Genomic DNA, 112,194 nt, shown 5'->3' on the forward strand with positions numbered 1-112,194 from the left:
GACTCAGGCTTAAATTATCAGTGTGGTGCTCGTTATAATTATTAATCAGGGCCTGAACTATCGCCTCAGCAATATCAACACTAGTTGCTAGTAATATTGATATTTGTTGCCACTGATCACTGATCGTTGAAAAGGTGTTCTGAATCCGTTTGTAAAGTGACCACTCGCTCACAGTATAGCCTCTTTTTAATAGAGACGACTTAATTAGCTCTCGGCCATTATCGCCTTTAACTATGATCACTCGTTCGGAATCTACCGCTCGTTCTTCTCGATTATCTGAGCTCATCACCAACTGCTCATTAGACAATTCAGGGAGCGCAAGTAGGCCTTCACTATCACTTTGTTTTGGATAATATATGCTGTCGATATTTCGATTGAGTGTTTGTGCAAGTTGCGAGGCAGTGCCTTCACCGACAGCAAAAAGCTGTTTGTGCTTCTGAGCAAGGCTGAAAAGTTCACGATCACTTTTAATTATTTGATAAAAAGCATCGACGGCATTTCGACTTACAAAAATAAATTTAGTACGTAAACATCGTAAAATTTGAAGGTCTATGTTTTGCTCGTGAGTGAGTTCAATACCCACGCCAGGTATATAAATAGAGGAAAGGTTCGCTTTCGAAAGAGTTGCATCAAGTTCCTCGCCCATGGGAGCAGGGCGAGTATTTAAAACGTGTATTTTTGTTGCAGGCTCATTGAGAGCGCTCATAAGACTAATCCGCGTTGTACACTTCTTTTAATATAACGTCAGCGCCTTGCCCTAGCAGTAGCACAGCTAATTCTTGACCAAGTTGTTCTGCGTCGTTCACATTACCGCTAATTTGGTCTCGAATAATAGTTTTACCATCTAAACTACCGACCAAACCTTTAAGCGTTAATATCTCACCTTCTATTTCCGCATAACTGCCTATTGGCACCTGGCAACCGCCCTCTAAACCTCTATTCATTGCTCGTTCAGCTAAAACTCTTGCTCGTGTAGGCGCATCTTCAAGAGCAGATAGTAATTCTTTTATTTCAGCGTCATCGCTGCGGCATTCAATACCTACAGCACCCTGACCATTTGCGGGAAGTAACAATTCTGTTGGTAAATACTGCTTAATACGGTCAGGCATTTCCAGTCTAATTAAGCCTGCAGCGGCAAGAATAATTGCATCATATTGACCTTCGTCTAGCTTACGCAAACGCGTATTCACGTTGCCTCGTAAGTCTTTAATTACTAAGTCAGGTCGCAATGACTTTAGCTGACACTGGCGACGTAATGACGATGTGCCAACCACCGCGCCTTCAGGTAACTCATCTAAAGTTGGGTAAGTGTTACTTACAAATGCATCACGAGGGTCTTCTCTGACACAAATTGTGTTTAGCATTAATCCGTCTGGAAATTCAACAGGCACATCTTTCATCGAATGAACGGCAATATCCGCTCGGTCCTCTAACATAGCTACTTCGAGTTCTTTCACAAACAAAGCTTTGCCACCAATTTTAGCGAGTGGAGTATCAAGGATTTGGTCGCCCTTTGTAGTCATTGGAACTAAGGTAACTTTTACCGAAGGGTGTGCAGCCTCTAGTTGATCTTTTACATAATAAGCCTGCCACATTGCTAACGCACTTTCGCGTGTGGCAATTCGAATTTCGGTCACTGAAGTTTGGGTCATAAATTAACTGCTAAAGGTTGGATTAATAAGAAATGTTGTCGCTAAGACTACCAGTTTTAACGACATTTCTAAATACTAATATACGGCTTAGTATGTAAACGTTGCGCTTGATAACACTCGGTTTTGCTGATCGATGACTTCAACCAACCAACTACCTCGTAAACCAGCAAACAAATTTTTACTTGAGTAGGTACGCCAACGGTTTGAACCAATATTAAGCGATACTTCTGCTTGTACTTGGCCCTCTAAACTCCAACGGTGAATAATCGTTTGGTTAGCAAGGCCAGTTACTTCAGTAAAGAAAAAGACTTTATTGAGATCACGACTCAGCGCTGTTGCATTCAGGTTGTCAACCGGTTCTCGATTTTCAACATCACTAGTAATTACCGCTCGTTGAATAAACTGATTTTCAACTGATTGAGTTTCCGCTTGCGATGCATAGGCAATCTGAGAGCAGAATATGCTGAAAAAGAGCAACGAAAATGTGCGTGCAACAAAAAATAAACGTTTTTTAAGCATGTTTTTTTATCCTAACTTAAATGTTTAATTGCTCGACCAATTCCATCAACTGTTAACGGAAACATCTGATCTTTTACTATTTGCTTCATTAAACCGATTGAAGCGTAAAATGGCCAATGTTGTTGTTCTTGTGGGTTTAGCCAAGCGACTTTATCAAAGTGCTCAAGTACTTTGTTCATCCACTCAACACCGGGTTTTTCATTCCAATGCTCAACTGACCCACCGGGCATCATTATTTCATAAGGGCCCATAGTGGCATCACCAACAAAAATAACTTTGTAATTGCTGCCATAAGTTCTTAACAATTGATCAACGGTGAGACCTTCGTCATATCTACGATTGTTATCTTTCCATACTTGTTCGTACAAACAGTTATGAAAATAAAAGAATTCTAAATGCTTAAACTCTGTGTGAGCCGCTGCAAAAAGTTCTTCGCAGATATGAATATAATCGTCCATAGAACCGCCTACGTCAAAAAACATCAATACATTCACCGCATTGTGCCTTTCTGGTTCGGTTTTTATATCTAGGTAACCCGCATTATTGGCCGTGGCTCTAATGGTTTGTTTAATATCTAACGTTTCTGTGCTGCCTGTACGTGCAAATTTGCGTAGTTTTTTTAATGCCAGTTTTATGTTTCTTGAACCTAACGCATTATCCTTGTCTAGATTACGGAACTCACGTTTGTCCCAAACCTTAACCGCTTTTCTGTGGCGACTTTCGTGTTGGCCAATACGTACACCTTCTGGATTATAACCATAAGCGCCAAAAGGCGAGGTGCCACCAGTGCCAACCCACTTATTGCCGCCGGCATGACGCTTTTGCTGCTCTTTTAAGCGCTGTTTTAACGTGTCCATTAGCGCATCTAATCCGCCTAATGATTTAAGCTTGGCTTTATCTTCGTCACTAAGTTGTTTTTCAAACTCTTTTTTCAGCCAGTCTTCCGGAATAATATGCTCGCTAAGGTCAATGTTTTGCACACCTTCAAAATAATCGGCAAAGGCTCGATCAAAACGATCGTAATGCACTTCGTCTTTAACAAGGATTAAGCGAGAAAGATGATAAAACTCTTCAACATTAGCAAAAATAACGCCTTTTTTAACCGCTTCAATTAGGTCTAACAATTCCTTTAATGAAGTGGGAACTTTGTACTTTTTTAGAGTTAGAAAAAAATCTATAAACATAGACTAGCTTTTTCTTCGGCTCATAAAGGCCAGTTTTTCTAATAACTGTACGTCTTGCTCATTTTTAAGAAGCGCGCCGAACATCGGTACAATGCTACTATCTTTATCGAGTAAAACTTGCTGAGATACATCATCGGCAATTAACAATTTAAGCCAGTCAATTAATTCTGACGTTGATGGTTTTTTCTTAAGGCCATTTAAGTCACGTAAATCAAAAAACACCTCAAGCGCTTCTCTTAATAAATTTGCTTTCACATCTGGATGATGAACATCAATGATCTTTTTCATTTCTTCGCGTGTTGGAAATTGAATGTAATGAAAAAAGCAACGACGTAAAAAAGCATCTGGCAATTCTTTTTCGTTATTCGAGGTAATAATTACGATAGGGCGCTGTTTAGCAACAACTTGTTGTTGCGTCTCATAAACAAAAAACTCCATTTTATCGAGCTCTTGAAGCAAGTCATTTGGGAACTCAATATCTGCTTTATCAATTTCGTCTATGAGGAGTATCGGGCGTTTTGTTGCATCAAACGCCTGCCACATTTTTCCCTTTACAATGTAATTGCCAATATTATGGACACGTTCGTCGCCTAGTTGACTATCACGCAGTCTAGACACCGCATCATATTCGTATAAACCTTGTTGGGCTTTAGTCGTCGATTTGATGTGCCATTGAATTAGTTCTGTATCGAGCGCTTTAGCCAATTCTTCGGCCAGTTGCGTTTTACCCGTACCTGGCTCACCTTTAATAAGCAATGGCTTTTCTAACGTAATCGCTGCATTTACTGCTAAACGAAGTTCGTCAGAAACAATATAGTTCTCAGTTCCGTTAAAGACCATGTTACCTCTGTATGATATTAATTTAGTTAAATGAAATGGGGGTGCCGGCTTGTTTTGAGCCTGCGTCATTTAATAGCGTAAATAATTCAACGTCAGTGCGATTGTCTATCCATAGGCCATCTTTATATTCAAAGTGGTGACCGTTAAATTTAGTGGCTACCCAGATTTGGTGCAATGGTGCTTGTTTATTGATAATGATTTTTGTGCCGTTTGGAAAAATCACTTCAAGAATGCCACCGGCCGTTTCATAATCAAGGTCAAAATCGATGTCATCGATACTGTCCTGAAGCTGATTTAAAAGGTCATCGGCTAATTGATGATATTGACTGTCATTCATTGAGTTTCCTACTTGCAATTACGAATTATGATGCGATTATAGGCGTCAAATAGAATAGATACAGTAAAAACATGAATAGTCGAAGTAAATCCAGCTTTTTCAATGTCTCTCACTTTGTTGCCATTACAATTTTGGCGAGCTTTTTATCTGCTTGTGGGCAAAAAGGGCCACTGTATCTACCCGATCAAAAACCGGTGAAGCCTGACGTTGCTAAAGAAGTCCCGACTGTTCAGAACAATCCGTCACCTACATCCAATAAAAACCAATAATCGCGCGTAGTTAGTATACTAAAACGAAGTGATTATCGATTAAAGTATTTAAATTTAGCCAACAAAATAGAGCACTTGAAACGTGGATTTTTTTAATTTTACCAACCGTCGTCTGCTTGCTGAGCAAGTTGATTGTCAGCACATCGCGGAACAATTTGGCACGCCTTGTTTTGTATATTCAAAATCAACCATAGAGCGTCACTACCTCGCGTTTGAAGACGCCATGAAAGGGTACCCTCATTTAATTTGTTATGCGGTAAAAGCCAATTCCAATATTGCTGTTCTTAACGTTTTGGCAAAAATGGGCTCAGGTTTTGATATCGTTTCCGGTGGCGAGCTTGCTCGAGTGCTAAAAGCCGGTGGTGATGCCAGTAAAGTGGTATTTTCAGGTGTTGGTAAAACCGTTGAAGAAATAAAGTTTGCATTAGAAGTCGGAATAAAATGTTTTAACGTAGAATCTGAAGCAGAGCTAAAACGCATAGCGGCAGTCGCGAAAGAACAAAATAAAGTTGCGCCGATCTCTATTCGTGTAAACCCAAATGTTGATGCCGGAACACATCCTTATATTTCTACTGGCTTAAAAGAAAATAAGTTTGGGATAGAGTTAGAACAGGCTATGCCATTATTTGAATGGGCGAATCAACAACCGTCACTGAACGTGCAGGGTGTGGATTGTCATATCGGCTCGCAGTTAACAGAAATAGCGCCTTTTTTAGATGCACTTGATGCGCTAATAAAATTAATAGAAGCACTAAAGACTAAAGGCATCTTATTAAGTCACTTGGATTTGGGCGGCGGTTTAGGTGTGCCATATAACGGTGAAGTTCCACCTCACCCACGCGAATATGCAGCAGCCTTGATGTCAAAGTTAAAACAATATCCAAATTTAACGATTATCTTTGAACCTGGTCGCGCGATAATGGCAAATGCCGGCATATTATTAACAAAAGTAGAGTATTTAAAGCAGAATGCAGATAAAAACTTTTGTATAGTAGATGCAGCGATGAATGATTTGATTAGGCCTGCGCTTTATTCTGCATGGCAAAAAATTGAGCCTATTCATCAGCAAGACTTAGCTACAAAAGTTTATGATGTTGTTGGTCCTGTATGTGAGACTGGCGACTTTATTGGTAAAGAAAGAGAGCTCGCTGTAGTAGCGGGTGATATTTTGGCAGTTCGCTCAGCGGGTGCCTATGGTTTTACAATGAGTAGCAACTACAACTCACGTCCTCGTGCTGCTGAAGTTATGGTCGATAACGACCAAGCTCACTTAATAAGAAAGCGTGAAACAATAGAGTCATTGTGGCATGGTGAATCGGTAATCGCCGATTAAATTGGAAGATAGAATGTTGTTAAATTTTACAAAGATGCATGGTTTAGGGAATGACTTCATGGTGGTAGACGCCGTGACGCAAAATGTATTTTTGTCCAAAGATCAAATAAAGAAACTGGCAGATAGGAATTTTGGTATTGGTTTTGACCAGTTGTTAATGGTGGAGCCACCTTACGATCCCGATCTTGATTTTCATTACCGTATATTTAATTCCGATGGCAGTGAAGTTACCCAGTGTGGGAATGGTGCTCGATGTTTTGCTCGATTTGTTCAGTTAAAAGGATTAACAAATAAATCAGCCATTAAAGTCAGCACTAAATCTGGCAACATGGTTTTATACCTTGAAGGTGAAGACAAGGTGACTGTGAATATGGGACGGCCTATATTTGAGCCAAAACAAATTCCATTTGTTGCAAATCAACAAGAAAAAACCTATTTATTAAAGACTAGCCAAAAAACCGTGATGTCAGGCGTAGTATCTATGGGCAATCCGCACTGCGTGATGGTCGTAGATGATTTAGATCAAACTGACGTGCTTGGACTTGGTGCAGAATTAGAACAACACGAACGCTTTCCTGAGCAAGCAAACATCGGCTTTATGCAGATTATAAATAGTGAGCATATCAAGCTTAGAGTATATGAAAGAGGCGTTGGTGAAACATTGGCTTGTGGAAGTGGTGCTTGCGCCGCAGTAGTCGTAGGTCGAATTCAGGATTTACTTGGCAGCAAAGTTCAAGTAGATTTACCAGGTGGTAGCTTACATATTCGTTGGCATGATGAATCATCTCCGGTTAAGATGACTGGACCTGCGCAATATGTGTTTGATGGACAAATACACTTATGAGTAAACTGGTCACCCCGAATTTAGATGATTTGGTTTTAGATGCGGATTTAGTAAAGGAATACCTAGAGCAAAATCTAGACTTTTTTGCTAAGTATCCAGACTTGGTAACACAACTGCAGATCACACATGTTTCTCGCGGTGCAGTTTCCTTATTGGAAAAACGCCAAGAAATGCAGCGCGCTAAAATCACACAAATGGAAGAAGAGCTAACCACGTTAATTGGTAACGCTCGGGTGAACGAAGTTATTTTTAAAGCAATCAGTGAAATTTATATTTCGCTGGTGGGCTGTCAAAGCATTCAGCAACTGGAAGATATTGTTAATCGTATCTGCCAAGAGCATTTATACCTAGTTCAATTTAGACTGCTGCAACCTCAAGACGAAGCTTATCTTCACTTACAAGCAAAACTAGGCAACAAAGGTACCTTTTTAGGTCGAGTATCTACAGAATTGATGGATATTGTTTTTGATGACGTCGCGAAGTCGGTGGCGCTAATCGAAGTGGTACATGAGTCGGAAGACGCTGAAGAAATTTTTGGTATTGCTGTGTTTGGCGCCAAAGAAGCAGATCATTTCCAGCCACAAATGGATACGTTTTTTATTCGGGAACTTGCTAGGCTATTAAGTCGTCATTTTGTTCATTTAGTTCGTTAATGTAATGGTGACAAAGCTGGGTCATGTTCCTGAATCACTTGGTACACCATTGCAACGTTACTTTGGTTACTTAAAAAATGAGCGTGGATATTCTCGTCACACGCTTTCTTCTTATCAGCGCACCTTGTCTAATCTAGCCCAGTTTTTATACTCACAAGATGTTTTGTTATGGCGCGCCGTATCGGCAGAAACGTTAAAGTTGTGGGTATTAGAATTTCGTAAAGCACAACTTAAGCCAGCCTCAATACAAGCAAAAATTTCCAGTGCCAAAGGTTTATTTAAGTTTTTACTACAAAAACAAATAACGGACACAGATCCTAGCGAGTTGCTTACAGCGCCAAAATCAGGCCGAGCGTTACCCAAAAATCTAGCGGTTGACGAAATGAATTTGTTGCTGTCATTTGTACCAGAAACGACAATTGAATACCGAGATAAAGCCATACTAGAGCTGTTTTACAGCAGTGGATTACGACTTTCAGAGTTGGCTACATTAACATTATCCAGTATAGATTTAGACGATAAACAAGTGCGAGTGCTTGGTAAAGGCAATAAAGAACGAGTATTACCTGTAGGAAGAATGTCGATACAAGCGCTAAAAGATTGGTTGAAATATCGTAGCGAGTTTAATAAACACCAAATTGATGCTTTATTTATCAGTAAGCTGGGTAATCCAATTTCAATAAGACAAATCGATCAGAGACTCAAGTATTGGGCTCAACATCAAGGCGTTCACGATGTTGTTCATCCTCATAAATTGCGACATTCGTTTGCTAGTCATATGTTAGAGTCCAGTGGTGATTTAAGAGCTGTTCAAGAGTTGCTTGGCCATCAAAATTTATCGACTACTCAAATATATACACACCTCGACTACCAGCACTTAGCATCTGTTTACGACAGTGCGCACCCCAGAGCGAAAAAAAAGTAATAATATTATAAATGAACTAATGGCATAACAAACTATAATTACTTGCACAATGCGCCATGCCCGCTTACAAATATTTTTAATAAAAGTTTACACAGGAGAATAAAGGTTAAATGGAATTTGAAGGTTTAAAACCAATTGAGCAGCTTAATGTATTAATTATCGATGACAATTTACTTGTTCATGATTTACTTAAACGAGCGCTTTATGATTTAGAAATTCGGAATATTAAGTGTGCCGAAAACGCATACTATGGCCTTCGCTTGTGTGCCGAAACCCAATTTGACGTAGTGATCTGTGCATTTAATGTAAAAAGCGATAAAGACGGCTTTCATATTTTAGAAGAAATGAAGTTCAAAGGGTATGTTTCAAAAAGTACCATTCTTATTTTCTTGAGCTCTGAGACAGATGAAACCCTAGTAAATAGTATTGCTGAACTTCAACCAGATGACTTCTGGGTTAAGCCATTAAATACCGGACAAGTAATTAAAAGATTAGCTTACGCCGTGGAGGTAAAACGCCGATTATTCAATGTTTTTGAATGTATAGATAATAAAGATTTTGGCAAGGCGATTTACTATATAGAGCGTCATATTTTAAACCCTGAATTAAAGAAATATCATCCACAATTACTAAGAATAAAAGGTGAATGTCTTCTGTCCTTAATGGAATATCAAGATGCTGAAAATTATTACAGAGACTTGCTAAAGAACGGTAAAAACTCATGGATGTATCTTGGTTTTGTTAACGCTTTATTAAAACAGAATAAAATTGAAGAAATCGAGCAGTTATTAAAAAGCCTAACTACAAAAGTGGAAACACGTTTTGCTACTTATGACTTATTGGCTCAGTATTATGTTGAAAACCAAGATTTTGTTGAAGCTTATGAAACCATAAAAAAAGCAGCGGCTTTGGCACCTAGAAACATAGCGCGAAACAAAAAAGTGTGGGACTTAGCTAGACTAAACCATGATCAACGAGAACAGTACAAAGCGACCGTTAACATGGCGAAGTTCGCAAAGAAGTCTATTCATGACTCCCCAGAGTTGTTGCTAAACGTGGTTCGTTCTGGCATTGATTTAGCACTTTCGGTAGATGCGTCTGAGACCTTTGAATTATTAAATAAAGTCGATAAATATATCGCCGAACTTGAAGCTGAATATGACGATATTGGTCATTTTAAAGAGCAACTCATTGTTGTGCGAGCTAGAGTATTAACAGCGCGTGAAGAAAAAGCAAAAGCAGAGCGATTAGTCGAAATGCAAGTATCTACGCGACCAAATAATTCATTAGAAGACAATCTAGATAAAGTTAAAGTATTTCATGAGCTTGGTATGCGTGAAGAAGCCTTAGTTTTACTGGAAGCTGTAAAGAAACAAATAGCCTGTGATTCTCTGGCGGGCGCTGTAACTAGTAAGTTTGTTGAACAAGAAGCGAAAGAAAAAGCGGAGATTCATTTTACACCTAAACAGCTCAATAGTATGGCGGTGGAATTCTTTAAAAAGAAAAAAATGGCGCCAGCGTTACGATCACTCGAGCAAGCACTACAACTTACTCCTAAAAATGTAAAAGTCGCATTAAGTCTATTAAAAGTGTTATTAGCCATCCATCGAAGTGAAGGCTTAGATACAGACCAAAAGGCCTTGGCTTCTAGTACGATTCGAGCCTTGCATGTAGGTGCTCTAGACGAAACACAAATGATTCATTTTAACGAGATTGTGAGTGAATTAGAGCCGATTGTGGACGGAGATGAGCCGAGCGTCGTCGCAGTTTGATAAAGAAAACCCCAACGATAAGATTGGGGTTTGTTCATTTAATTAGTTTTGAATTGGAATTAGAATGCTCGTTAGCAATTCTCGTTCTGGCTTGCTAGCCGGTGAGTTTCGGTATATTTCATAGTCTGCAATACCTTTTGCCGCTTTAAGCTTGGCAAATTGTTGATAACCTTTTGCTGTTGCCCAACCGTTTGATAGATAATTGTAACTGCCAGTATGATCTACTTGAAGAGCTTCATGCTCTGGTAATTCGCCAAATACCATATTGGTTGGAACATCAAACTTAGGCTTATCAAAATAAGCAAAAGCCCCCGTTAGTTCACATTCGCCAGTTACAAAATCAAACTTATGGCTTATGGTGATCATCATGTCAGGTAACGGTACTTTTTCATCAATTAGCTGTTGAAAACAAGGGCCCATTACTTCTTTTACCTCGGTAATTTTACACTTATGTCTAAAACCAACGTAGTGGAAGCCTTTTTGTTTTTTAATACCTTGAACTTCAACGTGTGAAAGAACTTCGCCAGTTTCAATAAAGTCCTTTAGCATTTTAAGGCCGCGATCGTAATCTGAGCTAACTAGAGCGATCATCATTTTTTTCATAAAAAACAAAAAGAATGGCAAGCTACCTGTCATGGACCAAATTACTTCAGTTATTTCATCACCGCTTTCATCTTGCTTAGCAACAAACTCAAATTTTGTTGTAGATTTACTTTTCCACGGCTTAAAAAACTCAAGATCGTAATTTAATGATTTACTCTCTACTTTTTCAATGAGAGTCATTTGCCCTGAACCAATTCGTTCGCCATTCCACTCTTGTTTATGACCGATTTCTGATGCCTCTCCAAGAACAGAAACTGGACATGTTGGCTCTTGGATTATCCAAGGTGACCATGCTCCCCAATGATTAAAATCGCCAACCTTTGCCATTACTTCGTTAACAGGCTTATTGACGGTAATTGTTCGCGCCAATGAAAATCCAATTGAAAACATACTGACTCCACTTTTATATTTTATTATCAGAGCGCATTAGCTATCTCACTGAGCGCTGGCAATTAATTAAGCTTAATATTTTGTACAAATATTGTGTAATTGTGAATTACTTTTTCTTCGCGTTTGCAAACGCATCAGCAAAGGCACTGTTCACCATACCGCCAAATCCGCCATTACTTTGTTTATTTGTTTTAGGCGGCGCCGTTCTTTTAGTCTGGCTACGATGGTCGGCATTTGCTTTTTTATGTTCAGAAGCAACTTTAGGTTGTTCCTCTAAACGCATTGTTAAGCTAATACGTTTACGGCTTGCATCAACCTCGAGCACCTTAACTTTCACTATATCGCCCGCTTTGACGACTTCTGACGGGTCTGATACAAACTTATCTGTTAGTGATGATATATGCACTAAGCCATCTTGATGAACGCCAATATCAACAAAAGCACCGAAGTTGGTTACATTAGTGATAACACCTTCTAAAATCATGCTAGGTGTCAAATCACTGATCTTTTCTACGCCTTCTTTAAAAGTCGCAGTTTTAAATTCAGGGCGAGGATCTCTTCCTGGCTTTTCTAGTTCTTTAACAATATCTCTTATCGTTGGTAAACCAAAGTCGTCGCTAATAAAGTCATTCACATTTAAGGTCGACAAGAACTCATGGTTGTTGATGATATCATTAACAGCACGGTTATGGGTTTCTATGATGTTTTTAACAACAGGATAAGCCTCTGGGTGCACAGACGAAGCATCAAGCGGATTGTCACCATTAGCAATTTTTAAGAAACCAGCACATTGTTCAAATGCCTTGGGTCCAAGACGTTCTACTTTCTTCAATTCTTTACGGTTGTTAAAGCGGCCGTTTTCATCTCGAAATTTTACAATGTTATTTGCTAGCGTTTTATTTAAACCAGAAACACGTGTTAATAACGGTACAGAAGCCGTATTTAAATCAACACCTACCGCGTTAACACAGTCTTCTACAACTGCTTCTAAGCTCTTAGATAGCAAACTTTGGCTAACGTCATGTTGATATTGGCCAACACCGATAGATTTAGGTTCAATTTTAACCAACTCAGCTAGTGGGTCTTGCAAACGTCGAGCAATCGACACGGCCCCTCTAATTGAAACGTCTAAGTCAGGAAATTCATTGGACGCAAATTCACTTGCCGAATAAACAGAGGCGCCAGCTTCGCTAACCATGATTTTGGTAAGCTTGAGTTCAGATGCTTTTTTTATTACCTCAGCGGCTAACTTGTCAGTTTCACGAGATGCAGTTCCGTTACCTACGGCAATAAGTTCAGCTTTATGAGTTCGAGCTAGATGTTCAATAGTTCGAATTGATTTATCCCAATGGTTTTGTGGCTCATGTGGATAAATGGTTGCTGTATCGAGTAGTTTTCCTGTTTTATCCACAACGGCGATTTTACATCCGGTTCTGAAACCAGGATCAATACCTATGGTTGTTTTGGCTCCTGCTGGTGCCGCCATTAATAAGTCACTTAAGTTTTTGGCAAAAACACGAATCGCTTCTTGTTCTGCATTCTCTCGCAATTCAGTCATCAACTCATTTTCAATGGATAACGATATTTTTATCTTCCAAGCCCATTGCACAACTGTTTTTAACCACTTGTCTGCTGCTTTTTGATTGAAGCGTAAATCAAAATGTTCTGCGATAATGTTTTCACATTGTGACTCGCGAACCACACCCTCTTGGCCTGGGTCGGCGTTTAGCGATAATTGTAAAATGCCTTCGTTGCGGCCGCGTAACATTGCGAGTAAACGGTGTGATGGTATTTTAGTTGCGAGCTCTGAATGTTCGAAATAGTCCTGAAACTTGGCGCCTTCCTTTTCTTTTCCAGCAATAACCTTACTTTCTAAAAAGCCATTTTGACGAACATAACGACGAACTTTATTCAATACGTCAGCATTTTCAGCAATACGCTCCATTAAAATAAACTTTGCGCCATCTAATGCGGCCTTAGTATCTACGACTGTGTCGCTAACGTATTTGCTTGCTTCAGTCTCAGGATCTAACATCGGATCATTGTATAGCGCATCTGCAAGAGGTTCTAAGCCTTGCTCTTTGGCAATTTCGCCTTTTGTTCGACGTTTAGGTTTGTATGGTAAGTATAAATCTTCAAGGCGGGTTTTATTATCAGCGGCGAGTAAACTAGCTTTTAATTCTGGGGTTAACTTATCTTGCTCGGTAATGCTCTTAATTATAACGGCACGTCGGTCTTCTAATTCTCTTAAATAACCTAAACGACTATCTAAAGTTCGCAATTGTGAATCGTCAAGCCCGCCAGTTTTTTCTTTTCGGTAACGAGCGATGAATGGAACGGTTGAACCTTCGTCTAAAAGGGCGACAGCGGCAGCAACTTGTTCGGCTCGAACCGCTAATTCTTCGGAAATTTGATTGATAATTTGCTTGTTAACAACAGACATAAAAATTGGGTTCCAACGACTATTAATTAATTTGGTTTGGCAGGGTAAGAAATATGGTTCACAAACCACATCTTTTTGCCACTTGGCGTGTCGACTTCAAACTCATCATCTACCGACTTTTTTAAAATGGCACGGGCCATTGGTGAGTCGATTGAAATGTAGTCTCTTCGACCGTATATTTCATCTGGACCTACTATCCTAAAGGTCAGAGTTTCTTGTTGTTCATTTTCAATTTCAACTAAAGCACCAAAAAATACTTTACCTTCTTGTTGCGGTGAATAATCAACAATTTGTAAATCTTCGAGGCGTTTTCTTAAAAACCGAACACGGCGATCTATTTGTCGCAATAATCGCTTGTTTTCTTTGTAGTCCGCGTTTTCAGAGCGATCGCCTAAACTCGCCGCCCAAGTTACTTTTCTAGTAATTTCTGGCCGGGTTACCCGCCACAACTCGTCGAGTTCCGCTTGCAACGCTAAATATCCTTCGCGAGTAACTAAGTTTGTATTCATAGGTTTCTAGTTAGTTTTAATATGCTCATCATTGTAGCAATAATAATTAAATCAAGGCTAGCAGAATACTATATCCGCGCACTTTGTAGGCAATTGACAAACTTTGTAACAACCAAGTTTGCATGGTGCTTTGGCAATCGAACCGTTTTACTTTATATTCGAAACAGTTGAGATTTAAACAGGTATTGATATGGAACACGAAACTACCAAAATATTAGTCGTTGATGACGATATGCGATTACGCAGTCTTTTAGAACGCTATTTATTGGAACAAGGATTTATTGTTCGCACTGCAGGAAATAGTGAACAAATGGATCGTTTGCTTGAACGTGAAAACTTTCATTTGTTAGTTTTAGATTTAATGTTGCCAGGAGAAGATGGTTTATCGATTTGTCGACGACTTCGTCAAAATGACAATGAAATTCCTATTGTTATGCTCACTGCTAAAGGCGATGAAGTTGATAGAATTATTGGTTTGGAGTTAGGTGCAGACGACTACTTGCCAAAACCATTTAATCCAAGAGAATTGTTAGCTCGAATAAAAGCGATTTTACGTCGTAAATCAAAAGAAGTACCAGGTGCACCGTCCACTGAGGAAGAAGAGGTAACGTTTGGTGAATTCACTTTAAATTTGGCGACAAGAGAGATGCGAAATGGCGACAATATAATGCCATTGACCAGTGGTGAGTTTGCGGTTTTAAAAGCGTTAATTAACCATTCACGAGAGCCATTATCCCGAGATAAATTGATGAATATGGCGCGAGGTCGTGATTATTCAGCATTAGAACGAAGTATTGATGTGCAAGTTAGTCGCTTGCGTAAAATGATTGAAGATGATCATACTAAACCTCGTTACATTCAAACGGTTTGGGGCGTTGGTTATGTCTTTATTCCTGATGGGAAAGGCTAGTGTTTCACCAAAGTGTGAATAAGGTTGGCGTATGAAGTTATTGCCACGTAGTGCATTTGGGCAAACGGTATTTTTGATCGGCTTTGTTTTGCTCGTCAATCAAATCGTGTCTTACTACAGTGTTGCTTCATACGTTATTGAACCAAGCTATCAGCAAATTAATAATTTGTTAGCAAAACAAATTAAAGTGCTTTTTATAGCAGATGAACGCCAGTTTAATATTAGTGCCGAGTTATCAAAGAAATACCTCGAAGCCACCGACATTAACATTTTGAACGAGCAGCAAGCGGTGGAGAAAGGGTTAAACCAAGCTGAGCACTATCCTTATTTTTCATCTCAAATGTCGGCTCAATTAGGCGGCCCAGCAGAAGTCCGTATTTCTCAGGGTGATGTATTCTATATTTGGATACGACCACCCCAAGCCCCTCACGTTTGGGTAAAAGTCCCGCTTGATGGATTTAAGAAAAAAGATTTATCGCCGCTATTAATTTATCTTTTAGCAATTGGTATTTTGAGTGTTGCTGGTGGCTGGACTTTTGCTAGACACCTAAATAGACCATTACAATCACTCAAACACGCAGCGGAACAAGTTGGTAAAGGTGAGTTTCCACCAGAGCTGAAAGAAAGTGGTTCAGAAGAGGTTGTTGCTGTAACTCGAGCGTTTAACCATATGTCGTCGGGTATTCAGCAGTTAGAAAAAGATAGAAGCTTTTTAATGGCGGGCGTATCTCACGACTTAAGAACGCCACTTACTCGCATTCGTTTAGCAACAGAAATGATGTCAGAGACTGAGCAGTTTTTGCGAGACGGTATCATTAATGATATTGAAGACATGAATGCCATTATTGACCAATTTATGGAATATATTCGCCATCATAAGTTAGAAGAGATGGAACATTATGATATCAACGGTCTAATTGCTGATGTGGTAGAGTCTGAAGGTATCAACAGGCCTAGAAACTTTGAGTTAAAGCTTGACGAACAGGTGCCTCGGGTAATGATAAGGCCTGTTGCAATTAAACGTGCAATTTCTAATTTAGTCGAAAATGCGTTACGGTATTCAAAAGATGAAATTGTAGTCAGCTCATATTTAGAGCAAGACAAACAAAATGTCAGCTTTGAAGTGTCCGATCGCGGTCCTGGCATTCCAGAACAAGATATGAAACGTCTGTTTGAGCCTTTCACTCAAGGCGACTCAGCTCGCGGTGTGGAGGGGAGTGGCTTAGGTTTAGCAATCATTAAAAAAATTATTGATATGCACAATGGTCAAATAGTATTGATTAATAGAGAAGAAGGCGGTTTGACTGCAAAAGTTACATTGCCAATAAAAGCAAAATAGTAGATAGGAGAGTCGGTTATGTCACAACAAGGTTCAGCAGGAAATGTCATAGCAGCATTGTGTAATGTGTTTTTTCCTGGTTTAGGCTTTTTAATACAAGGCAGAATATTGCCAGCAATATTAACCGCAATGTTAGTGTTTGGCGGTTATGCGTTGTGGTTTCTTGTAGTACCAGCAATTTTGGCTGGAATCATTCATCTATGGGCAATATATAGTGCCGCTACCTTTAATGGTGAGCGAGTTATTGTTGTTAGAGACGAATAACTGTTGCGCAGTAAAACTCGTTAAGGTGTACGGCAATTTTTAAAAGTGCGCCTTAATGAGTAAATTTACATTTCGTTCATCCGTTCTAAACTGCTCCGAACTATCAATACCAAACTTGTTATTCCAAAACACATATTCAATACCAATATACAATTTATTGCTCAAATTAAAGTGCGGGCCTATGTCGTATTTTAGTTGAGAGGTAAAGTTCAATTGTCTGGCAGACTTTGTAGTAGAGCCGTCAATACGTGTTTGCGTAACGCCAGTGGCATAGTCGACAAACCCATCGTAATAAAGTGGTCCGATAGGAACGCCCCAGCTTAGTGTGATTTGCTCACTATTATCACCAATGCCGTTGTTTCGTAAGTAAAAATTAAACTGAAAAAAATGAAAGTAAGGTAGGTTTAGATCGGTTCCAATACCATATAAATAATTATTAACCGTTCCCATTTCCACTGAAGGAGCGATGTAAAGCGCTTTTATAAAACCATCAAAGTTAGCAACTTTAATTCTTGGACTAAATTCACCATAGGTAGAGGCACCTTGCTCGCTAGAGTTAGTGCGATCTATAAATAAAAATGTGTCGCCCCATGTAGACTTTGAAGCGTGCTCAAAAGTCCAAATTTCTCTTTTGTTATCGCCTACTAGGTAGTTATTGCCTTGCAGATAAGTGATACGAAAATCTTTCCATATTGTTTCGCCTATCGCTGTGGCACTGGTAAAAGTGCCAATCAAAAAAGTAAAAACAAATATGGAAAGTATCTTCATTTATATCCAAATATTATTTTGTGAATAAGTGGGCAATCTCGGCTAAATCTGTTTTACCTGATTGTAGCTCTTCTGGCGTTAATCCTGATAGCTCATGTGGGAACACTAACCATTCATCGCTTTCTTGTACAAAGTAGTCAGGCACAATATCTACTTTTGAGTTAGTTGGTTTATACCATGGACACGCGATTCTTATGTCAGCAGGCGTATTTAACCGAGATAAATTCTTTATCTGTTTAATAAGTGCTTCTATGCTTCGCCCTGTATCAAAAACGTCATCAACGATTAACAAACTGTCACCTGCGTTGGCATTTTCAATTAAGTAATGTAGGCCGTGGACTTTGATTTCTTTAGACTGCTTACCAATACCGTAATAAGAAGATGTTCGCACCGCAATATGGTCTGTTTCAACTTCTTTAAAATCAAAGAATTCTTGAACCGCAATACCAATAGGTGCACCGCCTCGCCATATCCCAATAATAAAATCTGGACGAAAGCCGTCTTCATAGACTTTATGAGCTAGCTTAAAAGAATCAACCAGCAATTCTTGAGAGGTGATGTATTTTTTATCTGTCATAGAGTGGACCTAGCGTAAAAGTTAAAAAGAGTATAGGTTAATTTTCGTTAGAAAGAGATCTTTGAGTATGTAACTCAAGTGCTCGTCTGGTGTAATCATCAAAGGCATCTTTGTCTAGTTCTTCAAGGTTTGGAAGCGACTCATCTTCGTCGTTGCCGTCCTTCTCGATAGCACCTGAATTTAGCTCAGCAGAAGATTGTGCCCAGCGTTCATTTAAAATTTGGTCAATTTTTTCATTTAGTAACTCACCTGCTTTAGGCGCAGTCTCTAAGTAAAAGTTTGCCGTGTATTGAGTCGCTTGTTTTGGAAGCCTATCAGCTAGTTGCTGAAAAGTTTCAGATAAAAGCGGCTTTGTATCAAAAGGCGCAGAATTTAATTTGTTAATGGCAGCGCTTAGCTTACCTAAAAGCTCATAAAAGTGGCGACAATTGACTTCGTTTATTGACTGAAAAACAAAATAATTGCTTATTAACATCACCATAGTCTGTTTTTGCTGTGGGGTTAACCAACCTTGTTTTTGCAATTCTTGAACCGTATCACGATATTCTTTTTGCTTTAACCGACAGTTATAAGCGATCTGATTTCGTTTCTTTTCTTGGCGCTTTAGATCTTGATAATGTGAATATACAACTATTGAGACAAACGCTAAGGCAACCACCACTAGGGTGGTTAAAAACCATAATGCTACGGTAATCATCCCATACCTCCACAATCCATTTATTATTATTCTTTATTGTTATTATTTTTTTTCTGTGTAGAAGTTTATCAATTAATACTGATAGTTAGCCTTTTTCTCTTTGGCCTGATCAGCAATTTCTTTTGGCATATAATTTTCATCATGCTTGGCAAGTACTTCACTCGCTAATATTGAGCCATCTTGTTGTAATGTACCGTTAGCGACAATACCTTGTTCTTCTCTAAATAAGTCAGGCAAAATACCGCTGTAACTTACCGTTACAGTGGCGTCTGATTCACTAAAAACTAAAGGGGTGCGCATATCTACTAAATCAAAGCTAACTTTTAAACTTGTAGGGTCTCGCTTAACCGAACCTGGCACTACAATACCACCGATACGTAAGCGTTGGCCTGCTTCAGGTTTTATACCAGTTTCAACTTTGCCAAAATGGATTTCAGAAGGTTTATAAAATAAATCAATGTTTTGACTTAACGCGTATAAAATTAAACCAGCAATAGCACCAAAACCACAAAGTAATGTAATGATTATGGTTAGTCTTTTTTTACGACGAGGGTTCATTTCTATTATTACCTTAAAATAAAATTTACAAACTATTATTTTTTACAGCGCGCTTTAATTTTTCATCACGCTCTATGCGAATCAAAATGTCTTTTTTGGCAGAAGTGAGCGACATACGACTCAATACGATAAGGCCGGTAAGGCTGATTAAACTGAAGCCATACGACAACCAAACAAAAAATCCATAACCGCCCATGTCTAAAAATGCTACAAAAGAATCAAATTGCATGTCTACACCTCACTTTTACTAACTAAGGCTCTAACCCAAGGGCGACTCGAGTTACGTAATAAAATTTCTGTTTTAAATCGAATACAGGTCACCGTTGCAACTAAAAAGGCAAAACCAAGAAAACAGACAACAAAAGGCCAGAACATTTCTAAACTCATCGCTGGCTTACCCAATTTACTTACTGTTGCGCCTTGGTGCAGAGTATTCCACCATTCCACAGAGTATTTAATAATAGGTAAGTTTATCACCCCAACTATGGCGATAATCGACGCCGCTTTACCTGCCATTTGTTTGTCATCAAAGGCATTGTTTATTGCAATAACGCCTAAGTATAAGAACAGCAATACGAGTTCTGATGTAAGACGAGCATCCCATACCCACCAAGTGCCCCACATTGGTTTTCCCCATGCAGCACCAGTAAACAACGCGATGGCCGTAAAAACCGCACCTACTGGCGCGAGGGCAGCAACAGCAGCGTCAGATAACTTTAGTTGCCAAACCATACCGCATAGCGCCGCAATAGCCATGCCTAAGTATATCCCCATAGATAAACTTGCAGCGGGCACGTGAACATAGAAAATTCTAAAGCTATCACCTTGTTGATAATCTGCAGGCGCAAACAATAAGGCCCATGTTAAACCTACCGTTAATAAAACCCCGCTAATCCAAGCGAACCAAGGAATTAAGCGGCCACTTAGATGATAAGTCGTTTCAGGATTTGCGTACGGGTGTAACCATTTCCACATTAATTGGTACTCACTTTTAAAGCTGAATTTATTGCAAAAGGCGTTAGTGTTATAGATGCAACAAGCAGAGCGCCAATAATAGCAAGTTGCCCATTAAAGGGTAAACCCATTGACGCAGCGTCAATGGCACTGGTCGCAAAAATTAGCACAGGGATATAAAGAGGCAAAACGATTAGGCTCAGCAAAACGCCACCTTTCTTTAAGCCTACGGTTAATGCAGCACCAATTGCGCCAATAAAACTTAATACGGGCGTACCAAGCAATAAGGTCCAAAAAGTTGCCATAAAACTTTCACTAGGAAGTTGAAGCATAGTTGCCAATACTGGAGCAATTATTATTAGTGGCAGACCGGTTAGTAACCAATGTGCTACGACCTTAGCCAAAACCCATATGAAGCCAGGGTAAGGACTCAATAGTAACTGCTCTAATGCACCATCTTGGTAATCGGCTTTAAATAGTCTATCGAGCGATAATAGGGTAGCAAGTAGAGCTGACACCCAAATGATCCCAGGCGCAATTTTACTGAGTGTTTGCGGCTCTGGACCTATACCAAGTGGAAACAGTGTAATAATAATAATAAAAAATAATAACGGATTAAGCACATCGTCACGATGGCGTAGTGCAATTTTGATGTCTCTACCGAGAACAAGCTTGAATAAGGCGAGGTAAGAAAGTGATTGATTCATATTAACCTTAAAACCTGTAACTTAATTCAAGACGAGTGACACGTTCTGGTGCAATGTTTAAGTCTTGGTGTGTGGTGATAATTACACAACCACCTTGGTCTGCGTGCGCCAAAATCCTATTTTCTAATGCCGCAACGCCTTTGGTATCGATAGCGGTAAAAGGCTCATCCAAAATCCAAATAGGCGCTTTGCTTTGCCACATTTGAGCTAACGCAATTCGGCGGTTTTGCCCGGCACTTAATTGACTTGCTGGTGAGTTTTCAAACGCTAACAAACCCACATCAGATAATAGCGGCTCAGCTAATTTAGGATTATTGCCATGTAGAGAAAGTTGAAACTCTAAATTTTCTTGAGCAGTAAGTTCACTTTTAACGCCGGGTAAGTGGCCTAGATAAAGTAAATGTTGTCTAAACTTTTCGGGTTGCTGCTCAATAGGTTGGTGATCAAAGTATACAAACCCATCGTAAGGTTGTGCCAAACCCGCTAAAATTCGTAATAAGCTTGTTTTTCCTGCACCATTAGGACCTACCACTTGGACAATGTCTCCGCGGCGGAATTGGGTGTTTAGATTTTCAAACAAAACTCTATCTTGTTTGATACAAGTTAATTGTTTGGTTTCTAATATTATTTGAGCAGTTAGACTTTGCAAACCAGTAAATAAACTAAAGAATTCAATTGTGTGGTTATTCTCCCACGGCAAATATAAATTGCCAATATATACTTACAGATAAAGCGATAACTGGCTTTAAATATAAAAAAATAGGGTTCATTGTGAGAAAAATGCGAAATATGACTGAGCAACCGGTTAATGAGTTTAACTGGCGAAGCCTGCGCGCGCTTCTACCTTATTTATTAGAGCACAAAATTCGCGTTTGTCTTGCTTTGAGTTGTTTAATACTAGCCAAAGTAGCAAGTGTTGGTTTGCCTTTTGTGCTAAAGAATCTAGTCGATACATTAAATGACAGTAGTAGTGAAACGGTCATAGTTATTATATCTGTACCGGTAGCCTTAGTTATTGCTTATGGCGCTATTCGTTTTCTAAATGTTTTATTAGGCGAGATAAGAGACACCCTTTTTGGCCGAGTGACCGAACGGGCAATGCGAAAAGTGGGTTTAAAGGTTTTTAATCATCTACACAAATTAGAGTTAGATTTTCATTTAAATCGCCAAACAGGTGGGCTGTCTAGAGATATGGAACGTGGCATCTCTGGAATAAGTTTCTTAATGCGATTTATGGTATTTAACATAGTCCCTATTTTGATAGAGATAGTGTTTGTTGTTGCTATTTTCTTTACCAAATATGGCTGGGACTTTGCGGCAATTACCTTGGGAGCAATTGTTCTATATATAGGTTTTACCGCTTATGCTACCGAATGGCGAACCAAATTTATTCGTGCGGCCAACGAGGCGGATTCACAAAGCAATACTCGTGCGATTGATAGTCTGCTTAATTATGAAACCGTGAAATATTTTAATAACGAAGCATATGAGGCTAACCGTTACGACAAAGATCTAGCTAAATGGGAGTCGGCGAGGCGCAGTAACAGACTAACGCTTTTTGGTCTTAATAGCGGTCAAGCCCTTATAGTAGCCACGGCGATGACAGCGATGTTGATGTTGGCAGCTAAAGGTGTAATGAACCAAGAGATGACCATAGGTGATTTTGTATTAATAAATGCCTTTATGATGCAACTATTCATGCCTTTAAACTTTTTAGGTTTTGTTTATCGAGAAATTAAAGGATCGTTGGCAAATATAGAAAAAATGTTCATGTTGCTTGAGCGAAAAGAGGCCATCATTGATAAAAGTGGCGCATCCGAGCTTAAAGTAAATAACGCATCAATTGATTTTAAAAAGGTTAATTTTTCATATAGTGAAGACCGTCAAATACTCAAAGACGTTAGCTTTGCGATAAAACCGAATCAAAAAGTAGCCGTAGTGGGTTCGAGTGGCGCCGGTAAATCAACGCTAGTTAAAGTGTTGTTTCGTTTTTATGATGCCACAAGCGGTCAAATTTTAATTGATGGGCAAGACATCACCAGCGTTACACAGGCATCCCTGCGCGAAAATATAGGAATTGTTCCACAGGATACGGTACTTTTTAACGACACTATTTTTGAAAATATTAAGTACGGCAAACCTACTGCTAGTGATGAGGAGGTATGGCAAGCCATAAAAATGGCATATTTGGCAGACTTTATTAACGCCTTGCCAGACGGAGCGAAAACTCAAGTCGGTGAGCGAGGATTGAAACTATCGGGCGGAGAAAAACAACGTGTTGCCATCGCTCGAGTGCTATTAAAAGCACCAAAAATATTGGTGTTTGATGAAGCAACATCGTCGCTCGATTCTGGATCTGAGCAAGCCATATTAAGTGCGTTACGGGAAATTGCTCAAGGCCACACGTCACTCGTCATTGCCCATCGTTTATCTACCGTTATTGATGCTGACCAGATTGTCGTCATGGAGCAAGGACAAATTGTTGAGGTTGGTAATCATCAATCGCTGATAGAAGCGAAAGGCCGCTATTATCATCTATGGCAAATGCAAAATGAACAAGACTAAGCGACCTAAAGAGAGTCTGCGTTAGGCAACTTGCGTTGCAGACTCTTTGCTTTTTCGGCGTTTCTTGAAAAATTGAATCATAAAGTTTGGATAAAGAAAGTAACCTTTATTCCTACAAATCTTTTTTAGCAACAAGTAAAGGGTCATTGAAACTAAGTACAATACATACATGCCACCAATACCTGAAAAAGCACTAAGTTCAAACAAATTATCCAGCTTAAACAAGAGCATTAGTAAAATACCAACACACCACAACTTATGAAACTCGATACCAGGATAGGAATGGAATTCAAAATATTTTAACTGGTTGTAATACAGGTTTCCGTATTTATCACCGACGTATTCTTTGTGCCGGGATTGTCTATATTCACCCTTCACTTTTCACTCTCGTTACTAAACATAAAAGTTATAGGAATGTGTATGCGGCTCGACCAAGATGCTTCGTCGTGTTTATGACCAGGAAAAAAATCGCTACGCCAAAGCTGATCTGAATAAGAAGCGTCAAATATGGCATCTATACGCTTTTGTAATGCCGGATAGTTAGCATCAAGTGTCTGGTCACCTAAATCAAAATAAACTTTGTGGCCATTTAGTCGTTGGATATTATCACGGATATAATCTTCAAAGCCTTGTGGAAAAGGGTTATCGACGTCGTACATGCCAGGCCAATGCGTAGACATAGCTATAGCGCCGCCAAAAACATCTGGACGTTCAAACATGGTATACCAAGATATTAACGCGCCCATACTTGAACCAGCTAAGACTCGATATTGAGGCCCTTTATTTACGCTAAAATTATTATCAATAAATGGGACAAGCTCATTGCTTAAAAATTTTACGTAATTATCACCAGTAAAAAAATCACCAATAGGTGCCAACGATCGAGACTGAATCATAAGTCTTATTTTTATTAGAGTTCGTTCTAATAACGGCAGAGAACGATAGACTTTTTCAGGAAAATATTCTGGATAACGATTTTTTTCGCCGTTCCAAATACCTACAACAATAAAAGGCCGAACTTTACCATCAGCCATAAGCTTGGCTGCTGCTTCATCTACTTGCCACTCTTGGTTGTTCCATGTATTTGTATTATCAAAAAGCATTTGACCATCGTGCATGTATAACACGTCGTACTTTTTGTCGTATGAGTAGTCTTCAGGTAACCAAACATCTATCGTTCTGCTAGGCACAAAGTTAGACTGGAAGTCTTCATAGCGTTTTATAACACCGGAAGATGGAGTTGCCATTGGATCTGCGTAGAGTGCAGAGCTCCAAAGTAAAAAGGCAGTTAACAATATCGCTTTCATTAAAACTCCGTTTTTAATAAATTATGAATTGATTAAATAAGACGATTTATGACGCTGGTCATACAGTGCTGGTATCAATAGTTCCATATGTTTATACGAAGACACAATATTACTTATCCAATCGTCTAAAAGGTCTAATGGATATACCTTGTTAAACAGATAAAAATTACTTATCTGTCCAACAATAGGCATATTTATTCCTATAGTACCGCTAATATTGACTTCGGTACCAAGTTTATTTTTACGATACTTATACTCAATGGAGCCGACGGTGTAGCCCGCGTGCAAAATATCAAGCGTCATTCCTTCATCGCCAAATGATCGAACCTTGTATCTTGTTTGCCATTGAGTGTCTTTTAATAGTGTTTGTTCGTCAAAAACAGTGCCGTATCCAATTTCATTAGACAACTTATCTGCCGAGGAAACAATTGCTAGGTTTACCATGGTGTTTGGGTTGGTTAGCCTAAACCAAGGCATAGTTTGACTATTGAACAGCAACGTCTGCTGTATTTGATTTTTGTAAAACCAATGAAGCATTTTTGGTGAGATATTGCTCAAAAGGAGATTGCCAGTAAAGTTATACTGACCGTTCTCATGCTGACGTAAATTAACATTTTGGGTTAATGCATCAGTTTCGCCTTGTTCTATATTCCAAGGCGATTTTTGTAATGGTGACTGCTGGAAAGCAGCCTGTGGTTTCAGCCAAAGTCCTGCTAGTAATAATACTAGAAGATAGGCACTGGCTTTAAATATGAACTGCATAATAAGCGTATTTTTTATTTTTATTGTTTGCTTATGAGATGGGATCCTACCAGAACATCTTAAAGCCTTGCCATTGAGTATCGAATCCTTCCATTGGGCTTCGAGTAAAACCAGAGCGTACAAATTGATTCATTTTGCCTTCTGTATAAGCAAGCAATAAATTAGCCAATGCAGCTTCTTCAATAGGAAAGTTTTTACCTTCGCGTAACTTTCGTTCTCTTAGAACTTGTTTAAATTGGGTTTCTAATTTTTCGAATAGAGATACAACACGCTCTCTTAGTCGGTCGTGTTCGCCAAGTAATGCATCGCCAGTCAAAATAGCAGTAATACCGCGATTCATTTCCGCAAAGCCTAAAATTAGCTTCATGATATTTTGAATACGACCTTCAGTCGTTTTATCTTTTTCCAATATGACATTAATACGGCTAAGAAGGGTGTTTTCAATAAACTCAATTAAGCCTTCATACATACGAGCCTTACTTGGAAAGTGTCTGTATAAAGCAGCTTCTGATACACCTACTTTTTCAGCTAACTTTGCTGTTGTAATCCTTTGCCCCGCGTGGCTTTCTAACATCTCTGCAAGACATTGTAGAATTTGCTCTTTACGGTTACCTTTTTTAGCTGCAGGCATACTTCCCCTCGGCGCGTTTTTATTTGAATAATTAGTCTTTAGTTAATTGCTGTACAACAACATCTAGTAAGTCATAAGAGAGTTGTTTTTTAGAATTGAGAGGTAAGTCCTTACTTCCACCATTCCAATATACTTTTAACGCATTATCGTCAGAATTGAAACCTTGATTTGATACGGAAACATCGTTTGCACAGATCATATCCAAGTTCTTTTTGGTTAACTTCCCTAATGCGTACTTTTCAACATCTTGTGTTTCGGCCGCAAAACCAATAACAAAAGGTCTTTTTTTCGTTAATGACGCAACATCGGCAACAATATCTGGATTTTTAACCATATTGATTGTCATATCATCGTCATTCTTTTTGATTTTTTGTTGTGCACAAACTTCTGGGCGATAATCAGCAACCGCAGCACAGGCAATAAAAATGTCAGATTGTTGCGCAAGTTCTAGTGCAGCACTGTGCATGTCTTGTGCGCTTTTCACGTCAACTCGATGTGCCCCTGTTGGTGTGCTTAATGACACAGGTCCCGCGATTAAATTTACTTTAGCGCCTAATTCTACCGCGGCTTGCGCGATCGCAAAGCCCATTTTGCCACTTGAGTGATTTGAAATGTATCGAACAGGATCAATTGCTTCACGGGTAGGGCCTGCAGTAATCGTTAATGTTTTACCCGTTAATAATTTATTCTTAGTTTTAAATGCAGAAACCGTTCTTTCCACCATTTCGCTAGGCTCAATCATACGACCAGCACCGACGTCGCCACAGGCTTGTTCTCCAATAGCTGGTCCCCAAACATCTATTCCACGTGCCTTTAGTACGCTAAGGTTTTCTTTAGTTGCAGGGTGCGCGTACATTTGCTGATTCATCGCAGGGCAAACGACAACCGGGGCTGGGGTTGCTAAGAGTAGCGTGCTGGCTAAGTTGTGGGCTAGACCGGCTCTCATTGTGGCCAACATGTCAGCAGAAGCTGGAGCAACGACCACTAAGTCAGCCCATTTAGCAAATTCAATATGGCCCATTGCCGCTTCAGCATTTGGATCTAATAAATCTTCTGCAACAGGCTCTCCACTAACGGCTTGTAATGTAAGAGGGGTAATAAAAGCCTTTCCACCAGAGGTTAAAACAACTTTTACTTCTGCTCCACGCTCTTTTATACGGCGAATATATTCCGGCATTTTGTAGGCAGCGATGCCGCCACTGATAATCAATAAAATGCGTTTTAGGTTCAGTTCTGACATATATCGGTCGCTTTGAGTGGTTGTTAACCTAAAGCAGGCTATATTTTATATTCAAATTAGGTGCTTACTTTATCGGTTTTGAAACCATTTCACCATAAAAAACTCACTTCAATGGCAAGGAGGCAAAATGTCTATTCAACAATGGCGATTATCTGACCGTCCTAGAGAAAAATTACTCAAGTCTGGAGCGTCGTCATTATCAGACGCTGAGTTATTGGCGATATTTTTTAGAACGGGCATATCAGGGATGGATGCCGTTAGTTTGGCAAATTATACGCTCAATAAATTTGGTTCGCTCAATGGACTGTTAAGTGCCAATGTCGACGAATTCACTGCAATAAAAGGTATGGGACATGCGAAATATGTTCAACTGCAGGCCGTTTTGGAGTTGTCTAATCGATATTTTAGTGAAGTTATGAAACGCGATACCTTGCTAGACTCACCGCAAGCGGTACGTATTTATTTGCATCGATTGTTGCGAGACGAGCCTTATGAGCAATTTGTCATCGTGCATTTAGACAATCAGCATAGGGTAATCAAAAGTGAAGTACTATTTAAGGGAACCATAGACTCAGCGGCCGTTTATCCAAGGGTCGTTGTTGACTCAGTGATCAAACAAAATACCGCCGCTGTTATTTTTGCTCATAATCACCCTTCGGGTATTAGTGAGCCGAGCCAGTCTGACATAAGACTGACAGAACGCCTAAAAGACGCACTCTTATTAATAGATGTCAGAACTTTAGACCATTTTGTTATTGGTAATGAAGAAGTCGTGAGCTTTGCTGAGCGAGGCTTAATATAAAAACTTTATTTGATTACTCGAGCAGCTAATCGAAGTTAAAGTTATTTACGTCAAAAGAGATATGTTGGCGACGTCGATGCATTGCCCAGCGATACTTTAAGTTTCGCAGAAATGTCGAGCGACTGCTATGGCGACCTTTGTTTGTTTGAGCTATGTCACTTTTTTCAGGCAGTCCAAATTCTAGGCTCATTTCGACGGCATTAGGGCGTAGACCACAAACACTTAAATTAAAATCGTCGTAACACTGTACGTCAACATCAACTGGACGGTAAAAACGCTTTAAAGATAATAGCTTTGATGCGGCCTCGGCTGTTAACAAATAGGCCATGGTGCGGTTAGGAACTTTTTTGTAACTGACAACATTAAATTCATTATCGATTTTTTTTGTTTGAGCTGGCGTTACATTTTCAGTGTCTGATATTTTTAAAATATCCCATCCAGAGGACCGACTTATTAATTGTAAACAGTTAGGTAAATTATTATTTATGGATATATCGTCTTCTAAAATTAAGCCAAACTTAGCATTACTGTCTATTAATGCTTGCCAAGCTTTTCTATGGCTAACATAACAACCGATTTCACCCACAGTAAGGTTTCTGTGATGTAATTTCTTATTTGTTTGGGCATCGTAAACCGAGGCTATTTCTGTTGTCGATAATTGAGAGCCAACGGTGGCATCAATGCGTTGAAAAGAAAGATCAAGGGTATCGAGTTGTTCTTTAACGTCTTTCAAACGTTCACTACTCTGTTCCATGTTGATTAAAAAAATTGGAATACCACTATTATTCATTCTAACTCCGGCTTAAACGCCTCAAACTGATCTTATCCACTGGTATATTAGCACTAAGAATACAAGCAAAAAAATTATTCTATTAATTTTAAGTATTGTTGCGTAATTTTGTTTATCCCAACTTTATTAATTATTTCTAAATTATTTAATTCATAGTCTTGCGACAGCGCTTGACGAGCTTTTGTCGCTAAATCGCTTGGATTGTTAACTTCGGCTAAGTTTTTATCTAAAGGCCCCGTTAAAATTTCTCGCGGACCAAAGTCACAGTCAGTGCTCACTACTGGTGTGCCACATATTAGCGATTCAATTAAAACCATTCCTAGCCCTTCAAATTCAGAGCTAAATAACATTAGCTTGGCATTCTTCATCCAATTATATGGGTTTTTCTGAAATGACGGCGCAATAACTCTATCGGCAACGCCAATTTTATTAGCAAGCTTCATCACTTTTTTAGTATTTTTACACAGTACAACTAACTTAATATCAGGTATGTCCTTTAGAGCTTGAAACAAAATGTCATGGCGTTTTTGTTTTACGACTCTGCCAATGTGTAAAAGGTAAGGCTCGTTAGGAATTTCAACATTAGGTTGTTCCGATAACGTTTTAATTTTCTCGATATCGCATGGGTTGTATATTGTTTGGATGCTTTTGGGTGATATCCATTTACTGTGACGTATTTCATTGGCGACACCTTCGGAAACACAAATTAAATGCTTATTATCAAGTGCTCTTTTTTCGCGAAGTGTTCGCCAGTATCTAATTGGGTTAATTCGACCTGCTCGTTGGATTTCTTGATGCAACGAATTATGTATTACGTGATAAGTATTTCTAAAGTTACAACGACTTAATAAAAGGTTACTTGAGTCTAAATTAACCAAGTGAAGGTCGAATAAACCTATCTCGCTCTCGACCATAGAAACTTGCCGAGTAAGTTGTTTTGCAGATTTAACAATATTTAACGTATTTGTTAATTTGGCGCGTTTGGCTTTTGTGTCAAAGTGATGAACAACGACGCCCTTAGGAATAATGTAATCAATGATTTTTTCTAAAATAAAAAAGTGAACCTTGTGTGCTTGATTTACCATTTGTTCAGCTAAATCGAGCATTATGCGTTCTGCACCACCCCCACCTAAACTATCAATAAATATCGCTATGTTTTTGGAATCCATGCAGCCTTTCTTATAAAAAATAATGTGTTATAGGTAAGTCGAGTTAGTAGCTGAATGATAGGCTTTTATGCTCACTAAGTCTAACGTAGGGTGTTTTACGTGCTAGAGTTCATGCTGTTTAGTACGTATAATCGTCCTAGAATTTATACAAGGCTCAACTTATGACCACGACTTTTTATTTAATTAATTTAGACGGCAGTGATTTGCGTTTAAAGCAAAGTACAGAACGACTAATGGAGCAAGGAATTACTTTTGAACGTATTCCAGCGGTATTAGGTGTCGCTTTAAGCGAAGAAGAACGTAATAAAAACTACAGTCATAAACTAAATGAAAAACAGTATTATTACCCATTGTCGCCTGCACAAATTGGCTGTTACATGAGTCATAGAAAAGCCTGGCAAAAAATAGCAGACGGGGATGAGGCATTTGGCGTCGTGCTAGAAGATGATTTTATCTTACCGGGTGACTTAAACAAAGCCGTGGAAACTATAAAAGGCCTAGAATTTGATTGGGATGTTATAAAATTAGCAGCTTATGCAAATAGAGAACGACCGGTGGAATTTACTCACAAGATCAATGATCATTTTGATATCGTGGTACATAAAAAACCAATGAGTGGTGGGGCTGCCACAGCAATAACAAAAGCTGCAGCCAAACAACTGTTAGCATCGACGATACCGTTCGGGCGACCATGCGACACCGACATTCAGCACTTTTGGGAACGCGGCGTAGAAGTTCTATCGTTAATGCCATATCCTGTCTCTCAAGATATGAGATATGAGAGTACCATTGAGACAAAGTCGCATAAAAAAGATAAAAAACCAGTAAAACGACTGTTCCAACAAATTAGTCAACATTGGTTGAATACTAAAGCGGTAAAAGAGCAAGTGAAAAAACTACAAAAGCAATTGCGGAGTCACTAGGCGATTGCATTTTTTTCTTGCCATTAAAAAGAGTAAATAGCGGGTCCTTGATTTAAAAAGGGAAGTGAATAATTACGATCTTTTCTTTGTACTCGGACTCAAAAGAACGTAGAATACGCGCCACTAAATTATAGTCATATTGACGTTTAATCTATCAGTATTTGATTGTAAAAAGATCAACTAAGGGTTTTTCGTGGCATTAACACGAATTATCTTGATCTTTGTGCTCAAATTCTGTATAAATTGCGCCCTTTCAAATGCCCGGGCAAATAATTAGCCGTAAGGGTTAATTAGATTGGCGTCAGAATTTAAGTTTTGGAGTAAATTGACATGTCAAAAGTGTGCCAAGTAACTGGCAAGCGTCCAACAGTTGGTAACAACCGTTCACACGCTCGCAATGCTACACGACGTCGTTTCTTGCCTAACCTACAAACTCACCGTTTTTGGGTTGAAAGCGAGAAGCGTTTCGTTAAATTACGTTTATCTACTAAAGGTATGCGTATCATCGATAAAAATGGTATTGATTCAGTGCTTGCAGATATGCGTGCAGCTGGTCAAAAGGTTTAAGGAACTAAATCATGCGTGATAAAATTCGTTTAGTTTCAACGGCTGGAACTGGTTATTTTTATACAACTGATAAAAATAAGAAGTTAATGCCTGAAAAGATGGAAATCAAAAAATTTGATCCAAAGATCCGTAAACACGTGATCTTCAAAGAAGCTAAAATTAAGTAAGCTTCAAACTGATTCTATTGAAACTTTTGCAAAAGTTATAAAAACCCAGCCAAGCGCTGGGTTTTTTTATGCCATTTACTTTTGGTACTGACCATTTATCTTTACCGTTTAGCATTTATCATCCGCACTTAGCTTTTGTCACATTCAAATTCATAACTCATTATTCTATAAACACTTTTCTTAACTTAACTAAGAGGAGAAATGAGTGATGTGCAGTCTACTATTTTTATTGAACGGAATATTGAATTAAACGATACTGTATTTGGATAGTTTTTTGTGACAAACATTCAATAGTTGGTAGTTATGACGCATAGTGAAAAAGAATAGGAGGCAAAAATTTTATGGCTATTAGATTGTCAAAAAAAGGATGGAATAACGTTCTCATATTCTCTTGTATGTTTATGATTTTACTATTTAACTACACGAGTAATATGTTTGCTTCTAATACTGTAAAGACGTCAATTGAGCCTTTAGTTGAGTCAAGCCAGATAATCCAAGCGATCGACTTTAGCGGTATTGAAATACAAAGGTTAGGCGCAACGTGGCGAGTATTAAGTAAAATACCAACCGCCAATATCACGCAACCAAAAGAATTCATTGAAACTTGGTCAAAACAGCCTTTAGAGCAAATTCAGCAGTCGCCTATGGTTTTAGATAGTGCCATCTCAATTCCCGTTGTAGTATGGGTATCTGGAAAAAGTGAAGGACAAATTTATGAATTTGTCATCGATCATCAAGAACAGTCCGTATACATCCATGATAAAACCAAAGATGTTTGGTTTGCCTTGAAATACTCACAACTTTATCAATTTATACCAAGAGAAATAGTCGATGCCTGAATTACCTGAAGTAGAAGTTAGCCGACTAGGAATTACACCTCATATCGAAGGCAAGCAAGTTACTAAAATTCATGTTCGCAATCCCAATCTACGTTGGCCCGTGCCAAAAGAGGTAATGTTTGCAGAAGGGCAAACAGTAGATTCAATTGAGCGACGCGCTAAGTATCTTTTATTACACACCAAAGTGGGCTCGATTATCTTACACTTAGGTATGTCGGGTAATTTACGTGTTGTTGATAAATCTATCGCGCTGTTAAAACATGATCATATCGATATTGAATTTGAAAATGGAAAAGTATTGAGGTTAAACGATGCTCGTCGTTTTGGTGCTTGTTTATGGCAAGAAGTGAATGAACAACATGAGTTACTATCAAAATTAGGGCCTGAACCACTAACCGCTGCTTTTGATGATGAATTACTTTTTAAAAAGTCACGAAATAAACAAGTTGCAGTAAAAAACTTTATTATGGATAACCATGTTGTGGTGGGCGTAGGCAATATTTATGCAAATGAGAGCCTATTTAAAGCCGGAATAAACCCAACAAAGGCCGCAGGCAAAGTATCAAAAAAGAGTTATCAAGCATTAACCGAACATATTAAAGAAACACTAAAGAATGCTATTCAGCAGGGCGGCACAACACTAAAAGACTTTATTCAAACCGACGGCAAACCAGGTTATTTTGCACAAGAGTTGCTGGTGTACGGCCGCGGTGGACAAGATTGTATTAAGTGCGGAAAACAGTTAAACGAAGTAAAAATAGGGCAGCGAAGCACCGTATTTTGCGGCCATTGCCAACGATAAAAGAGTGGAAAACCATGGAATTTTTAAAGACGTTAAAAACAAGCTTTAACGAAGGTAAAACAAAACCCTTGTCGTGGCGAAAGTCTCAACTGTTAGCATTAAAGCGCTTGTTACTTGAGAACGAAAATGCCATTTATGATGCGCTTAAAGCGGACTTAAATAAGTGTAAATTTGAGTCTTATGTGTCCGAATACCAATACGTTTTAAAAGACATAAAACAAACTGTGAAGCATATTGCCAAATGGAGTAAACCTAGACACGTCGCGACGCCAATACTCGCGCAGCCTGGTCGTAGTTCAATTCGTCCTGAACCATACGGTACTGTACTTATTATGGGCGCATGGAATTACCCATTACAGCTTGTATTAAGTCCTATGGTTGCGGCAATTGCAGCGGGAAATTGTGTGGTATTAAAGCCATCTGAATTAGCAGAATCGGTTTCAGCTTTATTAGCCTCTCTCATACCCAAATACATGGATCAAGATGCTGTTGTCGTATATGAAGGTGGTGTTGAAGAAACAACTGCGCTATTAAAGCAACGTTTTGACTACATAATGTATACCGGCAGCGAAAATGTTGGAAAAATTGTCATGCGAGCTGCGAGTGAACACTTAACGCCAGTTACATTAGAGTTAGGTGGTAAAAGCCCTTGCATAATAGACAAGAATACCAATCTCAAAGTGACCGCAGATAGACTAGTTTGGGGCAAGTTTTTAAATGCGGGTCAAACCTGTATCGCTCCCGACTATGTGTTGGTTAATCGATCACAAACAGTACCGTTTATTGAAGCCTTAAAAAGCGCATTAGAAAAACAATATGGAAAAGATGCACAACAATCGGATGACTACGGCCGAATAATAAACGCTCGTCATTTTGCCCGAATTTCTGATTACATATCGTCGCAAAAAGACTCGGTAATAGCAGGTGGCACGGTTAACGAACATGAAAAATATATAGAGCCGACCTTGTTGCTAAATCCAAATTTATCAAGTGGCGTTATGACAGAAGAAATTTTTGGACCAGTACTGCCAATTATTGAAGTGGACTCTGTTACTGAAGCAATTGATTTTATAAATGAGCGAGAAAAACCTCTCGCTCTGTATATGTTTAGTAACGATGATAAAAATATCAAGCTGGTCACCCAAAGAACTAGCTCGGGTACTCTGTGTATCAACGATGCCGTAATATTTATGGTTAATCACAATTTACCATTTGGTGGGGTAGGGCACTCAGGTATGGGCAGCTACCACGGTCAATGGGGTTTCGACACCTTTAGTCATTTAAAGCCGATTATGCACAGAAGTTTTTGGGCGGATGCTCCGATACGTTATGCACCATATACTAAGTTAAAGCAAAAGTTGTTTAAGCTGATTGCAAAGCTTTAATTTATTACGGTTGAAGCGCCCAGAAAAAGGGTATTACAAAGGTTAATAGTCTAGGGCTGTGATCTCGGCTAAATCCTCTCTAAAGCCGTTATATTGGCAATATACGCTATCTTCAAAGCGCGCAATGATATTGTCAGTGCAATATTTATCGGCTACGTCCGCATCAATATAAATAAGATCGCCCGCGTTACAAGGATGCGGGCTTTTTCTTACGTATACGTTTTCACATTGCGTGTATTTAGGTTCGTAGTTTTTAGTAGAAAAGTCGTTAACTTTCACTTCCCAGAGATAAACTACCGCGACTGCAACAGCAAAAGCGATGATCACTCCGATTAACGACTTATTCATTTTTACTCACTTATATTAAGCGTGTCGACTACGCATCAAGTTTAGCAAAATACACTTTTGCCGCCGCTTTGACTTTTGGTGCCAAAATAAATGCAGACAACATGGTTGGAATAGCCATGAGGCCATACATGCCAATCATGAAGTTAAACACGACATCCAGAGTCACAATACAGCCAGCGACAATCGACAGTAAATAGAACCATTTATATAGATGCGCTTTTTCTTCGCCAACCATAAACGCAAAACATTTTTCGCCGTAGTACCAATAAGTAAACATAGTAGATGCGGCTAAAAAGAGAATTTGAATCGCAAGTAGAATCTGTCCAGTAAGCCCTAACTCTTGACCAAACACTTGCATCGTTAATTCAACGCCTTTAACGCCTTCTACATCTTGCCACATGCCAGATGCTAGAATAACTAGGGCAGTACAAGTACATATTAACAATGTGTCTATCATTGGACCTAACATGCCAACTAAGCCTTCTCGAATCGGCTCATCAGTTTTTACAGCGCCATGCGCTAATACTTCTGTTCCAATACCGGCTTCGTTTGAGAAAACACCTCGAGATACGCCGATAATGATCACCCCAAGCAAACCGCCAGATATCGCTTCGGCTTTAAAAGCTTGGACAAAAATACTAGAGAAAATCGCTGGTATTTCAGGTAGGTGATTAAATAATACGGCTAATGTCATAAGAAAGTAGCTAATCGCCATAATTGGCACTAAGCGGCTTGTTACATAGGCTACTCGTTTTAAACCACCTAAGATAACCGCGGCGACAAGTGCGGTAATAACAACAGCAATAATTGCGTTAAACATCATTGGGTTTGTTACCCAACTATCAGGGACTAATTCTTCTCTAAAGGCAGCGGTAAGCTGGTTCGCTTGAAATGATGGAATGGTTCCAAATAACCCAGCAAAGGCAAATAATAAGGCCAGTGGTTTCCAGCGCTTACCTAATCCTTCCATGATCACGTACATTGGACCACCATGAACATTGCCGTTTTTATCTGTACTGCGGAACATTACGCCTAACGAACAAGTAAAAAACTTGGTAGAAACACCTAGCAAAGCGGTAAGCCACATCCAAAATACGGCACCTGGCCCGCCAGCGGTAATTGCAAGCGCAACACCACTAATGTTACCCATGCCGACGGTACCTGCTAATGCGGCTGATAGAGCTTGTGCGTGAGTCAATTGACCTTTTTCGGAGTCATGGTCGTGTTTACCGGTTAACAAGCTAATGCCGTGAGACAAGTAGCGAAAAGGAATTAAGCGCGAGTAAATGGAGAAAAATATTCCACCGCCTACTAACCACACAATCATTGGCATTCCCCAAACAAAGTTGGAGAAAGCCGCCGTTACTTCAATTAACCATTCCATATAAAAAACCTTAAACGTTATTTTTGTTGTTCTTATGCCAAACATAAACCACCCACATTGTTAGTAACAACAATGGTACACACATGGTTAATAGGCTGTTCCAGCCATACGATTTGATAACCCAGCCTGCAGACAAAGAGGCAATTGCTTGGCAAGAGAACATTATTAAGTCATTAAAGCCTTGGACTTTAAATCTTTCTTCTGGCTCGTAGCTCAATGGCAACAGTGAGGTCGCCGATATAAACATAAAGTTCCAGCCAATCCCTAACAGTACCAATGACGCCCAGTAATGAACATACTCTTTTCCTAAAAAACCGATCATTAAACATAAAAAGAAGATTAACACGCCACTAATAATCATTTTTTTCTGTCCGAAACGTTTAACTAACGCACCGGTAAAAAAGGACGGTAAATACATAGCGATTATATGGCTTTGAATAACCCATTTTGTATCAGCCATATCAAATCCATGATGAACGTGCATGCTAATCGGCGTAGCAGTCATAATAAAGCTCATGACGCTAAAGGCGACGGTCGCAGAAATTATAGCAACTAAGAAAATAGGTTGTTTTATAATTTCGTTTAACGACCTTGGTTCGCCAGATACTTTTACAATCGACTTATGAACATCGACGTATTTAGACAGTAACAATATGGCCGGAATATAAAGCAAGGCCATGATGGCAAAAGAACCAGTAAACTCAGTGCTAAAAATGTCTTTACCAATGTAAGCAATTTCAGGCCCAATATAGGCCGCTATTAAACCGGCAATAAGCATAACGGAAATTGCTTCGCTGGCATGCTCATCGTTAACAGATTCCATTGCCGCAAAGCGAAACTGTTGGGAGTTTGCAATCATGAAGCCGAAGTTGAAGATAGCAAAACAGAACAACCAAAAATGTTGCAAGTAAATGGCATAACTCGTGATGAGGCAGTTAATCCCTCCCCAAGTCGCGGCAATTATAAACCCTTTTTTACGACCAATTGTCGACAACAACTTAACTGCGGGAAGCATATAAAAAGCAATACCGACTATCATGCAGGCAATAGGTAATGTTGCCAAAACTGGAGTGGGCGCCAGCTTAAGTCCAACAAACCCACCAACAAATACTACAACAGGACCGATGGATCCCATTAAGGCTTGAGATAGCATCAAAAGCCAAACGTTTTTATGCATATTTACAAACACTATGGCTCCAAATATATTAAGTTCGATTCAATTAGACATTAGTTGCGAAATCAGTCTATTATTTAAACAGTAGTTAAGGCTTATAAAAAGCGCGATGCATTATCCTCACTGGACTATGTGAAAATTAGATATGTAACGCAAGGGGAAAAACATGAAAATTAACAATCTTTTGTCTTTAATTGCAATTATGCTGGTATTTCCGAACTCAGTACATGCAAATGACTCCAAGGTCACTTTTAAAAACCCTGATGAGTTTAGAGATATTCGCTCAGCAGATCAAAGTAAGAGAAAATTTCAAAAATCGTTACTTAATAAACTATCTTCTTACGTGGAAAAGCTATCGAAGGATTTACCTGACGGTTATTCAGTACATATTGCATTTACCGATATCGATTTAGCTGGACGCGTGGATTATCAATTTGATATGAGTAGAGAACTTAGAGTTATTCGCCACCAAGACACGCCAAAACTTGAATTTGAAGTACAATTGCTAAAAAACGGACAGGCTGTCTCAAAAAGTAATGTAGAACTGAAAGACATTGCCTTCATGGATAAGCCAGTATTTATAGGCATAAGAAATGACACTCTCCGCTATGAAAAGCGTATGTTAAAAGAGTGGTTTGAAAGCGATTTGATTTCGCTGATCGAAACTTGGAACAAACAGCAAAATAATGTGATGCAAGCTGTATAGTGCCTCAAAAGTAAAATTTTATGAAAAAGAGCGGTACCATTGGTCCGCTCTTTTTGCATTTGTTAACGACTATTCAAATTGTGTTTGATAACTAACTACAAGAAGCTTCACGCACCGAATTGATAACCACCGGTTCAACAGGCACATCACTCATACCACCAACACTACCTGTGGCCACAGATTCAATGGCATCCACTACATCCATGCCATCTATTACGCCACCAAACACAGTGTAGCCATACCCATCAGAAGCGTTTGGCTGGTTTAAAAAGTCATTGTATACCGTATTAATAAAAAACTGTGAGGTTGCAGAATTAGGCGCGCTAGTTCGAGCCATTGCAATTCTACCACGATAGTTTTTAAGGCCGTTTCGAGATTCTATCTCAATAGGCTGCCCCGTTTCAGGTCGGTTCAATCCTGCATCAAAACCGCCACCTTGGATCATAAAGCCTTTAATTACGCGATGAAAAATTAGATCATCGTAAAAACCAAGAACGGCATAATTCTTAAAATTTGCAGACGTTTTTGGGGCATACTTTTCGTCAATCGCAAGAGTAATGTTTCCAAGACTAGTAACCATTGAATAACAGGCGTAATTACCGCGTGAGACGTCTATTGCAGCGGTATCATCATTTTGCAAAACAGGGTAACTTGGTGCTGGTGGGGGAGTTGACTCATCTGAACCACAGCTAATTAACATTGATAAAGATAAAGCAGATACTAATAGTGAACGAAGCATGTACAAATTCCGAAGTTGTTATTTTTATATCCCGAGTGTACGTAGTTCACGCAACCACCTCAAGCCCATCTACCATAAAAAAATAGCTCTGTTATGATAACCCTAATCATTTAATAAAAGAGCACAACTGACCATGCAACAACAAATTTTAACCATGTTGACCATGCAAGACGAGATGAATACAAAAGTACATCCTCAATGGCGAGATCAAGGCTTTGCCTGGCATCGTGCTATGTGGGTTGAACTAGCGGAAATGTTGGACCACTACGGATGGAAATGGTGGAAGCACCAGCAACCAGATATTGAACAAGTTCACTTAGAGCTTATTGACATTTTTCACTTTGGGTTGAGCGCTAGGTTAGTAGCCGGACAAGCCGTTAGCGAAATCGCTGCAGATATCGAACGTGAATTAGCATCACCAAATAAAGAAGCAACTTTTGCCGAAACAATTGAAACTATGGTTGCCAATACGCTGTCGACTAAGGGTTTTGATGTTGCAACATTTGCCGGTTTAATGGCACAAACTGAACTTAGTTTTGATGAGTTGTTCCGCCATTATGTTGGTAAAAACGTATTAAACTTTTTCCGTCAAGATCACGGCTATAAAACCGGAGAGTACATAAAGGTTTGGAACGGAAAAGAAGACAACGAAGTGTTAATGGATGTACTGCGCTCGACAGATGCAACACAAGCTGATTTTAAAGATAAAGTATACCAAGGCTTAAAGTCTGCTTACCCTAGCGTTTAATTGGCATAAATTAGCAAGTAATTGTTAATTTTCTACATGATGTAAATCAAATTAAAACCCCCGAAAGGTTTGTATAACGTTCGGGGGTTTTGTAAATATTGTATTAGCCTTTTAACCAGCCACTATTTTATTGCAGATTTAAAGTTACCTAAAGTGGTATGCAATAAGTGCAATTTCTTTACAACGGATTCTATAGCGTTTTTTTGCATAGCCGGGGTTTGATTTGACTCTTTAATCGACAGAATTTGCTCTGCTGTTTCTTCCAAATAAGGCATGAATTTAGTTGCCGTAGACTCAAAGCCTGAGTCGTCTTTGAATATTCGGCCAAATTTGCCATGACCCTGCTTTTTTAGCTCATCAATATATTTATCGGCGTCGATAGCTTTGCGATATAACTCTTTTAAATTGTCTTCTAGGCTATTGATTAAACTTTCCACTCAAGATATTCCTAATTTTTCCGATAAATGATAGTGGCTAGTTTAACTGAAATTGACTAGTCTAAAAAGCGACACAATCAATTAAAGTTATTTAATTGATGACCTTTGAATAAACAAACCAGGAGTTAAACTGTGTTCGTTTCATCGACAGGTAATGGCATTGCATCTCAAGCAATGCAAGGTGGCGAAGCATTAGCAGCTAATTTGGCTAAAAATGCACAAGAGTTAGAAGGGCAGGCCGCATTGCAACTACTCGCAAGCACGGCTCAACTTCAATTAGCGTCACCATCCGTTGGCAGTACTGGCGGATTAATAGGAACTACTATTAACATTACAGCGTAGCGTAAAGTAGCCGGCACATGCTGTTAAAGTTTAATGTGCCATCGTAGTTCCGGATTTATTAGGGGAGAGTTATAGGCTAATAGGCGTTTTGCTTGCTTCTCCCCCTATTTCCCTCACTAACTTAGGCATTAAAAAACCAGGCAAAGTTTTTAACATGGTTTTATAAATCGCTATTGCTTTAGACTCATCAATATCAAAGTGACTTGCGCCGTCAACCTTATCAAATAAGTGCAGGTAATAAGGTAAAATTCCACCGTCAAAGAGTGCCTCACTCAGTTCAATTTGACTATCAGCACTATCGTTAACATTTTTTAGCAACACCGCTTGATTTAATACAGTGCAGTCGGCTCTTTTTAGATGGGCAACGCCTTTTTTTAAGCGTTCCGATATTTCATTGGCATGGTTTATATGAAGAACAACAATAGTTTTGAAAGATGCTCTTTCAAGTATATCAACTAAATCTTTAGTAATACGGCTAGGAATGACCACTGGAAGCCGAGTGTGGATTCGAAGACGTTTAATATTAGGAAGTTGCTCTAGTTGTTCAATAAACCATTCGATCGCGTCATCTTTTGCCATGAGCGGATCGCCACCACTTAAAATAACTTCGTTTATTTCGCTGTGCGCTTTGATGTAGTCAATATGTTGTAACAACTGTTGTTTGTTTACTGCGTTATCGGCATAAGGAAAGTGTCGTCTAAAGCAGTACCGGCAGTTAACGGCGCAGCCTGTTTTAAACATAATTAATACTCTTGATTCATATTTGTGCAATAAACCGGGTTGCTCTGCGTTATGCTCCTGTAACGGATCGATGACAAACCCTGCTTTGCTTTCAAACTCTTTCGCACTAGGTAAAACTTGTAGCAACAAAGGGTCTTGATCGTCGCCATGGCGCATAAGCTGTGCAAAGGGACGAGGAACACGCATTGAAAAAAGGCGACGAGCCTCGTTATCTTGGTCTATATTTTCTGCATCAATGTTTAAATAAGTCAGCAAATCTTCTAGGCGAGTGAAACTTTGTTTCAATTCTTTTTGCCATTGGGACTCAACAGATAGGTTTGCTTGTTGTATCATTCGTTTCACTTATATTTTGGTATTAATCTACTTAGAGGATGACATGGCTTCATTCAGCACAAACCAATTTAAAGCTGGCCTAAAATTAATGATTGACGGCGAGCCTTGCAACATTTTAGAAAATGAAATCGTTAAACCAGGTAAAGGCCAAGCTTTTAACCGAGTTCGCATCCGTAAACTAGTTAGCGGTAAAGTATTAGAAAAAACATTTAAGTCTGGCGAGTCAGTTGAAGGCGCAGACGTAATGGATACAGATCTAGCTTACTTGTATACAGACGGCGAGTTTTGGCATTTTATGAACAACGATACATTTGAGCAAATTGCAGCAGATGAAAAAGCCGTTGCAGACTCAGTAAAATGGTTAGTAGAAAACGACGTATGTACGCTAACGTTATGGAATGGTAACCCAATTGCTGTAACACCGCCTAATTTTGTTGAATTAGAAATTACAGAAACAGACCCTGGTCTAAAAGGTGATACTGCGGGTACAGGTGGCAAACCAGCTACATTAAGTACAGGTGCGGTAGTACGTGTTCCTTTATTCGTTCAAACGGGTGAAGTGATTCGTGTTGATACGCGTACTGGCGACTATGTTGGTCGTGCTCAAAAATAAATTAATGACGCTAAACTAGTCGTTACTTGTAACGTTTAGTTTGGATTTATTCAATTTTTGGTAACATAAGAGTCGGCTTAGCTGACTCTTTTTTTTGCCTGCAGCTTGGAATAACTTCGTAACCTAGTTTTAATGTTCGGTACCGTAAATACAAGGGAAATCTAATGTGGCAACCTAGTAGCTCAATTGAAACACTTAAGCAACGAGCTAAGTTTATTAACAAAATTCGCCAATTTTTTATGTCTCGTGATGTATTAGAAGTCGATACGCCACTTCTTAGTCATGGCACTGTTACGGATGTGCACCTAGATGCATTTAGTAGTGAATTTTTTCATGACAATTCGGGACAAAATAAGCAGTTGTTTTTACAAACTTCACCTGAATTTGCCATGAAACGTTTATTAAGCGCAGGTAGTGGTTCCATTTATCAAATATGCAAAGCCTTTCGAAATGAAAGCCCTGGTCGATTACATAATCCCGAATTTACTATGTTGGAATGGTACAGAGTAGATTATGATGAACATGCGTTAATGGATGAAGTTGATGCCTTGCTGAAAACGCTTTTGAATACGCAGGCTGCGATACGTATTAGTTATCAAGCTGCATTTCAAAACGCATTCAATATTGAGCTAGATACTACTGAGATTAGCCAATTAAAAGCGCTAGTTCTTACCCACAGCCCACATGATGACTGGGTTCACAATGAAACTAATAAAGATACTCTTTTGCAATGGTTGTTTAGTGTTGTCATCGAGCCAACTTTAGGCGCGCCTAATTCCTTGTATAATTCGACAGAGCAATGGTGTCCTTGTTTTGTTTATGACTTTCCCGCATCGCAAGCCGCACTTGCCAGAATTAATAAAAACAATTCAACGCTAGCGCACCGTTTTGAACTCTATTTTAAAGGGGTGGAGCTCGCTAATGGTTATTATGAACTGCAAAGTGAGCAAGAACAGCTTATGCGATTTACTAAAGACAACGAACAGCGAGCTTTGTTAAATAAGCCGGTTATGCCAATCGATGAGAATTTGATTGATGCTTTAAAAAGTGGTTTTCCAAATTGTGCAGGTGTAGCATTGGGCGTAGATAGACTCTTTTTACTTTCACAACAAAAAGACTCAATTAGCGAAGTCATAAGTTTCGCTTACTCTCGTTGTTAGAGAGTAAGCTACACTGGTAACCTTGTAATTCGCAGCAACCTAGCAAAGCACCTGGGTCATAGCCTCTGATAACCCGCTAAAGGTAATTGGCTTGGTTAATTTCATGGCAAACAACGAGTCTTTATCATCGACAAATACATCAGCGGTTAATGCGACAACCGTCTGGTTTGGCTTATTTATTTTTATTTGTTCAGTTGCTTCAAAACCATTAATGTCGGGTAAGTTAATATCCATCAATACTAAATCAAACGTGTTGTCTTTACACAGTTGCACGCCCTGTAAACCATTGTCTGCAAGTGACACATTGCAGCCTAGGTTTTCCAGCATGGCTTTTACTAACACCTGATTAATATTGTTATCCTCGACTACTAAAATGTTTTTTCCAGGCGGAAGGTGTTTTTCTGATTGAATCTGCTTTTTTTGTACTTGTTTTTTAATAACAGGAAGTGGAATTTCTAGTCTAATGTGTGTGCCTTTTCCTAATTCACTACTAACGGATATTTCGCCATTCATCAACTCAAGTAATCCAAGCGTTATACTCAAGCCTAACCCTGTGCCATGTGCTTTTTTATTACCAACTTGGTGGTATTTATCAAAAATATTAGGTAAGTCTTGTTCGCTTATTCCTACGCCTTCATCAATGATATTAATAATGGCCTGGTTAGATTGAATTTCTAAGTTTAAGGTTATAGTAGTGCCTGAATTGGAAAACTTAATAGAGTTGTTAACTAAATTAATAATAATTTGCGACAACTTACCTGGGTCTAAATAAACCTCAAAGTTACTATCAGAAGAATATGAGTGACTTATGTTAATGCCTTGCTCTTGAGCCTTGATGTTTAACATGTTTAAAACATTATCAACAGTGTCGCATACGTCAAAATGTTGAGGTTCTAATGTCATCTTACCGGCTTCAATTTTACTCAGCTCTAAAACCGCATTAACCATCGATAATAAGTGCTTGCCACTAAAATCTATGTTTTCAATATAGCTTCTAGCTTGTTTATCCTTAAGTAATGTATCGGCGTCACTGAGTAGTAACTCGCTAAACCCAATAATTGCGTTAAGTGGTGTACGAATTTCGTGAGACATGTTTGATAAGAACTCAGTCTTAAACTGATTTGCCTGTTCTAATCTTTTAGTTTTGACTCTAAGTTCTAATTGGTTAATGACTTCACGGCCTAGTATCTCTAACGCCTTTTTCTGATGAGCATCGAGTTTCTTAGGAATTCGATCTATAACGCAAAGTGTACCAATAGGAAGACCTTCAGGTGATTTTAATGGCATACCTGCGTAAAAGCGTATATCTGGATTTTCAGTAACGAGGGGGTTATCAAAAAAGCGTTCATCCTTACTGGCGTCTTCTACCTCAAAAACTTCGTCTTGTAAGATTGCATGGCTACAAAAAGCAATGTCTCGGTTTGTTTCATTGGCACCTAAACCAACTTTACTTTTAAACCACTGTCGATCTGGATCCACTAAACTTATGAGAGATATAGGAGTACCACAAATCTCAGAGGCCAACTCAGTCAAATCGTCGAATGACTTTTCTGCTTCAGTGTCTAAAACTTCATACTCAATAAGTTTTTTTACCCTCTCCGATTCTTTCCAATGTAACGGCGCAGACTTCATTAATTTTTTTCCTAGTTAAAACAGTTCGATAGCTTGGTCACTCGAACTTTGGTTTAGCTCTTTTTTAAACAGCTCAATAGCCTCTTCAATACTGGCCCCATTCATAACAGCTTCATACATCGCCATTTCACTATCAATACTATAACTAGAACGAATCTTTATTCGCAACGAACCCCAATCTTCCGGGCTTTCTAATTTTTCGTTATCACTTAATAAGTCGGCAAGTAAAACTAAGTTTTCTTGAACGTGATTGAGTCTCTGTGCAAGGCGATCATAAAATTGGAAAGCGACAATTGCACCATTTACTTTTTCATACATTTTGGCGGCAGCTTGTTGTGTTTCCTTTGAACACTCATCGTTACTTTGCATCGATAAGCAAAAGTTAGCAAGATTTTGAAAAGAGTCGCCGATTTGCTCAATGGAGTTTTCACCGTCTAACATGCCTGTATGAATCTGGGCCACATTCAGTGCAAGTAATTTTGCGGTTTCAGAACGAAAACATAGATCGGCACCAGTCGATAAATTTAACGCCATATGATATCTCCTAATCAGTAGAGGTCATCGTTAATTGCTCAATAATATTAAAAGCTTGCCTTGGGTGATTCGCAAAAAGTCCATCTATTCCATTATTGTATAACCATTTAATTTCTTCGGCATGGTCAACAGTAAAAACAAAAACTTTCAACCCTTGTGCTTGTATTGCATGTACAAGCTTTAAGTTTAGGCAGTCCATATCCAAATGAACACTATACAAAGCAAAGTCCTTTAACAAAGACTCAATATTTATTGGGTTTACCGCTAATAATAGACCAAGTTTCAAATCTGGCAGGTGTTCAGAGATATCTTTTAAATAATGGTGATTAAAAGAAGAAATAATCAGACGACTTCGATCAAAATTGAATTCACTACAAAGTCGGCTTAATTCTCGTTCAAAACGCTTTATAGATTTAAGGTATTTAATCTCAATGTTTAAAACAAATTCAAATTGAGCACAATACTCAATAAGCCAGGACAATGTTGGCAATGGTTCACCATCATTCCCTTGTATTGTCTGTAAATCGTAGTCTGAAAGCTGAGTAACATGTTTGTCGATGTTTAATAACCGAGTAAGCCACCTGTCGTGGAACACTACAAAGTCATTTTCGGTTTCAAAGATATCAATTTCCACACCGTGCATCATATCATCGTTGCAGTGGCGAATAGCGACACGACTATTTTCCGGATGCAGTGCCGATTCACCGCGATGAGCAAAAACCATCATAAGGCGTACTCTTTATTTTGTTGGCGTGAGCGCAGCTTATTGTTTAGCGGAGGCTTTTTTAGTTGCCTGAGTTTCATATATTGCCGCAGCGAGAATAATAGATCCTCCACCAATAGTAGCAAGTGCAGGCACTTCAGCAAGAATTAAAAATGCGAAAGTAATACCATAAACTGGTTGTAAGCAACCAACCAAAGAGGCGGTTTTTGCTGAGGTCAATGAAATAGCAGACGCAAATAGAGCATGTGCACACGCAGAGAATACCACGGCAAATAAAATGAGCTTACCGATAGACTCAGCTGTGAGGTCTAACGCAGGCGTCTCTGCAATTGGAAATAATAAGAGGGCGGTCACCAAAAATTGAAAAAACATAGATTGGCCACCCGAATAGTGACTAAACTTGTGTTGAACTAGGATGTTTCGAAGTGCAAAACAAAACGCAGAAATTAAACCACAGCCTATTCCCATCAGTGTATCGTCACTTAATGACTCACCACCAAACCATAAGTCTGGGAATAGCATAGCCACGCCAAATAATACTGCTAAACCCAAAACCATATCTTTATTGGTAGGGCGAGTGCGTCTAAATAAGGGCTCAATAAAAACCGTCATCATGGGATAGGTGAAAAGCGCTAACATGGCGATAGCCACTGTTGTAATTTGGATCGCGTAAAAGTAGGTGACCCAGTGAATTGCAGCCAATGTGCCAATCGCTAAGGCGGTTAGTGCATCTTTTTTTGATTTAAGTGTTAAGGATTGTTTTTTATAACGAATGAATAAAGCCAGAAATATAACGGCAAATATAGCTCGATAAGCCGTCATATCCAGAGCAGGTAAATCAATTAATTTGGCAAAAAGCCCAGCCCCACCTAAGAGAAGCACCCCAAGGTGGAGTTGCAGTAAGCCTGGCATATTGATTTAGTTAGACTTTTTAGTTGCGAACAGTTCACCTAAGCGAGTGGTTGAACCTGCTTTAACATCGTCTGCAAATTCAATAGCGTCTTTTCCAAATAGACAAACAACCGTTGAACCTAATTTAAAGCGACCCATTTCTTCGCCACGTTCTAACTTAACAGACTTTTCGCCTTCCGCTGGGTAATCCCAACGATTAACAAACTTACCGCGAGGAGGTGTAATTTCACCAGCCCATACTGTTTCGATACTTCTTACAATAGTAGCGCCTACTAATACCATCGCCATTGGGCCAAGTTCAGTATCAAACATTGCCACAACACGCTCATTACGAGCAAACAAGTTAGGCACGTTTTGCGCCGTTAATGGGTTAACAGAAAACGCGTCCCCCGGTACGTAGATCATATCTGTTAATGTGCCAGCAACTGGCATATGCAAACGGTGGTAGTCACTAGGCGCAAGGTAGATACAGGCAAAATCACCGTCATCAAACTTCTCTGCTAAATCTTCGTAGCCGCCTAGTAATTCTAATGCTGTGTAGTAATGGTTTTTAGCTTGTACTAAACGACCATCATCAATTTTACCCAGTTGGCTTACGGCACCATCTACAGGATGTGCAATTTCGTTTTCGCCATCAACAATAGTACGAACATCTTCAGCCAACTCACGGGTGAAAAAGTCGTTAAAGGTTTTGTAATGTGTTGGATCTGGGTATTTCGCTTCGTCCATATTAATGTCGTAAGCTTTTATGAAACTTTTAATAAAAAACGTGGTGACAAAACCAAGCTTTGCTTTTGCTAAATAACCGACAAGTTTAGACACACCATGCTTTGGTAATGCGTACTGAAAGGCTAATTTTAAATTGTCGTATTTCACTGTCATTTCCTACTGTTTTTCGTGAGCCGATTATTGTAACCGACAGACCGTAATTTGAGAATTATTTTGAATCTTTAGACTGATGACGAAGCGTAATTTCATCAACGGTTTGTAAAATTCGAATATAACTTTGATAGCGTTGCTCACTAACATGACCATCTTTAATTGCTTGTTTTAATGCGCAACCAGGGTCGTTTTTATGGCTACAGTCTCTAAACTTACATTGCGTTATAAAGTCTGAAAACTCTACAAAACCAGCCAATATTTCTTCTTGGCTTAAATGCCACATTGCAAATTCACGTATTCCTGGTGAGTCAATAACAGCGCCGCCATTTTCTAAACGATAGAGCCTAGAAGCGGTTGTTGTGTGCTGACCCAAACGGCTATTCGTTGATACAATTTTTGTTTCAATGTTTACGTCTGGTAGTATTGCGTTAGTAAGTGATGACTTACCCACTCCAGATTGACCAACAAACACGCTGGTGTGCCCTTCGATAAGTTGTTTTACCTGATCAATGCCTTCTTCTTCAATAGCAGACAGGGTAACCACTTCGTATCCAATAGAGCGATACAAGGCGACGGTATTTTCCACTACATCGCGGTTAGAGTCGTCGAGCAGATCCATTTTGTTTATTAGGATGATTGGTGTAATGCTAAGTTGTTCAACGGCAACCAAATAGCGGTCAATAATGTTAGGCGTTAAATCCGGTAGCAACGCAGATACAATCAAAATACGGTCAATATTGGCAGCCACAGGTTTTAAACCGTCATAAAAGTCAGGTCGAACAAATTCACTGGTTCGTGGTTCAACGGCTTCTATTACACCTTGGAAGTCTTCATTGTTAACTGTATATGGTCGCCAAACGACAGAGTCACCGCAAACTAATGATGCAACATTACGACGAATGTTACAGCGGATCATGGTTTGATCTTCCATTTCTACATCGGCATGCTGACCATAGCGAGTAATTACACGACCGAAACTTTGCGGGCCTAATAACGCATCATCAACAACTGCTTCTGGTTCTTGATTTTCAGCACCTTTCGCTTTAGCTAATCGCTTACTTTGATTGGCCTTGATACGACGTGTTTGAGATTTGGATAATTTCTTTTGTTTTGCCACTTTTGCTCTATGATTTAGTTATTAAAACTTGTGAAAGTCATTAAAAAGAATAACAATGCCTTTATAGTATACGTAACCGACCTTGATAAAAAGGAATGAGTAGGCCCTTATATGTCTTTTAGTGAAAATAACCTAGTTTGGGTAGATTTAGAAATGACTGGACTAGAGCCAAGACATTGCAAAGTTTTGGAAATAGCCACCATAGTCACCGACAGTGAATTAAATATCATTGCCGAAGGCCCAGAACTAGCCATCCATCAGTCGGACGAGATTTTAGATAACATGGATGAGTGGTGCATTCGCCAACACGGTAAAACTGGCCTTACTGACCGCTGTAAAAAAAGCACAGTAACAGAAGCGCAAGCCTGTGAAATGACTATTGATTTTCTAAAGGATTATGTGCCAGCTGGTGTTTCTCCAATGTGCGGAAATAGCATAGGTCAAGACCGTCGCTTTATGCATATTCACATGCTTTCTCTAGAAGAGTTTTTCCACTACAGAAATATAGATGTAAGCACAATTAAAGAATTAGGCAGAAGATGGCGCCCTGAAGTTCTAGACGGCGTTCAGAAAAAAGGTGTTCATTTAGCCCTTGATGATATTCGCGAGAGTATTGCAGAGCTTAAACATTATAAAGACACTTTTTTTAAGCTTTAATTAAAAAGCCAAGTTTAGCCAAAGGTCGTAAATTTATCTAAGCAACTGGCTAAAATGAAGTTATTCAGTTAAAACAAAAACCGCAATGTTAGATGTTAATCACATGCGGTTTTTTTGTGTCTGAAATCTATTAAATTGTTACCATCAATTGAACTTTTATTAGATATTTCCTTAGTCTTGCATTGACTCAAGTTCGATTTCAATTGCTCTGCAGCTTATCCACACTTCATATAACGACATTAACAACGACAAAACTAAGGTTAATAAACTACACCCAAACATAATAGAACCAAGTTGCGGTTGCTCTAGAAATAACGCCAGCATAGCCAATACACACAGTAGAAAACTTAATACGCCACAGGTTTGCATCGAGCGGATTAAATGTAAGCGACTTTTTAAGTTGGTGATTTGTCTTTTAACAACGATTTCCAGGCCTTTATTGTTTCTCTGATTTAGTTCTCTAATCAGTTGCGCAAGAACAAGAAATCGGTTGGTATAAGCTAATAAAAGCAAAGAGATAGCAGGAAAAAGTAGTGCTGGAGTGGTTAACGTCATGTCGAATACATCAATAAAACTAGGGTTTAAAAAGCATACAGACAGTCTATGATTAATGACAATTATTTTTGCCATAAAAATTAGTTATTTTTCATAACAAAAGTTGCTATTCTGTTTTTAATTAAGTCGAGCCTTTCATGGAGAGCGACCATTGGCTGTAAATAAAGTGGAAGAACAAGAGCTACTAAAGGTAAAAGACGAATTAGCAAAATTGCAAAAGACGTTAGCCGTGGTAGAGAATGACAAGCAGGAAGCAGAAGATGCCCTTGTGGAATTGTCACAGCACTTAACAATTCAAGAAGAACAACTCGAAGCTTTGCAGCAAGCGCAGCCGATAGCCGATGGAAGTGAAATTGCGTTACTCACAGAGAAGCTCAAAAAAGCTGAACTGGAGTCTGAGCGGCTCTCTGAACAGTTGCTTGTTAAAGACTTATCAATTAGTCAATTTATGACCGAAATTGGCGATTTAAAAGATATTATTGAGTCAACTCAGGCAACTAATGCAGAAATTGAAGATACGAACCAATCAAAAATATTAGCTGAAAAGCAAGCTGAGCAGCTAGTCGAGTTGCAGCAACAAATTAGTCACCTTTCCGATTTACTAGACAAGACCTCAGAAGAAAACGTCAATCATAAACAACAACTGCAAGAGCAACAAACCAAGTTTTCGACAAGTCAAAATGAAGCAGAAACTGAATTCGCAAAACAACAAGTCGAGCAGAACCAAAGCATATCAAAACTTAAAAATCGCGTTGCAGAATTAGAGCAACAAGTTGAAGTTGATGCTTTTGACAATAAGATGTTGCAAGAAGAAGTTATCGGTTATCAATCCGATATAGAAAAACAAGTTGGAGAGTTAAGCTCTCTTCAGCAATTAACGACATCGTTGACCGAAAAAATTGATCACCTTGAAGAGCTGTTAGAAGAAAAGACGCAGTTAGGTGTTGAGTACAAATTAAAGTTCCAAGGCGCTGAAGAAAGTAATAAGACGCTATCATTGGAGTTGAGTAAAAAAGAACAAGCTTATATTGCATTAGAAGAGCAGTTGTCATCTAGTAAAGACAACGTAGTAACACAAATAGAAAAGGTGCAAAATCTTGAGCTGCAAATTCATAAGCTCGAAAAACGCAATGCTGAATTAGTACAAGAGCAGGTTCGCCAAGAACAGCAAAAGCAAGCTAATGTCGAATCTCTAGAGTCTACGATAAAGGAATTGAACGACTCACTTGATTCTCAGAAGACCGATTTTATCGAACAAATCGCTGATCTAAACGCCAAGTATATTGAAAAAGAAAGTGCCTTAACTGAGGCGTTAGCTAACTCAAATAAGCTAACTAATCTTTTAGAAATAAGCCAAAAAGAAACCAAAAATGCGTTAGAAACGGCAACAAAGTCTAAGTCTGAACAACAACTCATAGCTGAACAGAAAATTGACCAGCAAAAGCAGCAATATCAGCAGCAAATCGCTGAACTGAACGCAAAGTATATTGAAAAAGAAAATGCCTTAACGCAAGCAAGTCGTGAAGCTGCAGAACAGCTTGAAGCCCATGAATTGCAAAAAAGCGAGCAAGCAGCTATCTGGGCTTTAGAAAAAGAACAACTTGAGCGACAAAAAGTGGATGTAGACACTGCTCATCAGCAATTACAAAATAACTTGTTAGCGATGACGGCGCAGCTAAAAGACCTCGAAAGTGAAAGGGATAGCCTACAAGGTGAGCTATTAATAGCGACTCAAAGTAGTGATGAAAACTCAACCGCGCTTACAAAACAAAATAAAGAATTAGCAGAAAAGGTTGCAGTGGCCGAAGATCGTGCATCTAGCCTACAAAGCCGAATTGGTGAGTTGGAACAACAATATCAACAACAGGAACAACAACTCCAACAACAAATTGAGCAGCTTCAACAGCAAAACCAACAGCAGGAACAACAACTCCAACAGCAAATTGACCTACTAAATGTTAAAAAAGACGACTTAGCGAACTTACTGGCGTCGGCCGAAGAGAACGACCGCCAATCTCAACAGCAAATTGCTGCGCTGAACGCCAAGTATACTGAAAGTGAAAACGCCTTAACCAAGGCCAATCGTGAGACTGCAGAACAGCTTGAAGCTTATGAAGCTCAAAAAATAGAGCAAGCGGCTAACTGGGCAATTGAAAAAGAGCAAATCGAGCGCCAAAAAGTGGATGTAGATATTGCTCATCAGCAATTACAAAATAACTTGTTAGCCATGACAGCGCAACTTCAAGACGTTGAAAGAGAGAGAGATAACCTACAAGGTGAGCTATTAATAGCAACTCAAAATGGTGATGAAAACTCAACTGCGCTTACTCAACAAAATAAAGAATTAGCAGAAAAAGTTAAAGTAGCCGAAGATCTAGCATCTAGCCTGCAAAGTCGAATTGGCGAGCTAGAGCTTAAATACCAACAACAAATTGACCAATTAAATGTCAAAAACGACGACTTAGCGAACATACTGGCATTAGCTAACGAGAATGACCGATTGTCTCAGCAGCAAATTACGCAACTTAAAGTGGAATTAGCTGAAACAAAAGAGCAGTTGGTTGCATATCAAGAAAAAGTGGCTAGTAATTCTAATGCTGATGATGCGATGGCCATGCTAGAGGCGACAAATAGTCGTTTAGCAAAAGAATTGAAAACAATCAGCGATGCTAAGCAAGAACTGCAAGAGCAATTTAATTACTCAGAGCAGAAAGCGGCATCATTGCAAGCTCAATTGTCTACCGCACAAAATGTTAGTACCGAGCAAAGCGATCAGTTACTTGAAACTAATATAGAATTTAACGAACTTATTGAAACGCTCAAAATCGAAAATGCTCAAATGAAAAATGATTTTGAACAGCTGAAAGTTCGATTTGATGATTCGATGGGCCAATTGGCCCAAGTTGATGATGACCTAGTTGAAAGTCAACAACGCTTAAGAGAAGTTAAAGACGAGTTACGTAAAGAACGTGAGCGAAACCATCAAGTTGAGCATGAATTAAAGCTAGTTAATGAAATAGAGCAACAACATAGGGATGAGTTAGAAGCCTATAAACAAGGTCATATAGAAGAAACTGAATTGGTGGCCGAAGCTGAAATTGATCATGCAAGAACTGTTATTCAGCAATTAAGAGCGGAAAACTCTAGGTTGAAAACTGATTTAGATGAAAAAATTTCAGAATTAGAAAGCCAGGTTACCGAGTATCGGTTAAAATTCAATTTTGCCCAACAACAACTTGTTGCGCAGCAGCAGTTATCAGAGCAACAAAGTTAATTATGTTGCTCAATTTGATCTATTAAACTGAGATTATATTTATGAGCCAAAACAAGGCGAACAACTTTGCACGAATTCGTGCCCTTCCGCGCAAGCAGCAAGGTATTCTTTCTCTCGTTCTATTGCAACGAATGTTGCCAAATTACAAACTTTTTACCACAGTTACCGAATTTCCTCAGCCACATCAAATAGACAACGTAATGAACAGCTTATGGGAACGCTTATTAGTTCACGGAAGTAAGTTGAATTTTTCGGCGTTAGAAGAAAAAGTCGAATTGTTAACGCCCGATGAAGCTGACTTTGATATGTATGGTGTGTATCCAGCAATATACTTTTGTACAGGCCTATTAAACTATATCGCTGGTGAGCAGACAGAAGATGATTTTGACGGTGTAGATATCGCAAAAATCTCTCAAGGTTGTATTGTCCATTTGATTGAATACCAAGCGGGCGATACAGAGCTAGATAACGCTCAAATTCGTGACCATGAGCTAATGATCCACGAAGTTGAATTACTTACTGAGTTGATTGATTGGTTAGAAACGTTTGAAATGAAAAAGCTCTCGGCGAATGAAATCAAAAAACTTGCACTTAGCAAAGCGTATGCTGACGGCGTAACAAATATAGGAATTTCACTGGAAGATTAGTCTTTTAGTTGGAAATAAGTAAGCTTTATAAAAAGCAGTGTTATTAATACGCTGCTTTTTTTTCGCACTTTTCGTAACAAGTTTGTCATTTATCAACGAGAACCAAATTGACTAATTTATGTACTAATGGTGACACGATAAAAATAGCAGGAAATGCGACTGTAAAGGCAAATCCCCACGCTTTTAACCACATTAATAATAAGCCTGGAATTATACCTACGTTAAAAGTAGTGATCACAAGTGACATAACACAAGACATGATCAATGCCATAAAAAACGAAAAAACAATGCGGTGATACTTTTGGCTTATCACTCAATTCTCCTGAATAGACGTAAATGTTGACTGTTTTTGATTGCGTCTTGTGCCATTATTTGTGGCGACGCCATTTGCTGTATTTGGCATGTACGCCACGACTTAAGTTAGCAGAGTAACCTTCTACTGCATCAATTCCGTATAAAATAGCCACAACTAACACCGACAGTTTTATTGCCACTATCGAGTCAATTACAGCTACACAGACACCTAACGCGGCAAGTGCCCATATTGTTGCAGCAGACGTAACGCCAGTCACAACGCCTTCTCGGGTCATCATTACACCGGCACCTAAAAAGCCAACGCCGGTAACGACTTGACCAATAATACGAGACGGATCAGAGGCGTCGTTTATAACAAAGGCAGAAATCGCGACGAACATATAAGTCCCTAGTACAATCAGCGACGAGGTTCTAATGCCAACAGGCTTGCCTCGTAACTGACGTTCAAGACCAATAATGGAACCGCACAATAATGCTGCACCAATGGATTGCCAACTAAAAGGGTGTATCGATAATAATTCTGTTAATGTCATGATAATACTCTGAAAAAAGAAGGCGCGTTATACACGTTAAACTAATTTTAGCCCAATACTTTCTAGTAAGTTTACGGCCTCAAACCTTGAAAACGTTGCACCTTCAATATCGTTTTCAAATAAATTAATGGAATAGCCGACGGCTTCGGTAAAGTTAACATTATTTAAAACCGTTTTGTTAAATTGGCTATTAGTAAAGTCAGTAAAACTAAAGTCTGCGTTTTTAAAAATGCCTTCGCGAAAGTCGACATCATAGGCTTTGCACTCTTCTAGTACCAAACTAGGTAGCTCCAATCCAAAAAATGAACTGTCATTGAGCACGCACTTTTCAAATTTTACCTGCGCCGACAACGTAATATTTGGCCAATAAGCTCGCGTCCAATCAATACCCAACATTTTGCAATCTGCAAACAAAACATCTGAAAACTGGCACCCTCCAACTTTGGATAAGCTTAGGTTGCAGCGAACAAAATGACACTCTATAAATTTACAGTCTTCAAAGTTTACATCACTAAAATTACAGTCTGTGAACGTACAACCTTCAAACTCACCTTCCGCTACAAGGCTGTCAGACATATCTAAGTCGGTAAAATACTCATCTAAATAATGGGCGTTGCTGTCTATATATTTGGTCAAAATATTACCTTGTTATTAAAGCGGTTTATTTAATAAATACTGAATCAAAGCGAAGTATTCTTGTTTTGATTTAAAGCCATTACCCAACGTTTTGTATCGACCATTGATAATTAGCGCAGGCACGCTATTAATGCCTTGTTCACGGAGCAATTGAGTTTTTTTACTGCGACTCGCATATTCACCTTTAATAACAAAACTATTGATAAGTTTTGATACTTTTTTCGTTTCGACACCTAGGCGGGTAAAAATAGAATTTACTTGGCGAACAGAGGTTAGCTTCTGTTTTTTGACATGAATAAGATTAAACACGGCATCAGTAAAGCGAGTTTTTAGTTTTAATCGTTCCGCAACAATCAAGGCTTTACCTAGATATATTTCAACTTCAACATTTTGACCAGGCATGTTCTCGACATGGTTATTTATAAACGCAGTACCGGCCGGTAAGGTTGATTTAATTTCTCTCATGAAGCTCTCTTGCTTAAAACAATGAGGGCAGTAAAATGAAAAGAACTCACGGACTTCAGGTTTATTAACGTCATAAGGCTTTATTTCTTGATAATGCACGCCTTCTTTAAACTCAGCTGCGTTTGATTGGAATGCAAAAAGCGTAACTGCAAGCGTAAACAAAGTTGTAATTAGCAGAGTATTTTTTGACATGTTTTTGTCCTTGCAACGGTCCATTAAGATTCCTTTGTATCGAGTTATCAATAATATAAAATGATTGTTGCAGTAACGCGATGATTATTCAATCAGTAGCTATTCATAATAGTAAAATAGGACGCCAACAGGTGAGACTTAGCAATCGTTTAAGTACAATTCAATCAATTGCAGAGCATGCCCATAAACAATATAACTATGACTATATTTGGGATACCTGTTGTGATCATGGTCAACTGGGTGCAGCATTGTTAAAAAACGGCATAAGTAGCCAGCTCTTTTTTGTTGATATTGTGCCTGAGCTAATGGCTAATTTAGAGCAAAACCTAAAACAGTTTTTTCCAAATCAACAACATCAGTGGCAAGTATTGTGTGAAGACGTTTCCTGTTTACCCTTAAACCGCATAGAAAAACCTAACGGCAAACATTTAATAATTATTGCGGGCGTTGGCGGCGACTTAATGCTTGAGTTTATCACTCAACTAAAGCAACGATTTCCAGACCTAGCGTTAGATTTTCTGTTGTGCCCTGTGCATCATCAATTTTCACTACGTAACCAACTAAGGAAAATGGAATTTAGTCTACACCATGAGGAGGTAGTAGAAGAGAACCGCCGTTTTTATGAGGTACTTTTAGTAACAACAGCTAGCTTACCGCAATCACAAAAAGTTAGCGTTGTAGGTGAGGCCCTTTGGCAATATCAGACCGCAACCGAACAAAACATGCTTGAACGCTATTTATCAAAAACATTAGAGCATTATAAACGAATGCAAAAGGGAAACAGCAACCTTGCCGACAGTGCTCTTGCGTCGTATGAAAGGGTGAAAATTGAAAAGGCGTCACTTCAATTCACTTCAAAGTAGACGCCTCTTTTAGGGTTAAAATTTAGAAACGGTAGCTAACGTTACCGTAAACAAAACGACCATCTAAGCTGTAAGGTGTAAATGCACTGTAGGTAAATATCTGATTAAAGTTACTAAAACCTATGTTGCTTACCGTGTCTTGAGGGTATTGATCAAATAGGTTATTTGCACCTACAGATACCGTCCATTTCTCATTAGCTTGATACGAGACCTCAACATCAGTAATCCATTTTGCCGCTAACACTTCATCATTCTCTGGGTTACTTGAAACATCAACCACTTCGCCATATCGCGTTGCTCTAAGCGTGGTTGACCAATCGTTATAATCCCAAGTTGCCGATAAATTAACTTTGTTTTTTGGCGTGCCTTGTTCAAAACGAGCCACTTCTCTGCGTGCAAAGTATTGGTAACTGTCGCCAAGTGCCGCTAATTCAGCTGGATTATCTTTTATGTGTGTTACTTCTGTATCGTTTATATTCGCTGCTGCATTTAACGTTAAAGAGCCAAAGCCTGCTTCACCCAAACCGTTTAAATTAAAGCGGTAAGTTGCAACAATATCAACACCTTTAGTTGTAGAGTCTATTGCATTGGTAAAATAGCGAACGCTTTGTGCGTTGGTTTCACCTGCTTGTTGCAGAATATCTACAACTGCATCACCTCTTAAGTTTTCTGAAAGCACTATACGGTCATCAATTTTTATCTGATAAGCATCCACCGTGAAGGTGAAGTCGTCATAAGTATAAATAAAGCCAGCCGTTGCATTTACTGACTCTTCAGCTTCTAATTCTTGTGCTCCTAGCGCTACTGCTGCATCATCCGTCACAGGGAATAAGCCTACCTCTCTAGGAATACCGTTTTCAAAAACTGTACTGATAGACTTATATGAGGTTTGCGCCAGTGAAGGTGCCCTAAAGCCTGTGCTAATTGCGCCACGAAGAGAAAAGTCATCGGTTACACTATAACGTGCGGCTAGTTTAGAAGTGAAGGTACTGCCAAAGTCGCTATAGTCTTCAAAACGACCGGCAAGGATCACATTTAAACTCTCTGTCAAATACGTATCTAGCTCTGCAAAAACCGCTACATTGTGACGGCTTTCGTCGGTTGCGCTATCAGGAGAAAAACCCGATAGAACTTGTGCGCCACCAGAGGCAATTGGATCTCCGTTTGCGTCAGTAGCCGTAATGTAAGAGGCTTCTTCACCCACTTCTATTTGGTAATTTTCGTGTCGGTATTCAGCGCCAATCGTCAAATACACAATGTCAGGCAAACCTAAATCTACCGAGGTATTAGCATCAGCATTTAAGACAATTTGTTGATATTTTAAAGCACCATTGTCAAATGATGTTGGACTATTTTCGCCAAGAGACGTGTTTAAACTATTTGTAACTCCTAAACCAAAGTCGTTGAGTCCGTAATTCGCACTTACGTCCCAAGTCCAATCGTTTGTCTCGCCATTAACCCCAATGGCAAAGGCGTAATCTTTAACATCAGAGACTATCTGTGGTAAAAAACCGTCGGCATAAATAGACTCAACATTTCGTGAGTCTTTAGCACGGCGATAGAAACCGCCTGAGTTGCCTTCACGATCTGAATAACTACCAAATGAATATAAATCAACAGACTCTGATAGGGCGTAACCTAAGTTATAAAACAACGCCATATCTTCAATCTCGGCTTTACCAAAGCGATGGTTATAACGGTCAATGGTTAATTCACGAGGGTCTAAAGTGCCATCCGCCAAACGATTGTATTGCTCTCTTTCGTCTATGCCAGAGCGATTAGTTGGTTCGTTGTTACGTAGCTCTAAAGACACATTCACAAAACCTTTTTCGCCTAGGGCAAAACCACTGTTTGCGCTAAAAGTGCGAGTTGCGCCGTCATTGATGTTTTTGTCAGCGCCTTTAGTAAAATCAAGGTTGCCATTAGCATCAATACCCGTTTCAAGTAGCTGAGGTGAACCAGCCATTTGTGAGTCATACTCACCATAAGTTAAGCTTACGCTGCCGCCCTCTGAAGCGTCTTTCAAAACAATATTGATAACGCCGGCAATGGCATCAGAGCCATATTGTGCAGCCGCGCCGTCACGCAATACCTCAACTCGCTTAATAGCCGAGGTTGGGATCATGTTTAAGTCTACCGCTGAACTACCACGACCAACGGTGCCACCTAAGTTAAGTAACGCACCTGAATGACGGCGCTTACCATTAATAAGAACTAGAGTATGATCGGGAGCTAAGCCACGCAAAACAGCTGGTCTAGCGTGATCTGTGCCATCAGCAAGAGTTGCACTAGGATAGTTAAAGCTTGGGATTTGACCGCTTAACACTTGGCTCATTTCTAATAAGCCTGAACGTTGTAAGTCCTCACCAGAAATAATATCGACCGGCACCGTACTTTCAGTTACGCTGCGAAGGCTTCGGCGAGTACCTGTTACCGAGATAACTTCAACATTTTCTAACAGCGCATTTTGCGTTTCATTTTCGTTGGCTAAAGCAAATGGTGATGTTCCTAAAGCACTTGCAACAGCAAGACTCAGAGTCATCATTTTGGTGGAGGAATTCGTCGAGCTCATAAATAGATCCTTGGATATTCTGCGTATTAAAATAGGGCGCGCATAATATCCAAGGTGTAAAAAGCTGACAAAGACCATTCAGCGATAACATATTACTAACTGGTTTTAAGCTGAAACCTTGATTTTTGAGTATCCGGCACTAATCGGCATAACCACTGCCAATGGCTCGAAAAGGCATATCTAGCTCGAGTTCAGGTACTTGTAAGCCAATCCAAGCTGGGAATGTATTGCTATTTGGACCTGGAAATAACGTGTATTCATTCTTCCAAGGATAGCGAAGGACTGCGGCCTCTATTTGTGGGATAAGTTTAGATGCTTTAGCACCACTAATGGTTAAAAATGCCTCTGGTTTGGCACCATACCAGTAGCGATCAGGTGTTTTAGTGGTATAGGTTCTAATAGCTGGGCGGCCTTCTTTTACACCCCAACCAACCACCTCGTATACGGTATATTCATCAGCGCCTTGTTTTTTTAATGCAAACCAAGAGTGAACAGCAAACCAGCCACGCCAGCTAAAAGCGTCAGCAGCATAAAATTGAATCACGGCGTCTTGTGTCACCTCAGGGTTGGGCGCTATCCCGGCAGGCTCACGGCTTGTTTCGCGCCAGTTCTTGCTTGAACACGACGATAGCAACAAGGCCATGATAATAATGAGGGTTGTCGAGAGTATTTTTGCTTTCATATAAATTCACCTTAACGAGTAAAAGACTCTACGTGCAAATAATGACTTGGTTCACTTCCCCAAAGCTGATTGAGTAGATTAATGTTTTGTTCACTAGCGGATGAACTATACAGAGTCACATTACCTATATAATTAGCATTCGATAACAGGTTTTTTTCGAGTAAGCGACGTCGTACTTGAGCTGCAACTGGGCTAGCCGTATTGACGATCTCGGCTCTATTATCAACAACTTTGTTAATAAGGGATTCTAAAAAAACGTAATGCGTACAACCAAGTGCAATTTGGTCCGCTCCTTTTTCAAGCAGTGGACTAATATACTCAGCAACGATTGACATTGCTTCATCACTTTCTAAGTTATTTGCTTCTACTAATTCCACCATTTTTGGACAAGCCTGAACTTCAACTTTAACATGTGGCTTAAATCGGTTGATTAGTGAATTAAATGCAGCACTTTGTATAGTTTGTTCAGTGGCTAAAACACCAATAATGCCAGACTTGCTATTTAACGCAGCCGGTTTAATTCCTGGCTCTACACCAATAATTGGCAATGAATATTGCTCTCGTAAAAACTCAATTGCATTTACCGTCGCCGTATTGCAAGCAACCACAATCGCCTTGCAGTTTTTTTCAATAAGAAACTGCGTAATGTTCTGGCAACGTTCTTGAATCTGTTGAGGCGATTTACTCCCATATGGCGCAAAAGCCTGATCGGCAACATAGATGAGATTTTCATTTGGCATTAAGGCATGAATGTCTTTGGCGATTGACAATCCTCCGACACCGGAATCAAAAATACCTATAGGTTGTTGCTCGTCGTTCATTTTATTTTTAATTGCTCCTAATTGAGCCGCAAAATTAGCATAATTCGCCACGCCTTTCACAATATTAAAAAGTAAAAATACAATTTACGAAAGAATACCTTTGATTAGTCGACTAATTCTGTAAATGTTGCGTCACATAATTTAGCAAGATCAGATGGCGATAGCTCAAGTTCGAGTCCACGTCTGCCACCACTAATAAAAATATGTGATTGATTTAACGCCGAGGTGTCGATGAAGGTGCGTAATCGTTTTTTTTGCCCGAGTGGCGAAATTCCACCAAGCACATACCCAGAACTTCTTTGTGCATCTATTGCATCGGCCATCGTCGCTTTTTTTGCACTAGCTGCTCTGGCGACTAATTTCATATTTAGTTTTGAGTCTGAGGGGACAATTGCAACAATTAACTCCGACGTATGAAGTTTAACGATTAATGTTTTAAATACGAAGCTCGGATCGACGTTAAGTTTTTCTGCAGCCTCTAAAGCATAAGATAGTGACGTTGAGTCATGGTGATACTCATGCACTTCGTGCTTTACTTTAGTTTGCAGTAAGCTATTGATTGCCGGAGTCATATGAACACCCTGTTTTAATTCTCAGCGACACTATCCATTTTGACCCTGTCCTTGAGCTATAACTTTGATAGCTGGTGGTTATGATATTTAGACAGGGTTACTAATGCGGTACAAGCACCGATTAACGCTAACCACATATCGGATTGTGTATCCCACTCATAACCCTGAGTACCCAAAAAGGCTTCCGCGCCTTCGCCCGTCATGACGGCAACCCACCACTCTATTAATTCATAAAACGCGCTGAACGCGAGGCATATTGAAATTATAATAAAGGCGAGCCAAACCTGACCATTAATAATGTGTTTTCTAATTAAGACTTCTCTGGCAATTATAGCTGGTACAAAACCTTGAAAAAAATGGCCAACTTTATCGTAGTTATTTCGCTCGGCGCCCCACAGCCCGTCAAATAATGGCACCTCGGCGTAGGTATAGTGACCACCAACCATTAAGACAATGCAATGCAAAAGAATGAGCGTATATAGAAGAGAAGTTAACTTAAATGAGTGGTATGTTGCAGCGACTAACACCACACCTAATACCGCTGGGGCGACTTCAAGCATCCAAGTAAAATGATCTTTAGGGTTAATGCCGGACCAAACCAAAACGCTAGTAAAAATTATCAGCCAAAGATATTTCAAACTTAGATACTCCATTTTTATCAACTGGTTATACTTTAACTATGATTAGGTATTTAACCAACTCTTTTATATTCGCTGATGGTATTACTTCCACAATGAACCGGTGCAATTAGTGCTACACTCGGTTTACGAAGAAAACGGACGATTATCTTAATGAAGAACTGCAATCAATGTGGCAAATGCTGTATCAAATATGGTGGCGGCGACTTAGCGGTAACAAAAGAAGAAATAGAACTTTGGGAAATATTCAATCCTGAAATATACCAATACGTAAAAGATGGTCAAATTTGGTTTAATCCCAACACAGGCGAGCAATACACAACTTGCCCGTTTTTAGAAACCGCACCACAAACTGACCCAACGGCAAAAAACATCTATACCTGTAGTATTTATCTGAATCGACCTGAAGACTGCCGGCATTATCCTAGCCTATTATCCGAAATGATCAGGGACGAATGTGAAATGATAGAGGTGACTGACTTAGAGAATCCTGAAAAAGCCAAGGCTAAGCTTGAACTATTGATGAAAGACAGTCACCACGGTTGATCACATTATGGACGTTTCAATTCAACTAATTGTTTTGTTAGGGTAAAAAAGTCGGCGCCCATTTTTCCAACTGAGTCTAATTTATCCTGGTTTATCATGCCATTTTCAATCATGTCGTCTTGTACGTAAATATTTGTGACGTCTAACAAAATAATTGAGCCACCTGTCGGCTCATCGCTTATAGTGATCACTTCTTTTAAGCGACACTCATATCGAACTGGTGCAAGCTTCACCGACTTTACACTCACGCTTTGACTATCACAGCTTTCTACATCAGCAAATGCAAACTCACTCTGTTCGCTTTGTAACGCAGCGCTAGTTTGGTTCATTTGACACATTAAATCGCTAGAAACAATATTCACAACGCATTCCCGAGTTTCTAACAGGTTTTGAAGTGTATCTTTGTTTGTGCCATTTCGAGGAGGGACTTGCGTATACAAAAGCACAGGAGGATTGCAACTCGCAACCGTAAAGAAGGAGTATGGGGCTAAGTTATCAACATTACTTTTTGAACGAGTACTGATCCAAGCAATTGGTCGGGGGGTAACACCGCCAGTTAACAGCCTATACTTGTCGGTATTTTCCAACTTAGTCACATCAAAGAACATGCGTTTTCCATAATAAATAGTGATATGAAGAGTTCATTATACCCAAGATGTTCACCTCTGGTTTACTTAAACTAGGCTTTAATAATAGTTAAAGGTAAACTACACAAAAAATCACAGCAGAGATTAATTTTGAGTTTTACTTTCGAGACAACTTTTAAGTTAGATAAAGCGTTCTACCATGAGTGCTTTGAACAATCAGCGAACAAACCTACAGGCTTTAACGCTTATAAAAAAGCACTGGCGATTTTAATACTCGGCTGTATTGCTTTGCTGCTCGGTCAACTTTGGCATGTCGCAATATTTATTATTGTTTTGTCGGTGATCGAAGCAATGAGTGTTTATTGGCAGCAAACTTGGTGGGTTTGGCGTCAGATGCTGTCAAAAGAATCTAATTCGGACGTGACGTTGAAAATAGACGAGGTCGGTGTATCAACACAGACCTTGTATCACGAGGTTACCATTGAGTGGGATGACATAAAGTCGATAACACGAACGGAAAAGGGTGTTATTTTAACCTACACCAAAGGCCGATATTACCTAAGCTTTGCTCACTTATCTGAAGCGGCCAAAGCATTTATAGAGGCAAAAGTTTCAAGTTAACTAACTGTTTGAAAGTGCTGACTTTCTAGCTAGCACTTTCAGCTCGTCATCAAGATCATCGTCGAAAGAAAATGAATAGACTCTCCAGCCGTCGTTTACCTTAAAAAACTGAAACTCAAATCGTAGTGGTTGTCGATCATAAGTCACTATGTAAGTCACCTGCACCATCAAATTACCCACTTTATAATCAGAAATTTTATTGATGAAATTTATTTCACCTAACATGCCCTTAGCAGCAGTTAATTGGTTTTTGACATTTTGGACTTGATCTGGAATTGACGACACGTACTTATTTGTTGAATAAATAGAATCAACAGCTTGGCTGATTTTCTCAGCTTTATAAAGATTAAAAAACTTGTCTATTTCTTCTTGGTATTCATTTGAAAAAGCCGAGAAAGACAGCAATAAAGATAGCAGTGTAATTATTTTTAATTTCATATTTATATTCCTTTTTATAATGAACATTCTTCAATACGCTTAGCGTTTGGAATCATAGAGCGTATCGTGTTTAACGTGTTTTTATAGTTTTCGTTATTCGGCTCTGCATCAATGGCTTGTTGAATTAACTGTTTAGCCGTATTTTTACAACCTAATTTCCCCAAAGTATACGCGTAGTTGTTTAAAAGAGGGGCGTTGTTTGGTGCCAACTTGAAGGCTTTTTTGTACCATTCTCTCGCTCTATTAGGCTCACTTTCAATATAATGATTAGCGAGTAACAGTGCAGGAAGGTAGGACTCTTTCCAATGATTATATGCTGTTGTTAATGCAACAATTCCATCCGCGCCTTTATTAACAGCGATAAGATCTTGTGCTGCTTGTAGATATGAAATTTCGTTTAACCCAGTCGGCGCCCGACTCACTGGCATTGGAACGATCGCCCACTGTTTGGCGCGTTTCCAAGTTCGCTCAAACAGCGACATATCCACCTTACGGTTTGCCGTTAAGCCAGTGTGCATTATTAACGACTGAGATGCTTTTTCATAACCAATAACAACCGCATAGTGCCATCTTGGATACCAAGACAATCCATTATTCTGCAGGATAATGACAGGCACATCCTTTTCAACAATACTAATCAGTTCTGTCAGGTTCAATTGATCTTGATAAGCAATGTAACCAAGTTGTCGAATGCTTGACGCCATTTCAACTTGTAAGCTGCCATTTCTTCCTGGAATAAATAACGACGGGGCGATGTCATTAGGCTTTATCGACTCGCCATAAAAGTTTAATACTTCGGCAATGGTGGTTGGCCCGCAAAAAAACTCTTGTTGGGGATAAAAAGGAACATTTTCTATCAAGTGTTCGGTGTTTGTTGAGGTAGTTAAAAAGCGCTCCGTTTGAGGGGCGATACATCCAGATAACGACAGCGTAATAACCGCTAGAGTTAGAAAGTTTATGCTACGTTTTATAAAAACCAAGATTTTGCTCTGCTTGTTATCTTTAAAGTAACGCCCTGACAAGTCAGGGCGATTTAACAATATTACGATTTACTAAATAAGAAGGTGATCTTCTAGATAGGGTTGATAAAATCGAATACGTCAGTAACGCCTAAAATGTCGAGCACAAATAAAACGACAAACACGGTAACCACAGTACCAACAATACCACCTGCAGGCATATCATCCATTTCTGCATTAACACTTGCTAATTCAGACGGTGTCATGGCATTGATGCGGTCTTTAGCAACTTGAGGGTTTACGCCAAGTTCAATCAGTTTCTGCTGAACTTCTGCAGAGTCAACCATGGATAAAATTTCAGACTTTTGGTATTGAGAACTAGCACTTTGTAAAATTTTGTCAGATGAGATCACGCCAGCGTATGCAGATGCACTTGACGCTATAGTTAAAAGAGCAATACAGAAATAACTAATCATTTTTTTCATAAATTCTCCAAGTAATTTTACCGTTATGGTCAGTTAACACTAATATACGAAATGGAAATACTCAATAAATGTTTGTTTTTATATGGTTTAAGTTTTATCTACTGGTTTGGAAATGGCCCTAAACACGACTCTAATCCGCCGAATAAACACGAATATACGCTGAACCTACTTAATTTTCCTATTATCTTAACTAAAAGTTGAATAGAATCTTGAAATATAAATATTTTCTTATGATCGTTATAAGATATTAAAAATTATAGCAATTTACCAACTGGCTGCGCTATCCAAACGGAATTTTAAAAACACTATGCTTACATGGCTAACTACGCTTTTTTCCATACCCGCAGATAATATGTTGATGTTTGGCACCTACAGTAATTGGATGGTCGTTCTTTCAGTTTTAATTGCCATTTTTGCGTCATACATGGGACTTCAAGTTTCAGTAGAAGCGGCTCGAGCGACATCTATTAAACGCAAACAAACAATGTTGCTAATAGGCAGTATCGCCTTAGGTGGTGGCATTTGGAGTATGCACTTTATAGGGATGTTGGCATTTAATTTGTGTACCGATGTGGAATATGGCTGGCAATTAACTTTATTGTCTTTGCTACCGGGAATAGCTGCATCTTGGGTCGCCCTGAATCATATATACAGTAATAAACATGGGCCAATATCGTTACTCGTTGGCGGTGTACTCGTTGGTGCTGGGATAGGAACAATGCATTACACTGGCATGGCTGCCATGGAAATGGCTTCACAGCTTAGATATGACTTTAGCACATTTGCCTTATCTATTGTTGTGGCGGTGTCGTTGGCCGTTTTATCCTTGTGGGTTCGCTTCGGTTTGAGCAAGATTTGGCATAAAAAGGGTAATGAATGGCAAGCTAATTTAGTAGCAAGTGTGGTTATGGGACTTGCTATATCGGGGATGCATTATACCGGAATGGCCGCCGCTCGTTTTGTAAAACCACCGGGTTTTGAAGAAAGTTTACAGCCTCCAGAAACATCTATTTATCTCGCATTGGCCGTATCAGGAATCACGATTCTCATTATATGTTTGGTTATGGGCATCAATATCATCTACAAATATCGTGATATTTCACAACGCGCGCTAGAAAATGAACGACGTTTAAAGGCTACAATGGATACCGCTGTTGACGGCATTATTACCATTGATAGTAGCGGTAGTGTTACTAGCATTAATACCGCAACGGAACGTCTACTAGGATGGTCAGAATCAGAGCTTATAGGTAACAATGTTAAAATGTTAGTGCCGGAGCCTTTTAGTTCGGGTCACGATGGTTATTTACAACGTTATTTGGAAACAGGTGAAGCACGCATCATAGGTCAAGGGCGAGAGGTCCAGGCAAGACATAAAAATGGTGAGATGGTTGATATTCGACTAGGTATTGGCCATGTGAAATTAGCCGATAGTGATTTTTTTGTCGCCTTTGTATCAGATATACGCCAACGCTTAAAAATGGAAAATGCCCTTCGTGAAAATGAAGAAAAGTTTCGGTCGCTCATTTCTAATATTCCTGGGATAGCGTATCGATGCTTAGACGATAGCAAGTGGAGTATGCTTTTCATAAGTGACGCAGTTGAAGCGATTACCGGCTACGCGGCTAGCGATTTTATCTTACCGAACCCAAAGATCAATTATTCAGATCTTATTCATCCAGAAGACTTAGACCGAGTCAACGAACTCGGCACCGATAAAAGTTCTTTTAGCATTGAATACCGAATCATCAGAAAGGATGGAGCCACAAGGTGGGTGTTGGAGCACGGTGCTTACATCACAGAAAAGCAATCAGGCGAAGTTTGGTTAGACGGTTTTATAATGGACATTACCGAACGCTACCAGATGGTTCAAGAGTTACGTAGTGCTAAAGATAAAGCTGAGCAAGCAGCATCCGCTAGGGCCACTTTCTTAGCAAACATGAGTCACGAAATTAGAACCCCAATGAACGCGATTATAGGGTTTAGTGACATTCTGCTCGATAGTGATATGGGAAGTGAGCAACAGCGTCATTTAAAAACCATCAATAATTCCGCTAAGTCATTATTGTTTTTGTTAAATGAAGTTTTAGACAGTGCAAAGCTTGATAAAGGAAAACTAGATTTAGAGATCAGAACCTTTTCTCTGGTTGAAGAGGTCGATGCGGTTATTTCAACGCTCTGGTTGCAAGCCAGAAATAAAAAGTTAGCGTTAATTACAGAAGTGTCACCAGAATTGGAATCGTTATATTCAGGTTCCCCTGAGCGAATTCGACAAGTGCTAACTAACATTGTTAATAACGCGATTAAGTTTACTCAAACTGGTGAAGTTAAATTAATCGTATCACCGGTTGGCGGAAATCATATCGAGTTTGTCGTAAAAGATACTGGTATAGGCATGAATCCAGAACAACTCAACCGCGTTTTTGAGCCGTTCACCCAAGCCGATGCGTCTATGAGTCGAAGGTTTGGTGGTACAGGCTTGGGCACGACTATTAGTAAACAGTTGGTGGAGCTAATGGGCGGTAAAATCACCGCTAAGAGTGAGTTGAATAAGGGTAGTGAATTTCGCTTTGTAATACCTTTAGCAACAGCTAGTGAAATTAAAGTAGAAAAACAGCAACAAGTTGTTTTACCACCGCAAACTATTTTGGTGGTTGACGATATACAGCAAAACATAGATTTGTTATCAGTGCTCCTTACGCGAAATGGTCACAAAGTACTTACCGCTCGTGACGGTCAACAGGCGTTAATAAGAATGGAGTCAGAAGCTGACATTGATCTTGTGTTAATGGATGTTCAGATGCCAGTAATGGACGGTTTAACGGCCTCGGTGGAACGTCGTAAAATAGAACAGCAACGCAATATCAAACATATTCCAATTATCGCTCTTACTGCTAGCGTTTTAGAAGATGACAGATTAGCCGCAGAGGCAGCTGGCATGGAAGGTTTTGCGAATAAGCCAATTGACTTTGTGTTACTAAATCAAGAAATGGCGAGAGTACTAAAGATCGATACCGCTAATATTCAACCTAAAAAACTAAATACCCAAAGTTGTGCACTAATTGATGAGAAAAAAGGTATTTCTCTATGGGGAAGTAAAGCTGAGTATTACCAACAGCTAACGCATTTTATTAAAGAACAACGTATTGAATTTGTTGATTTGCAAAAAGGTGTCGACTCTAAAAACTGGAACATGTTAGGTGTGTCGGCACACAAATTAAAAGGCATTTGTGGCAATTTATCTTTGACAAGTTTAATGCGAAATTTTGAAAAGCTAGAAGTTTGCTTGAATAAAGCTCCTGAAGAAAGTGGTCATGTGGTGGATTCGATAGTGAGTTTATTCCATCAAATAGAGATTAAAGTGGCAGAGACGATTGAAGAAAAAAAGGTAGAGGGCCACAAGGAAATTGATGTCTCTTCTTTAATGAAGTTACTAGAGCAACTGGCGGCCTCAGTAACAGAAAATGAAATAGATGAGGCGCTTCTGCAGGCACTTACAGAGTTTAAAAATAGTGAATACCGCGAAGGTTTAACCGCAATTATCGATGCTGTAAATGAATTTGAATTTGAGCAAGCTCAACAATATATTAATTTACTGTTAAGCGAATTAAATAGTCTACAAAAGGAATTGTAAATGTCGAAAGTTGAACAATCTACTTTACTTATCGTTGATGATGAACCTGCAAACTTAAGAGTAATGAAGCAAATTTTACAGGATGAACACCGTTTGGTTTTTGCTAAAAATGGCGCTGAGGCATTGCGTTTGGCTGAGCAAAAAAAGCCTGATTTAATTTTGCTCGATATTATGATGCCAGACATGACAGGTTTTGAGGTTTGCCAAACCTTAAAGGAAAATTCGGACACAAAACAGATCCCCGTTATTTTTGTTACTGCGCTTGATGATGAAACCGATGAAGCCTTAGGCTTTGAATTAGGAGCCGTTGATTACATCAGCAAACCCGTTTCTCCACCAAGAGTGAAGGCAAGGGTCAAAAATCATCTGTCACTAGTACAAGCTGATGTGCTACGTGAAACAAGATTACAGGTCATTCAACGTCTTGGTCGTGCTTCAGAATATAAAGACAACGAGACAGGCATGCATGTAATGCGCATGAGCCACTACACTAAGGTGTTAGCACTGGCCTATGGTTTAGGTGAGTCAATGGCAGAAAACCTTTTAAATGCGGCTCCCATGCATGACATTGGAAAGATAGGCATCCCAGACAGTATTATGCTTAAGCCCGGAAAGCTGACAGAGGAAGAGTTTGAAGTTATGAAAACTCACCCTCAAATAGGAGCGGAAATTTTGGGTGGAGATGATTCAGAATTAATCATGCTGGCCAAGTCGGTCGCACTAACACACCATGAAAAGTGGGACGGCACAGGCTATCCAAATGCTTTAAAAGGCGAAGACATACCAATTGAGGGACGCATTACAGCACTAGCAGATGTATTTGATGCGCTAACTAGTAAGCGCCCGTATAAAGACGCGTGGAGTATAGATAAAACGATGGAATACATGCGCGAACAAAGTGGACGTCAGTTTGAGCCAAAACTAATAGAACTATTAGAACAATCACTAACTGAAATTCTAGAAATAAAAGCGCAGTTTATTGATTAGTAAAATTAGCACTTCTCAACAATCATATACGTATGGAGCTCTGGATATTGAGCGAGCTCTAAATGCTTTATGCGGCAGCCAAGCTCTATAAAAAGGCTTAAAAAACCGTTTGTGCCTAGCGACGAATAATAAACTTCAGGCCCCATATAGTCGTCTGTATGAGAGTCAGCTTCGTTGGTTCCTCCAAAAGAAAAAATAAAAACACCACCGGCATTTAAGCTGTTAACTATTTTAGTTAATACTTGTTTCTGTTCGTTAAGCGGTATATGCCAAATGCTATCCCAAGCGGTAATGAAGTCATACTTTTTAGTCAATGAATATTGGCATATATCAGCGTGAATGAAACTTACTTTTGGATGCTTTACCCTTGCCAACTTGAGCATCTCTTCAGAAATATCAAGTCCAGTAGGGCGATAACCTTGGTCTAACAAAAGTTGAATAAAACGGCCTGTGCGGCCACAACCTATATCCAATGCCTCGCCTTGGTTTTTTGAGAAACTCAGAGCTTTGTTATGCGCATCCATGCCATTGCTCATATTAAAAACCTTATCATCCCAAAGGTGGGTGATAGTATCGTAAGCTTTGCCTATATCTGCAGGTTTCATGATGGGGCCTTTTTCGACTGTAGCTCAGAGATTAAATCTACTAAACGAATGATTTTTATGTTGGATAACTGTCGGTAATCAAAATAAGGGCACACAATAATTTGATGTTCATGATTAATAGCAAATTCATTGTCTAACCATGTTAAGTCATGAGGTAACTTTAGTGAATTAGCGTAAGTTCGGCCCATAATGATATGCACAGCTGGTGGTGTGGGGGACGTTGGAGCCGTAAAACTGGGCGGTGTAAACATCAGGCTTGTGCCACTATGTAGCTGCAATAACTTGTGATCGCGATAGTCCTGCCAACACTTATAATCATTAGTGCCTAAGTGCTCAGAGGCGCAGGCAAAAACAAGTTTTGCGTAAACATTAAAGACTTTTCGCCAACCATTGCCACAAGCTTGTCCACAGGCATAAATTTCACCTTTTGAAACAGGATGAACCTTGCTGTCATCGCTGGTTTTAAAATCAAAGGCTGGTCGGTTGCCAATATAAACATTAAATTGGGCGTCATTATCGCCAAGTCCAATCACTGTGGTTGTTGCTTTAGTCATATTAGTCACTGTTGCTCATATAGTCTCTTGCATAGCCTCTCATATGGCTCTTCGTAATGTTCTTCGTACTGTTCTTCACACTGTTCTCATAACGCATATTTAATGCTTTTACACCCAGTCACGCGTATGATGGTCGCGCTTTGTTAAAGCACAAGTTAATTCGTTCTGTCACTTCTGGAGTTTACCTAATATGGCCTTAAAGCCAACCATCTATAAATTCAAAATTGCATTGTCAGACTTTAATAATGATCACTACGACAGCATTCAGCTAACGGTAGCACAGCACCCTTCAGAAACAATTGAACGAATGATGGCACGAGTAATGGCGTTCTGTATTCAAAGTGCTAACGACCAAGAAAAGCTAATGACCTTCACAAAAGGGTTGAGTTCGGTAGATGAGCCTGACATTTGGTTAAAGGGCCTGGATGATCAGTTACACCTTTGGTTAGATGTTGGTGAGCCAAGTTTTGAGCGAATGAAAAAAGCGTCACGACTGGCGAAACAAACCGTGATTTACACGTTTAATTCCAAATCAGAAGTTTGGTGGAAACAATCACAACCTCAGGTATCTACCATTGCTGTTGAAGTTTATCAGTTTGATTGGGAAGAAGTTAAAGCATTAGCGTCACACGCGAGTCGTACAATGGATATTTCTTTAACGATTACCGGCCAATCTATTTATGCAGCCATTGGCGATGAGCAAGTAGAGTTAAACTGGGTTCAACTTCAATAGACGAACCCAGAATCAGCGTCTATTTACCTAACATACGACTAATCGTACCGTCTTTATCCATAAACTGGTGCTTAAGTGCGCCAGCAATATGAAGCAGCAAAGTAGCAATAATCACATAGGCGGCAATGCCATGAATATTAGAGCCCAATCCTCCTAACCACTCAATTTTTTCACCAGCACTAATCAACTCCAGGTCAAACAGCATAATCGCTCGGCCACCACCTATGCTCATCATGAGTCCAGAAATTGGCATTAGCAATGTGCCAAGTAATAAAAGATGGTGTACGGCTTTTGCTAATATCGCTTGAGCAGGCGGTAATGAAGAAATGCTTGATATAGCACCTTCTTTTAAGCGCCAACTAAGCCTTATTGCAGCTACAACTAAAACAATCAGTCCCAAAGATTTATGTATACCTAGTAACTCAAATTTTTCTGGTGATCTAGATAAACTTTCTACATATAAACCAAGGGACAGCACACCAATAAAAAGGAGTCCCGTGATCCAATGAAGAGCGATTGTTGGTTTTGATAATTTATTATTCATCTTGTAAATACCAAATGATTTTTGTGGTTATGATTGTAGCGAATAAATAACGAGCTCAACAGCCCACAAGATGTAAAGCTATGTAAAGTTGAGAAAATGAAGGTCTATTAAGAGTCCTCTAAACACCATACCGCAAACTCATTGCCACTTGGCTCTATAAAATGGAAACGACGACCACCAGGAAACGAAAATATTGGGGTCGATATTGTTCCGCCAAACTTCTCTACGGTAGTCTGAGTAGCTTCTAGGTCGCCAGTTTTAAGAACAAGCAGGGCGGAGCCGGTTGCAGCGCTCGACGTTAAATCTGATTTATAAAAACCACCGTCTAAGCCTTGGTCATTAAATGCGGTGTAGTCTGGCCCGTAGTCAATAAATGTCCAACTAAAAGCATCTTCAAAAAATCGTTTAGTAGCAGGCAAATCTTTAGCAGGAAATTCCACGTAGTTCAGTTTGAGATTTTGACTCATTTTTCCCTTCCTTTATTTCTCGTTATGTGTTTATTTATGGTTTTAGTGATCAGCTATCAGTACCATCCTACTCGTGATATTTACGAATGACCGCTACTTTATCGCCTTCTAACTCAAGCACTTCCATCATTGTTTGAGAGTATTCAATAGGCTGGTTATTTTGTGGATGAACGCCTTTTGCGTAATTTTTGTAACGAATAGCAATTGCGGAGTTATTGAATACAAATACGTCTAACAATGTTGCTTCGTATTTGTCATGAGCACCTAAATAAAATGTCATCCCTTTTCTCATGGACGCTTTTCCGTCGGGTAATCTAGAATCATCAACCACATATGGTAAATGTGAGTGACCAATATCGTCCGTTAACAAAGAAAGGTAGCTCTCTAGTTCTTTGCTTGTTGCGTTTGGTTTTTGAGTTTCCGTCATGAGTTTAAAGTAGTGACGAGCAAACTTTTCTAAGTCGAACTCTTTGGCAACTAGTGAAGAAGAGTCGTTAGTTAGCGCTTTAATGCTTTTTACAACTAAGTCTCGGTCTGCAATATGCAGATGATGCTTTTCTGACTCTGAATAAACAATCCGGCTCTTAGTGGACAAGCTTTTGAAATAGGCTTCTGCGCCAGCCTCTAATAAATCCATACTTTTAGCTATTTCGTCTGGTACAAAGGGCGGATCATAACGCTTGTCTGTTTGTTTTGATCTTACGGTGATAATTGGCTTGTCACCAAAGTTCGCGGCATTGGACAAGATTTTATAGCTTTTCATATGATCAACGTTTTCAGGTACTTTTTTAAACATTGGATCGTGGACACTTTGCTCAAAATTATAAAATCGCTGCAGATTTTCGTCATCCGATTTGAAGTTCTCAGGCCAGCGAGTACCCATGGTATAAAAGTAGCCAAATACAGGAGGATCAATTAAAACAGCGCCAAGTACTTCTTGCGGGTAAAGGTTGTTGTAAGCGCTAATGATGTAAGATGCATATGAGCCTCCGGCAAAGTAAAAAGGCGCTTTAACATCGGCAGCTGCTAATAATTTATTTAACCTAGTGGCCATATCATTAACTGTGAAAGGTACTGGACCTTTTTCGCTTTTACCTATGCCAGCGCGGTCATATAAGCAAACGCTGTAATCATTCTTTAATCGGTCGATATTTTCTAACCAAACGCCGTCAGAACCCGCGCGACCAAATCCTTGCTCAAGGATTAATTGTGGCTTGTCGTTTTCATAACATTCGAGGTAAAGCTTGAATCCACCAACATCATATAGTCCTGCTTTGGTTGGCTTGAGGTTTAGCTCTGTCGCTAACGTTGCAAAAGAACATAAACATAAAATCACACTTGCCAGTAACTTCATACAAACTCCATTTAATTAAATTTACTCACCAATACCTACAAAACCCACCATGCGGGAGATTAAATCGCCGTCTTGTTCTACAAAATACTGCCCAAGCTGGGTTTGTTCAGTGCCTTCTGGGCCGAGTCCACTGAATGCAACCGTGACGCGAGTTACGCCAGCAATCGAGTCAGATTTTATAACTTTTGCAGACCATCCGGGTGCATGTGCACTGAACATACCTACATAGTTATTTAATGATTCGATTCCAATGACTGTTTCAGGCGTTCGAGGATCATCATATTTAATAGCCTCTGCAACAGAGTTACTTATTGTAGAAAATCGAAGTTTTTCATCTTCAATTTGCCAGGCGTTAAAAAAGTTTGCAATACAATCAGACATAACGGGTTCCTTGTTAAATTTTAATTTAGCAAATATATGACTATCATAAAATTTACCATTTTTATAAATCGCTTGTTGAAGAACAGCTTCCTGTAAATAATTACATTTTTCCAGAACTCTCATTGAGCCGGTATTACCTGAGAACACGGCTGCGTATAATCTATTTATTTCGGTGGTTCGAAATACCTCTTCAGTAATAATATTAACAGCCATAGTGGCAAAACCTTGACCCCAATATTCAAAGCCGAACCAATAGCCAATTTCTGCATTTCTTGAGTATTCGAACTCGTCTGTTGAAACGCCGATGCAACCAACAAGTTCATCTTCAATAGTAATGGCACGAATTAAACCTACTCTGCTGCCTTCTTTTATCCACCAATCGGCATCAGATTCGGTATAAGGATTTGGAATTTTTGATGATAGGTATTCAGATACCTTTGGGTCGTTGAGAATTTCAATTAACCTAATCCTATCCGAGTTTTTAAATTGCCTTAATGAAATCATTTTACAAACACAAACTTTGAGTAAATATCAATGACACCAGGGCTCGTTAATAAGTCGAGGTGGCCAACACTTTTGATTACATATAACTCTTTGTTTTTATTTTGCTCTAATGAGTTATACAGCTTTTTATTAATGCTTGGAGGTGTTTCCCAGTCTTCTTCGGCTGATAGCATTAGCAACTTTCCTGAATGTTTATTTAGCGCCTTTATATTGTCAATTTCCAAGAGCTCTTTGGAAGGCTGTATGTTTACCAATGGTTTAATTACGTAGCCGAGCAATGTTGGAATTCCATAGGAGTACTTTGCCTCACTCACGAATACTTCGTCCATCCAGTCGCTTACATTAGTCACACTGCCTTCTATAACAAGGTTTGAAACATCTTCATTGGCGGCTAAGTTAATGGCCAATATACTGCCAATCGAAAGTCCGTGGACAACAAATGGCTTATCAGACTTACCCTTAACGGTATTAAATATGAAACTGGCGTCCGCCTTTAAGTTCTCCAAGGTTGCTTCGCCACCCGTAAAACCAAAACCTCTATAGTCAAACCAATACACATCTGCATTCATCTGTAACATAAAGGGCAGAACGTTTTTGTATTGCTTCTCAATTGGGTAATTATTAGGACCAAAATAAAGTACGACCATATCTGGACTTTGTTGTTTTATATGAATGCCAATGGATGTATTGCTGTCAGGTTGCTTTATTTCAACGATACCTACATTGATATCAGAACTCAGCGTTCGAATATTATTAAGAGTTTCAGCATAGTTGCTAGAAGCGATGGGAGTTTGGTTTGCTAAAAGAGATTTTTCACTTGGCGCTACAGTCATACAACCATTTAAAAGCAATAAACCGATTAAAATAACAGCCAATTTAAAGTGCACAAGATCATTCCTTAACTTTGGTACTTTAAAAGCACTTTACACTAAGCCAATTCTATAAGCCAATCAGTAAGTTAAAATAAAGCCCTGACATACCAACAGTTGTAAACAGTAAAAAGCTGATAACGGCGGTTCTCTCTGGAATAGCGTGGATTAACAGTGAAGGCATCTCTTTTAAAGTAGACATAGGTGGAACGTAAAAAGTTGAATATGACTCAAAACGTTTAAACTTATTCCACAGTTTGGTACAAAACAGCTTTAATCCAGACAGGTACATTAATACAAAGGTAGAAGCACCGAGCGCTTCAACCAAAGCCATAATTTCCATGCCGACCATTATTTCAGGGCCCGCTACTAATAGAACGATAATGCAAGCCAATGTATACCAGCTTGCTTTAGATAATGTTGTTTTGAGTCAATTAAACACCTAATTTTCCTTATTCGCTTCCGCTTTCACAATCTTGCTCAGCAAGGTTTCAGTTAGCACTTGCGCATGTTGAAGATCTTGAAATGCCATATTTTGAGATATACGTTGCTTGATGAAATCTAATTTTAGGTAAATATCGTTATCCTCTACTATTTTTAGACCAAAATCGGCATATGCTACGGCCTTTAGATAGTTTGGATTTCCTGAGTCTGGGTCGTAATTTTGATACTCTTTAACTAGCTTTAATATTGCCTGCTCTCCTCCAGTTAGTGCAATACTTTCAGAGAGTTGGTATTTCAATTTATTAAATTTTTTTCTTTGTTTTATTGTTTCTTCTCTGTTTAATTCAAATAAGCCTTTGCTATGAAAGTATTCGCTATCCGAAATAGCCCACAACTCTGTCACAGCGTTATCAGACCCTAATTTAATTGCCTTAAAGAGTAACCCAACATAATCATCGGATATAAAGTTAAACTGTGAACAGCGCTCAAAACGAAATAAAACATCTTCGATATACTCGTCGGGTTCACCCACTTCATTTGCATGACTCAGCCAGACATCAAGTTCATACTCAGTTTTAGGTATTTTGTTACAACGACGGATTTCTTTTGCTTCAGATAAGTATTCTTCTGCGGATGCAAGAGCACTAACTTCTACATCAGTTTTTATCTTTGATTTCTCTTTAGGCTTTAAGTCTTTAAAAAGCGTCTTTTCGCTATCAGTTTCAGCGCTAACCTTATCAAACTTACTTTGTTCTTTTGGAAGAAAATAAATAATGACAAAGACTAAAATAGATATCGCAAGAGTAAGTTTTTTCACAAGACCTCGATAGGAAATTAACGCTTGGTTAAGATGAAAATAATAGCCGGTTAAAATAAGCGACGCATGAGCAAAAATTAGCTGTTATTTATCCTTCTGAGGGCTTATTAGTTGCTTTCTTTTCGACATATTGCTTAAAGTTTTCGAGAATCATTGACCAACCTTGGCGCTGTTGTTCTCCTGAATTTTCATCTTCTATTTCAAAAGTTTCAACTATTTTGGTTTTGCCATCAATTTCAGTAAATATGCAGGTAACCTTGCGATTATCTTCGAGTCTATAATTTATACTTTGAAGAGGTACAATTGATGTAAACTCTCCTTCAAAATCAAAACCCATAGATTGATCTTTGGCCTCCATACGATATTTGAATTTGCCACCAACGACTAAGCTAATTTGTGCTTCTGGGCAAACCCAATCATTAGTAGCAAAATTCCAATTTGTAATGTCTTCGGGTGTTACCCAAGATCTCCAAACTAAATCGAGTGGTGCATTAATAATAGTTTCTATCGATATTTTCATATTTACTCCAAAATCATGAGTCGAGGAACCACCAACGCATTGCTATTGGGCCACAACAGCGTAGGCATAGACCTTCTTTAACCACTTGTTAGCTATACTATTGCACTAACTCAAATGAAGACATTAAACTTAGCGAAACACCTCTATTTCTATCAAGTAAATTAACATATACCTTCCATTCCCCAAACTTATCTCCGGGCTCACCAATATATTTGATGACTGCATGGGTCAAATATATTGCTCTCGGGTCGTCGTGTATTTCACCACTTGCGCAGGGAATGTTTTTTTCATCGATTGAGGGTTTTCCGTCAGGTTGTTCAACTCTAATGTCGCACAGAATTTCGAATTTTTTGTCTTCAGTGAGCTTTGGGTTTGAGAAGAAGGGCAGTATTGTAAGCTCTTCACCAAGTTTTACCTTTTTAGCCTCGTTGAAGCTAGGAGTGTGTTCTCGGGGAGTATCCCACTTAGCTTGCCAATCCTTGTCAGGCGTAATTAATAACCAACCGCCAAAGCCATTCAAACTTTTTTGACTAGGGGTTTCAGGTGCTCTTTCGCCACTTTTAGTTACCCAATAGAAATCATCACTAGCTAGCGTAGTAAATGACATCAAAAATATGACCAATAATGCAGTTCTCATAACTTTCCCTGTAAAGCTAACGCCCGGTTAAGAGGCGAGTTTTAGCTTGCTAAAATGTTTGCCGAAGGCTCGAGCAAGCCGTGACGAGTCTTTCTTTAATGATTTATTATATAGACATAAACTCTTGTTTTAGCATACCTAGCTTTAAGTCGTCTTTCCATTCCCCATTCAGTATGAAATTTTCACGGAGAGTTCCCTCCGATTTCAGTCCCGCCTTTAGTAAAAGATTAAAAGAGGGAGCGTTTCCATCGGTAACAGTTGCGCTAACCTTGTGAAAGCTGCATGTGTTAAACGCAAAGTCCAAAACCAAACGTGTGGATTCTAATCCATACCCTTTCCCTTGGTGACGAGGATGAAGCATAAACCCGAGCTCTGCTTGTTTATTCAAACACCAGGTTGAAAAAAAGCCCGTGAGTCCAATGGCTTCTCCGGTATTAATTTCAGTCATTACCATACATAGCCAGCTATCTCGTTCTTTATGCCAAGGATCAAGTCTCTCTTCAAATTTATTGCGAATCTGATTATCGGAGAGAGGATCACAGATGTACTTTATAACATCGAGATCTTTATGAAGTCGGTGGAATAAATCCCAGTCGTCAGAAGTTAACGCTGTGTAAGAAAGTCTTTTTGAGTTGAGTTGCACTACTTTCCCTGTCTTTATAACGCTTCAATAATGTATTCGATAGTTTGGCAGTTTTATTGCGGTGTTTGCAATAAAAATCGGCTAACTTAATCGAATCCCAGTTAATTGACGTGTTAGGCTTATTTACCCATGTGAAGATGAGTCTCGTTTTGACCCTTCTTGTATACAAGCTTCAAAGTTGCCCATAGATATTTCTTTTGCATGCAATTCTATACCACCAGCATTTTTATATGTGGTGTAGTCTTTGTTTGGCATAGCACCTGAAATATACCATACGTCACCATCGATATTGCTGGAACAGCTTCCTGAATTTGTTATTGTCCAGGTGCTTCTTAAGTAACAATTTTTAGCCGTTTGAATATATGTATCTGCAGTTTTGACTGTATCGCCTTTTGAGCCCCATATTCTTGTCAATGTCACTTCCGTAGCTTCACCATCAATTCCGGAAGCATGCTTATCAATATAATAATTCCAATTCCCAATTAAGTTACTATTTTTAAGGATAAAACTATCACATTTTTTTATGCCATATTTATGGAAAGCAATTAACAGCTTTTGATCATCATTAGCAAAGCTTACTTGGCTGACTAACAGGCTTAAAGGTACTAACGCAGTTGCGACATTTTTAATTTTCAGCTATCTACTCCTTTTAAAAAACTAGATGAGTTTATAATTTTGAGGCTTGATAAGCCTAACACCCGGTAAAGAGCCGGGTTTTAGCTTGCTAGACTGTTTGCCGAAGGCTCGAGCAAGCTATCACGAGACCTTCTTTAACCACTTGTTAGCTGTCGTTTTCTAGATTGAAGTCCAGTTGTACTGACAATCCTGTTTGGTAGACAGGAACACCATTTACTAATTTAGGATTGTATTTCCACTTAGACAGCGAGCATTTTGCAACTTCATCAAATACGTTTTCCGGCACCGATTTAATAACAACTATATTTACTGTGCGTCCACTTTCGTCAATATCATAAGATAACTGCACGTACCCGCTTATTCCTTCTAAAGAAGCAGACAATGGATAAGAAGAATCACATGAGGTTGCTCCCAAATCACTAGTAGAAGTACTACTAAGTTTGCTCTCTGTTGATGAGCAAGAGGCGACTGCCAAAGCCATAACTAACAAAATTCCGTATTTATACATGAGTACTCCATGACTGCTAACACCATTTTAAGCGGCAAATTGTAGTTGGCTAAAATAAGTGAGGCACTAACAAAAAGCCAACTGTAATTTGTCCGACTTGAAAACCCTTGTTAGGTGCGCTCTTTTAAATACCCCAACTTATTTAATACTGCTGATTTTATTAAACCAGGTTCGATTAAGCCAGTAACTATTGTGTGTGCAATAATGCAAAGAGCTAAATTTCTTTCGCTCATAATATAAATAAGTGCAAGACCTGAACCTAAGAAAAAAGTATAAAAAGTAGCATTTATACCTGCTGATAGAGCCTTGCCCCCCCATACTAAGTGCGCTACTCCAAAAGCTAAACCAGAAATAATTATTTGTAAGAAATCACTAAAACCTTCTGCCTGAAGATAATCCATTAACATTTTTCGAAAGAGTATTTCTTCAAAAATCCCGGAGATTAAAGCACCGACTAGAGCCAAGTATTTAAGTTTATTAAACTTAAACATATGTTGGCGTACGTTTGAAATACTTGCTGCTCCCCATACGTAGGAAATAACAACTAAAGCAGCTATTCCCCATGCATAAAAATCTATATTTGATAATGTAGTGAAACCTATCGCGCCGAAGAAATTCGGCGTTGTCATGAGCCAATAAAGTAAAATCCCCCCTTGAACTAAAATAATTGAAAAGATGATCTTTAAAGTTTGATTATCCGCAGATTGCATCCGATTTCCTTATACACCTAACGCTTCAATAAGAAGCTAAAAAATAGTTGCTTATACTTTAGCGACGTTGGAGCAAGAGGCAACTGTTTTTTGTCTGCCTTAATTGACTTGTTATATTCTTGGTACCAAAATGTATTAGATATTGGTATCGGAGGTTGTGATGGCGAAAAATACAAGTGTTACATTAGGTGAGCATTTTGACTCATTTATTAGCCAGCAGTTAGAGACTGGCAGGTATGGCTCTGCAAGTGAAGTGCTGAGAGCTGGATTACGAGCCTTAGAAGATCAAGAATTAAAAATGAATAATCTAAGGAGTATGTTGGTTGAGGGAGAGAACAGCGGAATAGCTAATTATTCATATGACACTCTCTTAAATGATTTGGATAAAGAAAATCACTAATATGAAGTTTCATTTATCTAAAAAAGCTCTTTCAGATTTAATGAAAATTGGTCGTTACACGCAACTTAACTGGGGCAGACAGCAGAGAAATGACTATTTAAAGTTACTTGATAGCGCTTTTAATCAAATTGCAGAGGAGCCAGAACTAGGTTATGTCTGCGATTACATTAGAGAAGGTTATAGAAAGCGACCACAAGGAAGCCATGTCATCTATTACAAAGAATTCGGCAAGGAAGAGGTAGTAATTGTTCGGGCTCTCCATAAAAGCATGGATGTACACCTAGCCCTCTGAAAACATACCGCTTGCCTAAGCGGCATTTAATAATGGACTAAAATATTGAGCGCAGCGACAATAGCCCATGTTAATTGTCCGAGCGAACTTGTGAGCGAATTGAGGCTCTTGTTATATTCCTTTACGCCATTGCAAAGTCAATTTGATGAACTCTAGCTAAGTTAACATTTTGTTTTGCTTGCCAAAGGTCATAATTGTCTTGCATCGATAGCCAACTTTCAGGGCTACGGCCAAGCGCTTTAGATAGTCGTAAAGCCATTTCTGGAGTAATAGCACTTTTAGCTTTTAATATACGGCTTAAAGTTGAAGGAGAAACATCTAATTGTTTTGCAACAAATCGGCAACTATAGCCAAATGGTTCCATATAAACATCGGAAATAAATTCACCCGGATGCGGTGGGTTATGCATATTCATTAGTGATAATCCTCATAATTTAAAATAAAAGCATTGCCATCTTTAAATTCGAAAGTGACTCGCCAATTACCATTTACAGTAATGGACCATATTCCATCTCGTTTACCTTTTAAGGCATGCAACTTAAACCCAGGTAAGTCGATGTCGTCTAAAACAGTCGCAGTATCAATAGCAGCAAGTTGCATTCTAAGTCGACGCTCATGCTTAGGTTGAATGCCAGCAGTTGTGCCAGACTCAAAGAACTTTCTCAGTCCTTTATGTTTAAATGATTTAATCATAACCGAAAGTGTAGCGTGTTGCGCAACAGGTGTCTAGAGGAATATAACGCCTGGTTAAGAGGCGAGTTTTAGCTTGCTAAACTTAGTGACGAAGGAACTCGGCAAGCCGTGACGAGTCTTTCTTCAATGACTTGTTAGCTTTCGTGGCGATGTTTATTTTCCTGACTTTCCAATCGTTCAGCTAGCCAAACTTTAATAATAGATTGCCTTGTTACACCTATTCGACTTGCTTCTCTGTCAAGTGAATCAATCATCCATGAAGGGAAATCAACATTAACTCTTCGCTGACTTTGTAAAGGGCGTTTAGCTTTAGTCAGATCCAAGTGCTCTAGGATGTCATCTTGATTTTTGTCAAACGCTTCATCAAATTTGTTAGCTTTCATAGAAATTCACCTCTTTCTTCCTGGATCTTCGAACCGATATTATGCGGATGTTCTTTTTCCGATACGTAATTACAGCAGACCAGTGTTTGTTATCAATAGTACCAATAACAAGAAACCTTGATTCGTCAGAAGTATTTGCTGGAATTTCGATTAAATTAGGATCAGACCATAGCTCTTGAGCATCAACAAAGTCGATTCCATGCTTCTCAAAATTCAGCGTACTTTTTTGTATATCAAATTCGAAATCATACATGAGTTAAAAGTATACCTTTATTACTCAACTTGCAAATAGAAAAAATTAGAAAGCTAACGCCTAAATAACAGGCTAAGTAATGGTTGGCTAAAATGTGAAACGAAGTGGAACGCAGCCAACTGTTACGTGTCCTTGTTTATTTTCTTGTTAGTTGCAAATGTTCTCGCAAGCCAATTCTTCATCACCATAACAAGTTTTTCAGGCGTTGCCATATGCATCATGTGCTGGCTATTCTGAATAGCTGCTACATCTGCATTTTGTTTATATTTTATAAAACTAGCGATACCAAGGTAAGTTAGCTTATTCATCTCTTCAAAGCACTTCTGGGTAGGATTACCCAAGCCAATGAAAAAGTCTTTTGTTTGTTCTGGTATGTGACTAATTGCAATAGCAGGAGCTGCGATCCCAGAATAATGGCGCTCTTCTTCCTCAGTAAAGAATCTCCCCAAAACTGAGAGGTCTGCAAATGGTAAGTAACTACCATCAAAATCTTTAACTCTTTGTGTATTATAAAAATTATCTTGATACTTCAAAACATCAATTGTTGCGTAACCTAGGTCTGGGCAGGCTGCTAAGTGGCTGTCCATATAATTTAAATCTTGGATAGCATCTATATAAATTAAGCCCTTTACTCTTTCAGGAAAGTGCCTCCCTAGATGATTTAACTCACCTCCAGCAAAAGAGTGACCTGCAAAAATAGCATTCTCAATATTCATTTTATTTAAAATATTAATTATATCTTTGGCTAATCTAGCTGTTGAATAGTTTTCCTTGCGAGATTCTGAGTTTCCATGACCAACACGAGTTATACCGATAACTCTATATGAATCAACAAACGAAGGAACTATTGGATCAAATGTATGGGCATTAAGGGCAAGGCCAGCAAGAAACACAAGAGGCGTACCTTCACCACCCCAATCAACAACTTCTAATTTTATATTGTCGTCCATTTCTATGTAATAGATCTTGTGCTGAGTTGTATCTACCCATTCACTCGCATTAGCCATATTTAGGAATAAGGTGAAAACTATAATTGATGTAATCTTAATAGATTGATACTCCGTTACTAGATGAGATGCCTTGCAACTAACGCCCCATTCAGGGGCTGACAATAGCTTGCTAAAATGTGCAGCGAAGCGGAACCGAGCAAGCTGTTAGCAGTCCCGTTACTGTAGTGGCTTGTTAGCTGCTTTTAAACTTTATTTGAGAATACACAATAGCAATATCACCTTCCATATACTGAACAGATTTAGTTGGATTGTTATCATCAGGGAACTCGGCATTAGGGGCGGTTTGAAGTAAACTTATATATAATTTGAACCAAGTGTTCCCATCTTTTTCTACTCCCAATATATCGCACATTAATTGCTTGCAAGAAAGGTTCAATAGGTCAAAGCTATCACTTAAATCATGTTGAGAAATCAACACCTTTAATTGTTGTTCCATATTGTAAGCCCAATTTTCATCTTCTATTGGATCTTGTTGAATAGGAGGTTGTGATAGAAATTCATTATCTTTTGAAATTTGCAATTTCATATGCTCAGCTGTTTCATTCGACATATGAGCAGAGATTAATCCATTAATCTGTTCTTTGTGAATATTAGACCACTCCTCTAATTCTTTTTGTACAAGGGTATCAGCCTCCTCAATAACTTTTTCCTTTTTTACACGGCTAACTTGGGAGCTTGCTGTTTCCTTATTTATTTCAATATTTTCTACAACTTTTGCTAACGATTCAGGGTTATTTTCAACGCTCATTTCATTAATTGGTGCTGATACTGGCGCTTTAACTTTTACAATTACAGAGTCATCTTTGATATTTTCAATCGTACTAGCTTTACTCGTATATATTGATTCTACGTTAGTTTCGTTAATCTTTGGGTAAAACATATACCCTAATGTAAAACACACTATTGCAATTATGATATTTGTGAACAAATTTTTCATTTTACGTCCTTGTTATTATTTAAATATGTTATCAGACTACATTATGCAGCTAACGCCTTTGTCACAGGCTTGGTTGGAGTGAAGCCTTTTGCCATATAATTGCGAAGCAATGGCAAAAAGGCGTAACGGAAAACAAGTCCTGTGCACAAACTTGTTAGGCATTTTAAGGGCAGATAGTACTCCAACGCTGTGAAGCCTCAAGTGCACCGGCGCGAGCAGCACAATCGCTTATGTCAGCAGCGCAAGAACGTTCCCAGTTACCAACAGTGTCAGAATGATGAAAAATGTGGCACTCAAAAGAAGTGGCGTCCGGTTCTGACGAATAAACTGCCCAAGACGCGATACACTCAGAGTCCGCATTACAAATTTCAAAGCAGGCATTATTCTCTAGTTCATCTAATGCTGAAACTGTAGTTACACTGGCTATGAAGCCACCTTCTAGCGACCAAGAATATGCTCCATTTTTTGGTATTGCGCTCAGTAAACCATTGTTAGGTTCATGATCGCAGCTAACAGCATAACCAGCACCACTATCTATCAGAAATTCAATTTGCCTAAGTGTACCTGCAGGCTTAGTATGTGTATCTGATGGGCATCCTTGTGGGTATTGGTCTAGATTAGCAAAAGCTTCGCAAATATGTTGATGGTTTAGTGTGACATCAACATTTTGCTTAGAATCCAAGCTACCGGAGCAGTCCTTAGTATTCCAAATTCCATCGCGATTAATATCTTCTTCTTGATCGTCAATCCTATTAGAATTTGTATCCCAGCAGTTGAGACCATCAACTCCATCAACTCCATCAACACCGTCAACTCCATCAACTCCATCAACCCCATCAGCACCGTCAACTCCATTAACACCAGGCGACCCTTTATCTCCATCAAGGGGACAACCAGCTAATAAGCCAGTGATCAAGATAAGGCAAATTGATTTTGATATTTTCACATTACTCTCCTTGACAAAAATTATTATAGAGTCTTCTATTTTAGCCTAACGCCCCACTAAGAGGCGCAAAATGCAGGGCTATAATTAGTGAGGTACGAACGCAAGCCATGCTTTTTGCGTCCTACTTTAGTGTCTTGTTAGGCATTTGATAGCGCGAGTTCCGCTTCCTTCCTCTTAGCCTTTAAAGATAAATTGATAGACATTATTACTAACGAAAGACCAACTGTAGCCAAAATAACTAAAGGAAATATAGGTATATTTAAGTTCGCATTAATTAATTGAGCACTTCCTGCACCAACGATGAAATCTCCAATAATTGAACTTGTCCAGATAAACCCAAAAACTCCAGTAAAAAGTAAAAACACACCTGAATATAACATTGCGATTAAAAATTTAACGTTCATAAAACTTCCTTATTTTTGTGAACCGTATGATTAGCGGTACAGATTGATGTAATTAAAATGCCTAACGCCTGGTTAAGAGGCGAGTTTTAGCTTGCTAGACTGTTTGCCGAAGGCTCGAGCAAGCTATTACGAGACCTTCTTTAACCACTTGTTAGGTAACTTTGTTAGTTTGATTTATATAATTCTTTAGTTGTTTACCAAAGATATAAGCCAATAAAAGACTAATAACTTGAAAAGGTATTAGTAAAAAACCACCAACTAAAAATGCCTGAAGAAGATAACCACTAATAAAACCTTCGATTATGAAATACCCAATAAATAATGTATTTACAGATAATAAAATCACTGCTTTAGCGTTTGGAAAGCTAGTTTTAAATAACATCCCAATAGATATAAGAAAAATTATTGGTGTCGTTAAATAAGATAGAACAACAATCTCAGTTCCCATACTAATTACCTAACGCTTCATTAAGAAGCGAATTTAGGCTTGCTAAACTAAGTGACGAAGGAACTCGAGCAAGCCGTGACGAGTCTTTCTTTAATGACTTGTTATATTTCACTTTAACACCTCGTTGATATGTTGATCTAACGATGAATTTTCAGATGAAGACTTATATAAAAACAAAATCTCCAACATAGCAATTGGCATGAAGTAAATTAGAAGAGAATTAGACCCATACGTACTAATTGCGCTGGGAAGTATTGGCAACATTAAAACAGGCAATGCCCAAATATACGCAATTGGCCGAGTTCTAATATGAAGCTTACTCTGTTCTCCAATGCTTTCTATCCATACCTCTTTTGAAACGGAGTAATTTAATTGAGGATAAGAAATATTTTTCTGGAAACTAAGGCCAAATGTTCTTGTACCTTTGCTCTCTACCTCAATGTATTTGGTATCATTGACAAATTTATTATCAAGCGAGAACAAACGCTTTATAAGTAAATCGGCAGATAATTTTGTTTTAATTACTCTAGTTTTTCGAAATAGGCTAATCATGACTGTGAAATATAACGCTTGCCTAAACGGCAATTAATAATGGACTACAATATTGAGCGCAGCGACAATTGTCCATTGTTAATTGTCCGAGCGAGCTTGTGAGCGAATTGAGGCACTTGTTATATTACGTTTCACAAAAATCTTTGAAAAGAGCGTTCGCTGTTGTAAAGCTTATAGTAAACATTTGATAGCCAACTGGTATTTTCCATAAATATACAGTTTCAGAAATTGTATACTTACCTTTTATTTTAAATTTCCGTCTTAAAAATCCATTATTAGAAATAGTCGTTAGATTTCGACCAGTTTTTAAGGCAAAAATAAACTTTCTAAATTTTTCTAATTCTACTGGAATTGAATAAGCTGTTCCAAGAGGTGAGTTAGGATTTAAATTTATTTGTAACTCAATAGCGTGGTGATTTTTAAAGTAAACAAAAAATGTTGCTTCAAAAAGTTCACGTGTTTCTGGATAGCGTTTCCATTTTCCAATACTAGAGGTTAAATCCATAGCTACTCGAGTAATATAACGCCCAAATAATGGGCTAAAAATAGCTTGCTAAACTGTTGAGGCACGAAACACAGCAAGCTGTTTGTGTGATCTTCCCCCGATAAAATGGACACCATCCATTTTCAATTTACCGCCAGTTCAAATTCAGCGGGTGTTTTATATCCTAAACTCGAATGTAACCGCTGTCTATTGTAGAAGTAGTTTAAGTAACCTTTTAGCTTGGTTAGTAGATTACTCATTGTTTCAAAACGATTTCCGCGAATTAAGTCGGCCTTTAATGAGTGAAAAAAGGACTCAACTTCTGCGTTGTCTGTACAGCAACCTGGTCTATTCATACTAGCGTTAATGTTATGACGCTTTAAATACTGCTGGACAGTATGAGCACGATATTCGGCACCTCTGTCAGTATGAAATAAGACGTTACCTTGAGGTTGACGTTTTTTAATGGCTAAACGCAGTGCTTTGAGAGTCAGCTCAGTGGATTTGTTTTTACCAAAGGCCCAGCCAATCACTCTGCGCGAAAACAAGTCAATGACAACCGCCAGATAATGCCACTGAGAGCCGACTTTAAGGTACGTAATATCGCCGGACCATTGTTGATTAATTGACGTCGGCTTATCCATTTCTTTACGTTTGTTTTGTATTTCTTTATAAAAGAATTTCACCTTAGCTGGCTTACTGTAAGTCTTAAGCGCTCTAGCTCTCAAGCCATGCTCTCGCATTAATCTAGCGACCCTTTTTTCACTCGTAACTATGCCTAACCGTTTGAGCGCATGATATATACGCGGACTTCCGTACGTTTGATGGTTCGCATTAAACACCGCTTTTATCTGCTGCAACAACTGGGCATCTCTCAAAGCTCTCGCTGAGGGTGGTCGATTACGCCAAGCATAAAAACCACTTGGAGATACATTAAGCCAATCACAAAGGTATTTGACGCCTAAGGTTTCCCCGAACGTTTGGATGAATCCAAATCGCTCTGATGTACTTCCGCCAGATACCGTTGCCACTTTTTTAGAAGGTCATTCTCCTGCTTAAGACGTTCGTTTTCTTTCTTAAGTTTTTGAATGTTATCCAACTCTTTTTTGGTTGGGAGTTTATCCATTAGTTCGTTATTACTTTGATAGCGCGGTGTCTTTTTAAACTTACCTTCTCGATATTCTTTACGCCAACGGCTAAGCATTAATGGATGAATATCAAGTGCTAAAGCAACATCCTTTGACATGACATTGTCTCTTAAGCTTAGCTCGACAGCTTTGATTTTGAAATTAACAGGATAAAACCATGTTTTTCTGGGTTTGGTATATCTGGGCATTTGAGCCTCCTCAAAGTAATGAGGAGGTGTCCACTAAAACGGGGGAGGAGCACAGTCCCGTTAATTTGCTTGTTATATTGCGATTACAACGCAGCCTTAATTAAATTAGAAAATTCTATTGATGCTGATTCAATGACATACTTATTTAACGTTAAAGCATAACCTTGTGTATTTGAGCTATCATTTTTTGTCGAGCCGTCAATGTAGTACATACGAAAATCATTTAGATCTTTTTTCGATTGCCAAATACCACCAATTAATTGAGCAGTACAACCACCAGTTTTTCCTTCAGTCCCCATACATGAAGAATGATTTGAACCTTCAAAATAGTAACCGCTATCATCTTGGTATTTAGCCACGTATTTACCTTTATTCACACCAAAATACCAAGTAACCATACCTTTATTTACTTTATATATAGCATCATCATTTAGGATGATTGTTTTATTCGTGGAATATTCTGATAGGTTATCTTTGGATTGAAACGAAGGGATAGACGCACATGCGCACAGTAGTATAGAAAAGGCTAAAATAACTCCGTACTTCATTTAAAACTCCATGATTTGATTAGCAATATAACGCTAGCCTAAACGGCAATTAATAATGGACTACAATATTGAGCGCAGCGACAATTGTCCATTGTTAATTGTCCGAGCGAACTTGTGAGCGAATTGAGGCTCTTGTTATATTTCTTTTCGCAATGAGCTTACTTGACCTTCAAGACTGTTATCAGGAATACGCTTACTAAGAATATCTAATAACTGCTCATAACTTGCTGACTTATAACGATAGTTGTGAGATATCGTTGCAATAATAAGAGCAAATGCCGCGTAAGCAAACTCCGTTGAGTCAATGTAGCCAAAATACATAAAAAGAACAGCTATAAGCATAAGTACTAACAGGAAAAGCTGTACAAGTTGTTTGGACTTCCGTTCTCGGATAGCAGAATTAACTAATCCAATTTCTTTGTCTGATAATTCCATTTTTGATAAAACTCCACTGGAAATATAACGCTAAGCTTTGGGGCGCTAGCACGTGGGCTAAAATTCGAACGAAGTGAGTCAGCCCACGTGTTAGCGTCCCAGCGACCGAAGGGAGTGCCAACAGCGGTTTGTTAGCTGCCGAACTACTCTAAGTCTTCATCGTAAATACGAGTAAAGTTTTCAAACTCTGTACCTACAAGGTCTTTTTCAATGATGCGCTTAGCAACCTCAAAATCGACAACGTAATTACATACTTCCATAGTATCACTGCCAATACTTCCTCCATCACAGTGTCCTAAGCCAGTCCATCCAAGTGTTTCATTTAGACGATCTTGAAGCCTTGCTCTTTTTTCTAGATCTTGTGGTGTCCCGAACCCGTCTACAGAATACTCAACCATAAGGGTAAACTCTTGCTCGACTTGACTGAATCCATTAGCGACTAAATCATCAATTTCCTTTTGAATAGCTTTCTGTGGATTTTTAAACAGGCCATTTTTTAGAACTTTACTCTCGCCAGTCGTACCGAGTTCTCCCCAGTGAACCGTATGAGTTCCATCATCGTTTGGCCAAGTTTCCCAGTATTCCTTTTTCTCTTCAGAGAAACGATATAGTTTTAGCACAAAATATCCTATAGGCAGCTAACGCCTGCCACAACGGCTTGGGTGAAGTGGCGGTGTTTTTGCGTCTTTTTGCAAAAACAGTGACAGTTTACCCAAGTCCGATTGATGGCACTTGTTATGCTTTTGCATGCACGACCTTTGTAAATTGATAGTTTAAAGTAGCCCCACCACCACGATTATGAATATGGTACTCGTTGAGAGCGCCATTAACTAAACAGCATAAAATACCGATTGAATCAGGCTGCTTAGCCTGAAAGGCCATTGCAGAGATTTGCGATTTTAGAGCGGGAGTTTGTTTGGCGCCATTAACTACATTTGCAAATTCTTTTAATTGAGGGTTGTTGGAATTTACGACGGGCATACCATCAAAGACCTCAAGAGTTTGAACCTCTGCGGGATTTGAACGAAGCAAGTCGACAACTTTAGATGCAATACGCAGATCAGGAATTTCACCTTTTGTTAGCTCTTCTGGCAGAAGGATTTCGAACTCAGCGAATGAGGCATAACTGCTCTGCTTTACTTCTAGCTGTGCCTTCTTCCTAAATAGTTTGAACATCAATTTCTCCTAAGGCATAACGCTTTGCTAAGGGGCAATTGACTGTTGGCTAAACTTGCGCGAAGCGCCAAGCCAACTGTTAATTGTCCCAGTGAGTTTACGAACGAACTTGAGCAACTTGTTATGTGTTTTTGAACCGTTGCATCAAATATATACCGCCAACTATGGTTCCAAAAGGAAAGCTTAGCAAAATAATTATAGAAAGAGGTAAAGCAATTTTATGAACAGTTTTACTTTGCTTAAGTAGATAAACACCACAAAGCCAAGCTAAAACGTTTACTGCCAATAATATATTTATAAGTAGAATTAAAAACATTGGTAATGAATCAAGGTTTGAAAGTTGCGATATCCCTAATATGTATACAAATAGAAATGCACATGTAGCAACTGCTCCGTAAATGGTAAACGCCCAGCCAGATATTTTAAATTGATTATCCATAATACTTACAATTCTCCATGATTAAGAAACACATAACGCTTGCCTAAACGGCAATTAATAATGGGCTAAAATATTGAGCGCAGCGACAATAGCCCATAGTTAATTGTCCGAGCGAGCTTGCGAGCGAATTGAGGCTCTTGTTATACACCGGCTTGTTGATTGTAACTCATAACGACATAGTAAAAGGCAAAGACTATAGTTAATAATCCGACAATGGAACACCAAGTGCCGCTTTGATTACGTTCTAACCCAAAGCTAGAAGTTTGAGGCCTAGGATAGTTTCCAAAAGTAAAAACTTTACAAAGTGGCCATCCAACCCAATAACAAATAGTGTTGAAAAATAGCTCAGCTAGTATAAATCCAATGGCCCTGAAAAAGCCGCTAACTATTTCTTCCACTCTAAAATTCCTATAGGTGTATAACGCCCCATTAAGAGGCAAATGATAGTTGGCTAAAATAAGCGACGAAGGAGCAAATAGCCAACTGTTATTTGTCCTGCTTTAATGGCTTGTTATATGACAATTTCATCGGATCGCTTTTGGTCTTGATACTTTTAGAAGTAATTTGCCACTTACCATCAAGTAACTCCCAGATTAAAGTGATTTTTTGATTTTCGCTTGTAACCCCCATATCGGTAGAGGCTATCCTCATTTTGGACCAGATCATATGTGCTTTGGTCTCGCTTAATACATTTACTCTTGCTTTATCGATATCAAACATTTTATCTAGTTTATCTAATTTCCCATATGCGTTAATTACATCAGTCGAAATTTGACTTGATAATTCACTTGAAACTGAGCTGCACCCTGATATAGAAAAAACTAAAACAAACGACATTACTTTAAAAATATTGAAATTATTCACAAAACTCTCCTTTGTTATATAACGCTTGCCTAAACGGCAATTAATAATGGGCTAAAACATTGAGCGCAGCGACAATAGCCCATGTTAATTGTCCGAGCGAGCCTGCGAGTGAATTGAGGCACTTGTTATATTGAGAAGTCACTTTTTAGTTAAGGATTTAACAACCTTTTCTAACTCAGTCACTCTTAATTCTAGCTCTTCTACTTTTGAGGAAGAGCCTGATAAAGATTTAAAATCTTTAACTAGCTTTTTAGGGTCAAATCCGTAGTTTATTATGAAAATTAACACCGCCAAGGCCAACATTAATGACACGATTTCCCACATGTTGATTTCCTTATTTTTAATAAATACCAAGTCGAAAAAGTTAAAGAATGCTTTCACGACCGAACTCAATGTTCAAATCGAAATATAACGCCCCATTAAGAGGCAAATGATAGTTGGCTAAAATAAGCGACGAAGGAGCAAATAGCCAACTGTTATTTGTCCTGCTTTAATGGCTTGTTATATGACAATTTCATCGGATCGCTTTTGGTCTTGATACTTTTAGAAGTAATTTGCCACTTACCATCAAGTAACTCCCAGATTAAAGTGATTTTTTGATTTTCGCTTGTAACCCCCATATCGGTAGAGGCTATCCTCATTTTGGACCAGATCATATGTGCTTTGGTCTCGCTTAATACATTTACTCTTGCTTTATCGATATCAAACATTTTATCTAGTTTATCTAATTTCCCATATGCGTTAATTACATCAGTCGAAATTTGACTTGATAATTCACTTGAAACTGAGCTGCACCCTGATATAGAAAAAACTAAAACAAACGACATTACTTTAAAAATATTGAAATTATTCACAAAACTCTCCTTTGTTATATAACAGTGTATTAGATGGAATTCTTTTTAGTTTGTTTTTTTGACCTAATAAGAGATTTTTTAATACACGAATTTAATTTATTTAATATCAACACTGTAGATAATTATTAAATAGTTTTAAAGAAAAACTTTGCAGACGTAAACGAGAAAATAAAAAGGGGGTTCAGTTTTATTCTTGTTTAATTTTTCCTGTTTTAATTATTTACCTGTTTTCCTTAGTAAATATCAGGATGCGAAATTTTCAATTCGATACAAAACTCAGATGTTGGGTACAGATTAATTCGCAGATTTGAAAAATGGCAATTATAACTGTGTATAAACACAGTGAGGTCATTATGAAACAAATTCCTTTTATAGAAATGGTTCGAATTGAAATGCGTACGCGACGATGCAGTTTAAAAACAGAAAAAAGTTACATTTATTGGATTGTGAATTTTATTCGCTTCTGTGATATGCGTCATCCAGAGGATTTAGGCAACTTAGATATTGAGCGTTTTCTTAATTATTTAGCGGTCGATAGAAAAGTAAGTGCAGCGACACAAAATCTTGCTTTGTGTGCGATTATATTCATGTATAGGAATGTTATAAAACGCGAAATAGAGGGACTGTCTTATTCTAATACAACCAAACCTAAGCGGCTGCCAACAGTATTAGAATCCCATGAGGCCCAAGAAATTCTGATGCAGATGAGTGGTAAATACAAGCTTATAGCCGCATTGCTTTATGGATCAGGGTTTAGAATCAATGAAGTATTAAAATTGAGGATAAAAGATCTAAATTTCGAAAATAAAACCATTCTAGTTCATAGAGGTAAAGGGGCTAAAGACAGGTATACGATCATGCCAATGTCTTTAATTGCTCCGCTACAAGATCAAATTAGATTGGCTCGTCGAATTCATGAGCGCGACTTGAGTGAAGGAGAGGGATTTACATCTATGAGTTTAGGGTTGAAGCGAAAAGTTGGTGAGGCTGCGAAAGACTTTTGTTGGCAATATCTTTTCTTATCCTCAACCCGTTGCGTACATCCATTTGATGGTTATATCTGTCGTCATCATATTCATGAGTCCGCGTTTAGAAAACAATTAAGAAAAGCAGTTTCCGCTAGTGGCGTAACTAAACGAGTGACTGCGCATACTTTTAGGCACTCCTTTGCAACGCAACTCCTGCAGATGGGAACCGACATCAGAACGGTACAGGAGCTTTTAGGGCACTCTGATTTAAAAACAACAGAAATTTATACCCACATTTTAGGTAATAGGTTCGGTTTCACTAAGAGCCCTGTAGATTTAGCAAACTTGAGCCCGGGTTAAAAATGTCAACGATCAATTGTCGATTCACGTTATCAGGCATTTTTGTTTATTGAGTTCAGGTAAAGAGCTTGGTTTTTCTAATTGCTTATGTATCGATAGAGTTGGGCGTTAACTTGCCCTGCATCTTTTTGTTTTATCAAATCGAAATTGTCAGCCTTATCACTAGTGCTGAGATCAAAGTTTGCACCTTTTTCTTGCTCGATATACAGCAATGAGTTTTCGGCTAATTTGTTGCTAGCCAGCAATAGGTCTATAGCAGGTTGAACCAAGTTAGCGTGAAATGGAGGGTCAACAAAAATAATATTGAATTGACCACTTATTGATTTGGCTTTTTGGAAAAAGTCGCCTTGATGAACAATGATTTGTGTGCCTGCATTTAGCGATTGGCAATTTTCTTTTAACTGTAAAGCCGCCTGTTTGTTTTTTTCTATCGCAGTCACTTGTTTAGCGCCTCTTGAAGCAGCTTCAAAACCCAAAGAACCAGCGCCAGCAAAACAATCTAAAACAACAGAGTTACGAATGTCAGTCATTAGCCAATTGAATAATGTTTCTTTTAAGCGATCGGTAGTGGGACGTAAACCTTCCTTATCGTGAACCCTCAATCGTCGGCCTCGCCACTGGCCACCGATGAGACGAATTTCACCTTTATTGTGAGTTTTACTCGATTTCTTTTTGGTTCGAGTCGGGAAATTTGAGGAGGGTTTCAAAGTTGCACCTTTATTCATCAATTGAACAGTTAAAATCTGCGAAGATTTACGATAACATACAGGCCATATTATCCCGCTCATGCGTTCACATTTAAAGGTTTTTTTAATGGCAAAGAAGTCAGGTTTCTTTTCTTGGTTTAGTAAAGATAAAAAAGAGGCGCCGGAAACACCGGAGCAACCAGTAGTAAACACTGAGAGCGAGGACGTTGAAAGCCAACTTGAATCGTCTACAGAGACGCTCATTTCTTCTACAACTACTCCTATTAGTGAGCAACGCGAGCAAGCTGAACAGGCAGAACTTAATAAGCAGTCAGAAGTAAATGAGCCGGCAGAACTTAATGAGCAGGCAAAAGTTACTGAGAAAAGCGAGCAGTCAGAGATAACTGAAACAGAAGTAATTAAAGTATCGGAATCAACGGTTACCGAAGAATTGCAATCAGATGGCGTTTCGTCTGCTGAAATAGAGCCGGTAGTTGCTCAGGACCTAACTATCGAGAGTAAAGTGGCTAGTGAGCTTGATGAGCAACCTGAAGTAGCACCGGTTGTCGACGCACAGCCGCAACCTCAGGAAAAGCCAGGTTTATTTGAACGTTTAAAACGTGGGTTGGCCAAAACTCGTGAGCAAATTGGCGGTGGTTTTCTGTCGTTGTTTGCTGGTAAACAAATAGATGACGACTTATATGAAGAATTAGAGACTCAGTTGTTGATGGCCGATGTTGGCATGGATACAACAATGAAGTTAATTGATAGCTTGACGGAACATGCAGATAGAAAACAACTAAAAGATGCTGATGCCTTGTATGGTTTATTGAAAAAAGAAATGACCGATATTTTGGCGACAGCTGATAAGCCACTAGTACTTCACAATGATGACGGACCGTTTGTTATTTTGATGGTAGGTGTGAATGGAGTTGGTAAAACCACAACAATAGGCAAATTAGCAAAACAATTTCAGCAGCAGGGTAAATCTGTAATGTTAGCAGCTGGAGATACCTTTAGAGCGGCAGCCGTTGAGCAATTGCAAGTCTGGGGTGAAAGAAACAATGTGCCAGTTGTTGCGCAGCATACAGGAGCTGATAGCGCGTCTGTTATTTTTGACGCATACCAAGCAGCCTCTGCTCGAAAGGTTGATGTATTAATTGCAGACACAGCAGGTCGCTTGCAAAATAAAGATAATTTAATGCAAGAACTGGAAAAGATTGTCCGGGTATTGAAAAAGATAAACGACAAGGTGCCACATGAAGTTATGCTGACGATCGATGCGACAACCGGTCAAAACGCCATGAGTCAGACTAAGTTATTTAATGAGGCGGTAGGCTTAACGGGTATCACCTTAACTAAGCTTGACGGTTCCGCTAAGGGGGGCGTTATTTTCTCAGTTGCAGCCCAGCATAATATTCCAATTCGTTATATTGGTGTTGGTGAAGGTGTTGATGATTTAAGAACATTTGAGCATAAAACATTTATTGATGCGTTATTCGACTAAATACTTTTTAACCGGATTTGGTTGAGTTAATCTGTAGGAAAATAATAACAAGAATCATAGAGCGACTTCGTTCGCTCTAAAGTTTAGGGAAGCGTAAATGATCCGATTTGAACAAGTCAGTAAAACCTATCCGGGTGGCTTTAGAGCACTTGAAAAAGTCTCATTTGAAGTTGCAAAAGGAGAAATGGCTTTCTTGACAGGACACTCTGGTGCGGGCAAGAGCACCTTACTAAAATTAATTAGTATGATTGAGCGTCCGTCAATCGGTAACGTTTTTATAAACGACAAAAACCTAAACTTAATTACCCCGAACAAAGTCCCATATGCTCGCCGTGACATTGGCATGATTTTCCAAAATCATAGACTCTTACAAGAGCATACTGTGTTTGATAATGTGGCGTTGCCTCTGGTTATTGAAGGCTATACACAAGGCGAAATTGCGAAACGTGTTCACGCAGCCTTAGATAAAGTAGGCCTACTAGATAAAGCTAAGTGTTATCCAAAAACGTTATCAGGTGGTGAACAGCAGCGAGTAGGTATTGCTAGAGCGGTCGTGAATAAGCCACCATTGTTACTAGCGGACGAACCAACAGGAAACTTAGATCCAGAACTGTCCAAAGAAATTATTAACGTATTTCAACAGTTTAATGATGTAGGAGTATCGGTTTTGATTGCTACTCATGATTTAGGCTTAATTGCTCGAATGAAAAACCGTACGCTAACGTTAAACAAAGGACAAATGATCAACGATGGATTAACTTCCACCACAAATGGCTTAGGGTTTTAAGGACGCACATGAGTATTCTATTTAATTCTGAACAATCAGGTGCATCTAAGCAAAAGATAGGTCCAATTCAGCGATTTGTTTTTTTCTGGGTCAACAATATTCGTCAAATTGTTACTAGCTTAGGTGAGATTTGGCGAACACCGATAGCCTCGGTAATGACGATTTTAGTTATGGGTCTGTCACTTACTTTGCCAGCAACCTTGCATATAATTGTTAAAAACGTTCAATCAATTAATGTTCAGTGGGATAGTGCCTCAGAAATAAGTCTGTTTTTACATGAAGACTTGTCAGAGCAACAAATCTCAAGCGCTATTCGACGAATAGGTGCTTACGATGAAGTTGAGTCTTTGCGCTATATAAGCAAAGACGACGCGCTGGTGGAATTTAAAAAGCTATCGGGTTTTGGTCAAGCACTTGATTATTTGAAAAGCAACCCATTGCCAGCGTCATTAATAGTAACGCCGCAGCCTCAGTACCGACAAGCGCAACCGGCAAAAAGCTTATTGTATAAGCTACAAAAAGAGCGTGAGGTTGATTTTGGCAAGTTAGATATCGATTGGTTAGCAAGATTAAACGCTATTGTATCCATGCTTGAAGAGTCGGTCATTACAGTCGCTATTCTGCTTTTAGTATCCGTTGTACTTATTATCGGCAACACCATACGGCTGTCTATTATCTCTCGCCGGGAAGAAATAGAAGTAATGAAACTGGTTGGTGCAACAGAGTCCTTCATCCAAAGGCCGTTTGTCTATACGGGGATATGGTATGGCTTAATGGGCGGACTAGTTGCTTTTATAGTACTTACATTTGTGGTGTGGTGGATGCAGTCTGCTTTAGTGGACATCTCTGGCTTATACATGTCTGATTTTGAAATTCAGGGTTTAACGTTCTCTGAATTTCTTACGTTACTACTTTTAGCGTCGGGGTTAGGCTTCTCAGGTGCCTACTGGTCAGTTCATCGACACATAAAAGAAATCGAACCCAGTCTTGATTAATCCAATGCTAACTAACCAACGTATAGCAAAATAGTCAAATATACCAAAGGTGGCCATAGCCACCTTTTTTGTTCCTGGTTAATAAACGCTTACAAAACTCGTACAACAATTTCATGTAAGTGATTGATATTAATTTATATTTTATTTTTCAGGATTGTTTATTTTGCATAGATCTTTTTGTTCTATAAATAGTTAAAATAAAATTAGCACTCTTAGATTGAGAGTGCTAATATCATTGTCAGTTAACCAATTCAGGTTTCTAAAGGAGCTTCACAATGAGTCAAGTTAATAAATCAATGACATTAGCCTTATCGCCTCAAACAGGTAGTATCGAGTCGTACGTGTCTTATGTTTCTGGCATTGATATGTTGTCTGCGGATCAAGAACGTGAACTTGCGTACAAACTTTATGAAGACGGAGACTTAGAGTCTGCACGTCAATTAATATTCTCTCATTTACGTTTTGTTGTTCATATTGCACGTAGCTACTCTGGGTATGGATTACCACAAGCTGATTTAATTCAAGAAGGCAACATCGGGCTTATGAAAGCGGTAAAACGTTTCAACCCTGAAGTTGGTGTTCGTTTAGTTTCTTTTGCCGTGCATTGGATTAAAGCTGAGATACATGAATTTGTTTTAAAAAATTGGCGTATTGTTAAAGTTGCGACAACAAAGGCACAACGTAAATTGTTCTTTAATCTTCGTAAGTCAAAAAAGCGCTTAGGTTGGTTTAGTAATGATGAAGTAGCAAATGTTGCAGAGACACTGGGTGTTTCTAAAAAAGAAGTACTTGAGATGGAATCTCGCATGAGCAACTATGATATGGCATTTGATATGGGTGTAGATGACGAAGACTCTGATACAGCCGCATATTCGCCATCATTGTATCTCGAAGCGGACAACTCTGATATGGCCGAAAACATTGCAAATGAGCAGTGGGAAGAACGCTCAAATCAGCGCTTATTATCAGCAATTAAAACGCTAGATGATCGAAGCCAAGATATTCTTTATAGTCGTTGGTTAGATGATAACAGCAAAACGACACTACAAGAGCTAGCTGATAAGTATTCTGTTTCTGCTGAACGAGTTCGTCAATTAGAAAAAAATGCGATGAAAAAAATTCAAGGACTTCTAGCTGCATAATTCATTGATAAAAATGGACAGTTAGGAAGACAAATTAACGTATAATAAAACCAGCTTCGGCTGGTTTTTTCATTTCAGCCGCTAACTATAATTTATTTAAGGACACTCATGATTGGCAATATAAAAAAGATGCGATCTACGTTAGATGCACAAAGTAACGTAACTTATTCACTGCCAGTAGGAGATGAGCTATTAGATTTGTCAGCGCGTATCGGAACTCAAATTACATTAACGCATACGGGTAATATTCACTGCTCAAATTGTGGTAAAAAAACCAAAAAGAGCTTCTCTCAAGGCTTCTGTTTTCCTTGTATGCGTAAACTAGCCGCTTGTGATATGTGTATTATGAAACCAGAAACATGTCACCATGCCGAGGGAACATGTCGTGAACCTCAGTGGGGCGAAGACAACTGTATGATCCCGCATTATGTATATCTTGCCAATACTTCTGGTTTAAAAGTTGGTATTACAAGACATACACAAATCCCGACTCGTTGGATTGATCAAGGTGCAACTCAAGCTCTGCCTATTTTTAAGGTTAAAACACGGCTCATTTCAGGGTTAGTTGAAACGGCTTTGGCTGATTTTATTGCTGATAAGACTAATTGGCGAGCCATGCTTAAGGGTGATAACGTTGAAATTAACTTACAACAAAAAGCCTTAGAGCTTATGCCATTGATTAATGAACGCTTAGATGAAGTAAGGCTCAAGTTTGGTGTTGATGCTGTTGAGCAATTATCAGAAGAAGTCGTAGACATTAATTTTCCAGTTGAGCAATATCCAAGCAAAATCGCTTCTCATAACTTCGATAAGAACCCAGTTGTAAGTGGCGTACTTCAAGGCATAAAAGGGCAGTATTTAATATTAGATACAGGCGTGATCAATATTAGAAAGTTCACTTCCTATGAAGTTGAAGTAAACTAGATTGGGTAAACCAGTAAGTATTATCTGATTTAAAAATGGTTATTCAGTTATTGTTGGTTCAAGCGGCTCGTTTTCAGGTCGCTGCCCGGCAAATTGAATAACCGGAGAGGTCGGTAACAGACTAGATAGTGGCACTAACTCAATACCAGCCTCTTCAAGCTCCAAAAGTTGTTCTTGCAGTACTTCATACGTTTCAGCATAAGGGTGGCCAATGCCGATGGCTGTTCCGTAATTTCTGGCAATATTAATAAGGCGTTTAAATTGTTTTCTAATTTGATCTTTGTCTTTCTCGTGATCTAAAAAAATATTTCGATGCAGCGAGTTTACACCCCATTCAGAGGCAATGACTTCAATTTTGCTATGTCTTGTTGTTTTGCTGTCTAGGAAAAACATATTGTGCTGCCTAAGCAATTCCATTGTCCAGGCCATAGGTTGCTCCATTTGCGTCAGTAAACTGCCCATATGATTATTAACACCTACGGCGTATGGAATATCTTCCAACGCTGAGATAAGTGTATTTTGATACTGCTGTTTACTCATGTCGTTAAGTAATGCGCCGGGCCCTAATAACTCGTTATTACTGCGAGCTTGCATTGGAAGATGAATAATGACATCACGTTGATTTTTTGCGGCAAGTTTTGCGTATTTTCTGCCCAGAGGAGTGTGCGGTAGCACTGCAAACGTTAACGCTGCATCTAAGTCTAATAATTTTTTGTCAGAGCGTTTGTAGCCTATGTCATCAATCACGATAGCGACTTTGCCCGCATTAACAGCAGGTACAGATAAGCTCAATATTATGGCAATAACGCCAGTCCATTTTAAAATTATGCGCACGTTAACAATCTAATTTTAGTTATATTTTATTATGATTAAGTGGCCTTATGTATCCTAAGGTCCTACTTAAATTTAGTTGTTTTTATATTTATAAAAATGATTATAACCTACTGATCGATAAAGTCACCTCTAACGAAAGCTTTAACGACACCACCGCGCAGGGTCTACGGTTTTTCCTTTGTATCTGATTTCAAAATATAAACCTGGTGTTGCTTTGCCTCCACTTTGACCAAGCAGTGCAATAGGTTCACTTTTCTCAACAAAATCGCCAGCCTGCTTTAACAAGGCCTGATTGTGACCGTATAAACTCATGTAGCCTTTACCGTGATCAATTACCGTAACCCAACCGAATCCTTTTAACCAATCTGTATATAAAACAATTCCATCAGCAATAGCGTTTACTGACTTACCTAAGTTGGCATCAATAATAACGCCTTTCCAACGCATTGAACCTTGTCTACGCTGGCCAAACCGCTTTGCGATTCGACCCTTAACTGGCCACTTTAGTTGTTTCTTTAAATTGTAAAGGCCAGCTAAATCTTCCGGTCTTGGTACAGCGTTACGTTGCGCATTTTCAATAGCGATAGCCAATCTTTGCTCATCGGCTTGAAGTTGTTCTAGCTTAGTTGAATCACTAGCAATTTTACGATTCAGTTGTGCCAGTGCTTTTTTTCTATCATTTTGTCTTGACACAAGCTGCGAGCGCTCTTGATTTTGTTGCTCGTTTAGCTCGTTAAGCTGTTGTTGCTGTTGTGTTAAATCGCGAGCAATTTCTTGTAAACGAGAAAGGGTGTACTCAATTTCTTCGAGTTGCTCAACACGAGCATCATTCAGTTTACGATAGTAAGTAATAAGCCGTTCTAATTGAGCAGGATCATTTTGATTAAGTAATAGCTTTGTGTAGTCATGTTTGCCGTTTAGATAGGCTGTACGTACCATTTCCCCGAGGATTTGTTGCTGCTGTTGTTGTTTTGCCAACAGCTTATTTTGTTCTGCTGTTAACTTTATTACTTTATCTTTAACAGTATTTAATTGATTTTGTGTTTGTTGTAACGCGATAACTAGCTCCGACACTTTTAATTCTGAGCGTTTAAACGTGTCTTCTAGGGTCGACTTTTCGGCAATCTTTTTATCTAAAGCTTGGGTTTGTTTTTTAATCTGAGCTTTTATATCGGCGAGTTGCTGATTCGACTTTTCTAACGCTGAATCATTGACCAAGAGTAATCTAGCAGAAGCATTGGTGACGGTTAGGCTTAATGCGCTAATCATCACCAAAACGATAGCTCTCACGATTCCTTGTGATCTCATATTATTTAACCGTCATTAATGGTTTGCCGGTCATTTCAGCTGGTTGTGGCATCCCAATAAGATGTAAAATTGTTGGTGCAACATCGCTTAATTTACCCTCTTTTGCCGGTATTGCATCTCGTCCTACATAAATAAAAGGAACAGGCTCACTAGTGTGAGCAGTATGTGCTTGACCTGTTTTGGTGTCACTCATTTGTTCAGCGTTACCATGATCAGCGGTAATAAGACATTCACCACCCACTTCTCGTAATGCTTCAACAACACGACCTACACAATGATCTACCGCCTCACAGGCCTTGACTGCAGCTTCAAAAACGCCAGTGTGGCCAACCATATCGCCATTTGGATAGTTCACCACAATGAAGTCGTATTCTTTTGATTTAATCGCTTCAACTAATTTATCGGTAAGTAATTCAGAATTCATTTCTGGTTGTAAATCATAGGTTGCAACTTGAGGGGAAGGAATTAGTTCTCGCTTTTCTCCCTCAAATAACGCCTCTCGACCACCAGAGAAAAAGAACGTGACGTGCGCATACTTTTCAGTTTCAGATATACGTAGTTGTGTTTTGTTGTGCTTTTCTAACCATTCTCCCAATACATTATCTAATGCCGCTGGTGGGAAAGCTGCGACAGTATCAATGTCCGCGGCGTATTCAGTTAACATTACAAATTTTGATAGTTTCGGAACGATTTTACGTGTAAAGCCCGAGAACTCTGACTCAACAAAACTGCGGGTTATTTCTCGTGCTCTATCAGCTCTAAAGTTCATAAAGATTAAAGTGTCGTTATCTTCAACTTTAGCGGCTTCTCCAATAATGGTCGATTTTACAAATTCATCGTTTTCATCTCTCGAATAAGCATTATCTAACCCTTGAGAAGCAGTGTCGGCGGTATACTCAGATTGACCTAACGTCAGCATATTGTAAGCAGCTTCAACACGATCCCAACGATTATCACGATCCATTGCATAATAACGGCCAATCAAAGATGCGACTTTACCTGACTGTGTTTCTGAAAAATGTGCTTCTAGCGTTTCAAGTGAGTGTTTTGCGCTTCTTGGTGGCGTGTCTCGACCATCCAAAAAGGCATGAACATATACCTTTTTAGCGCCACGCTGTTCGGCTAACTTAATCATCGCAAGAATATGATCTTCATGACTGTGCACACCGCCTGGCGACAATAGCCCCATAATATGGACCGCGCCATTTTTTTCAATGGCAGAATCAACCGATTGAACTAATGTTGGATTTTTGAAAAAGTCGCCGTCGCTAATCGCTTTACTAATTCGAGTGAAATCTTGATAAACAATACGTCCAGCGCCAAGGTTTACGTGGCCAACTTCCGAATTACCCATTTGACCATCTGGCAAACCAACGTCCATACCACTCCCTGAAATAAGAGTACTTGGACATTCCTTCCAAAGTTTATCTAAAACCGGTGTATTGGCGTGTGCAATGGCATTGTTTGACGTTTCTTCTCTATGGCCCCAGCCATCTAAAATACATAGCACAAATGGTTTTTTATCAGACATAACTCACTCTACAAATTAGATAAATTTTATATTGATTATTCTAACGTCAATTGCGTACTAAAGTCACAAAAAATTAGCTTTTGGACTCTTTCTAAGATGTAGGTATAATCGCGCGACTTTTGTTGTAAAAATGGAATAGTGTAAATGGCGCAATTTATCGAATTTTTAGGTAACCATGTTTATATGACGGCGGCGTGGGCGATATTATTCGTTCTTTTAGTCTCAAGTTATGTAACTGGTGCATTGTCGAAGGTTAAGACAGTTAATACTCATGAAATGACAATGCTAGTGAATCGTGAAAACGGCGTTGTAGTTGATATCCGTAAACCGGCTGAGTTTAACAAAGGTCATATCACTGACTCTGTTAACCTACCGATGGAAAAAATCAGCAATGCACAGTTTGGTTCACTTGAAAAAAATAAGACAAACCCAATAGTAGTAGTGTGTAACGCAGGTATTTCAGCTAAAACAGCTGCAAATACATTAGTAAAAGCGGGTTATGAAAACGTCGCGGTTTTACAAGGTGGCATGCAAACTTGGACAAGTGCAAACTTACCAGTAATTAAAAGTAAATAAGTAGATGAAGGTTTTTTGATGAAACAAATAGATATTTATACTAAGGCATACTGCCCGTTTTGTGTGCGTGCTAAGTCATTGTTAGACTCAAAGAATATTAGCTACAACGAGATTAAAATTGATCAGCAGCCAGAATTGCGAGCGCCAATGATTGAACGCGCATTAGGGCGTTCAACAGTACCACAGATTTTTATTGGTGACTTACATGTAGGCGGGTGTGACGATTTGTTTGCCCTTGAGCAACAAAAAAAATTAGATGCGCTTCTTTAACGTTTAGTTATTCGCGCAATTAAATCAAAACTATAATTATAAAAATTTCAGGAAATTTCTCATGACAGATCAAGCTACAGCGGCTCAAGAAGAGCAAGGTGCACCACAATTTTCAATTCAACGTATCTTTTTGAAAGACCTTTCGTTTGAATCGCCAAATGCGCCAACTATTTTTACAAAAGAGTGGAAACCTGAAGTAAAACTAGACTTAGATAACAAAAGTACTCAAATTGAGCCAGGTGTTTTTGAAGTTGTTCTTTCAGTAACAGTAACTGCGACGGTTGAAGATCAAACTGCGTTCTTATGTGAAGTTCAACAAGCAGGTATTTTTGTATTAGGTAACATGCCTGAGCAACAAATGGCACACATCCTTGGTGCATTTTGCCCAAATACCTTGTTCCCATATGCTCGTGAAGCAGTATCAAACTTAGTTAACCGTGGAACATTCCCAGCATTAAACTTAGCGCCAGTTAACTTTGATATGCTATTTGCACAATACATGGAACAAGCTCAAAAGCAGGCCGCAGAAGGCCAAGCTCTAGATTCTTAATCTATGGATATCGAAAAAAAGTTTAAAATTGCAGTATTAGGTGCGGGCTCATACGGGACCGCACTCGCCTTTTGTTTTGCCAGAAATGGTCACGATGTCATTATGTGGGGACGTGATAAAAAACAAATCGCTGCGATGCAGTCCAGTCGTGAAAATACTAAGTACCTACCGGGAGCAAAATTCCCAGAGAGCTTGCAGGTTACAGATGATTTACAGCTGGCGGTAACTCAATCTGAGTTACATTTAGTGGTTGTTCCAAGTCATGTTTTCTCTGACTTACTCATACAGATAAAACCTATGTTACCAGCGACTCCTAAATTGTGTTGGGCAACAAAAGGTTTAGATCCAGAGTCTGGACGACTACTTCAAGACGTAGCCAAAGACGTATTGGGTGATACGCCATCATTGGCAGTGTTATCTGGGCCGACATTTGCTAAAGAAATGGTAAAAGGACTGCCAACTGCTATTTCTTGCTCTTCAGAAGATGATGACTTTGCTCAGTTACTTTGTGACTTGTTGCATTGTGAAAGAAAGTTTCGTGTTTATAAGAACAAAGACTTCACTGCAGTGCAATTAGGTGGAGCGGTGAAAAACGTCATTGCCATTGGCGCCGGTATGGCCGATGGTATTGGTTATGGAGCAAATGCTCGTACTGCGTTAATCACTCGCGGACTAGCGGAAATGATGCGCCTTGCGTCTGCATTAGGAGCTGATCCTCAATCCTTAATGGGCATGGCGGGTTTAGGTGATTTAGTATTAACTTGCACAGATAATCAGTCTCGTAACAGACGTTTTGGCTTAGCATTAGGCCAAGGCAAATCGGTTGATGATGCTATGACGGAAATTGGTCAAGTGGTGGAAGGTTATCGCAATACCAAAGAAGTACACATGCTTTCTCAGCGAGCGGGTGTAGAAATGCCAATCACTGAGCAAATCTATCAAGTACTTTATCAAGGCAAGCCTGCAGAACATGCGGCGATGGCTTTGTTAGCTAGAGATCCGAAGAGCGAATAAAATCTTTAAACTGAAATAACCTTAAGGCCGGTTAAGTACAATTAAATGTGCATTTGCCGGCCTTCTTTCGCAAAAAAGAAGCTAAAGGGTAATCTATCAGCAAATAATCGAGTGGTTAAAAAGTCTAATAGCTCATCGCTACTTGACGGATCTAAACACGACATACATAACATTTTTACTTCCGCTGCAATGCCTAATTCAATAACGTCATTAAGGCAGCTATGTCCCATTCCTAAACGATTCACCATGTCCGCATTCATAAAGCGTGCATCATGAACCAGCAAATCAGCATATTGACAAAACAAGCACCATTCCTCAAAGCTATGATAATTATTAGCTTCTGGCGCAAATAGTTCATTGTTGTTGCACACAACTATCGTTTTGTCGTCTGCTGTTATCTTGTAGGCGGAACCCCCGCCGGGATGATTGACTTTCATCGCGTGTATTGAAAAATCCCCAATTTGCACAGGTTCAGGTAAGTTAAATTTAGTTTTTTTGATGGTTATGGTGGATGGAAGTAAATGAAATTTATCCGCTGTGTAAGTTTTGTTTATTTGATCGAGTATAGCGGTATCGTGTGCTTCATTAGTACTGGCCGGATAAATAGTGATCTGCTGTTTAGGCTTCTTGATTGGGTCAAAAAATGGAAAGCCTTGAATATGATCCCAGTGATGTTGGCTAAGTAAGATATGAATTGGATCCTGGTAGTCTTCAAACTCATGGCTTGCAAAGCGAATTCCCGAACCTGCGTTTAATAAAAGCTTCTGACCGCTTTTAGCGGTGAGCATAATACAATGTGTATTTCCGCCAAAACGTTGTGTTTCTGGACCTGGTGTCGGTATTTGAGCTCTTGCGCCAAAAAACGTAATTTTCATTCCATCTGCACTCTTTGAGTAATCGCAAATTAAAATAATATGCTATTAAAAACACTAACACACATTAATGTAATTAAAAGAAACTCAACGAATAAAAAAAGCCAGTAGCGTGCGCAACTGGCTTTAAAGTGAAACAATATCACAGTTTAATTCATGCAGTATTTTCTCAAAATATTATGAGCTTCAACTTATAGAATAAATTTACTTAGATCTTCATCTTCAATGACTTCGTCTAAATTTTCTTTAACAAAGTCTGCATCGATAATAAAAGACTCACCGCTTCGGTCAGACGCATTATAAGAAATCTCTTCAATTAAACGCTCTAAGACTGTATGTAATCTTCTTGCGCCAATATTCTCGTTTTTCTCATTTACTCGAAATGCGGCTTGTGCAATTTGCTTTATACCATCTTCACTAAATGTAACCGTCACGCCTTCAGTTGCAAGTAGCGCTCTGTACTGCTCGGTCAAGGATGCGTTTGGTTCCGTAAGAATACGTTCAAAGTCTTCTGGCGTTAATGCGTTTAGCTCAACACGAATTGGTAAACGGCCTTGCAATTCAGGAATCAAATCAGATGGCTTACTCATCTGAAAAGCACCAGATGCAATAAACAACATATGGTCGGTTTTAACCATGCCATACTTAGTTGTTACAGTAGAGCCTTCAACAAGCGGAAGTAAGTCTCTTTGGACACCTTCTCTTGATACGTCAGCACTGTTAGCGCCTTCACGTTTACAAATTTTGTCAATCTCGTCTATGAACACAATGCCGTTTTGTTCTACAGCTTCAATGGCCATTTCTTTTAGATCGTCATTGTTAATCAGCTTTGCAGCTTCTTCGTCTAACAGCATCTTAAACGCAGCACTGACTTTTAGTTTGCGTGCTTTTTTCTTGTCGCCTGATAAGTTTTGGAACATGCCTTGAAGCTGAGAAGTCATTTCTTCCATACCAGGAGGGGCCATGATTTCTACGCCAATTTCTTTTTGGGCAATGTCGATTTCAATCTCTTTATCGTCTAGTTCGCCCTGGCGGAATCGCTTGCGTAATACTTGACGAGCTGAGCTTTCTGGCTGGTCTGACTCAACGACTTGACCAAAGGTATCGCGAGCAGGAGGCAATAATGCATCAAGAATTCGCTCTTCGGCCGCTTCTTCAGCTTTGTGTTTGTTCTTTTCAATGGCGACTTCGCGAGTTAGTTTTACTGAAATTTCGGTAAGATCGCGAATGATCGATTCTACTTCTTTACCAACATAACCAACTTCGGTAAATTTCGTTGCCTCAACCTTAATAAATGGTGCGTTCGCCAACTTTGCTAAGCGTCGAGCGATTTCTGTTTTACCAACGCCCGTCGGACCTATCATTAGGATATTCTTGGGCGTTACTTCTGCCCGAAGTGTTGGCTCTAGCTGCATTCTGCGCCAGCGGTTTCTAAGCGCAATAGCGACGGCTTTTTTTGCATTGTCTTGACCAACAATGTGCTGATCTAATTCGTGAACAATTTCTCTAGGGGTCATTGATGACATGGAATAACCTTAATTCTAATACTTACTATTGTTACAATTCTTCGATGGTTAAATTTGTGTTTGTATAAACACAGATAGAACCCGCAATATTTAGGCTTTTCTCTACAATATCTTTGGCACCTAGATCGGTATTCTCTAACAGTGCAGTGGCGGCCGCTTGCGCAAATGGACCACCTGAACCTATAGCAATAAGATCATTTTCTGGTTGAATAACGTCGCCATTACCAGAAATAATTAACGAGGCAGTTTCATCGGCTACGGCAAGCAAAGCCTCAAGCTTTCGCAACATTTTATCGGTACGCCAATCTTTGGCTAATTCAACCGCAGCTTTGGTTAAGTGACCTTGGTGCATTTCAAGTTTAGCTTCAAATTTTTCAAATAAAGTAAACGCATCGGCGGTGCCGCCTGCAAAACCTGCGATTACTTTGCCTTTATATAAACGGCGAACTTTAACTGCGTTGCCTTTCATTACAGTATTGCCTAGTGACACTTGTCCGTCACCACCAAGTACAACGTCTTTGCCGCGTCGTACAGATACAATTGTGGTCATGAATAATCCACTCCAGATTTTAAATAAGTCTAGCTTATGTAGGGGTATTTATGGGGATTTCAAGAGGGGGCGTTAAATGCTTAACGCCACAACCAAATTTGACAGCCAGTTATGTCATTTCGCTTTAGAATATGACGTGTTTTTTCCGCGTCACGCTTGCGTTCAAACGGCCCTAAAACCACCTTATACCACATACCTGACGTCCCTTGAGAAGGAATTACTTGAGACTCATAACCAGCAAAGGCAATCTGTGCTTTAAAGCCTTCCGCGTCTGATTGACTTCGGAAGCTGGCACACTGCATTTTGTATGGACCACGATCTTCAAGCTCTTCAGTTTCAACTTCAACATTTTTGTTTTCTAGTTCTTCAATAAAAGACCATTCTTCATCTTCAGGGGGAGGAGGCAGTGGCTTTGATTTTTTAGTTTGTTTTTTGTGAACTTGCGGTGTTGTTTCTTGGAAGTCGCTGGAGTCACTCTTGATATAGAGCAAACCACCAACAAAACCAGCTATCAATGCGGCAACTAACAACATTTTCATAACGGGAAAGGGGCGTCCTTTTGGAGCGTCATGCTTTACCGGTTTCTGTCGTTTTTTCTGACTAACGTAATCTTTATTTTTCATGGGCAAAGAGCCTTAATACTATTAACTTAAATCTACAGGGTCGACATCGACCGACCAACGGATTCTATTATCCTTTTGGATGGTATCCAAGTTTTCTAGTAACCAATTCACTAATTTATGCAAATAAGGACGAGATTGGCTTTGAATTATCAACATATGCCTAAACTTGCCTGCTTTTCGGGTCATAGGAGCTGGAGTCGGTCCTAGCATTGATAACCCTTCATAATCTGATAAATAGCTAGACAGATTAGTTAACCACTGTTGTCCTAAATCTGCGATGGTGGACTCTGCCCTCAATACAATATGATGTGAATAGGGCGGCAGACTTAGCATTTTCCGTTCATTTAATGCGTATTTAGCAAAGTCTTTATATTCATTATTAACTAAGTCTTGAATTACCGGATGTTCCGGAAACTTAGTTTGCAGCCATACCTGGCCTTTAATTGAACCTCGGCCTGCTCGACCTGACACTTGAACAACCAATTGTGAAAGTTTTTCTGCGGCTCTAAAATCACTGCTAAACAAAGCGCCATCGACATCGACAATACCTACTAAGCTAACGTTAGGAAAATGATGACCTTTGGCTATCA

General features: G+C 39.1%; 137 protein-coding genes and 2 pseudogenes (2 of these 139 running past the window's edge). 43 read left to right on the forward strand and 96 right to left on the reverse strand.

Annotated features, from left to right (window positions below):
• The 6 genes from ACZ1GV_RS00500 to cyaY all read right to left on the reverse strand — a co-directional run.
• Positions 1-706, reverse strand: the 5' portion of a protein-coding gene (locus ACZ1GV_RS00500; protein WP_472674769.1) for a uroporphyrinogen-III synthase. The gene continues 155 nt to the left of window position 1, outside the view; only the first 706 of its 861 coding nucleotides appear in the window; its start codon is at positions 704-706; the stop codon falls past the left edge of the window.
• A gap of 4 nt (positions 707-710) precedes the next feature.
• Complete coding sequence (hemC, locus tag ACZ1GV_RS00505; protein ID WP_472674770.1) at positions 711-1,652, reverse strand: hydroxymethylbilane synthase; 942 nt, start codon at positions 1,650-1,652, stop codon at positions 711-713.
• 87 nt (positions 1,653-1,739) lie between these two features.
• Positions 1,740-2,171, reverse strand: a complete 432-nt coding sequence (locus ACZ1GV_RS00510) for a DUF2914 domain-containing protein (protein ID WP_472674771.1) — start codon at positions 2,169-2,171, stop codon at positions 1,740-1,742.
• 11 nt (positions 2,172-2,182) lie between these two features.
• The gene (locus tag ACZ1GV_RS00515; protein WP_472674772.1) at positions 2,183-3,355 is read right to left on the reverse strand and encodes a vWA domain-containing protein; all 1,173 of its coding nucleotides are present in this window, start codon (positions 3,353-3,355) and stop codon (positions 2,183-2,185) included.
• Between the two features lie 3 nt (positions 3,356-3,358).
• On the reverse strand, positions 3,359-4,195 hold the full coding sequence (locus tag ACZ1GV_RS00520) for an AAA family ATPase (protein WP_472674773.1): 837 nt from the start codon (positions 4,193-4,195) through the stop codon (positions 3,359-3,361).
• 22 nt (positions 4,196-4,217) lie between these two features.
• A complete protein-coding gene (cyaY, locus tag ACZ1GV_RS00525; RefSeq protein ID WP_472674774.1) occupies positions 4,218-4,532 on the reverse strand; it encodes an iron donor protein CyaY in 315 nt (104 codons plus the stop codon).
• Positions 4,533-4,603: 71 nt separating this feature from the next.
• Between cyaY and lptM the strand changes: the two genes are divergently transcribed.
• From lptM to ACZ1GV_RS00555, 6 genes are all read left to right on the forward strand, one after another.
• Positions 4,604-4,801 (forward strand): LPS translocon maturation chaperone LptM, encoded by a 198-nt coding sequence (gene lptM / locus ACZ1GV_RS00530; RefSeq protein ID WP_472674775.1) that lies wholly within the window; start codon positions 4,604-4,606, stop codon positions 4,799-4,801.
• Between the two features lie 82 nt (positions 4,802-4,883).
• Positions 4,884-6,134 (forward strand): diaminopimelate decarboxylase, encoded by a 1,251-nt coding sequence (gene lysA, locus ACZ1GV_RS00535; protein ID WP_472674776.1) that lies wholly within the window; start codon positions 4,884-4,886, stop codon positions 6,132-6,134.
• A 13-nt stretch (positions 6,135-6,147) separates the two neighbouring features.
• Positions 6,148-6,978 (forward strand): diaminopimelate epimerase, encoded by an 831-nt coding sequence (gene dapF, locus ACZ1GV_RS00540; protein WP_472674777.1) that lies wholly within the window; start codon positions 6,148-6,150, stop codon positions 6,976-6,978.
• Positions 6,975-7,631, forward strand: a complete 657-nt coding sequence (locus ACZ1GV_RS00545; RefSeq protein WP_472674778.1) for a DUF484 family protein — start codon at positions 6,975-6,977, stop codon at positions 7,629-7,631. The genes dapF and ACZ1GV_RS00545 overlap by 4 nt, the downstream gene beginning before the upstream one ends.
• A gap of 4 nt (positions 7,632-7,635) precedes the next feature.
• Positions 7,636-8,556, forward strand: coding sequence for a tyrosine recombinase XerC (gene xerC, locus ACZ1GV_RS00550; RefSeq protein WP_472674779.1), 921 nt, complete (start codon positions 7,636-7,638; stop codon positions 8,554-8,556).
• Positions 8,557-8,666: 110 nt separating this feature from the next.
• Positions 8,667-10,328: a response regulator gene (locus tag ACZ1GV_RS00555; RefSeq protein ID WP_472674780.1), complete on the forward strand. Its 1,662-nt coding sequence runs from the start codon at positions 8,667-8,669 to the stop codon at positions 10,326-10,328.
• Positions 10,329-10,370: 42 nt separating this feature from the next.
• Here the strand turns inward: ACZ1GV_RS00555 and ACZ1GV_RS00560 are convergent, their stop codons facing one another.
• From ACZ1GV_RS00560 to greB, 3 genes are all read right to left on the reverse strand, one after another.
• Positions 10,371-11,321 (reverse strand): GyrI-like domain-containing protein, encoded by a 951-nt coding sequence (locus tag ACZ1GV_RS00560; protein WP_472674781.1) that lies wholly within the window; start codon positions 11,319-11,321, stop codon positions 10,371-10,373.
• Between the two features lie 106 nt (positions 11,322-11,427).
• Positions 11,428-13,764 (reverse strand): Tex family protein, encoded by a 2,337-nt coding sequence (locus ACZ1GV_RS00565; protein ID WP_472674782.1) that lies wholly within the window; start codon positions 13,762-13,764, stop codon positions 11,428-11,430.
• Positions 13,765-13,790: 26 nt separating this feature from the next.
• Positions 13,791-14,273 (reverse strand): transcription elongation factor GreB, encoded by a 483-nt coding sequence (gene greB / locus ACZ1GV_RS00570; RefSeq protein ID WP_210560469.1) that lies wholly within the window; start codon positions 14,271-14,273, stop codon positions 13,791-13,793.
• A 190-nt stretch (positions 14,274-14,463) separates the two neighbouring features.
• On the opposite strand from greB, the gene ompR reads away from it, so the two are divergent.
• From ompR to ACZ1GV_RS00585, 3 genes are read left to right on the forward strand one after another with little or no spacing between them, the layout of a single operon-like run.
• Positions 14,464-15,183 (forward strand): osmolarity response regulator transcription factor OmpR, encoded by a 720-nt coding sequence (gene ompR / locus ACZ1GV_RS00575; protein WP_472674783.1) that lies wholly within the window; start codon positions 14,464-14,466, stop codon positions 15,181-15,183.
• Between the two features lie 31 nt (positions 15,184-15,214).
• Positions 15,215-16,522: a two-component system sensor histidine kinase EnvZ gene (gene envZ / locus ACZ1GV_RS00580; protein WP_472674784.1), complete on the forward strand. Its 1,308-nt coding sequence runs from the start codon at positions 15,215-15,217 to the stop codon at positions 16,520-16,522.
• 18 nt (positions 16,523-16,540) lie between these two features.
• On the forward strand, positions 16,541-16,786 hold the full coding sequence (locus tag ACZ1GV_RS00585) for a hypothetical protein (RefSeq protein ID WP_472674785.1): 246 nt from the start codon (positions 16,541-16,543) through the stop codon (positions 16,784-16,786).
• 39 nt (positions 16,787-16,825) lie between these two features.
• Here the strand turns inward: ACZ1GV_RS00585 and ACZ1GV_RS00590 are convergent, their stop codons facing one another.
• The 8 genes from ACZ1GV_RS00590 to ccmA all read right to left on the reverse strand — a co-directional run bounded on the left by ACZ1GV_RS00590 (position 16,826) and on the right by ccmA (position 21,696).
• Complete coding sequence (locus ACZ1GV_RS00590; protein WP_472674786.1) at positions 16,826-17,554, reverse strand: nucleoside-binding protein; 729 nt, start codon at positions 17,552-17,554, stop codon at positions 16,826-16,828.
• A gap of 13 nt (positions 17,555-17,567) precedes the next feature.
• A complete protein-coding gene (locus ACZ1GV_RS00595) occupies positions 17,568-18,131 on the reverse strand; it encodes a phosphoribosyltransferase (protein WP_472674787.1) in 564 nt (187 codons plus the stop codon).
• Between the two features lie 37 nt (positions 18,132-18,168).
• On the reverse strand, positions 18,169-18,828 hold the full coding sequence (locus ACZ1GV_RS00600; protein WP_472674788.1) for a hypothetical protein: 660 nt from the start codon (positions 18,826-18,828) through the stop codon (positions 18,169-18,171).
• Positions 18,829-18,900: 72 nt separating this feature from the next.
• Positions 18,901-19,386, reverse strand: coding sequence for a cytochrome c maturation protein CcmE (ccmE, locus tag ACZ1GV_RS00605; protein ID WP_472674789.1), 486 nt, complete (start codon positions 19,384-19,386; stop codon positions 18,901-18,903).
• A 25-nt stretch (positions 19,387-19,411) separates the two neighbouring features.
• Positions 19,412-19,615 carry a heme exporter protein CcmD gene (gene ccmD / locus ACZ1GV_RS00610; protein ID WP_472674790.1) on the reverse strand — a complete coding sequence of 68 codons (204 nt, stop codon included), beginning with the start codon at positions 19,613-19,615 and terminating at the stop codon, positions 19,412-19,414.
• A 2-nt stretch (positions 19,616-19,617) separates the two neighbouring features.
• Positions 19,618-20,361 carry a heme ABC transporter permease gene (locus ACZ1GV_RS00615; protein WP_472674791.1) on the reverse strand — a complete coding sequence of 248 codons (744 nt, stop codon included), beginning with the start codon at positions 20,359-20,361 and terminating at the stop codon, positions 19,618-19,620.
• Complete coding sequence (ccmB, locus tag ACZ1GV_RS00620; RefSeq protein WP_472674792.1) at positions 20,361-21,047, reverse strand: heme exporter protein CcmB; 687 nt, start codon at positions 21,045-21,047, stop codon at positions 20,361-20,363. Before ccmB ends, ACZ1GV_RS00615 begins: the two co-directional genes overlap by 1 nt.
• Positions 21,048-21,054: 7 nt before the next feature.
• A complete protein-coding gene (gene ccmA, locus ACZ1GV_RS00625) occupies positions 21,055-21,696 on the reverse strand; it encodes a cytochrome c biogenesis heme-transporting ATPase CcmA (protein WP_472674793.1) in 642 nt (213 codons plus the stop codon).
• Positions 21,697-21,827: 131 nt separating this feature from the next.
• Between ccmA and ACZ1GV_RS00630 the strand changes: the two genes are divergently transcribed.
• Positions 21,828-23,612, forward strand: a complete 1,785-nt coding sequence (locus ACZ1GV_RS00630; protein ID WP_472674794.1) for an ABCB family ABC transporter ATP-binding protein/permease — start codon at positions 21,828-21,830, stop codon at positions 23,610-23,612.
• Positions 23,613-23,633: 21 nt separating this feature from the next.
• Here ACZ1GV_RS00630 and ACZ1GV_RS00635 read toward each other — a convergent pair whose 3' ends face one another.
• Genes ACZ1GV_RS00635 through coaBC form a run of 5 tightly spaced genes read right to left on the reverse strand, consistent with a single transcriptional unit; the run spans position 23,634 to position 27,552 of the window.
• Positions 23,634-23,990, reverse strand: a complete 357-nt coding sequence (locus ACZ1GV_RS00635) for a hypothetical protein (protein ID WP_472674795.1) — start codon at positions 23,988-23,990, stop codon at positions 23,634-23,636.
• Positions 23,987-24,919 carry an alpha/beta hydrolase gene (locus tag ACZ1GV_RS00640; RefSeq protein WP_472674796.1) on the reverse strand — a complete coding sequence of 311 codons (933 nt, stop codon included), beginning with the start codon at positions 24,917-24,919 and terminating at the stop codon, positions 23,987-23,989. The genes ACZ1GV_RS00635 and ACZ1GV_RS00640 overlap by 4 nt, the downstream gene beginning before the upstream one ends.
• A 21-nt stretch (positions 24,920-24,940) precedes the next feature.
• Positions 24,941-25,681: a hypothetical protein gene (locus tag ACZ1GV_RS00645; protein WP_472674797.1), complete on the reverse strand. Its 741-nt coding sequence runs from the start codon at positions 25,679-25,681 to the stop codon at positions 24,941-24,943.
• A gap of 46 nt (positions 25,682-25,727) precedes the next feature.
• The gene (gene slmA, locus ACZ1GV_RS00650) at positions 25,728-26,312 is read right to left on the reverse strand and encodes a nucleoid occlusion factor SlmA (RefSeq protein ID WP_210560456.1); all 585 of its coding nucleotides are present in this window, start codon (positions 26,310-26,312) and stop codon (positions 25,728-25,730) included.
• 31 nt (positions 26,313-26,343) lie between these two features.
• Positions 26,344-27,552, reverse strand: coding sequence for a bifunctional phosphopantothenoylcysteine decarboxylase/phosphopantothenate--cysteine ligase CoaBC (coaBC, locus tag ACZ1GV_RS00655; RefSeq protein WP_472674798.1), 1,209 nt, complete (start codon positions 27,550-27,552; stop codon positions 26,344-26,346).
• 127 nt (positions 27,553-27,679) lie between these two features.
• Here coaBC and radC point away from each other — a divergent pair, with 127 nt between their 5' ends.
• Positions 27,680-28,354: a RadC family protein gene (gene radC / locus ACZ1GV_RS00660; protein ID WP_472674799.1), complete on the forward strand. Its 675-nt coding sequence runs from the start codon at positions 27,680-27,682 to the stop codon at positions 28,352-28,354.
• A gap of 25 nt (positions 28,355-28,379) precedes the next feature.
• On the opposite strand, the gene ACZ1GV_RS00665 is transcribed toward radC, so the two are convergent.
• Entirely contained in the window at positions 28,380-29,144 is a 765-nt protein-coding gene (locus ACZ1GV_RS00665) for a glycosyltransferase family 25 protein (protein ID WP_472674800.1), read from the reverse strand.
• A 74-nt stretch (positions 29,145-29,218) separates the two neighbouring features.
• Positions 29,219-30,313 (reverse strand): glycosyltransferase, encoded by a 1,095-nt coding sequence (locus tag ACZ1GV_RS00670; RefSeq protein WP_472674801.1) that lies wholly within the window; start codon positions 30,311-30,313, stop codon positions 29,219-29,221.
• Between the two features lie 161 nt (positions 30,314-30,474).
• Between ACZ1GV_RS00670 and ACZ1GV_RS00675 the strand changes: the two genes are divergently transcribed.
• From ACZ1GV_RS00675 to ACZ1GV_RS00700, 6 genes are all read left to right on the forward strand, one after another.
• A complete protein-coding gene (locus ACZ1GV_RS00675; RefSeq protein ID WP_472674802.1) occupies positions 30,475-31,236 on the forward strand; it encodes a glycosyltransferase family 25 protein in 762 nt (253 codons plus the stop codon).
• A 330-nt stretch (positions 31,237-31,566) separates the two neighbouring features.
• Positions 31,567-31,803: a 50S ribosomal protein L28 gene (gene rpmB / locus ACZ1GV_RS00680; RefSeq protein WP_155696463.1), complete on the forward strand. Its 237-nt coding sequence runs from the start codon at positions 31,567-31,569 to the stop codon at positions 31,801-31,803.
• Positions 31,804-31,814: 11 nt separating this feature from the next.
• The gene (rpmG, locus tag ACZ1GV_RS00685) at positions 31,815-31,970 is read left to right on the forward strand and encodes a 50S ribosomal protein L33 (protein ID WP_105050859.1); all 156 of its coding nucleotides are present in this window, start codon (positions 31,815-31,817) and stop codon (positions 31,968-31,970) included.
• Between the two features lie 341 nt (positions 31,971-32,311).
• Positions 32,312-32,809, forward strand: a complete 498-nt coding sequence (locus tag ACZ1GV_RS00690; protein ID WP_472674803.1) for a hypothetical protein — start codon at positions 32,312-32,314, stop codon at positions 32,807-32,809.
• A complete protein-coding gene (gene mutM / locus ACZ1GV_RS00695) occupies positions 32,802-33,611 on the forward strand; it encodes a bifunctional DNA-formamidopyrimidine glycosylase/DNA-(apurinic or apyrimidinic site) lyase (protein ID WP_472674804.1) in 810 nt (269 codons plus the stop codon). The genes ACZ1GV_RS00690 and mutM overlap by 8 nt, the downstream gene beginning before the upstream one ends.
• A 14-nt stretch (positions 33,612-33,625) precedes the next feature.
• Positions 33,626-34,996 carry an aldehyde dehydrogenase family protein gene (locus tag ACZ1GV_RS00700; RefSeq protein WP_472674805.1) on the forward strand — a complete coding sequence of 457 codons (1,371 nt, stop codon included), beginning with the start codon at positions 33,626-33,628 and terminating at the stop codon, positions 34,994-34,996.
• Between the two features lie 42 nt (positions 34,997-35,038).
• Here the strand turns inward: ACZ1GV_RS00700 and ACZ1GV_RS00705 are convergent, their stop codons facing one another.
• The 3 genes from ACZ1GV_RS00705 to ACZ1GV_RS00715 are packed head-to-tail and all read right to left on the reverse strand — an operon-like array spanning position 35,039 to position 37,917.
• Complete coding sequence (locus tag ACZ1GV_RS00705) at positions 35,039-35,344, reverse strand: hypothetical protein (protein WP_472674806.1); 306 nt, start codon at positions 35,342-35,344, stop codon at positions 35,039-35,041.
• A 28-nt stretch (positions 35,345-35,372) separates the two neighbouring features.
• Positions 35,373-36,728: an alanine/glycine:cation symporter family protein gene (locus ACZ1GV_RS00710; RefSeq protein ID WP_472674807.1), complete on the reverse strand. Its 1,356-nt coding sequence runs from the start codon at positions 36,726-36,728 to the stop codon at positions 35,373-35,375.
• A 10-nt stretch (positions 36,729-36,738) separates the two neighbouring features.
• Positions 36,739-37,917 carry an MFS transporter gene (locus ACZ1GV_RS00715; protein WP_472674808.1) on the reverse strand — a complete coding sequence of 393 codons (1,179 nt, stop codon included), beginning with the start codon at positions 37,915-37,917 and terminating at the stop codon, positions 36,739-36,741.
• 151 nt (positions 37,918-38,068) lie between these two features.
• On the opposite strand from ACZ1GV_RS00715, the gene ACZ1GV_RS00720 reads away from it, so the two are divergent.
• On the forward strand, positions 38,069-38,608 hold the full coding sequence (locus ACZ1GV_RS00720) for a DUF3016 domain-containing protein (RefSeq protein ID WP_472674809.1): 540 nt from the start codon (positions 38,069-38,071) through the stop codon (positions 38,606-38,608).
• A gap of 91 nt (positions 38,609-38,699) precedes the next feature.
• On the opposite strand, the gene ACZ1GV_RS00725 is transcribed toward ACZ1GV_RS00720, so the two are convergent.
• A complete protein-coding gene (locus ACZ1GV_RS00725) occupies positions 38,700-39,347 on the reverse strand; it encodes a peptidylprolyl isomerase (RefSeq protein WP_472674810.1) in 648 nt (215 codons plus the stop codon).
• Between the two features lie 133 nt (positions 39,348-39,480).
• Here ACZ1GV_RS00725 and ACZ1GV_RS00730 point away from each other — a divergent pair, with 133 nt between their 5' ends.
• The gene (locus ACZ1GV_RS00730; RefSeq protein WP_472674811.1) at positions 39,481-40,095 is read left to right on the forward strand and encodes a dUTP diphosphatase; all 615 of its coding nucleotides are present in this window, start codon (positions 39,481-39,483) and stop codon (positions 40,093-40,095) included.
• A 122-nt stretch (positions 40,096-40,217) separates the two neighbouring features.
• Here ACZ1GV_RS00730 and ACZ1GV_RS00735 read toward each other — a convergent pair whose 3' ends face one another.
• A complete protein-coding gene (locus tag ACZ1GV_RS00735; protein ID WP_210560441.1) occupies positions 40,218-40,532 on the reverse strand; it encodes a prephenate dehydrogenase in 315 nt (104 codons plus the stop codon).
• A 132-nt stretch (positions 40,533-40,664) separates the two neighbouring features.
• Between ACZ1GV_RS00735 and ACZ1GV_RS00740 the strand changes: the two genes are divergently transcribed.
• Complete coding sequence (locus tag ACZ1GV_RS00740; protein ID WP_210560440.1) at positions 40,665-40,874, forward strand: hypothetical protein; 210 nt, start codon at positions 40,665-40,667, stop codon at positions 40,872-40,874.
• 69 nt (positions 40,875-40,943) lie between these two features.
• Here ACZ1GV_RS00740 and epmB read toward each other — a convergent pair whose 3' ends face one another.
• Positions 40,944-41,948, reverse strand: coding sequence for an EF-P beta-lysylation protein EpmB (gene epmB, locus ACZ1GV_RS00745; protein WP_472674812.1), 1,005 nt, complete (start codon positions 41,946-41,948; stop codon positions 40,944-40,946).
• Positions 41,949-41,991: 43 nt separating this feature from the next.
• On the opposite strand from epmB, the gene efp reads away from it, so the two are divergent.
• Positions 41,992-42,561 carry an elongation factor P gene (efp, locus tag ACZ1GV_RS00750; RefSeq protein ID WP_210560438.1) on the forward strand — a complete coding sequence of 190 codons (570 nt, stop codon included), beginning with the start codon at positions 41,992-41,994 and terminating at the stop codon, positions 42,559-42,561.
• A 164-nt stretch (positions 42,562-42,725) separates the two neighbouring features.
• Positions 42,726-43,721 (forward strand): elongation factor P--(R)-beta-lysine ligase, encoded by a 996-nt coding sequence (gene epmA / locus ACZ1GV_RS00755; protein ID WP_472674813.1) that lies wholly within the window; start codon positions 42,726-42,728, stop codon positions 43,719-43,721.
• Between the two features lie 39 nt (positions 43,722-43,760).
• Here epmA and ACZ1GV_RS00760 read toward each other — a convergent pair whose 3' ends face one another.
• The 6 genes from ACZ1GV_RS00760 to rsgA are packed head-to-tail and all read right to left on the reverse strand — an operon-like array spanning position 43,761 to position 49,522.
• Positions 43,761-45,353, reverse strand: a complete 1,593-nt coding sequence (locus ACZ1GV_RS00760) for a GAF domain-containing hybrid sensor histidine kinase/response regulator (RefSeq protein ID WP_472674814.1) — start codon at positions 45,351-45,353, stop codon at positions 43,761-43,763.
• A gap of 15 nt (positions 45,354-45,368) precedes the next feature.
• Entirely contained in the window at positions 45,369-45,887 is a 519-nt protein-coding gene (locus ACZ1GV_RS00765; protein ID WP_472674815.1) for a hypothetical protein, read from the reverse strand.
• A gap of 10 nt (positions 45,888-45,897) precedes the next feature.
• Positions 45,898-46,614 (reverse strand): glycerophosphodiester phosphodiesterase, encoded by a 717-nt coding sequence (locus tag ACZ1GV_RS00770; RefSeq protein ID WP_472674816.1) that lies wholly within the window; start codon positions 46,612-46,614, stop codon positions 45,898-45,900.
• 36 nt (positions 46,615-46,650) lie between these two features.
• Positions 46,651-47,523 (reverse strand): DMT family transporter, encoded by an 873-nt coding sequence (locus tag ACZ1GV_RS00775; RefSeq protein ID WP_472674817.1) that lies wholly within the window; start codon positions 47,521-47,523, stop codon positions 46,651-46,653.
• Positions 47,524-47,529: 6 nt separating this feature from the next.
• Positions 47,530-48,405, reverse strand: a complete 876-nt coding sequence (gene asd, locus ACZ1GV_RS00780) for an archaetidylserine decarboxylase (protein ID WP_472674818.1) — start codon at positions 48,403-48,405, stop codon at positions 47,530-47,532.
• Between the two features lie 55 nt (positions 48,406-48,460).
• The gene (rsgA, locus tag ACZ1GV_RS00785) at positions 48,461-49,522 is read right to left on the reverse strand and encodes a small ribosomal subunit biogenesis GTPase RsgA (protein WP_472674819.1); all 1,062 of its coding nucleotides are present in this window, start codon (positions 49,520-49,522) and stop codon (positions 48,461-48,463) included.
• Positions 49,523-49,633: 111 nt separating this feature from the next.
• Between rsgA and orn the strand changes: the two genes are divergently transcribed.
• Positions 49,634-50,179, forward strand: a complete 546-nt coding sequence (orn, locus tag ACZ1GV_RS00790) for an oligoribonuclease (protein WP_210560430.1) — start codon at positions 49,634-49,636, stop codon at positions 50,177-50,179.
• 171 nt (positions 50,180-50,350) lie between these two features.
• Here orn and ACZ1GV_RS00795 read toward each other — a convergent pair whose 3' ends face one another.
• On the reverse strand, positions 50,351-50,734 hold the full coding sequence (locus tag ACZ1GV_RS00795) for a DUF2721 domain-containing protein (protein ID WP_472675849.1): 384 nt from the start codon (positions 50,732-50,734) through the stop codon (positions 50,351-50,353).
• A 151-nt stretch (positions 50,735-50,885) separates the two neighbouring features.
• Between ACZ1GV_RS00795 and ACZ1GV_RS00800 the strand changes: the two genes are divergently transcribed.
• Together ACZ1GV_RS00800 and ACZ1GV_RS00805 are read left to right on the forward strand one after the other, a co-directional pair.
• Positions 50,886-54,008 carry a coiled-coil domain-containing protein gene (locus ACZ1GV_RS00800; RefSeq protein ID WP_472674820.1) on the forward strand — a complete coding sequence of 1,041 codons (3,123 nt, stop codon included), beginning with the start codon at positions 50,886-50,888 and terminating at the stop codon, positions 54,006-54,008.
• Positions 54,009-54,049: 41 nt separating this feature from the next.
• Positions 54,050-54,655, forward strand: a complete 606-nt coding sequence (locus ACZ1GV_RS00805; RefSeq protein WP_210560427.1) for a DUF416 family protein — start codon at positions 54,050-54,052, stop codon at positions 54,653-54,655.
• Positions 54,656-54,740: 85 nt separating this feature from the next.
• On the opposite strand, the gene ACZ1GV_RS00810 is transcribed toward ACZ1GV_RS00805, so the two are convergent.
• Genes ACZ1GV_RS00810 through ACZ1GV_RS00825 form a run of 4 tightly spaced genes read right to left on the reverse strand, consistent with a single transcriptional unit; the run spans position 54,741 to position 56,796 of the window.
• Positions 54,741-54,968, reverse strand: a complete 228-nt coding sequence (locus ACZ1GV_RS00810; RefSeq protein ID WP_472674821.1) for a DUF2798 domain-containing protein — start codon at positions 54,966-54,968, stop codon at positions 54,741-54,743.
• A 55-nt stretch (positions 54,969-55,023) separates the two neighbouring features.
• Positions 55,024-55,503 (reverse strand): MgtC/SapB family protein, encoded by a 480-nt coding sequence (locus ACZ1GV_RS00815; protein ID WP_472674822.1) that lies wholly within the window; start codon positions 55,501-55,503, stop codon positions 55,024-55,026.
• Positions 55,504-55,539: 36 nt separating this feature from the next.
• A complete protein-coding gene (locus tag ACZ1GV_RS00820; RefSeq protein WP_472674823.1) occupies positions 55,540-56,139 on the reverse strand; it encodes a pentapeptide repeat-containing protein in 600 nt (199 codons plus the stop codon).
• Between the two features lie 15 nt (positions 56,140-56,154).
• A complete protein-coding gene (locus ACZ1GV_RS00825) occupies positions 56,155-56,796 on the reverse strand; it encodes a thiol:disulfide interchange protein DsbA/DsbL (RefSeq protein ID WP_472674824.1) in 642 nt (213 codons plus the stop codon).
• Between the two features lie 80 nt (positions 56,797-56,876).
• On the opposite strand from ACZ1GV_RS00825, the gene ACZ1GV_RS00830 reads away from it, so the two are divergent.
• Entirely contained in the window at positions 56,877-57,659 is a 783-nt protein-coding gene (locus ACZ1GV_RS00830) for a tRNA (adenine(22)-N(1))-methyltransferase (RefSeq protein WP_472674825.1), read from the forward strand.
• 22 nt (positions 57,660-57,681) lie between these two features.
• On the opposite strand, the gene ACZ1GV_RS00835 is transcribed toward ACZ1GV_RS00830, so the two are convergent.
• From ACZ1GV_RS00835 to ACZ1GV_RS00855, 5 genes are all read right to left on the reverse strand, one after another.
• The gene (locus ACZ1GV_RS00835) at positions 57,682-60,231 is read right to left on the reverse strand and encodes a TonB-dependent receptor plug domain-containing protein (protein WP_472674826.1); all 2,550 of its coding nucleotides are present in this window, start codon (positions 60,229-60,231) and stop codon (positions 57,682-57,684) included.
• 139 nt (positions 60,232-60,370) lie between these two features.
• The gene (locus ACZ1GV_RS00840) at positions 60,371-60,913 is read right to left on the reverse strand and encodes a DUF3750 domain-containing protein (protein ID WP_210560421.1); all 543 of its coding nucleotides are present in this window, start codon (positions 60,911-60,913) and stop codon (positions 60,371-60,373) included.
• A gap of 11 nt (positions 60,914-60,924) precedes the next feature.
• Positions 60,925-61,734 carry a glutamate racemase gene (gene murI, locus ACZ1GV_RS00845; RefSeq protein ID WP_472674827.1) on the reverse strand — a complete coding sequence of 270 codons (810 nt, stop codon included), beginning with the start codon at positions 61,732-61,734 and terminating at the stop codon, positions 60,925-60,927.
• A 104-nt stretch (positions 61,735-61,838) separates the two neighbouring features.
• Entirely contained in the window at positions 61,839-62,306 is a 468-nt protein-coding gene (gene ybaK / locus ACZ1GV_RS00850) for a Cys-tRNA(Pro) deacylase (protein WP_472674828.1), read from the reverse strand.
• Positions 62,307-62,362: 56 nt separating this feature from the next.
• Entirely contained in the window at positions 62,363-62,944 is a 582-nt protein-coding gene (locus ACZ1GV_RS00855) for a DUF2238 domain-containing protein (protein WP_472674829.1), read from the reverse strand.
• Positions 62,945-63,097: 153 nt separating this feature from the next.
• On the opposite strand from ACZ1GV_RS00855, the gene ACZ1GV_RS00860 reads away from it, so the two are divergent.
• Complete coding sequence (locus ACZ1GV_RS00860; protein ID WP_472674830.1) at positions 63,098-63,490, forward strand: YkgJ family cysteine cluster protein; 393 nt, start codon at positions 63,098-63,100, stop codon at positions 63,488-63,490.
• A gap of 5 nt (positions 63,491-63,495) precedes the next feature.
• On the opposite strand, the gene ACZ1GV_RS00865 is transcribed toward ACZ1GV_RS00860, so the two are convergent.
• Entirely contained in the window at positions 63,496-64,098 is a 603-nt protein-coding gene (locus ACZ1GV_RS00865; RefSeq protein WP_472674831.1) for a flavin reductase family protein, read from the reverse strand.
• 129 nt (positions 64,099-64,227) lie between these two features.
• Between ACZ1GV_RS00865 and ACZ1GV_RS00870 the strand changes: the two genes are divergently transcribed.
• Positions 64,228-64,698, forward strand: coding sequence for a YcxB family protein (locus ACZ1GV_RS00870; protein ID WP_472674832.1), 471 nt, complete (start codon positions 64,228-64,230; stop codon positions 64,696-64,698).
• Here ACZ1GV_RS00870 and ACZ1GV_RS00875 read toward each other — a convergent pair whose 3' ends face one another.
• From ACZ1GV_RS00875 to ACZ1GV_RS00885, 3 genes are read right to left on the reverse strand one after another with little or no spacing between them, the layout of a single operon-like run.
• Complete coding sequence (locus tag ACZ1GV_RS00875) at positions 64,699-65,136, reverse strand: hypothetical protein (RefSeq protein WP_472674833.1); 438 nt, start codon at positions 65,134-65,136, stop codon at positions 64,699-64,701.
• Between the two features lie 14 nt (positions 65,137-65,150).
• Positions 65,151-66,176, reverse strand: a complete 1,026-nt coding sequence (locus ACZ1GV_RS00880; protein ID WP_472674834.1) for a PA2778 family cysteine peptidase — start codon at positions 66,174-66,176, stop codon at positions 65,151-65,153.
• Positions 66,177-66,208: 32 nt separating this feature from the next.
• Complete coding sequence (locus ACZ1GV_RS00885) at positions 66,209-66,580, reverse strand: PA2779 family protein (protein ID WP_472674835.1); 372 nt, start codon at positions 66,578-66,580, stop codon at positions 66,209-66,211.
• Between the two features lie 307 nt (positions 66,581-66,887).
• Between ACZ1GV_RS00885 and ACZ1GV_RS00890 the strand changes: the two genes are divergently transcribed.
• The gene (locus ACZ1GV_RS00890; protein ID WP_472674836.1) at positions 66,888-70,214 is read left to right on the forward strand and encodes an MHYT domain-containing protein; all 3,327 of its coding nucleotides are present in this window, start codon (positions 66,888-66,890) and stop codon (positions 70,212-70,214) included.
• Entirely contained in the window at positions 70,215-71,201 is a 987-nt protein-coding gene (locus tag ACZ1GV_RS00895) for a response regulator (protein WP_472674837.1), read from the forward strand. It begins immediately after the preceding gene.
• A 5-nt stretch (positions 71,202-71,206) separates the two neighbouring features.
• On the opposite strand, the gene ACZ1GV_RS00900 is transcribed toward ACZ1GV_RS00895, so the two are convergent.
• Complete coding sequence (locus ACZ1GV_RS00900) at positions 71,207-71,806, reverse strand: class I SAM-dependent DNA methyltransferase (protein ID WP_472674838.1); 600 nt, start codon at positions 71,804-71,806, stop codon at positions 71,207-71,209.
• Complete coding sequence (locus tag ACZ1GV_RS00905; protein WP_472674839.1) at positions 71,803-72,360, reverse strand: DUF6942 family protein; 558 nt, start codon at positions 72,358-72,360, stop codon at positions 71,803-71,805. The genes ACZ1GV_RS00900 and ACZ1GV_RS00905 overlap by 4 nt, the downstream gene beginning before the upstream one ends.
• A gap of 190 nt (positions 72,361-72,550) precedes the next feature.
• On the opposite strand from ACZ1GV_RS00905, the gene ACZ1GV_RS00910 reads away from it, so the two are divergent.
• Positions 72,551-73,093, forward strand: a complete 543-nt coding sequence (locus tag ACZ1GV_RS00910; RefSeq protein WP_472674840.1) for a YaeQ family protein — start codon at positions 72,551-72,553, stop codon at positions 73,091-73,093.
• Between the two features lie 19 nt (positions 73,094-73,112).
• Here the strand turns inward: ACZ1GV_RS00910 and ACZ1GV_RS00915 are convergent, their stop codons facing one another.
• The 14 genes and pseudogenes from ACZ1GV_RS00915 to ACZ1GV_RS00980 form a co-directional block, all read right to left on the reverse strand.
• Positions 73,113-73,637 (reverse strand): cytochrome b, encoded by a 525-nt coding sequence (locus ACZ1GV_RS00915; RefSeq protein ID WP_472674841.1) that lies wholly within the window; start codon positions 73,635-73,637, stop codon positions 73,113-73,115.
• A 107-nt stretch (positions 73,638-73,744) separates the two neighbouring features.
• Positions 73,745-74,104 carry a VOC family protein gene (locus ACZ1GV_RS00920; protein WP_472674842.1) on the reverse strand — a complete coding sequence of 120 codons (360 nt, stop codon included), beginning with the start codon at positions 74,102-74,104 and terminating at the stop codon, positions 73,745-73,747.
• A gap of 67 nt (positions 74,105-74,171) precedes the next feature.
• Entirely contained in the window at positions 74,172-74,615 is a 444-nt protein-coding gene (locus ACZ1GV_RS00925; RefSeq protein WP_472675850.1) for a nuclear transport factor 2 family protein, read from the reverse strand.
• 300 nt (positions 74,616-74,915) lie between these two features.
• Positions 74,916-75,458: pseudogene (locus ACZ1GV_RS00930) on the reverse strand (alpha/beta fold hydrolase); the annotation flags it as partial.
• A gap of 399 nt (positions 75,459-75,857) precedes the next feature.
• Positions 75,858-76,343 (reverse strand): annotated as a pseudogene (locus ACZ1GV_RS00935) (GNAT family N-acetyltransferase); the annotation flags it as partial.
• A complete protein-coding gene (locus tag ACZ1GV_RS00940; protein WP_472674843.1) occupies positions 76,340-77,230 on the reverse strand; it encodes an alpha/beta hydrolase family protein in 891 nt (296 codons plus the stop codon). The pseudogene ACZ1GV_RS00935 and the gene ACZ1GV_RS00940, both read right to left, overlap by 4 nt.
• A 52-nt stretch (positions 77,231-77,282) precedes the next feature.
• The gene (locus ACZ1GV_RS00945) at positions 77,283-77,606 is read right to left on the reverse strand and encodes a hypothetical protein (RefSeq protein ID WP_472674844.1); all 324 of its coding nucleotides are present in this window, start codon (positions 77,604-77,606) and stop codon (positions 77,283-77,285) included.
• Between the two features lie 48 nt (positions 77,607-77,654).
• Complete coding sequence (locus tag ACZ1GV_RS00950) at positions 77,655-78,473, reverse strand: hypothetical protein (protein WP_472674845.1); 819 nt, start codon at positions 78,471-78,473, stop codon at positions 77,655-77,657.
• A gap of 88 nt (positions 78,474-78,561) precedes the next feature.
• On the reverse strand, positions 78,562-78,993 hold the full coding sequence (locus ACZ1GV_RS00955; protein WP_472674846.1) for an SRPBCC domain-containing protein: 432 nt from the start codon (positions 78,991-78,993) through the stop codon (positions 78,562-78,564).
• A gap of 97 nt (positions 78,994-79,090) precedes the next feature.
• Positions 79,091-79,630 (reverse strand): hypothetical protein, encoded by a 540-nt coding sequence (locus tag ACZ1GV_RS00960; protein ID WP_472674847.1) that lies wholly within the window; start codon positions 79,628-79,630, stop codon positions 79,091-79,093.
• A 106-nt stretch (positions 79,631-79,736) separates the two neighbouring features.
• Positions 79,737-80,273: a GNAT family N-acetyltransferase gene (locus tag ACZ1GV_RS00965; RefSeq protein WP_472674848.1), complete on the reverse strand. Its 537-nt coding sequence runs from the start codon at positions 80,271-80,273 to the stop codon at positions 79,737-79,739.
• 123 nt (positions 80,274-80,396) lie between these two features.
• Positions 80,397-80,687 carry a hypothetical protein gene (locus tag ACZ1GV_RS00970; RefSeq protein WP_472674849.1) on the reverse strand — a complete coding sequence of 97 codons (291 nt, stop codon included), beginning with the start codon at positions 80,685-80,687 and terminating at the stop codon, positions 80,397-80,399.
• Between the two features lie 367 nt (positions 80,688-81,054).
• The gene (locus tag ACZ1GV_RS00975) at positions 81,055-81,417 is read right to left on the reverse strand and encodes an energy transducer TonB (protein WP_472674850.1); all 363 of its coding nucleotides are present in this window, start codon (positions 81,415-81,417) and stop codon (positions 81,055-81,057) included.
• 110 nt (positions 81,418-81,527) lie between these two features.
• Positions 81,528-82,127 carry a lysostaphin resistance A-like protein gene (locus ACZ1GV_RS00980; protein ID WP_472674851.1) on the reverse strand — a complete coding sequence of 200 codons (600 nt, stop codon included), beginning with the start codon at positions 82,125-82,127 and terminating at the stop codon, positions 81,528-81,530.
• Between the two features lie 160 nt (positions 82,128-82,287).
• On the opposite strand from ACZ1GV_RS00980, the gene ACZ1GV_RS00985 reads away from it, so the two are divergent.
• Together ACZ1GV_RS00985 and ACZ1GV_RS00990 are read left to right on the forward strand one after the other, a co-directional pair.
• A complete protein-coding gene (locus ACZ1GV_RS00985; protein ID WP_472674852.1) occupies positions 82,288-82,527 on the forward strand; it encodes a type II toxin-antitoxin system ParD family antitoxin in 240 nt (79 codons plus the stop codon).
• Between the two features lies 1 nt (position 82,528).
• Entirely contained in the window at positions 82,529-82,819 is a 291-nt protein-coding gene (locus ACZ1GV_RS00990; protein ID WP_472674853.1) for a type II toxin-antitoxin system RelE/ParE family toxin, read from the forward strand.
• Between the two features lie 121 nt (positions 82,820-82,940).
• Here ACZ1GV_RS00990 and ACZ1GV_RS00995 read toward each other — a convergent pair whose 3' ends face one another.
• The 21 genes from ACZ1GV_RS00995 to ACZ1GV_RS01095 form a co-directional block, all read right to left on the reverse strand.
• Positions 82,941-83,234 (reverse strand): HigA family addiction module antitoxin, encoded by a 294-nt coding sequence (locus ACZ1GV_RS00995; protein WP_472674854.1) that lies wholly within the window; start codon positions 83,232-83,234, stop codon positions 82,941-82,943.
• The gene (locus tag ACZ1GV_RS01000) at positions 83,234-83,512 is read right to left on the reverse strand and encodes a type II toxin-antitoxin system RelE/ParE family toxin (protein WP_472674855.1); all 279 of its coding nucleotides are present in this window, start codon (positions 83,510-83,512) and stop codon (positions 83,234-83,236) included. Before ACZ1GV_RS01000 ends, ACZ1GV_RS00995 begins: the two co-directional genes overlap by 1 nt.
• A gap of 134 nt (positions 83,513-83,646) precedes the next feature.
• Positions 83,647-83,895: a type II toxin-antitoxin system BrnA family antitoxin gene (gene brnA, locus ACZ1GV_RS01005; protein ID WP_472674856.1), complete on the reverse strand. Its 249-nt coding sequence runs from the start codon at positions 83,893-83,895 to the stop codon at positions 83,647-83,649.
• A complete protein-coding gene (locus ACZ1GV_RS01010) occupies positions 83,885-84,148 on the reverse strand; it encodes a BrnT family toxin (protein WP_472674857.1) in 264 nt (87 codons plus the stop codon). The genes brnA and ACZ1GV_RS01010 overlap by 11 nt, the downstream gene beginning before the upstream one ends.
• A gap of 122 nt (positions 84,149-84,270) precedes the next feature.
• Positions 84,271-85,098: an alpha/beta fold hydrolase gene (locus ACZ1GV_RS01015; RefSeq protein WP_472674858.1), complete on the reverse strand. Its 828-nt coding sequence runs from the start codon at positions 85,096-85,098 to the stop codon at positions 84,271-84,273.
• Between the two features lie 232 nt (positions 85,099-85,330).
• Positions 85,331-86,095, reverse strand: coding sequence for a hypothetical protein (locus tag ACZ1GV_RS01020; protein WP_472674859.1), 765 nt, complete (start codon positions 86,093-86,095; stop codon positions 85,331-85,333).
• A gap of 163 nt (positions 86,096-86,258) precedes the next feature.
• The gene (locus ACZ1GV_RS01025) at positions 86,259-87,041 is read right to left on the reverse strand and encodes a hypothetical protein (protein WP_472674860.1); all 783 of its coding nucleotides are present in this window, start codon (positions 87,039-87,041) and stop codon (positions 86,259-86,261) included.
• A 137-nt stretch (positions 87,042-87,178) separates the two neighbouring features.
• Entirely contained in the window at positions 87,179-87,445 is a 267-nt protein-coding gene (locus ACZ1GV_RS01030) for a hypothetical protein (protein WP_472674861.1), read from the reverse strand.
• Between the two features lie 151 nt (positions 87,446-87,596).
• On the reverse strand, positions 87,597-87,893 hold the full coding sequence (locus ACZ1GV_RS01035) for a hypothetical protein (protein ID WP_472674862.1): 297 nt from the start codon (positions 87,891-87,893) through the stop codon (positions 87,597-87,599).
• A 108-nt stretch (positions 87,894-88,001) separates the two neighbouring features.
• Positions 88,002-88,445: a hypothetical protein gene (locus ACZ1GV_RS01040; RefSeq protein WP_472674863.1), complete on the reverse strand. Its 444-nt coding sequence runs from the start codon at positions 88,443-88,445 to the stop codon at positions 88,002-88,004.
• A gap of 124 nt (positions 88,446-88,569) precedes the next feature.
• Entirely contained in the window at positions 88,570-88,950 is a 381-nt protein-coding gene (locus ACZ1GV_RS01045) for a hypothetical protein (RefSeq protein ID WP_472674864.1), read from the reverse strand.
• A 122-nt stretch (positions 88,951-89,072) separates the two neighbouring features.
• A protein-coding gene (locus ACZ1GV_RS01050; protein WP_472674865.1) for an IS3 family transposase occupies positions 89,073-90,265 on the reverse strand; the annotation gives its coding sequence in 2 pieces (ribosomal slippage) (positions 89,073-89,957 and positions 89,960-90,265; 1,191 coding nt in all).
• Positions 90,266-90,348: 83 nt separating this feature from the next.
• Positions 90,349-90,813, reverse strand: a complete 465-nt coding sequence (locus ACZ1GV_RS01055) for a hypothetical protein (protein ID WP_472674866.1) — start codon at positions 90,811-90,813, stop codon at positions 90,349-90,351.
• 135 nt (positions 90,814-90,948) lie between these two features.
• Positions 90,949-91,248 (reverse strand): hypothetical protein, encoded by a 300-nt coding sequence (locus tag ACZ1GV_RS01060; RefSeq protein WP_472674867.1) that lies wholly within the window; start codon positions 91,246-91,248, stop codon positions 90,949-90,951.
• A gap of 143 nt (positions 91,249-91,391) precedes the next feature.
• On the reverse strand, positions 91,392-91,868 hold the full coding sequence (locus tag ACZ1GV_RS01065) for a hypothetical protein (RefSeq protein ID WP_472674868.1): 477 nt from the start codon (positions 91,866-91,868) through the stop codon (positions 91,392-91,394).
• A gap of 115 nt (positions 91,869-91,983) precedes the next feature.
• Positions 91,984-92,424 carry a hypothetical protein gene (locus ACZ1GV_RS01070; protein WP_472674869.1) on the reverse strand — a complete coding sequence of 147 codons (441 nt, stop codon included), beginning with the start codon at positions 92,422-92,424 and terminating at the stop codon, positions 91,984-91,986.
• Positions 92,425-92,545: 121 nt separating this feature from the next.
• Complete coding sequence (locus ACZ1GV_RS01075) at positions 92,546-92,863, reverse strand: hypothetical protein (RefSeq protein WP_472674870.1); 318 nt, start codon at positions 92,861-92,863, stop codon at positions 92,546-92,548.
• Positions 92,864-93,003: 140 nt separating this feature from the next.
• The gene (locus ACZ1GV_RS01080) at positions 93,004-93,261 is read right to left on the reverse strand and encodes a hypothetical protein (protein WP_472674871.1); all 258 of its coding nucleotides are present in this window, start codon (positions 93,259-93,261) and stop codon (positions 93,004-93,006) included.
• An 88-nt stretch (positions 93,262-93,349) separates the two neighbouring features.
• Entirely contained in the window at positions 93,350-93,727 is a 378-nt protein-coding gene (locus ACZ1GV_RS01085; protein WP_472673694.1) for a hypothetical protein, read from the reverse strand.
• 138 nt (positions 93,728-93,865) lie between these two features.
• Positions 93,866-94,051 carry a hypothetical protein gene (locus ACZ1GV_RS01090; RefSeq protein WP_472674872.1) on the reverse strand — a complete coding sequence of 62 codons (186 nt, stop codon included), beginning with the start codon at positions 94,049-94,051 and terminating at the stop codon, positions 93,866-93,868.
• A gap of 152 nt (positions 94,052-94,203) precedes the next feature.
• Positions 94,204-94,581: a hypothetical protein gene (locus ACZ1GV_RS01095; RefSeq protein WP_472673694.1), complete on the reverse strand. Its 378-nt coding sequence runs from the start codon at positions 94,579-94,581 to the stop codon at positions 94,204-94,206.
• Between the two features lie 353 nt (positions 94,582-94,934).
• On the opposite strand from ACZ1GV_RS01095, the gene ACZ1GV_RS01100 reads away from it, so the two are divergent.
• Positions 94,935-95,909, forward strand: coding sequence for an integron integrase (locus ACZ1GV_RS01100; RefSeq protein WP_472674873.1), 975 nt, complete (start codon positions 94,935-94,937; stop codon positions 95,907-95,909).
• Positions 95,910-95,986: 77 nt separating this feature from the next.
• Here ACZ1GV_RS01100 and rsmD read toward each other — a convergent pair whose 3' ends face one another.
• A complete protein-coding gene (rsmD, locus tag ACZ1GV_RS01105) occupies positions 95,987-96,616 on the reverse strand; it encodes a 16S rRNA (guanine(966)-N(2))-methyltransferase RsmD (protein ID WP_472674874.1) in 630 nt (209 codons plus the stop codon).
• A gap of 106 nt (positions 96,617-96,722) precedes the next feature.
• On the opposite strand from rsmD, the gene ftsY reads away from it, so the two are divergent.
• The 5 genes from ftsY to ACZ1GV_RS01130 all read left to right on the forward strand — a co-directional run bounded on the left by ftsY (position 96,723) and on the right by ACZ1GV_RS01130 (position 101,950).
• Positions 96,723-98,102: a signal recognition particle-docking protein FtsY gene (gene ftsY, locus ACZ1GV_RS01110; protein ID WP_472674875.1), complete on the forward strand. Its 1,380-nt coding sequence runs from the start codon at positions 96,723-96,725 to the stop codon at positions 98,100-98,102.
• A 97-nt stretch (positions 98,103-98,199) separates the two neighbouring features.
• Positions 98,200-98,889 (forward strand): cell division ATP-binding protein FtsE, encoded by a 690-nt coding sequence (ftsE, locus tag ACZ1GV_RS01115; RefSeq protein WP_210560383.1) that lies wholly within the window; start codon positions 98,200-98,202, stop codon positions 98,887-98,889.
• Between the two features lie 8 nt (positions 98,890-98,897).
• A complete protein-coding gene (gene ftsX / locus ACZ1GV_RS01120) occupies positions 98,898-99,884 on the forward strand; it encodes a permease-like cell division protein FtsX (protein WP_472674876.1) in 987 nt (328 codons plus the stop codon).
• Positions 99,885-100,159: 275 nt separating this feature from the next.
• On the forward strand, positions 100,160-101,026 hold the full coding sequence (gene rpoH / locus ACZ1GV_RS01125; protein ID WP_472674877.1) for an RNA polymerase sigma factor RpoH: 867 nt from the start codon (positions 100,160-100,162) through the stop codon (positions 101,024-101,026).
• Between the two features lie 108 nt (positions 101,027-101,134).
• The gene (locus ACZ1GV_RS01130) at positions 101,135-101,950 is read left to right on the forward strand and encodes a DUF2797 domain-containing protein (protein WP_472674878.1); all 816 of its coding nucleotides are present in this window, start codon (positions 101,135-101,137) and stop codon (positions 101,948-101,950) included.
• Between the two features lie 39 nt (positions 101,951-101,989).
• Here ACZ1GV_RS01130 and ACZ1GV_RS01135 read toward each other — a convergent pair whose 3' ends face one another.
• From ACZ1GV_RS01135 to gpmM, 3 genes are all read right to left on the reverse strand, one after another.
• On the reverse strand, positions 101,990-102,784 hold the full coding sequence (locus ACZ1GV_RS01135; RefSeq protein ID WP_472674879.1) for a divergent polysaccharide deacetylase family protein: 795 nt from the start codon (positions 102,782-102,784) through the stop codon (positions 101,990-101,992).
• A 141-nt stretch (positions 102,785-102,925) separates the two neighbouring features.
• Positions 102,926-104,092, reverse strand: coding sequence for a murein hydrolase activator EnvC family protein (locus ACZ1GV_RS01140; protein ID WP_472674880.1), 1,167 nt, complete (start codon positions 104,090-104,092; stop codon positions 102,926-102,928).
• 1 nt (position 104,093) lies between these two features.
• The gene (gene gpmM / locus ACZ1GV_RS01145) at positions 104,094-105,623 is read right to left on the reverse strand and encodes a 2,3-bisphosphoglycerate-independent phosphoglycerate mutase (protein WP_472674881.1); all 1,530 of its coding nucleotides are present in this window, start codon (positions 105,621-105,623) and stop codon (positions 104,094-104,096) included.
• Positions 105,624-105,767: 144 nt separating this feature from the next.
• Here gpmM and ACZ1GV_RS01150 point away from each other — a divergent pair, with 144 nt between their 5' ends.
• The 4 genes from ACZ1GV_RS01150 (at position 105,768) to gpsA (ending at position 108,033) form a co-directional block, all read left to right on the forward strand.
• Positions 105,768-106,199, forward strand: a complete 432-nt coding sequence (locus tag ACZ1GV_RS01150; protein ID WP_472674882.1) for a rhodanese-like domain-containing protein — start codon at positions 105,768-105,770, stop codon at positions 106,197-106,199.
• Between the two features lie 18 nt (positions 106,200-106,217).
• The gene (grxC, locus tag ACZ1GV_RS01155) at positions 106,218-106,469 is read left to right on the forward strand and encodes a glutaredoxin 3 (RefSeq protein WP_472674883.1); all 252 of its coding nucleotides are present in this window, start codon (positions 106,218-106,220) and stop codon (positions 106,467-106,469) included.
• 61 nt (positions 106,470-106,530) lie between these two features.
• Positions 106,531-107,019 carry a protein-export chaperone SecB gene (secB, locus tag ACZ1GV_RS01160; protein ID WP_472674884.1) on the forward strand — a complete coding sequence of 163 codons (489 nt, stop codon included), beginning with the start codon at positions 106,531-106,533 and terminating at the stop codon, positions 107,017-107,019.
• A 3-nt stretch (positions 107,020-107,022) separates the two neighbouring features.
• Entirely contained in the window at positions 107,023-108,033 is a 1,011-nt protein-coding gene (gene gpsA / locus ACZ1GV_RS01165; RefSeq protein ID WP_472674885.1) for an NAD(P)H-dependent glycerol-3-phosphate dehydrogenase, read from the forward strand.
• Between the two features lie 41 nt (positions 108,034-108,074).
• Here gpsA and ACZ1GV_RS01170 read toward each other — a convergent pair whose 3' ends face one another.
• The 5 genes from ACZ1GV_RS01170 to priA all read right to left on the reverse strand — a co-directional run.
• Complete coding sequence (locus tag ACZ1GV_RS01170; protein WP_472674886.1) at positions 108,075-108,908, reverse strand: MBL fold metallo-hydrolase; 834 nt, start codon at positions 108,906-108,908, stop codon at positions 108,075-108,077.
• Positions 108,909-109,096: 188 nt separating this feature from the next.
• Positions 109,097-110,431: an HslU--HslV peptidase ATPase subunit gene (gene hslU, locus ACZ1GV_RS01175; protein WP_472674887.1), complete on the reverse strand. Its 1,335-nt coding sequence runs from the start codon at positions 110,429-110,431 to the stop codon at positions 109,097-109,099.
• 31 nt (positions 110,432-110,462) lie between these two features.
• Positions 110,463-110,981 (reverse strand): ATP-dependent protease subunit HslV, encoded by a 519-nt coding sequence (hslV, locus tag ACZ1GV_RS01180; protein WP_210560371.1) that lies wholly within the window; start codon positions 110,979-110,981, stop codon positions 110,463-110,465.
• An 80-nt stretch (positions 110,982-111,061) separates the two neighbouring features.
• Complete coding sequence (locus ACZ1GV_RS01185) at positions 111,062-111,604, reverse strand: SPOR domain-containing protein (RefSeq protein WP_472674888.1); 543 nt, start codon at positions 111,602-111,604, stop codon at positions 111,062-111,064.
• A gap of 21 nt (positions 111,605-111,625) precedes the next feature.
• Positions 111,626-112,194, reverse strand: partial view of a primosomal protein N' gene (priA, locus tag ACZ1GV_RS01190; RefSeq protein WP_472674889.1) — the 3' portion only. It continues 1,657 nt past the right edge of the window; the window shows 569 of its 2,226 coding nt (coding positions 1,658-2,226); its start codon lies off the right edge, out of view; its stop codon occupies positions 111,626-111,628.

The sequence above is a fragment of the Psychrosphaera sp. HA2-10 genome (genome assembly GCF_055693745.1).

Coding starts and splice junctions, on each gene's coding strand:
- ftsE (WP_210560383.1), top strand. CDS start 98,200: ATGATCCGATTTGAACAAGTCAGTAAAACCTATCCGGGTGGCTTTAGA.
- ccmE (WP_472674789.1), bottom strand. CDS start 19,386: ATGAACCCTCGTCGTAAAAAAAGACTAACCATAATCATTACATTACTT.
- ACZ1GV_RS00600 (WP_472674788.1), bottom strand. CDS start 18,828: ATGATTACCGTAGCATTATGGTTTTTAACCACCCTAGTGGTGGTTGCC.
- hslV (WP_210560371.1), bottom strand. CDS start 110,981: ATGACCACAATTGTATCTGTACGACGCGGCAAAGACGTTGTACTTGGT.
- ACZ1GV_RS00920 (WP_472674842.1), bottom strand. CDS start 74,104: ATGAGTCAAAATCTCAAACTGAACTACGTGGAATTTCCTGCTAAAGAT.
- ACZ1GV_RS00980 (WP_472674851.1), bottom strand. CDS start 82,127: ATGCAATCTGCGGATAATCAAACTTTAAAGATCATCTTTTCAATTATT.
- ccmD (WP_472674790.1), bottom strand. CDS start 19,615: ATGCAATTTGATTCTTTTGTAGCATTTTTAGACATGGGCGGTTATGGA.
- mutM (WP_472674804.1), top strand. CDS start 32,802: ATGCCTGAATTACCTGAAGTAGAAGTTAGCCGACTAGGAATTACACCT.
- murI (WP_472674827.1), bottom strand. CDS start 61,734: ATGAACGACGAGCAACAACCTATAGGTATTTTTGATTCCGGTGTCGGA.
- ACZ1GV_RS00865 (WP_472674831.1), bottom strand. CDS start 64,098: ATGTTCTTTGATGTGACTAAGTTGGAAAATACCGACAAGTATAGGCTG.
- ACZ1GV_RS00895 (WP_472674837.1), top strand. CDS start 70,215: ATGTCGAAAGTTGAACAATCTACTTTACTTATCGTTGATGATGAACCT.
- ACZ1GV_RS00585 (WP_472674785.1), top strand. CDS start 16,541: ATGTCACAACAAGGTTCAGCAGGAAATGTCATAGCAGCATTGTGTAAT.
- epmA (WP_472674813.1), top strand. CDS start 42,726: ATGTGGCAACCTAGTAGCTCAATTGAAACACTTAAGCAACGAGCTAAG.
- ACZ1GV_RS00765 (WP_472674815.1), bottom strand. CDS start 45,887: ATGGCGTTAAATTTATCGACTGGTGCCGATCTATGTTTTCGTTCTGAA.
- hemC (WP_472674770.1), bottom strand. CDS start 1,652: ATGACCCAAACTTCAGTGACCGAAATTCGAATTGCCACACGCGAAAGT.
- ACZ1GV_RS00665 (WP_472674800.1), bottom strand. CDS start 29,144: ATGAATAATAGTGGTATTCCAATTTTTTTAATCAACATGGAACAGAGT.
- ACZ1GV_RS01010 (WP_472674857.1), bottom strand. CDS start 84,148: ATGTATGATTTCGAATTTGATATACAAAAAAGTACGCTGAATTTTGAG.
- efp (WP_210560438.1), top strand. CDS start 41,992: ATGGCTTCATTCAGCACAAACCAATTTAAAGCTGGCCTAAAATTAATG.
- gpsA (WP_472674885.1), top strand. CDS start 107,023: ATGGATATCGAAAAAAAGTTTAAAATTGCAGTATTAGGTGCGGGCTCA.
- ACZ1GV_RS01150 (WP_472674882.1), top strand. CDS start 105,768: ATGGCGCAATTTATCGAATTTTTAGGTAACCATGTTTATATGACGGCG.
- ACZ1GV_RS00725 (WP_472674810.1), bottom strand. CDS start 39,347: ATGCTTCGTTCACTATTAGTATCTGCTTTATCTTTATCAATGTTAATT.
- ACZ1GV_RS00835 (WP_472674826.1), bottom strand. CDS start 60,231: ATGAGCTCGACGAATTCCTCCACCAAAATGATGACTCTGAGTCTTGCT.
- secB (WP_472674884.1), top strand. CDS start 106,531: ATGACAGATCAAGCTACAGCGGCTCAAGAAGAGCAAGGTGCACCACAA.
- ACZ1GV_RS01000 (WP_472674855.1), bottom strand. CDS start 83,512: ATGATTAAATCATTTAAACATAAAGGACTGAGAAAGTTCTTTGAGTCT.
- ACZ1GV_RS00760 (WP_472674814.1), bottom strand. CDS start 45,353: ATGAAGTCTGCGCCGTTACATTGGAAAGAATCGGAGAGGGTAAAAAAA.
- rpmG (WP_105050859.1), top strand. CDS start 31,815: ATGCGTGATAAAATTCGTTTAGTTTCAACGGCTGGAACTGGTTATTTT.
- ACZ1GV_RS01015 (WP_472674858.1), bottom strand. CDS start 85,098: ATGGACGACAATATAAAATTAGAAGTTGTTGATTGGGGTGGTGAAGGT.
- orn (WP_210560430.1), top strand. CDS start 49,634: ATGTCTTTTAGTGAAAATAACCTAGTTTGGGTAGATTTAGAAATGACT.
- ACZ1GV_RS00560 (WP_472674781.1), bottom strand. CDS start 11,321: ATGTTTTCAATTGGATTTTCATTGGCGCGAACAATTACCGTCAATAAG.
- ACZ1GV_RS00770 (WP_472674816.1), bottom strand. CDS start 46,614: ATGATGGTTTTTGCTCATCGCGGTGAATCGGCACTGCATCCGGAAAAT.
- ACZ1GV_RS00900 (WP_472674838.1), bottom strand. CDS start 71,806: ATGAAACCTGCAGATATAGGCAAAGCTTACGATACTATCACCCACCTT.
- xerC (WP_472674779.1), top strand. CDS start 7,636: ATGGTGACAAAGCTGGGTCATGTTCCTGAATCACTTGGTACACCATTG.
- ACZ1GV_RS01100 (WP_472674873.1), top strand. CDS start 94,935: ATGAAACAAATTCCTTTTATAGAAATGGTTCGAATTGAAATGCGTACG.
- ACZ1GV_RS00615 (WP_472674791.1), bottom strand. CDS start 20,361: ATGTGGAAATGGTTACACCCGTACGCAAATCCTGAAACGACTTATCAT.
- ACZ1GV_RS01020 (WP_472674859.1), bottom strand. CDS start 86,095: ATGAAAAATTTGTTCACAAATATCATAATTGCAATAGTGTGTTTTACA.
- ACZ1GV_RS01070 (WP_472674869.1), bottom strand. CDS start 92,424: ATGTTCAAACTATTTAGGAAGAAGGCACAGCTAGAAGTAAAGCAGAGC.
- ACZ1GV_RS00510 (WP_472674771.1), bottom strand. CDS start 2,171: ATGCTTAAAAAACGTTTATTTTTTGTTGCACGCACATTTTCGTTGCTC.
- ACZ1GV_RS00955 (WP_472674846.1), bottom strand. CDS start 78,993: ATGAAAATATCGATAGAAACTATTATTAATGCACCACTCGATTTAGTT.
- ACZ1GV_RS00720 (WP_472674809.1), top strand. CDS start 38,069: ATGAAAATTAACAATCTTTTGTCTTTAATTGCAATTATGCTGGTATTT.
- ACZ1GV_RS00700 (WP_472674805.1), top strand. CDS start 33,626: ATGGAATTTTTAAAGACGTTAAAAACAAGCTTTAACGAAGGTAAAACA.
- ACZ1GV_RS00885 (WP_472674835.1), bottom strand. CDS start 66,580: ATGAAAAAAATGATTAGTTATTTCTGTATTGCTCTTTTAACTATAGCG.
- cyaY (WP_472674774.1), bottom strand. CDS start 4,532: ATGAATGACAGTCAATATCATCAATTAGCCGATGACCTTTTAAATCAG.
- rpoH (WP_472674877.1), top strand. CDS start 100,160: ATGAGTCAAGTTAATAAATCAATGACATTAGCCTTATCGCCTCAAACA.
- ACZ1GV_RS00670 (WP_472674801.1), bottom strand. CDS start 30,313: ATGGATTCCAAAAACATAGCGATATTTATTGATAGTTTAGGTGGGGGT.
- ACZ1GV_RS00515 (WP_472674772.1), bottom strand. CDS start 3,355: ATGTTTATAGATTTTTTTCTAACTCTAAAAAAGTACAAAGTTCCCACT.
- ACZ1GV_RS00590 (WP_472674786.1), bottom strand. CDS start 17,554: ATGAAGATACTTTCCATATTTGTTTTTACTTTTTTGATTGGCACTTTT.
- rpmB (WP_155696463.1), top strand. CDS start 31,567: ATGTCAAAAGTGTGCCAAGTAACTGGCAAGCGTCCAACAGTTGGTAAC.
- ACZ1GV_RS01075 (WP_472674870.1), bottom strand. CDS start 92,863: ATGGATAATCAATTTAAAATATCTGGCTGGGCGTTTACCATTTACGGA.
- ACZ1GV_RS01060 (WP_472674867.1), bottom strand. CDS start 91,248: ATGGAATTATCAGACAAAGAAATTGGATTAGTTAATTCTGCTATCCGA.
- ACZ1GV_RS00690 (WP_472674803.1), top strand. CDS start 32,312: ATGGCTATTAGATTGTCAAAAAAAGGATGGAATAACGTTCTCATATTC.
- ACZ1GV_RS00520 (WP_472674773.1), bottom strand. CDS start 4,195: ATGGTCTTTAACGGAACTGAGAACTATATTGTTTCTGACGAACTTCGT.
- ACZ1GV_RS01185 (WP_472674888.1), bottom strand. CDS start 111,604: ATGAAAAATAAAGATTACGTTAGTCAGAAAAAACGACAGAAACCGGTA.
- grxC (WP_472674883.1), top strand. CDS start 106,218: ATGAAACAAATAGATATTTATACTAAGGCATACTGCCCGTTTTGTGTG.
- ACZ1GV_RS00990 (WP_472674853.1), top strand. CDS start 82,529: ATGAAGTTTCATTTATCTAAAAAAGCTCTTTCAGATTTAATGAAAATT.
- epmB (WP_472674812.1), bottom strand. CDS start 41,948: ATGATACAACAAGCAAACCTATCTGTTGAGTCCCAATGGCAAAAAGAA.
- ACZ1GV_RS01130 (WP_472674878.1), top strand. CDS start 101,135: ATGATTGGCAATATAAAAAAGATGCGATCTACGTTAGATGCACAAAGT.
- envZ (WP_472674784.1), top strand. CDS start 15,215: ATGAAGTTATTGCCACGTAGTGCATTTGGGCAAACGGTATTTTTGATC.
- ACZ1GV_RS00545 (WP_472674778.1), top strand. CDS start 6,975: ATGAGTAAACTGGTCACCCCGAATTTAGATGATTTGGTTTTAGATGCG.
- ftsY (WP_472674875.1), top strand. CDS start 96,723: ATGGCAAAGAAGTCAGGTTTCTTTTCTTGGTTTAGTAAAGATAAAAAA.
- ACZ1GV_RS01040 (WP_472674863.1), bottom strand. CDS start 88,445: ATGATTAGCCTATTTCGAAAAACTAGAGTAATTAAAACAAAATTATCT.
- ACZ1GV_RS01090 (WP_472674872.1), bottom strand. CDS start 94,051: ATGTGGGAAATCGTGTCATTAATGTTGGCCTTGGCGGTGTTAATTTTC.
- ACZ1GV_RS00840 (WP_210560421.1), bottom strand. CDS start 60,913: ATGAAAGCAAAAATACTCTCGACAACCCTCATTATTATCATGGCCTTG.
- ompR (WP_472674783.1), top strand. CDS start 14,464: ATGGAACACGAAACTACCAAAATATTAGTCGTTGATGACGATATGCGA.
- dapF (WP_472674777.1), top strand. CDS start 6,148: ATGTTGTTAAATTTTACAAAGATGCATGGTTTAGGGAATGACTTCATG.
- ACZ1GV_RS00905 (WP_472674839.1), bottom strand. CDS start 72,360: ATGACTAAAGCAACAACCACAGTGATTGGACTTGGCGATAATGACGCC.
- ACZ1GV_RS00630 (WP_472674794.1), top strand. CDS start 21,828: ATGCGAAATATGACTGAGCAACCGGTTAATGAGTTTAACTGGCGAAGC.
- ACZ1GV_RS00915 (WP_472674841.1), bottom strand. CDS start 73,637: ATGAATAATAAATTATCAAAACCAACAATCGCTCTTCATTGGATCACG.
- ACZ1GV_RS00775 (WP_472674817.1), bottom strand. CDS start 47,523: ATGCCAGGCTTACTGCAACTCCACCTTGGGGTGCTTCTCTTAGGTGGG.
- ACZ1GV_RS00565 (WP_472674782.1), bottom strand. CDS start 13,764: ATGTCTGTTGTTAACAAGCAAATTATCAATCAAATTTCCGAAGAATTA.
- ACZ1GV_RS00645 (WP_472674797.1), bottom strand. CDS start 25,681: ATGCAGTTCATATTTAAAGCCAGTGCCTATCTTCTAGTATTATTACTA.
- ftsX (WP_472674876.1), top strand. CDS start 98,898: ATGAGTATTCTATTTAATTCTGAACAATCAGGTGCATCTAAGCAAAAG.
- gpmM (WP_472674881.1), bottom strand. CDS start 105,623: ATGTCTGATAAAAAACCATTTGTGCTATGTATTTTAGATGGCTGGGGC.
- ACZ1GV_RS00985 (WP_472674852.1), top strand. CDS start 82,288: ATGGCGAAAAATACAAGTGTTACATTAGGTGAGCATTTTGACTCATTT.
- ACZ1GV_RS00705 (WP_472674806.1), bottom strand. CDS start 35,344: ATGAATAAGTCGTTAATCGGAGTGATCATCGCTTTTGCTGTTGCAGTC.
- ACZ1GV_RS00815 (WP_472674822.1), bottom strand. CDS start 55,503: ATGACATTAACAGAATTATTATCGATACACCCTTTTAGTTGGCAATCC.
- ACZ1GV_RS00960 (WP_472674847.1), bottom strand. CDS start 79,630: ATGAGAACTGCATTATTGGTCATATTTTTGATGTCATTTACTACGCTA.
- asd (WP_472674818.1), bottom strand. CDS start 48,405: ATGACAGTGAAATACGACAATTTAAAATTAGCCTTTCAGTACGCATTA.
- ACZ1GV_RS00595 (WP_472674787.1), bottom strand. CDS start 18,131: ATGACAGATAAAAAATACATCACCTCTCAAGAATTGCTGGTTGATTCT.
- radC (WP_472674799.1), top strand. CDS start 27,680: ATGTCTATTCAACAATGGCGATTATCTGACCGTCCTAGAGAAAAATTA.
- ACZ1GV_RS00730 (WP_472674811.1), top strand. CDS start 39,481: ATGCAACAACAAATTTTAACCATGTTGACCATGCAAGACGAGATGAAT.
- ACZ1GV_RS01045 (WP_472674864.1), bottom strand. CDS start 88,950: ATGGATTTAACCTCTAGTATTGGAAAATGGAAACGCTATCCAGAAACA.
- ACZ1GV_RS00640 (WP_472674796.1), bottom strand. CDS start 24,919: ATGAAAGCGATATTGTTAACTGCCTTTTTACTTTGGAGCTCTGCACTC.
- ybaK (WP_472674828.1), bottom strand. CDS start 62,306: ATGACTCCGGCAATCAATAGCTTACTGCAAACTAAAGTAAAGCACGAA.
- ACZ1GV_RS00995 (WP_472674854.1), bottom strand. CDS start 83,234: ATGAATATGCATAACCCACCGCATCCGGGTGAATTTATTTCCGATGTT.
- ccmB (WP_472674792.1), bottom strand. CDS start 21,047: ATGAATCAATCACTTTCTTACCTCGCCTTATTCAAGCTTGTTCTCGGT.
- ACZ1GV_RS00795 (WP_472675849.1), bottom strand. CDS start 50,734: ATGACGTTAACCACTCCAGCACTACTTTTTCCTGCTATCTCTTTGCTT.
- ACZ1GV_RS00675 (WP_472674802.1), top strand. CDS start 30,475: ATGACCACGACTTTTTATTTAATTAATTTAGACGGCAGTGATTTGCGT.
- ACZ1GV_RS00875 (WP_472674833.1), bottom strand. CDS start 65,136: ATGAAATTAAAAATAATTACACTGCTATCTTTATTGCTGTCTTTCTCG.
- ACZ1GV_RS00825 (WP_472674824.1), bottom strand. CDS start 56,796: ATGTCAAAAAATACTCTGCTAATTACAACTTTGTTTACGCTTGCAGTT.
- ACZ1GV_RS00890 (WP_472674836.1), top strand. CDS start 66,888: ATGCTTACATGGCTAACTACGCTTTTTTCCATACCCGCAGATAATATG.
- ACZ1GV_RS01140 (WP_472674880.1), bottom strand. CDS start 104,092: ATGAGATCACAAGGAATCGTGAGAGCTATCGTTTTGGTGATGATTAGC.
- ACZ1GV_RS01170 (WP_472674886.1), bottom strand. CDS start 108,908: ATGAAAATTACGTTTTTTGGCGCAAGAGCTCAAATACCGACACCAGGT.
- slmA (WP_210560456.1), bottom strand. CDS start 26,312: ATGCCTGCAGCTAAAAAAGGTAACCGTAAAGAGCAAATTCTACAATGT.
- ACZ1GV_RS00555 (WP_472674780.1), top strand. CDS start 8,667: ATGGAATTTGAAGGTTTAAAACCAATTGAGCAGCTTAATGTATTAATT.
- ACZ1GV_RS00805 (WP_210560427.1), top strand. CDS start 54,050: ATGAGCCAAAACAAGGCGAACAACTTTGCACGAATTCGTGCCCTTCCG.
- ACZ1GV_RS01035 (WP_472674862.1), bottom strand. CDS start 87,893: ATGGGAACTGAGATTGTTGTTCTATCTTATTTAACGACACCAATAATT.
- ACZ1GV_RS00710 (WP_472674807.1), bottom strand. CDS start 36,728: ATGGAATGGTTAATTGAAGTAACGGCGGCTTTCTCCAACTTTGTTTGG.
- brnA (WP_472674856.1), bottom strand. CDS start 83,895: ATGAAAGCTAACAAATTTGATGAAGCGTTTGACAAAAATCAAGATGAC.
- ACZ1GV_RS00975 (WP_472674850.1), bottom strand. CDS start 81,417: ATGTATAAATACGGAATTTTGTTAGTTATGGCTTTGGCAGTCGCCTCT.
- greB (WP_210560469.1), bottom strand. CDS start 14,273: ATGAATACAAACTTAGTTACTCGCGAAGGATATTTAGCGTTGCAAGCG.
- ACZ1GV_RS00910 (WP_472674840.1), top strand. CDS start 72,551: ATGGCCTTAAAGCCAACCATCTATAAATTCAAAATTGCATTGTCAGAC.
- lptM (WP_472674775.1), top strand. CDS start 4,604: ATGAATAGTCGAAGTAAATCCAGCTTTTTCAATGTCTCTCACTTTGTT.
- hslU (WP_472674887.1), bottom strand. CDS start 110,431: ATGTCATCAATGACCCCTAGAGAAATTGTTCACGAATTAGATCAGCAC.
- ACZ1GV_RS00830 (WP_472674825.1), top strand. CDS start 56,877: ATGATTATTCAATCAGTAGCTATTCATAATAGTAAAATAGGACGCCAA.
- ACZ1GV_RS00860 (WP_472674830.1), top strand. CDS start 63,098: ATGAAGAACTGCAATCAATGTGGCAAATGCTGTATCAAATATGGTGGC.
- ACZ1GV_RS01030 (WP_472674861.1), bottom strand. CDS start 87,445: ATGAACGTTAAATTTTTAATCGCAATGTTATATTCAGGTGTGTTTTTA.
- coaBC (WP_472674798.1), bottom strand. CDS start 27,552: ATGTCAGAACTGAACCTAAAACGCATTTTATTGATTATCAGTGGCGGC.
- ACZ1GV_RS01055 (WP_472674866.1), bottom strand. CDS start 90,813: ATGAAGTACGGAGTTATTTTAGCCTTTTCTATACTACTGTGCGCATGT.